The organism is Pseudacidovorax sp. DMC4, from assembly GCF_056314265.1.
The window spans coordinates 1-110,813 of the sequence record NZ_JBQUYR010000007.1 but is presented as its reverse complement, the minus strand read 5'-3'; the positions used below and the strand labels follow the sequence as shown (position 1 = coordinate 110,813).

The 110,813-nt window shown below is 70.1% G+C and carries 103 protein-coding genes (1 of these 103 running past the window's edge); 56 read left to right on the top strand and 47 right to left on the bottom strand.

What is annotated here, in order from left to right; genetic code table 11:
* Positions 1-949: the 3' portion of a tripartite tricarboxylate transporter substrate binding protein gene (locus ACT54X_RS14510; RefSeq protein WP_476347214.1), read on the top strand. 17 nt of this gene lie to the left of the window's left edge; the window shows 949 of its 966 coding nt (coding positions 18-966); its start codon lies off the left edge, out of view; it ends in the stop codon at positions 947-949.
* An 83-nt stretch (positions 950-1,032) separates the two neighbouring features.
* Entirely contained in the window at positions 1,033-1,824 is a 792-nt protein-coding gene (locus ACT54X_RS14505; protein WP_354320858.1) for a sulfite exporter TauE/SafE family protein, read from the top strand.
* 20 nt (positions 1,825-1,844) lie between these two features.
* Here the strand turns inward: ACT54X_RS14505 and ACT54X_RS14500 are convergent, their stop codons facing one another.
* Positions 1,845-2,867 (bottom strand): LacI family DNA-binding transcriptional regulator, encoded by a 1,023-nt coding sequence (locus ACT54X_RS14500; protein ID WP_476347213.1) that lies wholly within the window; start codon positions 2,865-2,867, stop codon positions 1,845-1,847.
* Between the two features lie 186 nt (positions 2,868-3,053).
* Here ACT54X_RS14500 and ACT54X_RS14495 point away from each other — a divergent pair, with 186 nt between their 5' ends.
* The 13 genes from ACT54X_RS14495 to ACT54X_RS14435 all read left to right on the top strand — a co-directional run bounded on the left by ACT54X_RS14495 (position 3,054) and on the right by ACT54X_RS14435 (position 15,047).
* Positions 3,054-4,352, top strand: coding sequence for an ABC transporter substrate-binding protein (locus ACT54X_RS14495; protein ID WP_476347211.1), 1,299 nt, complete (start codon positions 3,054-3,056; stop codon positions 4,350-4,352).
* Entirely contained in the window at positions 4,352-5,131 is a 780-nt protein-coding gene (locus ACT54X_RS14490; RefSeq protein WP_476347209.1) for an SDR family NAD(P)-dependent oxidoreductase, read from the top strand. Before ACT54X_RS14495 ends, ACT54X_RS14490 begins: the two co-directional genes overlap by 1 nt.
* 10 nt (positions 5,132-5,141) lie before the next feature.
* Complete coding sequence (locus tag ACT54X_RS14485) at positions 5,142-6,011, top strand: carbohydrate ABC transporter permease (protein WP_476347207.1); 870 nt, start codon at positions 5,142-5,144, stop codon at positions 6,009-6,011.
* Positions 6,012-6,021: 10 nt separating this feature from the next.
* Entirely contained in the window at positions 6,022-6,837 is an 816-nt protein-coding gene (locus ACT54X_RS14480; protein WP_294374418.1) for a carbohydrate ABC transporter permease, read from the top strand.
* Between the two features lie 11 nt (positions 6,838-6,848).
* On the top strand, positions 6,849-7,823 hold the full coding sequence (locus tag ACT54X_RS14475; RefSeq protein WP_294374417.1) for an alcohol dehydrogenase catalytic domain-containing protein: 975 nt from the start codon (positions 6,849-6,851) through the stop codon (positions 7,821-7,823).
* A gap of 10 nt (positions 7,824-7,833) precedes the next feature.
* A complete protein-coding gene (locus ACT54X_RS14470; protein ID WP_294374414.1) occupies positions 7,834-8,904 on the top strand; it encodes an ABC transporter ATP-binding protein in 1,071 nt (356 codons plus the stop codon).
* 5 nt (positions 8,905-8,909) lie between these two features.
* On the top strand, positions 8,910-9,851 hold the full coding sequence (locus ACT54X_RS14465; RefSeq protein WP_476347204.1) for a PfkB family carbohydrate kinase: 942 nt from the start codon (positions 8,910-8,912) through the stop codon (positions 9,849-9,851).
* 2 nt (positions 9,852-9,853) lie between these two features.
* Positions 9,854-10,903 (top strand): tagatose 1,6-diphosphate aldolase, encoded by a 1,050-nt coding sequence (locus tag ACT54X_RS14460; RefSeq protein ID WP_476347202.1) that lies wholly within the window; start codon positions 9,854-9,856, stop codon positions 10,901-10,903.
* The gene (locus ACT54X_RS14455; protein ID WP_294374406.1) at positions 10,900-12,048 is read left to right on the top strand and encodes a mandelate racemase/muconate lactonizing enzyme family protein; all 1,149 of its coding nucleotides are present in this window, start codon (positions 10,900-10,902) and stop codon (positions 12,046-12,048) included. The genes ACT54X_RS14460 and ACT54X_RS14455 overlap by 4 nt, the downstream gene beginning before the upstream one ends.
* Before the next feature lie 107 nt (positions 12,049-12,155).
* Positions 12,156-12,758, top strand: coding sequence for a DUF4337 domain-containing protein (locus ACT54X_RS14450; protein ID WP_294374403.1), 603 nt, complete (start codon positions 12,156-12,158; stop codon positions 12,756-12,758).
* Positions 12,759-13,024: 266 nt separating this feature from the next.
* Complete coding sequence (locus ACT54X_RS14445) at positions 13,025-13,378, top strand: alpha/beta hydrolase (RefSeq protein WP_114803130.1); 354 nt, start codon at positions 13,025-13,027, stop codon at positions 13,376-13,378.
* A 323-nt stretch (positions 13,379-13,701) separates the two neighbouring features.
* Positions 13,702-14,490 (top strand): SDR family oxidoreductase, encoded by a 789-nt coding sequence (locus ACT54X_RS14440; protein WP_294374397.1) that lies wholly within the window; start codon positions 13,702-13,704, stop codon positions 14,488-14,490.
* A gap of 23 nt (positions 14,491-14,513) precedes the next feature.
* On the top strand, positions 14,514-15,047 hold the full coding sequence (locus ACT54X_RS14435) for a flavin reductase family protein (RefSeq protein WP_476347434.1): 534 nt from the start codon (positions 14,514-14,516) through the stop codon (positions 15,045-15,047).
* A 113-nt stretch (positions 15,048-15,160) separates the two neighbouring features.
* Here the strand turns inward: ACT54X_RS14435 and ACT54X_RS14430 are convergent, their stop codons facing one another.
* From ACT54X_RS14430 to ACT54X_RS14385, 10 genes are all read right to left on the bottom strand, one after another.
* Positions 15,161-15,448: a helix-turn-helix domain-containing protein gene (locus tag ACT54X_RS14430; RefSeq protein WP_294374394.1), complete on the bottom strand. Its 288-nt coding sequence runs from the start codon at positions 15,446-15,448 to the stop codon at positions 15,161-15,163.
* A complete protein-coding gene (locus ACT54X_RS14425) occupies positions 15,445-15,765 on the bottom strand; it encodes a type II toxin-antitoxin system RelE/ParE family toxin (RefSeq protein ID WP_294374390.1) in 321 nt (106 codons plus the stop codon). The genes ACT54X_RS14430 and ACT54X_RS14425 overlap by 4 nt, the downstream gene beginning before the upstream one ends.
* 137 nt (positions 15,766-15,902) lie before the next feature.
* Positions 15,903-16,910 (bottom strand): AraC family transcriptional regulator, encoded by a 1,008-nt coding sequence (locus ACT54X_RS14420; RefSeq protein WP_476347198.1) that lies wholly within the window; start codon positions 16,908-16,910, stop codon positions 15,903-15,905.
* A gap of 372 nt (positions 16,911-17,282) precedes the next feature.
* Positions 17,283-17,675, bottom strand: a complete 393-nt coding sequence (locus ACT54X_RS14415) for a RidA family protein (RefSeq protein WP_294374384.1) — start codon at positions 17,673-17,675, stop codon at positions 17,283-17,285.
* Between the two features lie 28 nt (positions 17,676-17,703).
* A complete protein-coding gene (locus ACT54X_RS14410; protein WP_476347433.1) occupies positions 17,704-18,183 on the bottom strand; it encodes an acyl-CoA thioesterase in 480 nt (159 codons plus the stop codon).
* Positions 18,183-19,817 (bottom strand): AMP-binding protein, encoded by a 1,635-nt coding sequence (locus tag ACT54X_RS14405; protein WP_294374383.1) that lies wholly within the window; start codon positions 19,815-19,817, stop codon positions 18,183-18,185. The genes ACT54X_RS14410 and ACT54X_RS14405 overlap by 1 nt, the downstream gene beginning before the upstream one ends.
* Positions 19,818-19,839: 22 nt before the next feature.
* The gene (locus tag ACT54X_RS14400) at positions 19,840-21,003 is read right to left on the bottom strand and encodes an acyl-CoA dehydrogenase family protein (RefSeq protein WP_476347195.1); all 1,164 of its coding nucleotides are present in this window, start codon (positions 21,001-21,003) and stop codon (positions 19,840-19,842) included.
* A gap of 1 nt (position 21,004) precedes the next feature.
* Positions 21,005-21,865 carry an enoyl-CoA hydratase family protein gene (locus ACT54X_RS14395; protein ID WP_476347193.1) on the bottom strand — a complete coding sequence of 287 codons (861 nt, stop codon included), beginning with the start codon at positions 21,863-21,865 and terminating at the stop codon, positions 21,005-21,007.
* 52 nt (positions 21,866-21,917) lie between these two features.
* Entirely contained in the window at positions 21,918-22,688 is a 771-nt protein-coding gene (locus ACT54X_RS14390; RefSeq protein WP_294374375.1) for an SDR family NAD(P)-dependent oxidoreductase, read from the bottom strand.
* Entirely contained in the window at positions 22,685-25,024 is a 2,340-nt protein-coding gene (locus tag ACT54X_RS14385; RefSeq protein WP_476347191.1) for a bifunctional salicylyl-CoA 5-hydroxylase/oxidoreductase, read from the bottom strand. Before ACT54X_RS14385 ends, ACT54X_RS14390 begins: the two co-directional genes overlap by 4 nt.
* Positions 25,025-25,274: 250 nt before the next feature.
* Here ACT54X_RS14385 and ACT54X_RS14380 point away from each other — a divergent pair, with 250 nt between their 5' ends.
* From ACT54X_RS14380 to ACT54X_RS14350, 7 genes are all read left to right on the top strand, one after another.
* Entirely contained in the window at positions 25,275-26,528 is a 1,254-nt protein-coding gene (locus ACT54X_RS14380) for a styrene monooxygenase/indole monooxygenase family protein (RefSeq protein ID WP_294374369.1), read from the top strand.
* Between the two features lie 1,037 nt (positions 26,529-27,565).
* Positions 27,566-29,164: a phytoene desaturase family protein gene (locus ACT54X_RS14375; protein ID WP_476347189.1), complete on the top strand. Its 1,599-nt coding sequence runs from the start codon at positions 27,566-27,568 to the stop codon at positions 29,162-29,164.
* Positions 29,165-29,235: 71 nt separating this feature from the next.
* Positions 29,236-30,024, top strand: a complete 789-nt coding sequence (locus tag ACT54X_RS14370; protein WP_476347187.1) for a cyclase family protein — start codon at positions 29,236-29,238, stop codon at positions 30,022-30,024.
* A gap of 158 nt (positions 30,025-30,182) precedes the next feature.
* The gene (tcuA, locus tag ACT54X_RS14365; RefSeq protein ID WP_294374360.1) at positions 30,183-31,640 is read left to right on the top strand and encodes an FAD-dependent tricarballylate dehydrogenase TcuA; all 1,458 of its coding nucleotides are present in this window, start codon (positions 30,183-30,185) and stop codon (positions 31,638-31,640) included.
* On the top strand, positions 31,627-32,808 hold the full coding sequence (tcuB, locus tag ACT54X_RS14360) for a tricarballylate utilization 4Fe-4S protein TcuB (RefSeq protein WP_476347185.1): 1,182 nt from the start codon (positions 31,627-31,629) through the stop codon (positions 32,806-32,808). The genes tcuA and tcuB overlap by 14 nt, the downstream gene beginning before the upstream one ends.
* Positions 32,809-32,849: 41 nt before the next feature.
* Positions 32,850-33,848 (top strand): Bug family tripartite tricarboxylate transporter substrate binding protein, encoded by a 999-nt coding sequence (locus ACT54X_RS14355; protein WP_476347183.1) that lies wholly within the window; start codon positions 32,850-32,852, stop codon positions 33,846-33,848.
* 68 nt (positions 33,849-33,916) lie between these two features.
* Positions 33,917-34,873, top strand: coding sequence for a LysR substrate-binding domain-containing protein (locus tag ACT54X_RS14350; protein WP_476347181.1), 957 nt, complete (start codon positions 33,917-33,919; stop codon positions 34,871-34,873).
* A 3-nt stretch (positions 34,874-34,876) separates the two neighbouring features.
* Here the strand turns inward: ACT54X_RS14350 and ACT54X_RS14345 are convergent, their stop codons facing one another.
* Positions 34,877-35,518 (bottom strand): DUF1109 domain-containing protein, encoded by a 642-nt coding sequence (locus ACT54X_RS14345; RefSeq protein WP_294374346.1) that lies wholly within the window; start codon positions 35,516-35,518, stop codon positions 34,877-34,879.
* Positions 35,515-36,072 carry a sigma-70 family RNA polymerase sigma factor gene (locus ACT54X_RS14340; RefSeq protein ID WP_294374343.1) on the bottom strand — a complete coding sequence of 186 codons (558 nt, stop codon included), beginning with the start codon at positions 36,070-36,072 and terminating at the stop codon, positions 35,515-35,517. The genes ACT54X_RS14345 and ACT54X_RS14340 overlap by 4 nt, the downstream gene beginning before the upstream one ends.
* 182 nt (positions 36,073-36,254) lie before the next feature.
* On the opposite strand from ACT54X_RS14340, the gene ACT54X_RS14335 reads away from it, so the two are divergent.
* From ACT54X_RS14335 to ACT54X_RS14320, 4 genes are read left to right on the top strand one after another with little or no spacing between them, the layout of a single operon-like run.
* Positions 36,255-36,545, top strand: coding sequence for a BufA1 family periplasmic bufferin-type metallophore (locus ACT54X_RS14335; RefSeq protein WP_294374340.1), 291 nt, complete (start codon positions 36,255-36,257; stop codon positions 36,543-36,545).
* Positions 36,546-36,563: 18 nt separating this feature from the next.
* Entirely contained in the window at positions 36,564-37,418 is an 855-nt protein-coding gene (gene bufB / locus ACT54X_RS14330; RefSeq protein ID WP_294374339.1) for an MNIO family bufferin maturase, read from the top strand.
* Entirely contained in the window at positions 37,415-38,260 is an 846-nt protein-coding gene (locus ACT54X_RS14325) for an HvfC/BufC N-terminal domain-containing protein (protein WP_294374335.1), read from the top strand. The genes bufB and ACT54X_RS14325 overlap by 4 nt, the downstream gene beginning before the upstream one ends.
* Positions 38,257-38,769 (top strand): DoxX family protein, encoded by a 513-nt coding sequence (locus ACT54X_RS14320; protein WP_294374331.1) that lies wholly within the window; start codon positions 38,257-38,259, stop codon positions 38,767-38,769. Before ACT54X_RS14325 ends, ACT54X_RS14320 begins: the two co-directional genes overlap by 4 nt.
* Here ACT54X_RS14320 and ACT54X_RS14315 read toward each other — a convergent pair.
* Together ACT54X_RS14315 and ACT54X_RS14310 are read right to left on the bottom strand one after the other, a co-directional pair.
* The gene (locus ACT54X_RS14315) at positions 38,731-40,155 is read right to left on the bottom strand and encodes a diguanylate cyclase domain-containing protein (RefSeq protein WP_294374328.1); all 1,425 of its coding nucleotides are present in this window, start codon (positions 40,153-40,155) and stop codon (positions 38,731-38,733) included. The two genes, ACT54X_RS14320 and ACT54X_RS14315, sit on opposite strands and share 39 nt — an antisense overlap.
* Before the next feature lie 52 nt (positions 40,156-40,207).
* Positions 40,208-41,149, bottom strand: a complete 942-nt coding sequence (locus ACT54X_RS14310; RefSeq protein WP_476347176.1) for a LysR substrate-binding domain-containing protein — start codon at positions 41,147-41,149, stop codon at positions 40,208-40,210.
* A 108-nt stretch (positions 41,150-41,257) separates the two neighbouring features.
* On the opposite strand from ACT54X_RS14310, the gene ACT54X_RS14305 reads away from it, so the two are divergent.
* The 4 genes from ACT54X_RS14305 to hpaI all read left to right on the top strand — a co-directional run bounded on the left by ACT54X_RS14305 (position 41,258) and on the right by hpaI (position 46,206).
* Complete coding sequence (locus ACT54X_RS14305) at positions 41,258-42,244, top strand: tripartite tricarboxylate transporter substrate binding protein (RefSeq protein WP_294374323.1); 987 nt, start codon at positions 41,258-41,260, stop codon at positions 42,242-42,244.
* A 55-nt stretch (positions 42,245-42,299) separates the two neighbouring features.
* A complete protein-coding gene (locus tag ACT54X_RS14300) occupies positions 42,300-43,826 on the top strand; it encodes a UxaA family hydrolase (RefSeq protein WP_476347174.1) in 1,527 nt (508 codons plus the stop codon).
* A gap of 84 nt (positions 43,827-43,910) precedes the next feature.
* Positions 43,911-45,380 (top strand): NAD-dependent succinate-semialdehyde dehydrogenase, encoded by a 1,470-nt coding sequence (locus ACT54X_RS14295; RefSeq protein WP_294374316.1) that lies wholly within the window; start codon positions 43,911-43,913, stop codon positions 45,378-45,380.
* Between the two features lie 28 nt (positions 45,381-45,408).
* Positions 45,409-46,206, top strand: coding sequence for a 4-hydroxy-2-oxoheptanedioate aldolase (gene hpaI / locus ACT54X_RS14290; protein ID WP_294374315.1), 798 nt, complete (start codon positions 45,409-45,411; stop codon positions 46,204-46,206).
* Here the strand turns inward: hpaI and ACT54X_RS14285 are convergent.
* On the bottom strand, positions 46,200-47,171 hold the full coding sequence (locus tag ACT54X_RS14285) for a LysR family transcriptional regulator (RefSeq protein ID WP_294374313.1): 972 nt from the start codon (positions 47,169-47,171) through the stop codon (positions 46,200-46,202). The genes hpaI and ACT54X_RS14285 overlap by 7 nt on opposite strands.
* A gap of 116 nt (positions 47,172-47,287) precedes the next feature.
* Here ACT54X_RS14285 and ACT54X_RS14280 point away from each other — a divergent pair, with 116 nt between their 5' ends.
* On the top strand, positions 47,288-48,295 hold the full coding sequence (locus ACT54X_RS14280) for a Bug family tripartite tricarboxylate transporter substrate binding protein (protein ID WP_294374311.1): 1,008 nt from the start codon (positions 47,288-47,290) through the stop codon (positions 48,293-48,295).
* Positions 48,296-48,318: 23 nt separating this feature from the next.
* Positions 48,319-49,650 (top strand): lyase family protein, encoded by a 1,332-nt coding sequence (locus tag ACT54X_RS14275; RefSeq protein WP_294374308.1) that lies wholly within the window; start codon positions 48,319-48,321, stop codon positions 49,648-49,650.
* A 76-nt stretch (positions 49,651-49,726) separates the two neighbouring features.
* Here ACT54X_RS14275 and ACT54X_RS14270 read toward each other — a convergent pair whose 3' ends face one another.
* The 4 genes from ACT54X_RS14270 to ACT54X_RS14255 form a co-directional block, all read right to left on the bottom strand.
* Entirely contained in the window at positions 49,727-51,973 is a 2,247-nt protein-coding gene (locus ACT54X_RS14270) for a gamma-glutamyltransferase family protein (RefSeq protein WP_294374305.1), read from the bottom strand.
* A gap of 480 nt (positions 51,974-52,453) precedes the next feature.
* A complete protein-coding gene (locus ACT54X_RS14265; protein ID WP_294374303.1) occupies positions 52,454-53,242 on the bottom strand; it encodes a class II aldolase/adducin family protein in 789 nt (262 codons plus the stop codon).
* Between the two features lie 103 nt (positions 53,243-53,345).
* Positions 53,346-54,299 carry a LysR family transcriptional regulator gene (locus tag ACT54X_RS14260; RefSeq protein WP_294374301.1) on the bottom strand — a complete coding sequence of 318 codons (954 nt, stop codon included), beginning with the start codon at positions 54,297-54,299 and terminating at the stop codon, positions 53,346-53,348.
* A gap of 12 nt (positions 54,300-54,311) precedes the next feature.
* Positions 54,312-55,208: a LysR family transcriptional regulator gene (locus tag ACT54X_RS14255; RefSeq protein ID WP_294374298.1), complete on the bottom strand. Its 897-nt coding sequence runs from the start codon at positions 55,206-55,208 to the stop codon at positions 54,312-54,314.
* Between the two features lie 107 nt (positions 55,209-55,315).
* On the opposite strand from ACT54X_RS14255, the gene ACT54X_RS14250 reads away from it, so the two are divergent.
* Genes ACT54X_RS14250 through ACT54X_RS14220 form a run of 7 tightly spaced genes read left to right on the top strand, consistent with a single transcriptional unit; the run spans position 55,316 to position 61,825 of the window.
* The gene (locus tag ACT54X_RS14250) at positions 55,316-55,870 is read left to right on the top strand and encodes a VOC family protein (protein WP_294374295.1); all 555 of its coding nucleotides are present in this window, start codon (positions 55,316-55,318) and stop codon (positions 55,868-55,870) included.
* Positions 55,863-56,984, top strand: coding sequence for an alpha/beta hydrolase family protein (locus tag ACT54X_RS14245; protein WP_294374292.1), 1,122 nt, complete (start codon positions 55,863-55,865; stop codon positions 56,982-56,984). Before ACT54X_RS14250 ends, ACT54X_RS14245 begins: the two co-directional genes overlap by 8 nt.
* Positions 56,985-57,003: 19 nt before the next feature.
* A complete protein-coding gene (locus tag ACT54X_RS14240; protein WP_476347168.1) occupies positions 57,004-58,677 on the top strand; it encodes an FAD-dependent oxidoreductase in 1,674 nt (557 codons plus the stop codon).
* A complete protein-coding gene (locus tag ACT54X_RS14235; RefSeq protein ID WP_234195099.1) occupies positions 58,674-58,874 on the top strand; it encodes a DUF2783 domain-containing protein in 201 nt (66 codons plus the stop codon). The genes ACT54X_RS14240 and ACT54X_RS14235 overlap by 4 nt, the downstream gene beginning before the upstream one ends.
* Complete coding sequence (locus ACT54X_RS14230) at positions 58,871-59,848, top strand: MBL fold metallo-hydrolase (RefSeq protein ID WP_476347166.1); 978 nt, start codon at positions 58,871-58,873, stop codon at positions 59,846-59,848. The genes ACT54X_RS14235 and ACT54X_RS14230 overlap by 4 nt, the downstream gene beginning before the upstream one ends.
* A 41-nt stretch (positions 59,849-59,889) precedes the next feature.
* A complete protein-coding gene (locus tag ACT54X_RS14225; protein WP_476347164.1) occupies positions 59,890-60,867 on the top strand; it encodes a Bug family tripartite tricarboxylate transporter substrate binding protein in 978 nt (325 codons plus the stop codon).
* A gap of 13 nt (positions 60,868-60,880) precedes the next feature.
* Positions 60,881-61,825 (top strand): NAD(P)-dependent oxidoreductase, encoded by a 945-nt coding sequence (locus ACT54X_RS14220; protein ID WP_476347162.1) that lies wholly within the window; start codon positions 60,881-60,883, stop codon positions 61,823-61,825.
* 18 nt (positions 61,826-61,843) lie between these two features.
* Here ACT54X_RS14220 and ACT54X_RS14215 read toward each other — a convergent pair whose 3' ends face one another.
* The 5 genes from ACT54X_RS14215 to ACT54X_RS14195 form a co-directional block, all read right to left on the bottom strand.
* Entirely contained in the window at positions 61,844-62,440 is a 597-nt protein-coding gene (locus ACT54X_RS14215) for a nitroreductase family protein (protein WP_476347160.1), read from the bottom strand.
* A 281-nt stretch (positions 62,441-62,721) separates the two neighbouring features.
* Entirely contained in the window at positions 62,722-63,615 is an 894-nt protein-coding gene (locus ACT54X_RS14210) for an alpha/beta fold hydrolase (protein WP_294374279.1), read from the bottom strand.
* Positions 63,616-63,721: 106 nt separating this feature from the next.
* Positions 63,722-65,821 (bottom strand): acetate--CoA ligase family protein, encoded by a 2,100-nt coding sequence (locus ACT54X_RS14205; RefSeq protein ID WP_294374275.1) that lies wholly within the window; start codon positions 65,819-65,821, stop codon positions 63,722-63,724.
* A gap of 4 nt (positions 65,822-65,825) precedes the next feature.
* Positions 65,826-66,617: an enoyl-CoA hydratase/isomerase family protein gene (locus ACT54X_RS14200; protein WP_294374272.1), complete on the bottom strand. Its 792-nt coding sequence runs from the start codon at positions 66,615-66,617 to the stop codon at positions 65,826-65,828.
* 40 nt (positions 66,618-66,657) lie between these two features.
* Positions 66,658-67,641 carry a tripartite tricarboxylate transporter substrate binding protein gene (locus ACT54X_RS14195; protein WP_294374270.1) on the bottom strand — a complete coding sequence of 328 codons (984 nt, stop codon included), beginning with the start codon at positions 67,639-67,641 and terminating at the stop codon, positions 66,658-66,660.
* Between the two features lie 159 nt (positions 67,642-67,800).
* On the opposite strand from ACT54X_RS14195, the gene ACT54X_RS14190 reads away from it, so the two are divergent.
* Positions 67,801-68,601: an IclR family transcriptional regulator gene (locus ACT54X_RS14190; protein WP_294374267.1), complete on the top strand. Its 801-nt coding sequence runs from the start codon at positions 67,801-67,803 to the stop codon at positions 68,599-68,601.
* Positions 68,602-68,901: 300 nt separating this feature from the next.
* Here ACT54X_RS14190 and ACT54X_RS14185 read toward each other — a convergent pair whose 3' ends face one another.
* The 5 genes from ACT54X_RS14185 to ACT54X_RS14165 all read right to left on the bottom strand — a co-directional run bounded on the left by ACT54X_RS14185 (position 68,902) and on the right by ACT54X_RS14165 (position 73,352).
* Positions 68,902-69,798, bottom strand: coding sequence for an SDR family oxidoreductase (locus ACT54X_RS14185; protein WP_294374264.1), 897 nt, complete (start codon positions 69,796-69,798; stop codon positions 68,902-68,904).
* 10 nt (positions 69,799-69,808) lie between these two features.
* Positions 69,809-70,789 (bottom strand): tripartite tricarboxylate transporter substrate-binding protein, encoded by a 981-nt coding sequence (locus ACT54X_RS14180; protein ID WP_354320911.1) that lies wholly within the window; start codon positions 70,787-70,789, stop codon positions 69,809-69,811.
* Between the two features lie 61 nt (positions 70,790-70,850).
* Positions 70,851-71,984, bottom strand: a complete 1,134-nt coding sequence (locus tag ACT54X_RS14175; RefSeq protein WP_476347155.1) for a serine hydrolase domain-containing protein — start codon at positions 71,982-71,984, stop codon at positions 70,851-70,853.
* Between the two features lie 16 nt (positions 71,985-72,000).
* A complete protein-coding gene (locus ACT54X_RS14170) occupies positions 72,001-72,912 on the bottom strand; it encodes an NAD(P)-dependent oxidoreductase (protein ID WP_476347153.1) in 912 nt (303 codons plus the stop codon).
* Positions 72,909-73,352, bottom strand: coding sequence for a carboxymuconolactone decarboxylase family protein (locus ACT54X_RS14165; protein WP_476347152.1), 444 nt, complete (start codon positions 73,350-73,352; stop codon positions 72,909-72,911). Before ACT54X_RS14165 ends, ACT54X_RS14170 begins: the two co-directional genes overlap by 4 nt.
* A gap of 138 nt (positions 73,353-73,490) precedes the next feature.
* Between ACT54X_RS14165 and ACT54X_RS14160 the strand changes: the two genes are divergently transcribed.
* Positions 73,491-74,204 (top strand): GntR family transcriptional regulator, encoded by a 714-nt coding sequence (locus tag ACT54X_RS14160; protein WP_476347150.1) that lies wholly within the window; start codon positions 73,491-73,493, stop codon positions 74,202-74,204.
* A 3-nt stretch (positions 74,205-74,207) separates the two neighbouring features.
* Here the strand turns inward: ACT54X_RS14160 and ACT54X_RS14155 are convergent, their stop codons facing one another.
* Positions 74,208-75,032, bottom strand: coding sequence for an SDR family NAD(P)-dependent oxidoreductase (locus tag ACT54X_RS14155; protein ID WP_476347149.1), 825 nt, complete (start codon positions 75,030-75,032; stop codon positions 74,208-74,210).
* Positions 75,033-75,159: 127 nt separating this feature from the next.
* Between ACT54X_RS14155 and ACT54X_RS14150 the strand changes: the two genes are divergently transcribed.
* The 6 genes from ACT54X_RS14150 to ACT54X_RS14125 all read left to right on the top strand — a co-directional run bounded on the left by ACT54X_RS14150 (position 75,160) and on the right by ACT54X_RS14125 (position 81,377).
* Positions 75,160-75,987, top strand: a complete 828-nt coding sequence (locus ACT54X_RS14150) for an N-acyl homoserine lactonase family protein (protein ID WP_476347147.1) — start codon at positions 75,160-75,162, stop codon at positions 75,985-75,987.
* Positions 75,988-76,190: 203 nt separating this feature from the next.
* Entirely contained in the window at positions 76,191-78,518 is a 2,328-nt protein-coding gene (locus ACT54X_RS14145) for a TonB-dependent receptor (RefSeq protein ID WP_476347145.1), read from the top strand.
* 82 nt (positions 78,519-78,600) lie between these two features.
* Entirely contained in the window at positions 78,601-79,752 is a 1,152-nt protein-coding gene (locus ACT54X_RS14140) for an alpha-hydroxy acid oxidase (protein WP_294374236.1), read from the top strand.
* 13 nt (positions 79,753-79,765) lie between these two features.
* The gene (locus ACT54X_RS14135; protein ID WP_294374232.1) at positions 79,766-80,449 is read left to right on the top strand and encodes a Fe2+-dependent dioxygenase; all 684 of its coding nucleotides are present in this window, start codon (positions 79,766-79,768) and stop codon (positions 80,447-80,449) included.
* 123 nt (positions 80,450-80,572) lie between these two features.
* A complete protein-coding gene (locus ACT54X_RS14130) occupies positions 80,573-80,836 on the top strand; it encodes a PepSY domain-containing protein (RefSeq protein WP_294374229.1) in 264 nt (87 codons plus the stop codon).
* Positions 80,820-81,377, top strand: coding sequence for a cytochrome b/b6 domain-containing protein (locus ACT54X_RS14125; RefSeq protein WP_294374226.1), 558 nt, complete (start codon positions 80,820-80,822; stop codon positions 81,375-81,377). Before ACT54X_RS14130 ends, ACT54X_RS14125 begins: the two co-directional genes overlap by 17 nt.
* 27 nt (positions 81,378-81,404) lie before the next feature.
* Here the strand turns inward: ACT54X_RS14125 and ACT54X_RS14120 are convergent, their stop codons facing one another.
* The 8 genes from ACT54X_RS14120 to ssuE all read right to left on the bottom strand — a co-directional run bounded on the left by ACT54X_RS14120 (position 81,405) and on the right by ssuE (position 88,026).
* Positions 81,405-81,620, bottom strand: a complete 216-nt coding sequence (locus tag ACT54X_RS14120) for a TOBE domain-containing protein (RefSeq protein WP_017757916.1) — start codon at positions 81,618-81,620, stop codon at positions 81,405-81,407.
* Between the two features lie 49 nt (positions 81,621-81,669).
* The gene (locus tag ACT54X_RS14115) at positions 81,670-82,965 is read right to left on the bottom strand and encodes an O-acetylhomoserine aminocarboxypropyltransferase/cysteine synthase family protein (protein ID WP_294374222.1); all 1,296 of its coding nucleotides are present in this window, start codon (positions 82,963-82,965) and stop codon (positions 81,670-81,672) included.
* A gap of 23 nt (positions 82,966-82,988) precedes the next feature.
* Complete coding sequence (locus ACT54X_RS14110) at positions 82,989-83,822, bottom strand: ATP-binding cassette domain-containing protein (RefSeq protein WP_476347142.1); 834 nt, start codon at positions 83,820-83,822, stop codon at positions 82,989-82,991.
* Entirely contained in the window at positions 83,819-84,793 is a 975-nt protein-coding gene (locus ACT54X_RS14105; RefSeq protein ID WP_294374217.1) for an aliphatic sulfonate ABC transporter substrate-binding protein, read from the bottom strand. Before ACT54X_RS14105 ends, ACT54X_RS14110 begins: the two co-directional genes overlap by 4 nt.
* Positions 84,794-84,959: 166 nt before the next feature.
* The gene (gene ssuC / locus ACT54X_RS14100; protein WP_294374214.1) at positions 84,960-85,799 is read right to left on the bottom strand and encodes an aliphatic sulfonate ABC transporter permease SsuC; all 840 of its coding nucleotides are present in this window, start codon (positions 85,797-85,799) and stop codon (positions 84,960-84,962) included.
* Between the two features lie 14 nt (positions 85,800-85,813).
* Positions 85,814-86,992 (bottom strand): FMNH2-dependent alkanesulfonate monooxygenase, encoded by a 1,179-nt coding sequence (gene ssuD / locus ACT54X_RS14095; protein WP_294374211.1) that lies wholly within the window; start codon positions 86,990-86,992, stop codon positions 85,814-85,816.
* 53 nt (positions 86,993-87,045) lie between these two features.
* Positions 87,046-87,324, bottom strand: a complete 279-nt coding sequence (locus tag ACT54X_RS14090) for a hypothetical protein (protein WP_294374209.1) — start codon at positions 87,322-87,324, stop codon at positions 87,046-87,048.
* 114 nt (positions 87,325-87,438) lie between these two features.
* Positions 87,439-88,026 carry an NADPH-dependent FMN reductase gene (ssuE, locus tag ACT54X_RS14085; RefSeq protein ID WP_294374206.1) on the bottom strand — a complete coding sequence of 196 codons (588 nt, stop codon included), beginning with the start codon at positions 88,024-88,026 and terminating at the stop codon, positions 87,439-87,441.
* Between the two features lie 278 nt (positions 88,027-88,304).
* Between ssuE and ACT54X_RS14080 the strand changes: the two genes are divergently transcribed.
* On the top strand, positions 88,305-90,071 hold the full coding sequence (locus ACT54X_RS14080) for a DEAD/DEAH box helicase (protein WP_294374205.1): 1,767 nt from the start codon (positions 88,305-88,307) through the stop codon (positions 90,069-90,071).
* Positions 90,072-90,328: 257 nt separating this feature from the next.
* Here ACT54X_RS14080 and ACT54X_RS14075 read toward each other — a convergent pair whose 3' ends face one another.
* The 3 genes from ACT54X_RS14075 to ACT54X_RS14065 are packed head-to-tail and all read right to left on the bottom strand — an operon-like array spanning position 90,329 to position 93,774.
* A complete protein-coding gene (locus ACT54X_RS14075; RefSeq protein WP_476347137.1) occupies positions 90,329-92,020 on the bottom strand; it encodes a CocE/NonD family hydrolase in 1,692 nt (563 codons plus the stop codon).
* Between the two features lie 15 nt (positions 92,021-92,035).
* On the bottom strand, positions 92,036-92,809 hold the full coding sequence (locus ACT54X_RS14070; protein ID WP_476347135.1) for a cyclase family protein: 774 nt from the start codon (positions 92,807-92,809) through the stop codon (positions 92,036-92,038).
* Positions 92,809-93,774 carry a tripartite tricarboxylate transporter substrate binding protein gene (locus ACT54X_RS14065; RefSeq protein WP_294374197.1) on the bottom strand — a complete coding sequence of 322 codons (966 nt, stop codon included), beginning with the start codon at positions 93,772-93,774 and terminating at the stop codon, positions 92,809-92,811. The genes ACT54X_RS14070 and ACT54X_RS14065 overlap by 1 nt, the downstream gene beginning before the upstream one ends.
* 238 nt (positions 93,775-94,012) lie before the next feature.
* Here ACT54X_RS14065 and ACT54X_RS14060 point away from each other — a divergent pair, with 238 nt between their 5' ends.
* Positions 94,013-94,684 (top strand): TetR/AcrR family transcriptional regulator, encoded by a 672-nt coding sequence (locus ACT54X_RS14060; RefSeq protein ID WP_294374194.1) that lies wholly within the window; start codon positions 94,013-94,015, stop codon positions 94,682-94,684.
* Between the two features lie 89 nt (positions 94,685-94,773).
* Here ACT54X_RS14060 and ACT54X_RS14055 read toward each other — a convergent pair whose 3' ends face one another.
* Positions 94,774-95,772 (bottom strand): LysR family transcriptional regulator, encoded by a 999-nt coding sequence (locus tag ACT54X_RS14055; protein WP_294374191.1) that lies wholly within the window; start codon positions 95,770-95,772, stop codon positions 94,774-94,776.
* 149 nt (positions 95,773-95,921) lie between these two features.
* On the opposite strand from ACT54X_RS14055, the gene ACT54X_RS14050 reads away from it, so the two are divergent.
* The 6 genes from ACT54X_RS14050 (at position 95,922) to ACT54X_RS14025 (ending at position 104,929) form a co-directional block, all read left to right on the top strand.
* Positions 95,922-96,941, top strand: a complete 1,020-nt coding sequence (locus tag ACT54X_RS14050) for a TRAP transporter substrate-binding protein (RefSeq protein ID WP_294374188.1) — start codon at positions 95,922-95,924, stop codon at positions 96,939-96,941.
* Positions 96,942-97,025: 84 nt separating this feature from the next.
* Positions 97,026-98,807 carry an IlvD/Edd family dehydratase gene (locus ACT54X_RS14045; RefSeq protein WP_476347131.1) on the top strand — a complete coding sequence of 594 codons (1,782 nt, stop codon included), beginning with the start codon at positions 97,026-97,028 and terminating at the stop codon, positions 98,805-98,807.
* Positions 98,808-98,827: 20 nt separating this feature from the next.
* Entirely contained in the window at positions 98,828-100,042 is a 1,215-nt protein-coding gene (locus ACT54X_RS14040; RefSeq protein ID WP_294374182.1) for a fumarylacetoacetate hydrolase family protein, read from the top strand.
* 31 nt (positions 100,043-100,073) lie between these two features.
* Positions 100,074-100,688 carry a TRAP transporter small permease gene (locus ACT54X_RS14035; protein ID WP_294374179.1) on the top strand — a complete coding sequence of 205 codons (615 nt, stop codon included), beginning with the start codon at positions 100,074-100,076 and terminating at the stop codon, positions 100,686-100,688.
* The gene (locus ACT54X_RS14030; protein ID WP_476347130.1) at positions 100,685-101,962 is read left to right on the top strand and encodes a TRAP transporter large permease subunit; all 1,278 of its coding nucleotides are present in this window, start codon (positions 100,685-100,687) and stop codon (positions 101,960-101,962) included. The genes ACT54X_RS14035 and ACT54X_RS14030 overlap by 4 nt, the downstream gene beginning before the upstream one ends.
* 60 nt (positions 101,963-102,022) lie before the next feature.
* The gene (locus tag ACT54X_RS14025) at positions 102,023-104,929 is read left to right on the top strand and encodes an endo-1,4-beta-xylanase (RefSeq protein ID WP_476347128.1); all 2,907 of its coding nucleotides are present in this window, start codon (positions 102,023-102,025) and stop codon (positions 104,927-104,929) included.
* Positions 104,930-104,934: 5 nt separating this feature from the next.
* Here ACT54X_RS14025 and rrtA read toward each other — a convergent pair whose 3' ends face one another.
* Positions 104,935-105,471, bottom strand: coding sequence for a rhombosortase (gene rrtA / locus ACT54X_RS14020; protein ID WP_476347126.1), 537 nt, complete (start codon positions 105,469-105,471; stop codon positions 104,935-104,937).
* Positions 105,472-105,662: 191 nt separating this feature from the next.
* Here rrtA and ACT54X_RS14015 point away from each other — a divergent pair, with 191 nt between their 5' ends.
* Entirely contained in the window at positions 105,663-106,976 is a 1,314-nt protein-coding gene (locus ACT54X_RS14015; RefSeq protein ID WP_476347124.1) for a flavin-dependent oxidoreductase, read from the top strand.
* 72 nt (positions 106,977-107,048) lie between these two features.
* Here the strand turns inward: ACT54X_RS14015 and ACT54X_RS14010 are convergent, their stop codons facing one another.
* From ACT54X_RS14010 to ACT54X_RS14000, 3 genes are all read right to left on the bottom strand, one after another.
* Positions 107,049-107,276, bottom strand: coding sequence for a PAAR domain-containing protein (locus tag ACT54X_RS14010; protein WP_476347122.1), 228 nt, complete (start codon positions 107,274-107,276; stop codon positions 107,049-107,051).
* Positions 107,277-107,386: 110 nt separating this feature from the next.
* Complete coding sequence (locus ACT54X_RS14005; protein WP_354320932.1) at positions 107,387-108,310, bottom strand: hypothetical protein; 924 nt, start codon at positions 108,308-108,310, stop codon at positions 107,387-107,389.
* On the bottom strand, positions 108,297-110,813 hold a 2,517-nt coding region (locus ACT54X_RS14000), incomplete at its 5' end, for a DUF2345 domain-containing protein (RefSeq protein WP_476347119.1). The genes ACT54X_RS14005 and ACT54X_RS14000, both read right to left, overlap by 14 nt.

The window sequence follows — 110,813 nt, the reverse complement described above, 5'->3', positions numbered from 1 at the left end:
CGCCGTGCGCGGCCTGCTGTGGGCCGCCCTGGCCTGTGCCGCCGCACTTCCGGCGCAGGCGCAACCCACCTATCCCGACAAGCCCGTGACCATGGTCGTGCCCTTCGGGCCCGGCGGCACCTCGGACATCATGGCCCGCATCCTGGAGCGCCACATGGGCGAGCAGCTGGGCCAGGCCATGGTGGTGGACAACAAGGCCGGCGCGGGCGGCGCCATCGGCATGCTGCAGCTGATGCGCGCCCGGCCCGACGGCTACACCGTGGGCCTGTCGGTGATCGGGCCCGAGGTGCTGCAGCCGGCCATCCGCAAGACGGGCTACAGCCACCAGAACTTCGACCACGTCTGCCGCACCTACGCCGTGCCGCTGATGATGATGGTGCCCAAGGACTCGCCCTTCCAGAGCGTGGCCGACGTGCTGGCCTTTGCGCGCAAGAACCCCGGCACGCTCACCTACGGCTCCTCCGGCCGCGGCACGCTGCTGCACCTGGCCATGGAGATGCTGCTCGACAAGGCGCAGGCGAAGGGCCTGCACGTGCCCTACAAGAGCTCGGGCGAGATGGTCACCGGCCTGCTGGGCAAGCAGGTCATGCTGTTCAGCGAGACGCCGACGGTGTCCAAGCAATACGGCCTGCGGCCGCTGGCCGTGTTCGCCGGGCAGCGCCTGCCCGGCTACGCGGACGTGCCCACCATGGCCGAGGCCGGCTGGCCGATCACGGCCTCGATCTGGGGCGGCGTGATCGCGCCCAAGGGCCTGCCCGCGCCCGTGCTGGCCAAGCTGGAGTCGGCCTGTCAGGCCGCGCTGGCCGGCGAGGCGTACAAGACCGAGGCCCAACGCCTGGAGACGCCGCCCGCCTACATGGATGGCCAGCGCTTCGCGGCCTTCGCCGCGCAACAATCCGAGGCCTACGGAAAACTCATCCGCGACCTGGGCCTCGCCGACAAGGACTGAACAGCTGAACCCCTCGGCGACGACCGAAGCGGGCTCAGGCGTCGAGGCTCCGTGCCGGCCGCCGCGCCGACCTTTTCTTTCGCATGCCGCCCTCCTTCGCTTCGCTCGCTGCCCTGCTCGGCTCGCCCACCACGCTGGCCCTGTACCTGCTGTGCGTCGCCATTGCCACCTTCGCCCAGACGCTCTCGGGCTTCGCCTTCGGGCTGGTCTTCCTGAGCCTGGTGGCCAGCTTCGACCTGGCCTCGGTGGCCGATGCGGCCAACGTGGCGACGGTGCTCACGCTGGCCAATGCCTGGGCCTACTTCCGCGCCCACCGGCAGCCGGTGCCCTGGCCGCTGATGAAGCCGGCCATCCTCACGAGCTGCGTCGGCGTGGGCGGGGGCCTGGTGCTGCTGCACTGGCTGAGCGCGGGCGCCACCACGGCGCTCAAGCTGCTGCTGGGCGTGGTGATCGTGCTGTGCGCGCTGGTGCTGCTGCGCCGGGGCGCGGTGCGCGCCACGCTGGCGCCGCCGCGGCAGTTCGCGGTGGCCGGGCTGGTGTCGGGGTTGATGGGCGGGCTCTTCGGCACCTCCGGGCCGCCCATCGTCTACCACCTCTACCGCCAGCCGTTGGCGCTGGACGTGGTGCGGCGCGGCCTGCTGCTGATGTTCGCGGCCAATGCGCTGACGCGCATCGCGCTGAACGTGCCCACGGGCGGCTTCTCGCTGCGGGCCGTGCTGCTGTCGGCCATCGCGCTGCCGCTGGTGCAGGTGCTCACGCGGCTGGCGCTGCGGCTGCAGCCGCATGTGCCCGCCAACGTGCTGCGCTGGGGCGTGGCGGCGCTGCTGGTGGCCACGGGCGGCTCGCTGGCGCTCGGGGCGCTGCACGCCCGCTGATCGGCCGCGCGTCCGGCGGCTCAGGCGCCCGCGCGCGGCGGCGCGGTAGATTCGCGCACGACCAGCGTCGCGTCCACCTCGTGGTGCATCACACAGGGCTGGCCGCTCAGCTGCTTGACCAGGTGCTCGCCGGCCCGCGTCCACACCTCGTCGGTGGGCAGGTGCATGGTCGTGAGGCTGGGCCGCAGGTGGCGACTCCACTCCAGGTCGTCGAAGCCCATCACCGAGATGTCGCCTGGCACCTGCAGGCCGTGGCGCTCGACCTCCAGCAGCACGCCGTAGGCCAGCACGTCATTGCCGCAGACCACCGCCGTCGGCCGCTCGGGCCGGGCCATGAGCGCCCGCGCGGCCTGGCGGGCATCGTCCAGGCGGTAGTGCACCTCGTAGTACCAGTCGTCGGGCAGCGGCAGGCCCTGCTCCTTCAGCGCGCGCCGCACACCGGCCACGCGGGCCGAGGCACGGTCGTTGTGGGCCGACATGGCCGCCACCATGGCGATGCGCGTGTGGCCGAGCCCGATCAGGTAGCGCGTGGCGCGCCAGGCGGCGTCCTCATTGTTGGCGCCGATGGAGGCATAGGGCTTGTCGGGGTGGTAGACGCCCACGTTCACGAAGGGCATGCGCTGGGTGGCCAGCAGGCGCCGCAGACCTTCGGTGTGCATGTCGCCGCGCAGGATCAGGCCGTCGACGCCGCGGCTGACCATGTTCTGCGCCTGGCGGAACTCGACCTCGGGGTCGTAGCCGCTGGTGGCCAGCAGCAGCAGGTAGCCCTGCAGCGACAGGTAGCGCTGCAGCGCCTCGATGCCGCGGGCGAACATGGCGTTGTCCACCGTCGGGATGATGGCGCCGATGGTGCGCGTGCGCCGCGACGACAGGGCACGCGCCGCCGCGTCGGGGATGTAGCCGAGCGCGGCGATGGCGGCGTCCACCTTCAGGCGCAGGGCCGGGCTCACCGATTCGGGGCTGTTCAGCGCCCGCGAGATCGAGGCGGTGGACACGCCCGCGTGCTGCGCCACTTCGCGGATGCCGACGGATTTGTTCTTCATCGATGAAACAGTTTACATAAAACGGGTACATCGGCCACAGCCCTATTTTCAAGGGCAAACCCCAATCAAAAACCACTGTCGCAAGGCCTCGCAACGGTTGATCCAGGCCCGCCAAGCACCCACAATTCTGTAAACGGTTACATCGCTTCGACCCGTCGGCATGGCCGACAGAACAAGGAGACATCCATGCGTTCCATCCACCGTCCCCTCGCCGTGCTCGGCACGGTCGCCCTGGCCACGCTGTCGCTCACGGCGGGCGCCCAGGAGTTCAACTGGAAGAAGCACCAGGGCACCACCCTCACCTTCCTGGCCAACAACAACCCGGTGGCGGCGGCGCTGCTCAAGCACAAGGCGGACTTCGAGAAGCAGACCGGCATGACGCTCAAGGTGGACAGCTACCAGGAGCAGCAGATGCGCCAGCGCATGGTCACCGTGATGAACTCGCGCAGCGACGAGGTGGACCTGTTCATGTCCCTGCCCTCGCGCGAGGGCCTGCAGTTCGCCAAGGCCGGCTGGTATGCCGACCTGACCGACCTCATCAAGACCTCTGCAGCCCCCGACTACGACTTCGCCGACCTCAGCCCCGGCCTGGTGAAGGACGCGAGCTACAACGGCCGGGTGATGGGCGTGCCGCTCAACATCGAAGGCCCGGTGCTCTACTACCGCAAGGACCTGTTCCAGAAGTGCGGCGTGCAGCTGCCCAAGAGCCTGCCCGAACTCGAAGGCGTGGCCGCCAAGCTCAAGAGCTGCGAGCCGGGCGTGACGCCCTTCGTGTCGCGCGGCCTCAAGCCCGCGCTTCCCTTCAGCTACAGCGTGTTCCTGCACAACTTCGGCGGCGACTACATGAAGGACGGCAAGTCGCAGCTGTGCAGCAAGCCGGGCCAGGAGTCGCTGGGCCTCTATGCCAAGCTGCTCAAGGACTACGGCCCGCCCGGCGTGGTGAACTACAGCTTCTACCAGATCAGCAGCCTGTACCGCGAGGGCAAGGCGGCGATGGCCTTCGAGTCCTCCAACGAGCTGCGCAGCGTGATGGAAGGCGGCGCCCGCCTCAAGGACACGGCCATCGCCGTGCTGCCTGCCGGCCCCGGCGGCTCGCGCCCGACGGTGATCGGCTGGACCATGTCCGTCTCGGCCTACAGCAAGAAGAAGGAGGCCGCCTGGTACTTCGTGCAGTGGGCCAGCAGCCGCGCCGTGCAGGAAAAGCTGGCGCTGGACGGCGTGGCGCCCCCGCGCGCCTCGGTCGCCAACGGCGCCGACTACAAGGCCTGGATGGACGGCGAGCCGGTGCGCCGCGAATGGGCCGCCACCGTGAACGAGCTGGGCAAGACCGGCACCTCCGAGGTGGGCTACCCCATCGTGGCCAACCCCGCCTCGCGCGAATACGTGGGCCAGGCGGTCAACGAACTTCTGCTGGGCCAGAAGACCGTCGCCCAGGCCTGCGCCGACGCGGACAAGCAGCTCGACGCACTGATCGCCAAGGACTGATGGACGTGATCGCCGAAGACAGCCGCCCGCGGGCGGCCGGGAGCCCCTTCGCCTTCGCGCCGGGCCACCGCGTGCTGGTGGTGGGCGGCGCGGGCGGCATCGGCAGTGCCATCGCGCAGGCCTTCGTAGACGCGGGCTGCGAGGTGGTCGCCACCGGCGTGGACGAGGCCGCGCTGGCGGCGTCTACCTTGAAGCCGGCCGCACACCTGCGCCTGACCACGCTGGACGTGACCCGTGACGACGACGTCGCGCGGCTCGTGGGCGAACTGGACGGCCTGCAGACCCTGGTCAACTGCGCCGGCATCCTGGCGCGCTTCAAGGAGTTCGAGGTCGCCACCTTCCAGCGCGTGCTGGACGTCAACCTCACCGGCACCTTCCGCCTGTGCACGGCCTGCAAGCCGCTGCTGGCCGCGCATGGCGAGGCCGGGGGCAGCATCGTCAACATCGCCTCGATGAATGCCTTCGCGGCGCTGCCGTGGATTCCGGCCTACTGCGCCAGCAAGGGTGGCGTGGTGATGCTCACCAAGTCGCTGGCGCTGGCCTGGGCGGCCGAGGGCATCCGCGTCAACGCGGTGGCGCCCGGCTACGTCGAGACGCCGATCAACGCCGAAGGCCGCCAGGACGCGGCCCACTACGAACGCATCCGCGCGCGCATCCCGCAGGGCCGTTGGGCCCAGCCCGGCGACATCGCGGGCAGCGCGCTCTTCCTGGCATCGCCGGCCGCCCACTACATGACCGGCACCGTGCTGGCGGTGGACGGCGGCTTCCTGGCCGGATGAGGAGCCCCGCATGAGCCAATCCATCGGAACCCGCCGGCAGCTGAACATGCTGTCCACGCCGGCCGTGATCTTCACGCTGGCGCTGATCGCCTTTCCCTTCGCCTACACGATCTGGCTGAGCCTGCACGAGTTCAGCTTCGGCGGCAGCGCCACGCTCAACTACGGCCAGAACTACCTGCTCATGCTGCAGGACGGCGAGTTCTGGAACGGCCTGAAGATCACGCTGGTGCTGTACCTGCTGTCGCTGGTGCTGCAGCTGGTGCTGGGCACCTACGTCGCGCTGCTGCTGCATTCGTCCAAGAAGCTCTCGGGCATCGTGCGCACGCTCATGATCTCGCCCTTCGTGCTGCCGCCGGTGGTGGTGGGCATGATGTGGCTGGTGGTGCTGGACCCGTCCATCGGCGCGGCCAACTGGCTTCTGCAGAGCGTGGGCCTGCCGCGCTCGGACTGGCTGGCCTCGCCCCAGTGGGTGATCCCGACCGTCGCCTTCATCGACACCTGGCAGTGGACGCCCTACGTGGCGCTGATCGTGCTGGGCGGCCTGCAATCTTTGCCGCCCAACGTGTACGAGGCGGCGCAGATCGACGGCGCCTCGCGCTGGAAGACCTTCTGGCGCATCACGCTGCCGCTGCTGATGCCGACCATCGTCACGGCCGCCATCCTGCGCAGCGTCGACCTGCTGCGCTTCTTCGACATCATCTACATCACCACCCAGGGCGGGCCGGGCAATGCCTCGAACACGCTCAACATCTACGGCTTCCGCAAGGGTTTCGAGTTCTTCGAGATCGGCTATGCGAGCGCGCTGATGATCACGCTTTCGACGATCGTGCTGGGCGCGGTGGTGCTGCTGACCCAGGCGCGCAAGCGCGTGGCCTGGTGAGGAGAGACGCATGCACGACGACGCCCTCATCCGCCGCCTGAACACGTTGCAGATCGCGCTGGTGGGCCTGATCATCCTGGCGCCCATCGCCTGGATGGTGCTGGCCTCCTTCAAGCCTTCCGCCGAGGTCACGGCCTACCCGCCCAAGCTGCTCTTCACGCCCACGCTGGACAACTACCGCCAGCTCTTCGGCACCACGCCCTTCGCCCACTACACCTGGAACAGCCTGGTCATCACCGTCGGCTCGACCGTGATCGGCATCGTGCTGGGCGTGCCGGCGGCCTTCGCGGTCTCGTGGACGCGCATCACCTGGCCGGCCACCGTGACGCTGCTGGCGCGCATGGCGCCGGGCACGCTCTTCCTTCTGCCGTGGTACGTGATGTTCCGCGAGCTGAACCTGATCGGCACCTACACGGCGCTGGTGGTCACGCATGCCGTCATCACCATGCCCATCGTCATCTGGGTGCTGCTGCCCTTCTTCGACAACATCCCGCGCAGCGTGCTGGAAAGCGCGCAGGTAGACGGCTGCAGCGTGCTGCGCATCCTGTGGCGCATCGCCCTGCCGCTGGTGATGCCGGGGCTGGTGGTGTCGGCCATCCTGGCCTTCGTCTTCTCCTGGAACTACTTTCTCTTCGCGCTGGTGCTGTCCAACGGGGACACCAAGACGCTGATCGCCGCCTCGTTCAACTTCATCGGCGAGGGGGCCTCCAACTGGGGCGCCCTGATGGCCGCGGCCACGCTCATCGCGCTGCCGCCGCTGGTGCTCGCCTTCTTCGTGCAACGCCGTCTGGTGTCGGGCCTCGCGCTCGGTGCCGTCAAGGGCTAGGAGCCAATCTCATGCAAGCCGCTGTCTTCCATGGCGACAAGACCATCACGGTCGCCGACATCGAACGTCCCGTGCCCGCCGCCGGCGAGGTGCTCCTGCGCGTGCGCCGCACGGCGCTGTGCGGCTCGGACACCAAGCTCTGGATCAAGGGCGCGACCTTCACGCCCGGCCACGAGATCTTCGGCGTGGTCGAGCAGCCGGGGCACGCCCTCGACGGCCGCCGCTGCCTGGTCTACATCCCGGTGCATTGCGGCCACTGCGAGAGCTGCCGCCGCGGCGACACGCAGATGTGCCTGAACGAATCGGTGCTGGTGGGCTGGAACCGCCCGGGCGGCTACGCCGAATACCTGGCCGTTCCCGAGCAGTGCCTGCTGCCCGTGCCCGACGACATCGAGGACGAGCTCGCGCCGCTGCTGCTGGACACCATCGGCACCGCTGCACACGGCATCCGCTTCGTGCAGAACCTGGTGCCGCCGCAGGGCGCCGGCCCGGTGCTGGTCACGGGCGCGGGTCCGGTGGGCATGGGCGCCATCGTGGCGCTGCTCAACCTGGGCTACACCGAGGTGTACGTGTCCGACCTGAAGGAAGAGCGGCTGCAGCTGGCCGAATCCTTCGGCGCGCGCCGGCATCCGGTGGGCGACAACAGCAAGCGCTTCAAGCTCATCGTCGAGTGCAGCGGCTCGCACGCGGCGCGCTCGCTGGGCATGAACATCGTGCTGCCGCGCGGCGTGCTGATCCTCATCGGCGAGAGCGACGCCCCCTGGCCCGTGCAGGAGACGCCGGCCATCCGCCGCAAGGACTTCTACATGGTGCGCACCTTCTACTTCCCCAAGTCGGACTTCGCGCTCAACGTCGAGCTGCTGCGCAAGGAAAAGGCGCGCTACCGCCAGCTGGTGGACGCGCAATTCGGCATCGAGCAGTTGCCCGAGATGTTCGGCCGCTTCGTGGCGGGCGAGCTGGTCAAGCCGCTGCTGGCTTTTTCCTGAGGCGGCGCGAATGGCAGCGATCCATCTGCGAGGCCTGACCAAGCGCTACGGCGACATCACCGTGGTGCCCGCCATCGACCTGGAGATCCGGGACCAGGAATTCGTCGTCTTCGTCGGGCCCTCGGGCTGCGGCAAGTCCACCCTGCTGCGCGTGATCGCAGGGCTGGAGCCCATCGACGGCGGCGAGCTCTACATCGGCGACACCTGCGTCAACGACGTGCCGCCCGCGCAGCGCGACATCGCCATGGTGTTCCAGGACTATGCGCTCTACCCGCACATGAGCGTCTACCAGAACATGGCCTTCGGCCTGGAGATGCGCGGCATGGACAAGGCCGAGATCGACCGGCGCGTGCAGCGCGCGGCCGGCCTGCTGCACATCGAGCCCTTCCTGCAGCGCAAGCCCAAGGCGCTGTCGGGCGGCCAGCGCCAGCGTGTGGCCATGGGCCGCGCGATGGTGCGCAACCCCAAGGTCTTCCTCTTCGACGAGCCGCTGTCCAACCTGGACGCCAAGCTGCGCGGCGAGGTGCGCACCGAGATCAAGGCGCTGTCGCAGCAGCTCAAGACCACCATGATCTTCGTCACCCACGACCAGGTGGAGGCCATGACCATGGCCGACCGCATCGTGGTGCTCAAGGCCGGCGTGGTGCAGCAGTTCGGCACGCCCGACGAGGTGTACCGCCAGCCGGCCAACCAGTTCGTGGCCGGCTTCATCGGCTCGCCCACCATGAACTTCTTCGACGTGGGTGTGGAAGCCGGCGGCCTGCGCCTGGCCGATGGCACCCTGCTCGCGATGCCCGCCGAGCGGCTGCAGCCGATGCTCGCGGCCGGCCGCGCCAGCGCCGTGCTGGGCATCCGCCCCGAGCACCTGCTGGCGCAGGCCGACGGCCCGCTGCGCACGACCGTGAGCGTGGTCGAGCCACTGGGCTCGGACACGCTGGTGTACTTCGACTTTGACGGCAAGCGCCATGTGGCGCGTGTCGCGCCCGAGCTGGCGGTGAACGCGGGCGCGCCCATCGCGCTGGGCTTCGACGCGGCCAAGGTGCATCTGTTCGACGCCGCCACCGGGGACGTGCTGCGGTGAACGCCTTGTCCCCTTTGCCCGATTCGCTGCGCGAGGCGCGGCCCGTGGTGATCTGCCTGGGGCTGTCGGCCTTCGACCTGACCTGGGGCGTGGACGCCCTGCCCGCGGGCGGCGGCAAGACCCGGGCCGTTGATTTCCACGAAGGCGGTGGCGGCATGGCCGCCAATGCCGCGGTGGCCGCCGCCCGGCTGGGCGCCGACGCGCGCTTCTGGGGCCGTGCCGGCGACGACAGCGCCGGACGCGCCATGCGCGACGAACTGGCCCAGGCCGGCGTGGACGTGGCGCAGTTCCGGCTCTTCGAGGGGGCCCGCTCTTCGGTCTCGGGCATCGTGGTCGATGGCCGCGGCGAGCGCATGATCGTCAACTTCCGCGGCGACGGCCTGCCGGCCGATCCCGCCTGGCTGCCGCTCGATGCGGTGGCCGGCGCGCAGGCGGTGCTGGCCGACCCGCGCTGGCCCGAGGGCGCGCTCGCGCTCTTCCAGGCCGCGCGCCGTCACGGCGTGCCCTCGGTGCTCGACGGCGACATGGCCGAGCCCTGGGTCTTCGACCAGCTGCTGCCGCACACCGATGTGGCCGCCTTCTCGGAGCCCGCGCTCGCCGCCTACAGCGGCGGCGGCCCACTGCACGCGCAACTGGGCGTGGCCCGCGCCCGCGGTTGCCGGCTGGCCGCCGTGACCCTGGGCGAGCGCGGCGTGGCCTGGCTGGACGAAGCCGGCGCCCTGCAGACGCTGCCCGCCTTCGCCGTCGACGCGGTGGACACCACCGGCGCTGGCGATGTTTTCCACGGAGCCCTCGCCTTCGCCCTCGGTGCCGGACTGGCGCCGGTGCAGGCCTTCCGTCTGTCCGCCGCAGCCGCGGCACTCAAGTGCCGGCAGGCCGGGGGCCGCTCGGGCGCGCCCCGGCTGGGCGATGCACTCACCTTTCTTCAAGAGATCCAGGAGCACTGAACATGGCGAACAACCTCCGTCTGGGCAAGCAATGGGGCCTGCGTCGCATGGCCACGCCCGCCGGGCACTTCACGATGGTGGCGCTCGACCAGCGCCCGCCCATCGCCAGCCTCATCGCCAGGAAGCAGGGCATCGCCCCGGCCGACGTGGCCTTCGCCGACATGGTCGCCGTCAAGCGCGTGCTGGTCGACGTGCTGGGCCCGCATGCCAGCGCCATGCTGTTCGACCCCAACTACGCCTTCCCCGCCGGCCTGAAGAAGTTGCCGGCCCACACCGGCCTGGTGGTGACGCTGGAGGACCACCGCTTCCGCGACCAGCCCGGCGGCCGCCTGTCGCATTCGATCAAGGACTGGAGCGTCGAGAAGATCAAGCGCGCCGGCGGCGACGGCGTCAAGGTGCTGGCCTGGTACCGGCCCGATGCCGATGCCGACATCGTGGCCCACCAGCAGCGCTACGTGGCCGAGATCGGCGAGCAGTGCCGCGTCCACGACATCCCGCTGGTGCTGGAGCTCCTGGTCTATCCCTTCCCCAAGAGCGAGCGCCACACCACCGACTATGTGGAGTCGCCCGAGAAGCTGCCCGAGCTGGTACTCGACAGCGTGCGCGAGTTCGCCAAGCCGCATTACGGCGTCGACCTGTTCAAGCTCGAAAGCCCGCTGCCCGGCGCCAGCCTGCCCGCGCATGGCGACAGCGCCGAGTCGCGCCAGGCCCAGGCCCTGTTCGACCAGATGGGCGGCATCTGCCGCGATGCCGGCATTCCGTGGGTGATGCTGTCGGCCGGCGTCACGCCCCAGCAGTTCCTGCGCGTGATGGCGTACGCCTATGCGGCCGGCGCCCACGGCTTCCTGGCCGGTCGTGCCGTGTGGTGGGAGGCGCTGCAGCAGTTTCCCGACCTGGCCGGCTTCGAGGCCCAGTTGCGCCGCGAAGGCACGGCCACGCTGGCCGATCTGGCCGCCCTCACCGCCCGCGCCGGCAACGCCTGGCAGGCCGACTACAGCGCCTTCGACACGCTCAAGGCCGAGGGCGAGTTCTGCCTGGCCTACGCGGGATGACGGCAGCGGCGACCGACCTGCGCCTCGAACGCATCGAGGCGTTCGTGTTCCGCGCACCGGCGGACCCGCCGGTGCAGACCTCCTTCGGCATCATGCGCGACCGGCCGGCCCTGCTGCTGCGTGCCATCGCGGACGACGGCGCCGAGGGCTGGGGCGAGGTCTGGTGCAACTTTCCGACCGTGGGCGCGGAGCACCGTGCGCGCATGGCGCTGACCTACCTGCCGCCGCTGGCCTGCGGGCCGCAATGGACGAGCCCGCAGCACTGCTTCGAGACGCTCAGCGCCCGGCTGGCCGTGCTGGCCATCCAGTGCGGCGAGCCCGGCCCGCTGGCGCAGATCGTGGCCGGCCTGGACATCGCGCTGTGGGACCTGCTGGGCCGCCGCCACGGCCTGCCGGTGTGGAAGCTGCTCGCGCCTGACCTGGCGGCGCCTGCGCCGGTGCCGCTCTATGCCTCCGGCCTCAATCCGACCGCGCCCGAGAAGCTGGCAGCAGCCAAGCGCGCGGAGGGCTACCGCGCCTTCAAGCTCAAGGTCGGCTTCGGTGCCGACCGTGACGAGGCCAACCTGACTGCCATGCGCGAGGTGATCGGCCCCGCGGCGCCGCTGATGGTCGACGCCAACCAGGCCTGGGACCTGGACGAGGCCATCGCCGCCGGCCGCCGCATGGTCCGGCACGACCTCGGCTGGCTGGAGGAGCCCGTGCGCGCCGACACGCCGCTGGCCGACTGGGCCCGGCTGGCGCGCGAGCAGCCGCTGCCGTTGGCCGGTGGCGAGAACCTGGCCGGCCTGGACGCCTTCGACGCCCACATCGGCGCCGACGGCCTGTCGATCCTCCAGCCGGACCTGGGCAAATGGGGCGGCTTCAGCGGCTGCCTGGCCGTGGGACGGCACACGCTGGCGCAAGGCAAGCGCTTCTGTCCACACTGGCTCGGGGCCGGCATCGGCCTCACGGCCTCCTTCCACCTCAAGGCGGCGGTGGGCGGGCCGGGCTATGTGGAGGTGGACGCCAACCCCAATCCGCTGCGCGACCTGCTGGCCATGCCGGTGTTCTCGCTGGAAGAAGGCGCCGTGCACCTGGGCACGAAGCCGGGCCTGGGCGTGCAGCCCGACCTCGGCGCAGCCCAGGCTTTCCGCATCGCGCTCTAGGCTGCGTCGGCGCCGGCCGTACGGCGTGCGTTCATCGAAGGCTGGGATCATCCCGGCCGCTGCCATCCGGCGGCGTCCAACACCTCCAAGAACGCACGCCTTCCGCCATGTCCTCTTCCGGTTTTCACGTCCACGGTCCGCACGACCACGAACTCCAGCATGCCGCCGAACACGAGGCCGAGCATGCCGCCGCTGCCAAGAAGCAGCGCAGCATCACCAACGAGGTGGCCGTCTTCACCGCCGTGATCGCCACGGTCGGCGCCATCTTTGCCTACATGGGCGGGCTGACGCAGGCCAATGCCGGCCTCTACAAGAACAACGCGGGCATGAAGCGCACCGAAGCCGCCAACCAGTGGAATTACTACCAGGCCAAGAGCACCAAGCAGGCGCTGGCCGAGTTCGCGCGCGACCTGTCGCCCGAGGACCGCAAGCCGGCCATGCAGGAAAAAGCCGCGCGCTACGACAAAGAGAAGGCCGAGATCCAGTTGGCCGCCCAGAAGCTGGACAAGGAGGCCGACGACTGGGACCACCGCTCCGACGCCGCCCTGCACGAGCATCACCGCTGGGCCCAGGCCACCACCGCGCTCCAGGTCTCCATCGCGCTGGCCGCCATCGCGCTGCTCACCCGCAAGCGCTGGCTGGAGTGGGGCATGTTCGGCGTGGCCGGGCTGGGCCTGGTGATCGGCGGCCTCGCGCTCGCCCACGTCTGAGACGACGGTTCGCAGCGCAGCCCCCACGCCGCGGGCCGCCGGTCCGGGGGCCGCGCGCAGAGTTCTATCGATGCAACGACGTAGGTCATCACGCCGCGATTGTTTCGCTGGCGTGAACGTGACGTTCGTCAAAGACAAGGGTTTTCCCTAGATCTTGGGTCCACAATTCATCTCACGGGCCAGCGATTGAACGCAGACCCGAAGCCGGCGAGGCGGGTGCTTTGCCAGCTCTGTTCAACGCAATGCCTGCCTACAGGAGAAAAATCATGACCAAGACCTCGAAGATCATCGCCCTCGCCGCCCTGTCGTTCGCCGCTGTTGCCGGCGCCAGCGCCGAGGAATACCAAGGCGTCGTCGCCCCCGTGTCGGCCTTCAGCCGCGCCGAAGTGAACGCCCAGGGCGTGCAAGCCGCTCGCGCCGAGCAGAACCTGGAATACGTTGGCCAGCAAGTCGCCGTGGCCCCGGCCGCTCCCCGCAGCCGCGCCGCCGTGCAGGCCGAAGCCGTGGCTGCCGCCCACAACCCGACCGCCAACCTGGACTCCAAGGCTTTCGTGAACAGCACGATCCCCACCCAGTACACCCAGGGCAGCCTGTCGGTCTACCGCAAGGCCGGTCTGTAAAAGACCCACGCCGCCCTGCGCCTTGCCCGTTGTCAGCGGGCAAGGCGCAGGGTGGATGCCTTCGGGCACCCCGAAAGCCGGTATGCGAAAGCATGCCGGCTTTCTGCTTTGAGGCGTCGCAGCCGCCTGGGGCCAGGCAGCCCCCGGCCTGCTTCCGTCGCCGGGCTGTCGAGGCCGCGGCCAAGTGTTCGCAGTCTGCGGATAGCCACCGCCGTGCGCGGCTAGGCCCGCGGGGACGGGCGCCGCACCATTCATCCACGCGCCGGGTCGGGCTCGCAGAGCCCGACCTGCGGCGCCGACACCACGGATGAAAGGCAACTCACATGCATCGCTTGGACGGAAAGGTCATCGTGCTGACCGGCGGCGCCACCCTCATCGGCGCGGGCGTGGCCCAGGTGCTCCTGAAGGCTGGCGCGAAGGTGGCGGTGTTCGACATCGACGAGGCCGGCGGCGCGCGCGCCGTGGCCGGCCAGGAGGACCGCGCCCGCTTCTGGCCGGTGGACGTGACCCAGGACGAGGCCCTGAACCAGGCGGTGGCCCAGGTCGCCGCGCATTTCGGCCGCATCGACGGGCTGGTCAACCTGGCCTGCACCTACCTGGACGGCGGTGCCGCATCGGGCCGGCAGGACTGGCTCACGGCGCTGGATGTCAACGTGGTCAGCGCCGTCATGGCCGCCCGCGCGGTGCGCCCGCACCTGGCCCAGGCGGGCGGCGGTGCCATCGTCAACTTCACCAGCATCTCGGCCAAGGTGGCGCAGACCGGGCGCTGGCTGTATCCGGTGTCGAAGGCGGCGCTGGTGCAGGTCACGCGCAACATGGCGATGGATTTCGCGGCCGACCGCATCCGCGTCAATTCCGTGTCGCCGGGCTGGACCTGGTCGCGCGTGATGGACGAGCTGACCCAAGGCGACCGCGCCAAGACCGACCGTGTGGCGGCGGCCTACCACCTGCTCGGCCGCGTCGGCGACCCGGCGGAAGTCGGCAACGTGGTGGCCTTTCTGCTGTCGGAAGGTGCCAGCTTCGTCACCGGCGCCGACTACGCGGTGGACGGCGGCTATTCGGCCATGGGCCCCGAGCAGGCCGTGCCGGCCATTCCGAGGCTGGCCGAATGAGTGCGGTCGCCCATGTCTCCACCATGGCAGCCAACGATGCGGAGCCCGGCGCCGCCACCCTGGCGCCCTGGATCGACGAGGTCCTGCACCCGCGCCTGCTGCGCACCGTGCTCGGCTGCTACCCCACCGGCGTGGCCATCGTGGCCACTCGCATGGCCGACGGCCGGCCGGTGGGCCTGACCATCAACTCCTTCGCCTCGCTGTCGCTGGAGCCGCCGCTGGTGCTGTGGAGCCTGGTGAACCGTTCGCCCAGCCTGCAGGCCTTCCGGGACTGCACGCACTTCACGATCAGCGTGCTGGGCTGCGAGCAGGAAACCCTGGCGCGGCACTTCGCCAATCCGGCGGTCCCCGACAAGTTCGAGGGCATCGCCATCACGGAAGCCCCCGAGGGCGTGCCCGCCATCGCCGGCGCGGCCGCCACGCTGGTGTGCGCCAGCGATCATCACCGCGAGACAGGCGACCATCATCTGCTCGTGGGCCGCGTGCTTCGCGTGGCGCGCAGCGAGACGGCGCCGCTGGTGTTCCATGGGGGGCGATTCACGGGGTTGGCGGCCTGAGACCCGCAGCCGCGCCGAGGTCGCGCTCAGATCGAGCGCAGTGCGTTCGCCACGCTGTTCCGCCGCCAGCTATCCATTGACGCCATGTTTCCCATGGCGAGCGCTCCTCGGCGTCATCGGGACCGAACCGGATCAAAGCTGATCTTGAGGCGGGCCCCGATTGCGTGGGCGAACTTCTCCAGCGTTCGCGTGGATGGCGAACTCCGGCCGGCTTCCAAGCGCGCAATATTGCTCTGCGTCGTTTGCATGCGTTCGGCCACTTCGGCCTGCGTAAGCCCTGCCGCCACCCTCGCCTCCGCGATGGCCTCGGCGAGGGCGAATTCTTCCTCCAGTGCGTCGTAGGCTTCCCGATATGCCGGGTCCTTGGACCACTTCACGTGCAGGTCCTTCAGCTTGGTCATTCGACTTCCTTCGCCCGTTGCCGAGCCAATTCCAGTTCGTGCTTCGGTGTCTTCTGGGTCTTCTTGACGAAGACCCGGACGATCACGACCCGCCGCCTGACCGCGGTCAGGTAGATCGCCCTTGCAATGCCGTCCTTGCCTCGGATGCGCAGCTCCCACAGCTTGTTCTCCAGGTGCTTCACCGTGTCGGAGGGCAATCCGTCGAACCCCACCGCCTCGATGATCGAACCGAGCCTCACCAGCCGGGCCCGCATGTCGATCGGGAGTTGGTCGACTTCGCCATCGACGGCTGCATTGAGGGTCTCGACGGTCCACATGCGCCGATCATATCAAAATTGATATTTTTTCAGGCGTCAGGAACCCGGTTCATTGCTGCGTTGCAGCCCACGCGGCGAGCGCGGCTCGGCACAGTGGCCAACGGCCATCCTGAGCCACGCGGCGGGCCTGCCTGCCTTCAATGCCGCCGCACCGTCTCGCTGGGGTACTCGCCGAAGCGCGCGCGGTAGTCGGCGCTGAAGCGACCCAGGTGGCCGAAGCCCCAGCGCAGCGCGACGCCGGCCACATGGGTGCTGCCACCCAGCAGTTCGGCGCGGGCCCGCTCCAGCCGCAGGTCCTTGAGGTACTGCATGGGGCTCACGCCAAGGAATTCCTTGAAGCCCGCATACAGGCTGCGCACGCTCACGCCGGCCACCTCGGCCAGCTGGTCGGCGCACAGCGGCTCGTGCGCATGCGCCTGGATGTGGTCCTGCACGCGGCGCACATGACGCGGCAGCACCGTGTTGCAGCGCGCGGGCGACGCATGGCTGTGGCTGTGGGGCTGCACCGACAGCAGCGTGGCCGCCACCAGTTGTCCGACCTGCTGGCTCACCAGTCGGTGCTGAGACACGTCGATGTCCTGCGCCATCATTTCCTGCAGGTAGCCCAGCAGGTGCATCCACATGGCGTTGTCGCGCCAGCCGAAGCCCAGCTGGAAGCGCACCGGCGCATCCAGCGCGCGGCCCAGTTGCAGCGCCAGCGTACGCTCCACCAGCGCGCGCGAGACACGCACCATCAGCTGCTGGTTGTCGGCCGACCAGCGCATCACCGTGGCCTCGCTCGGGCTGAGCACCATGGCCTCGTGCGGGCCCGAGTCGCTGTGCTGGCCGCCGCTGTCGACCTGCGCGCGCCCCGCCAGCGGCATCTGGACCAGGAAGAAATCCTCCAGCGGACCGGGCTGGATCTCGACCTCCGCCCCATAGGCCAGCAGGCTCAGCGACACGTCGCCGAAGCTGGCGTGGTGCATGCGCGCATCCAGGCGCTGGGCGCGGCCGGCCACGTCCAGCCGGTGCGGCTTCATCACGCTGCCCACGCGCAGCCGCGTCTCTTCGAGATCGGCCGAGGTGAAGAAGGGCCGCAGCGGCCGCTTCTCCGGCAGAGGTGCCGAGGGTTGGCGGGAGAAGAAGGCACTGGCAGTGGGGTTCATGACGGGCCTTGTGTCGCGCGTAGCCGGTGGCCGGCGGGTTTAGCCGCGCTGCGATCGATGCAGCGACGGCTTGATCGAAAGCAAGATCGGCGCCACCACTTGCGCGCCGCCGTGGCGCAGTTAATTTAGTCCTCAAGCAATACGGACGCACTCAGGACAAGCACGGACATGCACTGGCGGGGTGCACCTCCTCTCGTCGCCGGGCCTTCCGCGGGAGGGGAAGCCCACTCGACAGGGGGCCGCGCGGCGGCGGCGTGTCGCCCCGCGCTCGCACGCGGCCGCACCGCCACGCGGCACGCCTTCGCTGCCCGCAAAAAGACGAGGCGGCCCGCTGGGGGCCGCCTCGGCAGTGATGAACGAGCAGCCTGCCGCTCAGTCCGGCACCACCGCCGTGACCTCGATCTCCACCTTCGCCCGGTCCTCGACCAGCGCCGAGACTTCCACCGCCGTCATGGCGGCGTTGTAGCAGTTGATCAGCTCGCGGAAGTGCTTGCCGATGGCGGGATAGGCCGCCACGTACTCGCGTTTGTCGGTCACGTACCAGGTCATGCGCACGATGTGCTCGGGGCTGGCGCCGGCCTCGCGCAGCACCTCCACGACGTTCTGCAGCGCCTGGCGTACCTGCTCGCCCAGGTCGTCGGTGTGGAACACGCCCTGCGCATCCCAACCGATCATGCCGGCCACGAAGACCATGCGGCCTTTGGCGGTGACGCCGTTGGCATAGCCCTTGGGGCGCGGCCAGCCGGGAGGAAGAAGAACTTGCATGCGGGACTCCTGCGGGAAAAACGTGGATTCAGTGGGGGGCCGGATCGGGCGCGAAGCGGGTCAGCGCCTCGCGCACGTCCGGCGGGATGTCGATGGCGCGGTGGGTCTGCAGGCTGGTGAAGACCAGCACCTGCCGCGAAGCCACGCGCAGTTCGCCGTCGGCGCCGGTGCACTGGAGCGCCAGCGTGAGCGAGCGGCCACCCGCGCGCTCCACCGCCAGGCCCAGTTGCACCGTGTCGCCCAGCCGGCTGATGGCGCGAAAGTCGCATTCCAGCCGCACGATGGGCAGGCCGATGTGGCGGCCGGCGATCATGCCGGCGTAGTTGACGGCCAGGCCCTCGTTGAACCAGTCCTCCACCAGCTGGTTGAACATCACCAGGTACTGGGGAAAGAAGACGATGCCGGCGGGGTCGCAGTGCGAGAAGCGGATGAGCTGCGTGCGCGCGAAGCGGCCCGGCGGTGCGTCGATGGCGGCCTCGCCCTGGTCGGCGGGGGTGGCGACGCGGATCACGGGGTGGCTCCCGTCTGCGCCGCCTGCTTGAGCACGAAGCGCTGCAGCTTGCCCGTCTGCGTGCGCGGCAACTGCGCCACGAAGACCACCGAGCGCGGGTACTTGTAGGGCGCCACGGTGGCCTTCACGAAGTCCTGCAGCGTGCGGACCATGGCCTCGCCCGGCTCGCCCTGCCCGGCGCGCAGCACCACGAAGGCCTGCACGATCTGGCCGCGCTCGGCGTCCGGCGCCCCGATCACGGCGCATTCGGCCACGGCCGGGTGCTGCATCAGCGCCTCTTCCACCTCGGGCGCAGCGATGTTGTAGCCGGCCGAGATGATCATGTCGTCGGTGCGCGCCTGGTAGAAGAAGTAGCCGTCGGCGTCCATCACGTAGGCATCGCCCGTGAGGTTCCAGCCGCCCTGGACGTACTGCGCCTGGCGCGGGTCGGACAGGTAGCGGCAGCCGGTCGGGCCCTGCACGGCCAGGCGGCCGATGGTGCCCGGTGGCAACTCGTTGCCTTCCTCGTCCACGATGCGGGCGCGATAGCCGGGCACCGGTTTGCCGGTGGCGCCGGGCCGTGCACCGGCCTCGTCGTGCGAGATGAAGATGTGCAGCATCTCGGTGGCGCCGATGCCGTCGATCAGCTCGATGCCGGTCGCCTTCTTCCACAGCGCGCGGGTGGTGGCGGGCAGCGCCTCGCCGGCCGACACGCACTTGCGCAGCGGCGTGGCGCGCAGCACGGCGCCCTGCTCGGCCAGCAGCCGATACGACGTGGGCGCGGTGAACAGCACCGTGGCGCCGAAATCCTGGATGCCCTGCAGCAGTTGCGCCGGGCCGGCCCTCTCCAGCAGCACGGTCGATGCGCCCACATGCATGGGAAAGAGCACCAGCCCGCCCAGCCCGAAGGTGAAGGCCAGCGGCGGGCTTCCGATGAACACATCGTCGGCCGTGGCGCGCAGCAGGTGCGGCGGCCAGCAATGGCACACCGCCATCACGTCGCGATGGAAATGCATGGTGGCCTTGGGCACGCCGGTGGTGCCCGAGGTGAAGCCGAAGAGGCAGGTGTCGTCGGCGGCCGTGTCCACGTTGTCGAAGACCGGCGAGGCCGCGGCCATCAGTGACTCCAGGCCCTCCGGCCCTTCGGCGTGGAAGTGGCGGACGTGCTTCAGCACATCCGTCTTCTGCGCCGCCAGCGCCAGCTCCTCGGCCAGCGCGGCGTCGCACAGGGCATGCGTCACCTGGCCGATCTCAAGGATCGGCACCAGCTCCTTGGCACGCAGCAGCGGCATGGTGGCGACGGCGATGCCGCCGGCCTTCATCACCGCGAACCAACAGGCCGCAAGCATCGGGTTGTTGGGCGCGCGCAGCAGCACGCGGTTGCCCGGCACCAGGCCCATCTGCTTCACCAGCACGTTGGCGATACGGTTGGCCTTGTCCTGCAGCTCGGCATAGGTCCAGCGCAGTCCGGGTGCCAGGATGCAGGGCCGGTCGCCCCGGCCTTCGGCCACGTGGCGGTCCAGCAGTTCGGTGGCGCAGTTCAGCCGCGCGGGCATCTGCAACTCGGGCAGTTCGAAGATGAACTGCGGCTGCTGCTCCGGCGGCGGCAGGTGGTCGCGCGCGAAGGTGTCGACGTGGGCGCTGGCGGTCATGGCGGTCTCCGGCCGTGTCCGCTCAGGCCGCCTTGGGCGCGCCGGCTTCGCGCAGCAACTCGCGGGCGATGATCAGCTGCTGCACTTCGGTGGCGCCCTCGTAGATGCGCAGGGCGCGGATCTCGCGGTAGAGCCGCTCCACCGGCTGCTCGCTGACCACGCCCAGCCCGCCGAACATCTGCACCGCGGCGTCGATGACCTGCTGCGCGCTCTCGGTGGCCGTGAGCTTGGCCATGGCCGCGTCCTTGGTCACCGGCTCGCCGCGGTCGCGGCGCCAGGCGGCGCGGTAGGTCAGCAGCGCGGCGCTGTCGATGGCGGTGGCCATCTGCGCCAGCTTGGCCTGCGTGAGCTGGAAGTCGGCCAGCGCGCCGTTGAACATGCGGCGCGTGGTGGCGCGGGCCAGGGCCTCGTCGAAGGCGCGGCGCGCGAAGCCCAGCGCGGCAGCGGCCACCGAGGTGCGGAACACGTCGAGCGTGCGCATCGCGACCTTGAAGCCCTCGCCCGCCGCGCCCACGCGCTGGCCGGCGGCCACGCGGCAGCCCGTGAAGCGCAGGCGCGCCAGCGGATGCGGCGCGATCACCTCGATGCGCTCGGCGATCTCGAAGCCGGGCGTGCCGGCCTCGACGATGAAGGCACTGATGCCGCGCGCACCGGGCGCCTCGCCGGTGCGCGCGAAGACCACATAGAAGTCGGCGATGCCGCCGTTGGAGATCCAGGTCTTCTCGCCGTCGAGCACGTAGTGGTCGCCCTCCTGCCGCGCGCTGCACTGCATGGCGGCGACGTCGGAGCCGGCATTGGGCTCGGAGAGGGCGAAGGCCGAGATGGCCTCGCCGCGCGCCACACGCGTCAGGTAGCGCTCGCGCTGCGCGGGCGTGCCGTGCAGGCTGATGGCGCCGCTGCCCAGGCCCTGCATGGCGAAGGCGAAGTCGGCCAGACCGCTGTGGCGGGCCAGCGTCTCGCGGATCAGGCAGATGGCGCGGGCGTCCATGGTCTGCGCCGATTCGCCGACGGCGTGTTTGAGCCAGCCGCCGGCGCCCAGCGCCTTGACCAGCGCGCGGCATTCGGCGTCCACGTCGTGGCCATGGTCCTGCGAGATGTTCTGCGTGGCCCAGGCGTCGACCGCCTGCGCCAGTTCGCGGTGGCGGGGCTCGAAGAAGGGCCAGTCGAGGTAACTCTGGTCCGCCATCTCAGTCCCCTTTGAAGACGGGCTTCTGCTTCGCCACGAAGGCCTCATAGGCCCGCGTGAAGTCCTGCGTCAGCATGCACAGCGCCTGGGCCTGGGCCTCGGCCTCGATGGCCTGCTCGAGGGTCATGGCCCATTCCTGGTGCAGCATGGTCTTGGTGATGCCATTGGCGAAGCTGGGGCCTTCGGTCAGTTGCGCCGCCAGCTTCTGCGCCTCGGCCAGCACCTCTTCGGGCGCGCACAGGCGGTTGAAGAAGCCCCAGCGTTCGCCCTCCTCGCCGCCCAGGGCGCGGCCGGTGTAGAGCAGCTCGCTGGCGCGGCCCTGGCCCACGATGCGCGGCAGCATGGCGCAGGCGCCCATGTCGCAGCCAGCCAGACCCACGCGGTTGAACAGGAAGGCGGTCTTGCTGCGCGCCGTGCCCAGGCGCAGGTCCGAGGCCATGGCCAGGATGGCGCCGGCGCCGGCGCACACGCCGTCGATGGCGGCCACGATGGGCTGCGGGCAGGCGCGCATGGTCTTGACCAGCTCGCCCGTCATGCGGGTGAACATCAGCAGCTCGGGCGCCTTCAGCCGCACCAGCGGGCCGATGATCTCGTGCACGTCGCCGCCGGAGCAGAAGTTGCCGCCGGAGCCGGTGAGCACCACCGCCTTCACGTCGTCGGCCCACTTGAGCTGGTGGAACAGGTCGCGCAGCTCGGCATAGCTGTCGAAGGTGAGCGGGTTCTTGCGCTCGGGCCGGTTCAGCACGATGGTGGCCACGCCGTCGGCGACGGACCACTGGAAGTGCTTGGCCTCGTAGCCGGCCAGGGGGCGCTGGTTGCCGGCCACCAGGGCCGGGTCCACGCGGGGAATGCTGTCGCTCATGCGGTCTCCGTTCTTTGCTGCTGCGTTGGGGGGGTGGAAGGCGACGGCGCGGTCACATGACCTCGCCGCCCGCCACGGAAATGGATTGGCCGGTCACGGCGCCCGCGCCCTGGCCGCACAGCCAGGCCACGGCATCGGCCACCTCGTCGGGCTGCACCAGGCGGCCCTGCGGGTTGCTCTTGACGAATTCGGCCCGTGCGGCCTCGGGGCTGCGGCCCGTCTTGGCGACCACGCGCGCGATGCTCTGGCGCACGATGTCGGTCTCGGTGTAGCCGGGGCACACGGCATTCACGGTGATGCCCTTGGTGGCCAGCTCCAGCGCCAGCGAGCGGGTGAGCCCCACCACGCCGTGCTTGGCCGCGCAGTAGGCCGACACGTAGGCATAGCCCACCTGCCCCGCCGTGCTCGCCACGTTGACGATGCGGCCCCACCCCGCCGCCAGCATGCCGGGGAGCACGGCCTGGCTGCAGACCATGGTGCCGGTCAGGTTGACGGCCAGCATGCGCTGCCAGAGCGCCATGTCCATCTTGTGGAAGGGCGCGCTCTCGGCTTGACCGGCGTTGTTGACCAGGGCGGCGACGGGGCCGAAGCGGCTTTGCGCCTTGGCCAGCGCGGCCGCCACCGCCTCGGCATCAGCCACGTCGGCGCTGACGGCGAACAGGTGCTCGGCATCTTCGGCCGCCACGGCCTGCACGGCCTCGGCGCTGCGGCCCAGCACGGTCACGTGCCAGCCCTCGGCCACCAGCCGCCGCGCGATGGCGGCGCCGATGCCGCGTCCGCCGCCGGTCACCAGCGCGTGGCGCGGGCCCGTGGTGCCGCTCACTTGCCGGCCCCCGCCGCCTCGGCCAGGGCCTTCTCGCGCGCGAAGTTGGCTTCCATCTGTGGCTTGGCCGAGCGGTACTGCTTGGGCCACGCGATGGCCGTGTAGCCGATCTTGGCGGCCTCGGTCAGCGTCCAGGCGGGGTTGGCCAGATGCGGACGGGCCACCGCGCACAGGTCGGCGCGGCCCGCGGCCAGGATGCTGTTGGCATGGTCGGCCTCGCTGATGGCGCCGACGGCGATGGTGGGAATGCCCGCCTCCTGCCGGATGCGGTCGGCGAAGGGCGTCTGGAACATGCGGCCGTAGACCGGCTTTTCCTTCTTGCTCACCTGGCCGGAGGAGCAGTCGATCATGTCCGCGCCCGCGGCCTTGAAGGCACGGGCGATTGCCACGGCGTCCTCGGGCGTGATGCCGCCCTCGACCCAGTCGTGGGCCGAGATGCGCACCGAGATCGGCTTGTCCGCCGGCCAGGCGGCGCGCACGGCGGCGAACACCTCCAGCGGATAGCGCAGCCGGTTCTCCAGGGAGCCGCCGTATTCGTCGGTGCGCTGGTTGGTCAGTGGCGAGATGAAGCTCGACAGCAGGTAGCCGTGGGCGCAGTGCAGCTCCAGCCAGTCCGCACCGGCTTCCGCGGCGGCGCGGGTGGAGGCGACGAACTGCGCCTTCACCTCGGCCATGTCCTCGTGCGTCATGCCGCGCGAGAGCTGGCTCACGCCCTCCAGGTACTGCTGCGGCGATGCCGACAGCAGCGGCCAGTTGCCCGATTCCAGCGGCTGGTCGATGCCGTCCCAGGCCAGGCGGGTGGAGGCCTTGGCGCCGGCATGACCGATCTGGATGGCGAACTTCGCATCGCTGTTGGCGTGGATCCAGTCCGCGATGCGCTTGAAGGCCACCGTATGCTCGGGCTTGTAGAGGCCCGGGCAGCCGGGGGTGATGCGGCCCTCGGGGCTCACGCAGGTCATCTCGGCGAACACCAGGCCCGCGCCGCCCATGGCGCGGGCGCCCAGGTGCACCAGGTGGTAGTCGCCGGCCACGCCGTCCACCGCCGAGTACTGCGCCATGGGCGAGACCACGATGCGGTTCTTGAGGGTGACGCCGCGCACCGAGTAGGGCGTGAACATGGGCGGCGGCGGGGTCTTGCCTTCTGGGACCGGCACGTCGGCACGTTGCGCGAACCAGCGCTCGTAGCCTTCGAGCCAGCCGCGGTCGCGCAGGCGCAGGTTCTCGTGGCTGATGCGCTGGCTGCGCGTGAGCATCGAGTACATGAACTGCTCGGGCTCCAGCTGGTCACAGTAGCGCTTGCCGCAGACCTCGAACCATTCCATGGCGTTCCAGGCGGCGTTCTGGATGCGCAGCGTCTCCACGCGGCGGGCTTCCTGGTAGGCCTTGAGCACCTCGGGGATGTGCGCGCGGGTGTCGCCCTGGGCACCAAACAGGCGGGCCAGCTCGATGGCGTCCTCGATGGCCAGCTTGGTGCCGGAGCCGATGGCGAAGTGCGCCGTGTGCACCGCGTCGCCCATCAGCACCACATGGCTGCCGTGTTCGTTCTGCAGCGACCACTGCTCGCAGACCACGCGCTGGAAGTTGATCCAGGCCGAGCCGCGCAGGTGCCGCGCGTTGGTCATCAGTTTGGCGCCCTGAAGGTCGCCGGCAAAGATCTTTTCGCAGAACTCGATGGACTGCTGCTGGTCCGCCTGGTCCAGGCCGTGGGCCTTCCAGGTGTCCTCGGTGGTCTCGACGATGAAGGTCGAGGTGGTGTCGTCGAACTTGTAGATGTGGGCCTGGAACCAGCCGTGCTCGGTGCGCTGGAAGTCGAAGGTGAAGGCCTCGTAGACCTTGTTGGTGCCCAGCCAGATGAAGCGGTTGGGCCGCGCCACGATGTCGGGCTTGAAGACGTCGGCGTACTTGGCGCGGATGCGCGAGTTGACGCCATCGCTGGCGATGATGAGGTCGGCGTCGGGATAGTCGGCGTCGCTGTCGGCCTCGGTCTCGAACACCAGGTTGACGCCCAGCACCTCGCAGCGCGCCTGCAGGATGTTCAGCAGCTTCTTGCGGCCGATGCCCACGAAGCCGTGGCCGCCCGAGCGGATGCGCCGGCCCTTGAACAGCAGCTCGATGTCGTCCCAGTGGTTGAAGGCCTGCTCGATCTCGTCGGCCGTCTCACGGTCGCAGGCGCGCATGTTCTCCATGGTGGCGTCCGAGAAGACCACGCCCCAGCCGAAGGTGTCGTAGGGCTTGTTGCGCTCGACCACGGTCACCTGGTGACCGGGGTTGTGCTTCTTCATCAGCAGTGCGAAGTACAGGCCGGCCGGCCCGCCGCCGATGCAGACGATGTTCATGGAGAGGCTCCTTTGCGATGGCTTGGGATGGAGTCTCCTCCTCAATTAGTTTAGTTGTCAAGCAATTTGGACGACACCCGGGTCGCGTCCGCAACTCCTGCAGCGGGCGGACAGGCGCTGCGGCCAGCGGATAGCGGCGGCGCCGGGCGCTTCCTAGCATGGCCCTGCCACGGTCGGGGAAGCCCCGGCTGGCGCATCGCGAGTCCCTCCGTTCCTTCCTCTTCGTCTGCATCCGCCAGGAGAACCATCCATGAGCCGCAAGATCGCCATCGTCGGAGCGGGCCAGTCCGGCCTGCCCCTGGCCCTCGCCCTGCAGGGCCGGGGCGACCACGTCACCCTGCTCACCAATCGCAGCCCGGACGACCTGCGCCGGGGCAAGGTGATGTCCAGCCAGTGCATGTTCGACAACGCGCTGCAGATCGAGCGCGACTTCGGCCTGGACCTGTGGGCAGACGACTGCCCGCCGGTCGAGGGGATCGGCCTCACGGTGCCGCACCCCGAGCAGCCCGGCGAGCGCCTGATCGACTGGTCCGCCCGGCTGGACCGCCCGGCCCAGGCGGTGGACCAGCGGCTGAAGATGCCGGCGTGGATGGAGCTGTTCCGCGAGCGCGGCGGGCACCTGGTGCTGCAGGACGCCGGCATCGCCGAGCTGGAAGAGCTGGCCGCGACGCACGACCTGGTGGTGGTGTCGGCCGGCAAGGGCGAGATCACGCGCCTGTTCGAACGCGACCCGGTGCGCAGCGTGTTCACGCAGCCGATGCGTGCGCTGGCCCTGACCTATGTGCATGGCATGGCGCCGCGCACGCCCTACTCGCGCGTGTGCTTCAACCTGATCCCGGGGGTGGGCGAGTACTTCGTCTTCCCGGCGCTCACGCTCAGCGGCCCGTGCGAGATCATGGTGTTCGAGGGCGTGCCGGGCGGCCCGATGGACTGCTGGGGCGAAGTCCGCACGCCCGAGGAGCACCTGCGGCAGAGCCTGAAGATCCTCGACACCTACCTGCCCTGGGAGGCCGAGCGTTGCCGCGACGTGCGCCTGACCGACGCCGGCGGCGTGCTGGCCGGCCGCTTCGTGCCGACGGTGCGCCGGCCGGTGGGCACGCTGCCCTCGGGCCGCCAGGTCTTCGGCATGGGCGACGCGGTGTGCGTCAACGACCCGATCACGGGCCAGGGCTCCAACAATGCGACCAAGGCCTTCAAGGTGGTGCACGACGCCATCGTGGCGCGGGGCGACGCGCCCTTCGACGCGGCCTGGATGAACGCGACCTTCGAGCGGTTCTGGGACTATGCCCAGCATGTGGTGCGCTGGACCAACACGCTGCTGGAGCCACCGCCGCCCCATGTGCTGAACCTGCTGGGCGCGGCAGGCCAGATCCCGGGCGTGGCGCATGCCATCGCCAACAACTTCAACCATCCGCCGGGGTTCTTCCCGTGGTGGACCGATGCGCAGGCCTGCGAGCAGTTCATCGCGGAGCACGCGGGGGGTGGGGTGGCGGTGGCTGCCTGAGTGGGCGAGGTTGGTCGGTTCGTCGTTCCACGGTTGGCGGTCAGCGGCTGTGGTTGGCTGTGCCCGGTGATCGGTGGACCGGGGCGGTGGTCCGGCCCTGGCGCCGGTGAGGGCGTGTCGGCGCTTCAAGTGGGGCGGTCGGCGCTGCGCGCCGACTCCCCTCCGGTGCTCGGACAGACGGGCCGCGGCAGAACTCGCTACGCGCTTCGCGCTGCGCTCAAACAACTGCCGCGAGTCAGATCACGAAGCGGGCCTGTCCTTCGGCAGGCCCGCAGCCCGTCCGCCCTGCGCTCCTCGGCACCCCACAGGCGCGCCGCCACGCCCTCACCGGCACCAGGGCCTACGTTGGGGTGATCGGCCGGCACTACGTCCTGCACCCCAGACCCCACACTCCGCACTCCGCACTCCGCACCCCGCACTCCGCACTCCGCAACCTGTGCCTGTGCCTGTGCCTGTGCCTGTGCCTGTGCCTGTGCCTGTACTCTGCGCCGAAGCAGGTTCACTTGCGTCAGCGCTGAACTCCTTCCCCCGCTGGGGGAAGGCAGGGATGGGGGCCAGTGCGCCGTTACGGTTGTCGTGCAGACAACCCCTGCCCCTTTGATGCCCAACGTGCGTCTCCACGCGCCGGCGCCGGGCCCAGGGCGCGCGGGCCATTTCGGGGTCGGCGAGGAGCGCAGGATGGACGGGCTGCAGGCCTGCCGAAGGACAGGCCTGCTTCGTGATCTGACTCGCGGCGTTTGTCTGAGCGCAGCGCGAAGCGCGTAGCGAGTTATGCCGCGTGCCCGTCCATCCGAGCACCGCAGCGGAGTCGGCCCGCAGGGCCGACCGACCCCGCATGAGCCCGCGCGCCCTGGGCCCGGCGCCGGCGCGCACCCCGGACCTGCCACCGAGCACATGGAGCCCGCCACCCTCTGAACACCTCGTTCATGGCAACTGCGAGAGACCCGACAACCGAGCCACAAACTTCCGTCGCGATTCGGATAGCCGCCCGCCCGAATCGGATAGCCCCGAACGCTAGCCAAGGCAAAGATGCTCCCATGGCAAGCCCCGCAAACCCAGCCCCCGACGACGTGCTGCTCATCGGCAGCGGCATCAACGGCCTCGTGTGTGCCGCCCTGCTCGCCCGCAAGGGCCGCAAGGTGCGCGTGCTGGAGCGCGAGGCCACGCTTGGCGGCTGCATCCGCACCGACGAGCTGACGCTGCCCGGCTTCAAGCACGACACGCTCTCCACCGCGCATCCGCTCTTCCTCGTCGGTCCCGCCTACGCTGCCCTGGGCAAGGCGCTGCATGAGGCGGGCCTTGCCTACTGCAACACCGACAGCCCCACCGGCGTGCTGATGCCCCACGGCCGGCACCTGGTGCTGTCCACCTCGCGCCAGCTCAACCGCCAGCGCATGGAAGCGCTGAATGCCGGCGACGGCGCGGCCTTCGTGCAGACGCTGGAGGGCATGGCCGAGCGCGCCCCGCTCGTCTTCTCGCTGCTGGGCAACGAGCTGTGGAAGCTGAACACCGCCCGCACCCTCGCCGGCGCCGCGTGGAAGGACGGCCCGCATGCCCTGGCCGGCTTCTTCGGCGAGGCCCTGACGCCCGCCCGGCCCTGGCTGCAGCAGCGCTTCGGGTCGGACCTGGTCGGTGCGCTGCTCGCGCCCTGGGTGCTGCACTGCGGCCTGGGGCCGGACTCGCCGCTCTCCGCGCTCATGGCCCAGGTTGTCGCCTTCACGCTGGAGGCCGTGGGCATGCCACTGGTGCAAGGCGGCAATGCCAACACCGTGCGCGCCTTCGAGCGGCTGATCCGCGACGCCGGCGGCACGCTGGAGACCGGCTGCGACGTCGAACGCATCCTGGTCGAACGCGGACGCGCCGTCGGCGTGCGGCTGGTCGGTGGCCGCGAACTGCGGGCCGGCGAGGTGGTGGTCAGCGCCACGCCCACGCAGCTCTATGGCCGCCTGCTGGCGCCCGAGCACACCCCGCCCGAGATCGCCGGCCAGGCCCGCCAGTGGCGCTACGGCAAGGGCAACATGCAGATCCACCTCGCGCTCTCCGAGCCGCCGCAGTGGCCGGATCGCGCGCTCGACAAGGTCGGCTATCTGCACCTGAGCGGCGGGCCGGACGCCATCTCGCGCGCCGTCAACGAGGCCGAGCGCGGCCTGCTGCCTGCCGCGCCCACCATCTGCGTCGCGCAGCCCACCGCGCTGGACCCCAGCCGCGCGCCCGAAGGCCGCCACATCCTGTGGATCCAGCTGCCCGAATGCCCACGCGAGCCCATCGGCGATGCGGCCGGCGAACTGGACGTGCCGGCCGGCGGCCAATGGACGACCGCCCTGCGCGAGGCCTATGCCGACCGCGTGATCGCGCAGATCGCCCGCCATGCGCCCAACCTTCCCGGCAGCATCCTCGGCCGCGCCGTGCTCTCGCCCGCCGACCTGCCGCGCCTCAACATGAACCTGGTCGGCGGCGATCCCTATGGCGGCGACTGCGCCCTCGACCAGTACTTCCTCTGGCGACCCCTGCGCGGGCTGCGCAACCACGAGACCCCGGTCGCCCATCTCTGGCACATCGGCGCCTCCACCCACCCCGGGCCGGGACTCGGCGGCGCGTCGGGCGTGCATGTGGCCCGGGCCCTCGGGGCACTGTGACGACTGCATCCGCGCCCCCTTCCCTCTTCATCGCTTCCCTGCTCGCACTCTTCCCCACGGAGCCCACGACCATGACCGCCTCCCTCGCCCAGTTCGCCCAGGACATCGCCACCGGCGCCTTGCGCGTCGTCGACCTGACGCAGACCCTGTCGCCCAGCTTCCCGGCCCTGCAGCTGCCGCCGCAGTTCGGCCAGGTGTGGGCCTTCAAGATGGAGCGCATCTCGCAGTACGACGAGGCCGGCCCCGGCTGGTACTGGAACAACTTCTCCTGCGGCGAGCACACCGGCACGCACTTCGACGCGCCCGCGCACTGGATCACCGGCAAGGACCATCCGGCCAACACGGTGGACACCATCGACCCGAGCGTGTTCATCGGCCCGGCCTGCGTGATCGACGCCAGCGCCCCGGTGGCCGACAACCCCGACTGGCTGCTCACCGTGGACTTCCTGCGCGCCTGGGAAGAGACCCACGGCCGCATCCCGGCCGGCGCCTGGGTGCTGCTGCGCACCGACTGGTCCCGACGCATCGACGACCCCGCCGCCTTCGTCAACATGCGCGAGGACGGCGCCCACACGCCCGGCCCCACGCAGGAGGCCGTGGAATGGCTGATCCGCGAGCGCAACGTGCGCGGCTTCGGCGTCGAGACCATCAACACCGACGCCGGTCAGTCCTATGCCTGGCAGGTGGCCTACCCCTGCCACACGCTGATGCATGGCGCCAACAAGTACGGCCTGCAGTGCCTGAAGAACCTCGACCAGTTGCCGCCCCAGGGCGCCATCGTGCTGGCCGCGCCGCTGAAGATCGAGGGCGGCTCGGGCAGCCCGCTGCGGGTGCTGGCGCTGGTGGGCGCACAGCGCTGAGCACACCGTCACGCGGCGGAAATGCGCGACCATCTCGCCGCGTGATACCCCCATGACTGCGCCCCCCTGCACCGCAGACTTCCTGCTTCCTAAAGTGCGCCTCGTCCGGCCCGCCCTCGCGGCCGGCGAGACCCCACCAAGGAAGAGACAGTCCCACGATGCAACCCGACGTGCTCGTCATCGGCGGCGGCAATGCCGCGCTGTGCGCCGCGCTGATGGCACGCGAGGCCGGCGCCAGCGTGCTGCTGCTGGAGGCCGCGCCCCGTGCCTGGCGCGGCGGCAATTCCGCCCACACCCGCAACCTGCGCTGCATGCACGATGCGCCGCAGGACGTGCTGGTCGATGCCTACCCGGAAGAGGAGTTCTGGCAAGACCTGCTCAAGGTCACCGGCGGCCAGACGCAGGAGCCGCTGGCGCGGCTGGCCATTCGCCATTCGGGCCACTGCCGGCCCTGGATGCGGCGCCACGGCGTGCACTTCCAGCCGCCGCTGTCGGGCGCGCTGCATGTGGCGCGCACCAACGCCTTCTTCATGGGCGGCGGCAAGGCGCTGGTCAATGCCTACTACCGCAGCGCCGAGGCGCTGGGCGTGCAGGTGCGCTACGAGGCACCGGTCGCGCAGCTGGAGATCGAGGACGGCCGCTTCGTGGCCGCCCACACGGCAGCGGGCGAACGCATCGCGGCCCGCAGCTGCGTGCTCGCGGCGGGCGGCTTCGAGTCCAACCGCGACTGGCTGCGCGAGGCCTGGGGCCGCAATGCGCGCGGTGAGTTCCCCTCCGACAACTTCCTGATCCGCGGCACGGCCTACAACCAGGGCGTGCTGCTGCGCCACCTGCTGGACGCGCAGGGCGCCGACCGCATCGGCGACCCCACCCAGGCCCACATGGTGGCCATCGATGCCCGCGCGCCGCTGTACGACGGTGGCATCTGCACCCGCATCGACTGCGTGTCGCTGGGCGTGGTGGTCAACCGCGAGGGCGAGCGCTTCTACGACGAGGGCGAGGACTTCTGGCCCAAGCGCTATGCCATCTGGGGCCGGCTGGTGGCCATGCAGCCGGGGCAGATCGGCTACTCGATCATCGACAGCCAGGCCATCGGCCGCTTCATGCCGCCGGTGTTCCCGGGCGTGAAGGCCGACAGCCTGCCCGAGCTGGCCACCCAGCTGGGCCTGCCGGTCGAGGCCTTTATGCGCACGCTGGAGGCCTACAACGCCGCCTGCCGCGTGGGCCGCTTCGACCACACCGTGCTGGACGACTGCCACACCGAAGGCCTGGCGCCCGCTAAGACGCACTGGGCACGGCCCATCGTGCAGGCGCCGTTCTACGGCTATGCGGTGCGGCCCGGTGTGACCTTCACCTACCTGGGACTGCGCACCGACGACACCGCGGCCGTGCGCTTCGGCGGCGTGCCGAGCGCCAACCTCTTCGTGGCCGGCGAAATGATGGCCGGCAACGTGCTGGGCAAGGGCTACACCGCGGGCGTGGGCATGAGCATCGGCACGGCCTTCGGCCGCATCGCCGGCCAGAACGCCGCCCGCGCCGCCCGGCAGCAGCCGCCACGCACCCTGGCGAACGTGATCGCCGACGACAAGGAAAGAGACACCCATGCAAGCGCTTGATGCCATGGTCAAGGAGGCCCGGCAGCTGGCGCTGGGCGAGGTGGTGCCGGCCTCCACCGCCGCCGAGGACGAGGTGGCCCGCCAGCTGCAGATCTGCAATGCCTGCCGCTACTGCGAAGGCTTCTGCGCCGTCTTCCCGGCCATGACGCGGCGGCTGGCCTTTCCGGTGGCCGACGTGCACTACCTGGCCAACCTCTGCCATAACTGCGGCGCCTGCCTGCATGCCTGCCAGTACGCACCGCCGCATGCCTTCGCGGTCAACGTGCCGCAGGCCATGGCCCGGGTGCGGGCCCGCACCTACCAGGACTACGCCTGGCCGCCGGCCCTGGGCCGGCTGTACGAGCGCAACGGCCTCACTCTGTCGGTGGCCCTGGCGCTGGGCCTGGGGTTGTTCCTGGCGCTGGCCGTGGCCCTGAGGGGCGGGCTGTGGCGGGCCATGCCTGCGGGCGGAAATTTCTACGACCTGTTCCCGCACAACCTGATGGTGGGCCTGTTCGCGCCCGTGTTCCTGTTCGCGGTGCTGGCGCTGGCGCTGGGCGTGCGGCGCTTCTGGCGGGCCGTGACGCCAGTGACCGGCGCAGTGGCCGTGAGCGGCCCGGCCGGTGCCGAGGCCGCGGCGGCCATCGCGCAATTGCGCTACCTGGACGGCGGCCATGGCGAAGGCTGCCACGAGGCCGACGATGGTCCCACGCTGGCGCGGCGGCGCTTCCACCACCTCACCTTCTACGGCTTCCTGCTGTGCTTCGCGGCCACGGCCGTGGCCACGCTGTACCACTATGCGCTGGGCCTGCCCGCGCCCTACGACCTGCCCAGCCTGCCGAAGCTGCTGGGTGCCGTCGGCGGCGTGATGCTGATGGCCGGAAGCGCCGGACTGGGCTGGCTGCACCTGCGGCGCCACCCCCTCCACGGCGATGCGGCCCAGCGGCCGATGGACCGCGGTTTCATCGCGCTGCTGTTCCTCACCAGCGCCAGCGGCCTCGCGCTGTGGCTGGCCCGCGGCAGCGCTGCCATGCCGCTGACCTTGTGCCTGCACCTGGGTGCGGTGATGGCGCTGTTCGCCACCCTGCCCTACGGCAAGTTCGCCCACGGCATCTTCCGCAGCGCCGCGCTGCTGCGCTTCGCCGTCGAAAAGCGGCTGCCCAACCCGGCAGCGGCCGGCGGCGAATGACGCCCGCGCCTTCCCCTTTCCAGACCTTGCTCGGAGACACCATGAGGACTTCCACCCACCGCCGCGCCCTGCTGGCGCGCCTGGCCTGCACCGCCCTGGGCGGCGCAGCGCTGCTGCCCGCCCTTCACGCCACCGCCCAGGCGCAGGACTTTCCGCCCCGCAAGCCGGTCACGCTGGTGGTGGGCTTCGCCCCCGGCGGCGCGGCCGATGCCGCCGCGCGGCTGATCGCCAAGAAGCTGTCCGAGAACATCGGACAGCCCGTCATCGTGGACAACAAGGCCGGAGCCGGCGGCAACATCGCGCACCAGTACGTGGCCGGCCAGCGCACCGACGGCACGGTGCTGCTCTTCGGCTCGGTCGGGCCCCTGACCATCGCGCCGCACCTCATGAAGCTGAGCTACGACCCGTTCAAGGACCTGGCGCCCGTCTCGGGCGGCGTGTACTTTCCCAACGTGCTGGTGGTGCACAAGGGCCTGGGCGTGCACAACCTGCAGGAGTTCGTCGCGCTCGCCAAGCGCAAGAGCATCGACTTCGCCTCCACCGGCGCGGGCTCGGCCTCGCACCTGGCGGGCGAGCTGTTCAACCAGCGGGCCGGCGTGAACATGGTGCACGTGCCCTACAAGGGCGGCGCGCCCGCGCTGCAGGACCTGCTGGGCGAGCGCATCGCCTCGTACTTCGCCGCACCGCCCACGGCCATGCCGCATGTGGAGGCGGGCACGCTGATCCCGCTGGCCACCACCAGCCTCAAGCGGCCGGCCTACCTGCCCAACATCCCGACCATGGCGGAATCGGGCTACCCGGGCTTCGAGGCGCTCAACTGGTATGCCTTCGTCGCGCCCGGCAAGACGCCCGCGCCCATCCTCGACGGCTGGAACCGCGAGATCGTCAAGGTGCTGAACGACCCGGCAGTGAGCGAGGCGCTCACCAAGCACGGGCTGACGCCCCAACCGACCACGCGCGCCGAGTTTGCGGGCTTCATGCGCAAGGAATACGACCAGTGGGGCGCCATCGCCCGCGCACGCAAGCTGACGGCGGAATGAGGGCGGGCGGGCAGCCCCTTGTCACGGCGCAGCGACGGCGCGCCGGCCGGTGAGGACAATCGCGGGCCATGGAACTGCGCCAGCTGCGTTACTTCGTCCGCATCGTTGAAGCCGGCTCGATGAGCCGCGCCGCCCTGGAGCTGGACGTGGTGCAGTCGGCACTCAGCCAGCAGGTCTCGCGCCTCGAAGGCGAGCTGGCCACGCGGCTGCTGCAGCGCACGCCGCAGGGCGTCACGCCCACCGAGGCGGGGCTCGCCTTCTTCCATGAGGCCAAGCTGACCCTGCGACATGCGGAGCAGGCCGTGCGCTCGGCACAGCAGGCGCGGCTGTCGGGCAGCGTGAGCATCGGTCTGGCCCCCACCACGTCGGCGCTGCTGGGCCTGCCGCTGATGCAGGCCATGCGCGAGCGCTATCCCGAAGTACGGCTGCACATGGTCGAGGGCATGTCGGGCCACCTGGCGGCCATGCTGCGCGCCCGCGAGCTGGACCTCGCGATCCTCTTCGGCCACCGGCCCGATGCGCTGGCGCTGCACGAGCCGGCGGGCGGCGCGGGCCGCGGCTGGCAGGTGCTGCCGCTGATGGAGGAAGCGCTGTTCCTGATCCGGTCGATCAGCCAGCCCGCCCTGCCGCCGGAGGTCGACATCGAGGCGCTGCGCACCGAGCCGCTGATCCTGCCCACCGGCCCGCACGGGCTGCGCAGTGCCATCGACGCCGCCTTCGACCGCGCAGGCATCGCGCCGCAGGTGGCGCTGGAGGTGGATTCGCTGGCGATGGTGATGGCCGCCGTGGACGCGGGCCTGGGCGCCACGCTGCAGCCCTGGGCCGCGCTGGGTCGCTATCCGGATGCCGACCGGCGCTTCCACCACGCGCGGCTGGATGCACCGGTGGCCCGCCGCGTCAACCTGCTGTGCAGCCGAGCCGACGAAGAGCTGGCACCCGCCGTGCTGGCGGCGCGCGGCGTGATGCGCGACAGCGTGCGCGCGCTGGTCGAGGACGGCCGCTGGGCGGGCGTCACGCTCGTCTGACGCTCACCAGCGCAGCAGCCGCGGCCCCAGCACGGCGCCGGCAGCCACCGGCAGCAGCATCCCGAGCACGTACCAGGTGGCCAGGAAGGGCGCCGTCAGCTCGGGGCAGTGCAGCGCATACACCGTGGCGCCCGCGCCGCCGGCCAGCAGGCCGGCCGCGGCCCCCGCGCGGCGCGGCCGCGTGGCGGCCATGCCGCGCAGCATCCAGAAGGCGGCCACGAACACGGGCAGCCCGATCAGGCCGATATTGACCACGCAGGTGCGCCAGGTCTGGCCCATCAGGGCCGGCATGCGCACGGTCTGCGGCATGTCGATCCAGCGCCACACGGCCAGCGCCCACAGCAGGCCGACCGCCACCACGGCCAGCCAGCCGGCGCGGCCCGGCCCCACGCCCGGGCTGGCCAGGCGCCGCACCATCAGCAGCCCGGCCGCCGCCACGCACAGCGACACGGCCAGCTTGACCCACAGCATGGGCAGCACCATCACGCGCCACAGGTCGCCGCGCATGCCGTAGCCTGCCTGCATGATCAGCAGCGACAGCGGCAGGCTGCAGGCGAGTGCCAGCCACAGGCGGCGCGCGTTGGCGCCCGCAGGCACCGGCGCCGCGTCCTGCGCCAGCAGGGTCACCAGGTCATCGGTCTTCATGCGGCCGCCTCCTTGTCGATGCCGAGCCGGGCGGCCAGGGCCTTGAGGCCGCGGTGCACGCCCACCTTCACGGCCGATTCGGACATGCCGGTCAGCTGCGCCGTCTCGGCCACCGACAGGCCCTGCAGCTTGGTGTGCACGATGGGCAGGCGGTGGCGGTCGGGCAGCGTCTCCAGCAGCACCAGCAGGTCGCGGCGCGCCTCCTGCGCGTCGGTGTCCGAGTCGGCCACCAGTTCGAGCGCGTCGTCCAGCGGCTCGTGCAAGGCCTCGCGCGAGGACTTCTGGCGCAGGTGATCGATCAGCTTGTGGCGGGCGATGGCATGCGCCCAGGCCGTCACCGGATGGTCGCGCAGGTAGGTGTGTCGCTGGTTGTGCATGGCAAGAAGGCACTCCTGGACCAGGTCCTCGACGTCGTCGGGCCAGCCGAACAGGCGCCGCCGCAGAAAGGCGCGCAGGTGCGCCGCCAGCTCGGACAGGAACTGGCGGTAGGCGGCTGCATCGCCATCGAGTCCCCGAAGGAACAGCATGCGCAGATGGGCTTCGGCGGTACTCATTCGGACAGGCCTCTTTCCATTCGCCTCGGCGGGCCTGCGGGTTACAGGCGCGGCGCTTTTATTTTTTCGTCGGCGATTGTGCCGCCGCGTAACGGCCGCCGCGCCGGGACGGAACTAGCAGACGGTCGCCGCGATGGCGGTGCCGATTCCGACCTTCAACCTTTTCATCAGGAGCCTTCACCATGACCTCGACCCGCCCCCTCGCCTCCACCGCCTTCCTGCTCGCCGCCCTGGCCGGTGGCATCGCCCATGCGCAGGACAGCAAGCCCGCCGACAGCATGGCCAAGATGGAGAAGTGCTACGGCGTCGCCCTGGCCGGCAAGAACGACTGCGCCGCCGGCCCCGGCACCACCTGCGCCGGCACCTCCAAGGTCGACTACCAGGCCAACGCCTGGAAGAACGTGCCGGCCGGCACCTGCACCAGCATGAAGACGCCCAAGGGCATGGGCTCGCTGACGCCGATGAAGTCCTGATCGCCAGGCCGCATCGCCATGCCGCAACCGCCATCGCAACCCGGCGCGGGCCTGGGCCTCAAGCCGCAGCATTTCGACGAGGCGCTCCCCGCCGATGCCGAAGGCCTGTGGTTCGAGGTGCATCCCGAGAACTACATGGTCGACGGCGGCCCGCGCCTGGCCTGGCTGGAGCGCATCGGCGCGCGGCATCCGCTGTCGCTGCACGGCGTGGCGATGTCGCTGGGCGGCACCGAGCCGCTCGACGAAGCCCACCTGCGGCGCCTGCGCGCGCTGGTGGACCGGCTGCAGCCGGTTTTGGTCTCCGAGCACCTGGCCTGGTCGCGCGCGGGCGGCCGCTACCTGCCCGACCTGCTGCCCGTGCTGCGTACCGACGCCGCCCTGGCCCGCCTGGCCGAGCGTGTGGACCAGGCGCAGCAGACGTTGGGCCGCCGCCTGGCCATCGAGAACCCGTCGCACTACCTTCGCCTGCAAGGCCATGCCTGGACCGAGATCGACTTCCTGGCCGAGTTGGTCGCCCGCACCGGCTGCGGCCTGCTGCTGGACGTGAACAACGTGCACGTGTCCTGCCGCAACCTGGGCCAGGACGCGCAGGCCTACATCGACGGCTTTCCGGCCGAGGCGGTGATGGAGCTGCACATCGCCGGCCATTCGCCCGACCCGGTGCATGGCGATGCCCTGCTCGTGGACACCCACGACCGCGCCGTGGCGCCCGAAGTGTGGGCCCTGCTCCGGCACTTTCTGCGCCGGCACGGACCACGGCCCGTACTGCTGGAGCGCGACGGCGACGTGCCCGCCTTCGCCGACCTGATGGCCGAGCGCACCCAGGCGCAGCAGTGCCTGGATGAAGCGTCCAGGCAGGAGGCCCTGGCGTGAGCGCCCGGCCTGCCGTCGTTGCGCGGGTCCGCAAGGCTGGCGACGACGAAGCGTCTCGTGCCAGGACGGGCTGCGCCGGCGACGCCGCCGAGGACTTCGAGCACCTGTTGCACGCCGCCCTGCTCGCGCCCCACGCCGAAGGCCCGCTGGCAGCCCAACCCGGCCTGGCCGTCTACCGCAATGGCTTCCGCCGTGCCTGCATCGACGCGCTCATCGCCAACCATCCAGCCACGGCACGGCTGGTGGGCGAGGACTGGCTGCGCAGCGCCGCCGCCGAATACCTGCAGCACGAATTGCCCACCGAGGCCAGCCTGATGCGCTACGGCGACGGCCTGCCCGACTTCCTGGCCGGGCTGCCGTCCACCGCCGGCCTGCCCTGGCTGGGCGCGGTGTGCCGGCTCGACCGGCTGTGGCTGGACGCCCACCAGGCATCCGACGCGCAGGCGGTGGATGCCGCCGTCCTCGCGCGACTGGCGCCCTCGGCCCTGGGCGCCCTGCGCTTGCAGCCGCTGCCTTCGGCTCGCTGGACCTGGCATGCCGACACGCCGGCCTTCGCGATCTGGCAGGCCGCACGGGCCGGGACGGACGAAGCGGCCCTGGCGCAGCTGCCCTGGCAGCCCGACGGCGCACTGCTCGTGCGGCCGGGTGACACGGTCGAGTGGCATGCGCTGGGCCGCGGCGGCTGTGCCTTCCTCGACGCCTGTGCCCGGCGACAGCCGCTGGTCGAAGCCACCGCCCTCGCCCTGGATGCGGAACCCGGCTGCGCCATCGCCCCGCTCATCGGCCAGTTGCTGGGCTGGCAGGCGCTGTGTCTCGACCTCACCTGGACGACCGAACCATGAACCCGATCGCTGTGCCCCTTCCTCCCACCACCCTGGGCGAGCGCCTCGCCGCCTTCGGCCGACGCGCCGCCTGGCACGACGCCCTCGCGCTGATCGACCGCGTGGCCGTCGCGGCGATCTTCTGGCAGTCCGGCCGCACCAAGGTCGACGGCTGGTTCCACATCAACGACAGCGCCTACGAGCTGTTCCGCACGGAATACCGGCTGCCGCTGCTGCCGCCCGAGCTGGCCGCGCAGATGGCCGCCACAGCCGAGCATGTGCTGCCCCTGCTGCTGGTGATGGGCCTGTTCACCCGCCTGCCGACGCTGGGGCTGCTGGGCATGACGCTGGTGATCCAGCTCTTCGTCTACCCGTCCGCCTGGCCGACGCACCTGTCGTGGGCGGGGCTGCTGCTGTACCTGCTGGTGCATGGCGGCGGCCGCTGGTCGGTCGACGGCTGGCTGCAGCACCGGCGTGGTCGCCCGGCCGGCTCAGGGCTGCGCGGCGTCGACCACCACGAAAGGCACTGACTTGTCGCGCTTGGCCCGATACATGGCGGCGTCGGCCTGGTGCAGCAGGTGTTCCGCACTCGCCTGGTCGGCAGTGGCGGTGGCGAAGCCGATGCTGCAGCCGACGGCCAGCACCCGCCCGGCAATATGCAAGGGCGCACCCAGGGCTGCCTGGATGCGCTGCGCCATCGCGGCCAGGTCCACCGCTGCCGGATTGGCGTGGTCCAGGAAGAGCACGAACTCATCGCCCGCCAGCCGCGCGATGTAGTCGCCCTGGCGGCATGCGCTCTGCAGGCGGTGCGCACATTCGCGCAGCACCGCGTCACCCACCGCGTGGCCATGGGCATCGTTGATGTCCTTGAAGCCGTTCAGGTCGATGAAGGCCACCACCGCCGCGACGCCCGCACGCCGGGCGCGCGCCAGGGCCCGTTCCAGCTCGGCGAACCAAGCCATGCGGTTGGGCAGGCCGGTGAGCGCATCGGTCATGGCCAACACCTCCATCTGGCGGGATTCATGCGCCTGGGTGGTGATGTCGTGCATGGTGCACACCGCCCCCAGGCTGTGGCCGTCGGGCGCGCGCAGCGGGCTCGCATTGCAGCTCACGGTGCGCGGCTCCATGCCCGGTGTGCGGATCACGATGGCCTGGCCCCGCACCTTCTCGCCCGCATAGGCCCGGGCGAGCGGCACCCGCTCGGGCGCCAGCAGGGTGCGGCCGTCGGCCTCGCACAGGCCGAAGTAGGCCGGCCACTGCGCTGGCGGCAACGCACGGGGATCGACGCCGTGCCAATCGCGCGCCGTCTTGTTGAACTCCTGCAGCGTGCCGCTGCCATCGCAGGTCACCACGCCGTCGGGCAGCGCCTCCAGCAGTTCGGCGATGGCGGCGGCGCGGCTCTCACCCAGGATGCGCAGGCGGCGGCTTTCGAGCAGGTCGGCCGCCCGTGCCGCCAGGCGCCGCAGCGCTTCCTGCTGCCGCTCGTCGAGCCTGCGCGGCTGACGGTCCATGACACACAGCGTCCCGTAGCGCCAGCCGGCCGGGCCGATCATGGGCATGCCGGCGTAGAAGCGCAGGTGCGGCGGACCCACCACCAGGCCGTAGTGCGCGAACCGGCGGTCGGCCCGCATGTCGGGGATCTCCAGCAGCTCGGAGCGTTCGATGGCATGGCTGCATACGGCCTGGCTGCGCGGGGTGCCCTCGATCTCCAGACCGCACCGGGCCTTGAACCATTGGCGCTGTGCGTCGACCAGCGTGACAAGCGCGACAGGCACCTCGCAGATCGAGGCGGCTAGCCAGGCCAGGTCGTCGAAGGCCGCTTCGGGCGGCGTGTCCATGATCTGGAGTTCGGCCAGGGCGCGCAGGCGTCCTGCTTCGGTCATGCCGAGGTCGGTGTCGTGGTGGGTGCTGGTCAAGGGCGCCTCCTCAGGTCTTCGTCCGGCTGATGCTAGCCAGGACACGGCGCGCTCAGGGTAGGCCGTGGCGCACTGTCGCCGCGCGCAGGCACTCGAGCAGCTGCACCGCGGCCGGTGGCCTGCGCCGTCCGCGCAGGGTGATGACGCCGACCGGCGGCAGTTCGATGGGCACCGGCAGCGCGATGGCATGGAAGCCTTCGGCCTCGAAGCGCCGGGCCACCGTCTCGGCCACGAACCCGACCGCCTGCAGGTCGCGGACGAAGGCGAAGGTGGCGAGGAAGGAGGCCGTCTCGACCACGTCCGCCGGCGGCACCAGCTGGTGGCGGTAGAACTGCTGGTTGAGCTTGATGCGCGACGAGGCCCAGGGCGGCGGCATGACCCAGGGCTGGCCCGCCAGCTCGGCCCAGCTTGGCTTGCGTCGACGCGCGGCGAAGGCGTGGTCGCGGTGCACCACGATGCACATGCGCTCGGTGTACAGGGCCTCGGTCTCCAGGTCGGGCGAGGCATAGCCGGGCTCCAGCCGGCCGACGATCAGGTCCAGTTCGCCCACGCGCAGGCGCGGCAGCAGGCGGGTGAGGTCGCCCTCCTCCACCAGCACGGCGGTGAGCGCGCTGCGCTGCTTGAGCAGCCGCACGGCATCGACCAGCAGGCCGGGCATGGCCACCACCATGGCGCCCACGCTCACGCGGCCGGCGCCGCCGCTGGCGACCGCGGCGATCTCCTCGCGGGTGCGCTGGTAGTCGGCCAGCACCGAGCGGGCAAAGCGCACCACGGTGGCACCGTAGGCCGTAGGCTCGGTGCCACGCGTGGACCGGGTGAACAGCTGCAGCTCGAACATGCGCTCGATCTCGGCGAGCACCTTGGAGACCGCCGGCTGCGTGACCGACAGGAACTCGGCAGCCCGGCCCAGGTGCCGGAATTCATCGAGCGCCACCAGCAGCTGAAGATGCCGGAGCTTGAGGTTGGAGCGCAGCACGCGGTCGATGTCGGCCATGCCGATGAGCATAACCAGAACGGCATGAAGCCAGTCCGCTTCTTCATTGGCTTCTCATGGCCCGGCCGCCCAGAATCCGGCGCACCCCAAAAGAACGGAGACACCGCGATGAACACCACCCGCCGCCATTTCGTGCTGGGCAGCCTGGGCACGGCCGCCGCCACCGCCCTGCCCGCGCTGCAGAGCGCCCATGCCGCCGACTACCCCGAGCGCGCCATCATGTTCCTGTGCCCCTGGCCGGCCGGCGGCACCGCCGACGTGACCATGCGCGCGCTGTGCACCGCCGCCTCGCGCGAGCTGGGCCAGGCCATCGCCGTGGAGAACAAGACCGGCGCCTCCGGCATGATCGGCCTCAAGGCCCTGGCCTCGGCCAGACCCGACGGCTACACCATCGGCCAGATCCCGATCTCGGTCACGCGCTTCTCGCAGCTCGGCATGGTGCAGGTGGACCCGCTGAAGGACCTGAGCTACATCGCCCGCGTGTCGGGCCAGACCTTCGGCATCGCGGTGCGCAGCAACGCACCCTGGAAGACGCTCAAGGACCTGGTGGCCGACGCCAAGGCCCGGCCGGGCCTGGTCACCTACGGCACGGCCGGCTTCGGCGGTGCCACCCATGTGGGCATGGAGGAATTCGCAATGGCGGCCGGCGCGAAGTTCAACGCCATTCCCTTCAAGGGCGGTGCCGATGCGCTGGCCGCGCTGATGGGCGGTCATGTGGACATGCTGGCCGATTCCAGCTCCTGGGCGCCGCAGGTGCGCGCCGGGCAACTGCGGCTGCTGTCCACCTGGGGCGAGCAGCGCTCGGCCGAGTTCAAGGACACGCCCACGCTGCGCGATGCCGGCTACGACGTGGTGGTCGACGCGCCCAACGGCATCGGCGCCCCCGCCGGCGTGCCGGCGCCCGTGCTGGCGCGGCTGCGCAGCGCCTTCAAGGCCGCCGCCGCCAGCCCCGAGTTCACCGCAGCCTGCGCCCGCATCGATGCGCCGCTCATGTACCTGGATGCGCCCGACTACCAGAAGTACGTCGCCGCCACCGTGGACAAGGAGAAGGTGCTCATCGAGCGCCTGAACCTCAAGGCGCTCCTCAAGAGCTGAACCCCTGCAGGTCGCCCCGCCAGGGTGACCGACACAACCGCCCCGCCCCACGACGATGCCCGACGCCGCCACCCTGATCCGCCTGCACGCCAACGACAACGTGCTCATCGCCCGCGCGCCCCTGGCGCTGGGCCAGCCGCTGCCGGAGCTGGGGCTGTGCCTTCGTGCCCAGGTGCCGGCGGGCCACAAGATCGCGGCACGCCGCATCGCTGCCGGCGAGCCGGTGCGCAAGTACGACACCGTCATCGGCGCCGCCGCGCGCGACATCGAGGCCGGCGAGCATGTGCATTCGCACAACATCGTGCTCATCGACTTCGACCGCGACCCGGGCTTCGGCCAGGATGTGCGGCCGGTGGACTATCTGCCCGAGGCCGAGCGCGCCCGCTTCATGGGCATCGTGCGGCCCGACGGGCGGGTGGCCACCCGCAACTTCGTGGGGCTGATCTCCTCGGTCAACTGCTCGGCCACGGTGATCCAGCGTGTGGCGGCGCATTTCACGCCCGAGCGCCTGGCGGCCTATCCGAACGTCGACGGGGTGGTGGCCTTCGCGCAGACCAGCGGCTGCGGCATGTCCTCGCCCAGTGAGCATTTCGATGTGCTGCGTCGCACGATTGCCGGCTATGCCAATCATCCCAACCTGGCCGCGGTGCTGATCGTCGGGCTGGGCTGCGAACGCAATCAGGTGGACGATCTGGTCGCCTCGCAGGGCCTGGCCGCCGGCGAGCGCCTGAAGACCTTCGTGATGCAGGAGGTGGGCGGCACCCGCGCCACCATCGAGGCCGGCATCCGCGCGGTGGAAGCGATGCTGCCCGCGGCCAACGACGTGCACCGCGTGCCGGTGCCGGCCAGCCACCTCAAGATCGGGCTGGAGTGCGGGGGGTCGGACGGCTTCTCGGGCATCACGGCCAACCCGGCCCTCGGCGCGGCGATGGACATCCTGGTGCGCCACGGCGGCACGGCCATCCTGTCGGAGACGCCGGAGATCCACGGCGTCGAATACATGCTCACCCGCCGTGCCATCAGCCCGGCCGTGGGCCAGAAGCTGCTGGACCGCCTCGCCTGGTGGGAGCGCTACACCCGCGGCCACAACGGCCAGTTCAACGGCGTGGTGGGCCCGGGCAACCAGGCCGGCGGCCTGGCCAACATCTTCGAGAAGTCGCTCGGCTCGGCCATGAAGGGCGGCACCACGCCGCTGCGGGCGGTGTACGAGTACGCCGAGCCGATCACCGAACACGGCTTCGTCTTCATGGACTCGCCCGGCTACGACCCGGTGGCCACCACGGGGCAGATCGCCAGCGGCGCCAACCTGATCTGCTTCACCACCGGCCGCGGCTCCATGTTCGGCAGCAAGCCCGCGCCCACCATCAAGCTGGCCAGCAATACGGCCATGTACAGCCGGCTGGAAGAGGACATGGACATCAACTGCGGCCTGGTGCTCGACGGCGAGCTGGACGTGGCGCAGATGGGCGAGCGCATCTTCGGGCAGATCCTGCGGCATGCCAGCGGCGAGAAGACCAAGAGCGAGGCGCTGGGCCTGGGCGACCACGAATTCGTCCCCTGGCACCTCGGGATCGTGAGTTGACATCCCCCCATGCCGCTCCGCGGCCTTCGGGCGCCCCATGCAACCCTGACGCCTTCCACTCGCCACATTTTTGAGCCTCGCCCCATGTCCCTGACCCTTTCGCGCGCCGAGCTGGTGCGCACCGCCAATTTCATCGATGGCCACTGGCGCGACGACGTCGAGGACTGGCTGCCCGTGACCGACCCCGCGACCGGCGAGCGCATCGCGCAGGTGCCGGATTCCGGGCCGGCCCAGGCCCGTGCCGCGGTCGATGCGGCCCAGGCGGCCTTCGGCGCCTGGCGCAAGGTGCCGGCGCGTCAGCGCGCAGCCATCCTCAAGCGCTGGAACGACCTGGTGATGGCGCATCAGGAAGACCTGGGCCGCCTCATCAGCCGCGAGCAGGGCAAGCCGCTGGCCGAAGGCAAGGGCGAGGTGGCCTACGCGGCCAGCTACATCGAATGGTTCGCCGAGCAGGCCACACGCATGAACGGCGAGGTGATCCCCGCGCCCATGCCGGGCCGGCGCATGTTCGCGCTGCGCGAACCGGTGGGCGTGGTGGCCGCCATCACGCCCTGGAACTTCCCGGCCGCCATGATCGCCCGCAAGATCGCGCCCGCCCTGGCCGCCGGCTGCACTGTGGTGTGCAAGCCCGCCGAGGACACGCCGCTCACCTCGCTGGCCCTGGTGCTGCTGGCCCACGAGGCCGGCGTGCCGCCCGGCGTGCTCAACATCGTCACCGCCTCGCGCGAGCGCACGCCTGCGGTGGTGGATGCCTGGCTGGACGATCCGCGGGTGCGCAAGATCACCTTCACCGGCTCCACACCGGTGGGCAAGCACTTGGCGCGGCGCAGCGCCGACACGCTCAAGAAGCTGTCGCTGGAGCTGGGCGGCAATGCGCCCTTCATCGTCTTCGAGGACGCCGACCTGGACGCGGCCGTCGAGGGCCTGATGGCGGCCAAGTTCCGCAACGGCGGCCAGACCTGCGTCTGCCCCAACCGCGTGTTCGTGCACGGCGCGGTGCACGATGCCTTCGCGCGCAAGCTGGCCCAGCGGGTCGGCGCGCTCAAGGTCGGCCCGGCCAGCGATCCCGCCTCGCAGATCGGTCCCATGATCAATGCCCGCGCGGTCGAGAAGATCGAGCGCCATGTGCAGGACGCCGTCGCCCAGGGCGCGACCGTGCTCGTCGGAGGCCGGCGGCTGGACGCGCTGGGCCCGCACTACTTCGCGCCCACCGTGCTCACCGGCGCCACCGCGCAGATGGCCTGCAGTTGCGAGGAGACCTTCGGCCCGGTGGTACCGCTGACCCGTTTCGACGACGAGGCCGAGGTCATCGCCGCCGCCAACGACACGCCCTTCGGCCTGGCCGCCTACTTCTACAGCCAGGACGTGCGGCGCATCTGGCGCGTGGCCGACGCGCTGGAGACGGGTATCGTCGGCATCAACGAAGGCGCCCTGGCGGCCGAGGCCGCGCCTTTCGGGGGTGTCAAGGAATCGGGCTACGGCCGCGAGGGCTCGGTGCACGGGCTCGACGACTACCTGCACATCAAGTACGTCTGCCAGGGACAGCTGGACTGAACGAGACGAGAGAACGAAAGACTTCGCCATGAGCAATCCCTTCAAGAACGCCCTGGCCGCGCGCCAGGCCCAGGTCGGCCTCTGGCTGTCGATGGCCGATGCCTACGCGGCCGAGGCCTGCGCCACGGCCGGTTTCGACTGGCTGCTGATCGACGGCGAGCATGCGCCCAACAACGTGCTCAGCATCCTGCCGCAGCTGCAATCGGTGGCGGCCTACCCCAGCCATCCGGTGGTGCGGGCCGTCAACGGCGACACCGCCCTCATCAAGCAACTGCTGGACATCGGCGCGCAGACGCTGCTGGTGCCCATGGTGGACACGGCCGAGCAGGCCGCGGCGCTGGTGTCGGCCACGCGCTATCCACCCGAAGGCATCCGCGGCGTCGGGGCCGCCGTGGCCCGGGCCTCGCGCTGGGGCGGGCGGCGCGACTACCTGGACGAGGCCAACGACGAGGTCTGCCTGCTGGTGCAGGCCGAGACCCGCACGGCGCTGCAGAACCTGGAGGCGATCTGCGCCGTCGATGGCGTGGACGGCGTCTTCATCGGCCCGGCCGACCTGGCGGCGTCGATGGGCCACCGCGGCAAGGCCGGCCATCCCGAGGTGCTGGCGGCCATCGACGATGCCATCCGCACCATCGTGGCGAGCGGCAAGGCCGCCGGCACGCTGACCAGCGATGCCACGCTGGCACGCCGTTACCTGGACCTGGGCGCCACCTTCGTGGCCGTGGGCCTGGACATCACGCTGCTGGTGCAGGCCACGCGCAAGCTGGCGGCCGACTTCGGCCGCGGCGCGGGCGTGGGCGCCGCCCCGCAGGCCGGTCCCTACTGAGCATCAGGCCTGGCGCTGTGTTCACCGCCTGAGGCCCACCGCACCAGGTGCGTCAGCACGGTGGCCGCCGCCTCCGACGCCGGCTGCTGCGGATGCAGGCAACCGATGGGCACCGGCGCCCCCGGTACGTCGATGGGCAGCCGGTGCAGCCGACCCGATGCGACGAAGCGGTCCATGTGGCTGTCCAGCCCCACGTACAGCAGCCGCAGTTCGCACACCAGCGCGACGCCGAGCGCCAGCGTGCGCGTGCTCACCCGCGCCACCGGCGGCGGGGCACCGAGCGTGTCGCACAGCGCCGCGAAGGCCGCGTGCGGCGGCGAGCCCTCGGGCGGCAGCAACCAGGTCTCCTTGGCGCAGCGTTGCAGGTCCACGCTGCTGCGCCGCGCCAGCGGATGGTCGCTCGCGCAGTAGACGCCGATGCGGTCCGCGCGCAGCGGCGTGAAGTCATGGCCCGCCGGCACCTGCACCGAGGCCCGGCACAGCACCAAGTCGGCCGTGCGGTCCTGGCACACGGCGGCAATGTCGGCGGCCTCGATCTCACGGTAGTCGAGCCACAGCGCCGGCTGGGCCGCGCACAGGGCCGGCAGCGCCGGCGCGGCGATGGCCGTGCTGGCCGCCGCAATGCCGGCAAGTCGCACCAGGCCGCCGGCGCCGTGCGCGATGCGGGCCGCATCGCCGGCCAGCAGGTCGAACGCGTCCAGAGCGCGCCGCAACGCCGGCAGCAGCAGCGCGCCCTCGCGCGTGAGGCGCACGCCGCGCGCGTGGCGGTCGAAGAGCGTGAGGTCCAGCAGCGCCTCGACCCGGTTGAGCGCCTCGGTGGCCGAGGGCTGGCTCATGCCCAGATCGGCAGCGGCCTTCTGCATCGCCCCCAGCTCGGCCATGCGTACGACCAGTTGCAGTTGCCGCGGACGGGCGTAGTGCAGCAGACGGCGGGCGAGGGAGGCGGCGGCATCGGCGGCGGGCATGGGTCGGGATGGGTTTGGCTATAGGTTGGCCCTATAGCTTAGGCCCAGTCGTGCGTTGCTGCCTGGACAGGCGGCGCCAAGAATCTGCCGCACCCCACATCGCCGGAGACGACCTCATGCAGACCTTCCGCCGCCATGCCCACGCCGGCCTCGACCGCCGCACGCTCCTCGCCCGCGCCGCCTTCGGCGCCGCGCTGGCGCTGTCCGGCGGCCTGGTCGCTGCCCAGAACTACCCGGCCAAACCGATCAGCCTGGTCGTGCCCTTCCCGGCCGGCGGGGCCACCGACACCGTCACGCGGCTGGTCGCCCAGCACCTGGGCCAGGTGCTGGGCCAGACCGTGGTGGTGGACAACGTGGCCGGCGCGTCGGGCGCCATCGCAGCGCAGAAGGTGGTGCGCGCCGCGCCCGATGGCTATACGCTGCTGGCCGGGACCGTCAACGAGGTGGTGCTCGCGCCCATCGTCACGGCCGGCACGCCCTACAAGCATCAGGACCTCGCGCCCATCGGCGAGATCGGCGTCACGCCCTTCGTGCTGGTGGCCAACCCCAAGCTGCCCGCCAACACCATCGATGAGTTGCTCGCGCTGGCGCGCCGGAAGCCCGGCACCCTGAACGTCGGCGTGCCCGGCCTGGGCACACTGCAGCATGTGGCCACCGCCATGCTGGCCAGCCAGGCCAAGGTCGACTGGCTCACCGTGCCCTACAAGGGCGCCGCGCCACTCAATGCCGACCTGCTGGGCGGCCAGGTCGACCTGGCCGTCATCACCCTGCCCTCGGCCATCGGCTACATCCAGGACGGCAAGATCAAGTCGCTGGGCCTGATGAGCCTGCACCGCGACGAACGCGCCAAGGACATCGCCACCATCAACGAAGGCCGCGAGATCAAAGGCTTCACCACCGACGCGTGGATGGGCCTGCTCGCGCCGGCGAAGACGCCGGCCGCCGTGATCGCGGCCATGAACGCAGCCCTGACGCAGACCCTGGCCAAGCCAGAGGTGCGCGAAGGCCTCGCCAAGCTCGGCTACCGCGTCGAACCGGGCACGCCGGCGCAGTTCGGGGAACTGATGGCGCGCGAAGACGCCCGCTACCGCAAGCTCGCCGCCACGGTGAAGCTCGACCGCTGAAGACGACGCCGAGGACGACCGCCTTGCTCTGCCTGTCCGACGACCCCAGTGCCACGCCCGAAGGCGCCGCGGTGCGCCAGATCTTCTCGGCCCGCGCCAGCGTGGCCGGCATCCTGGCCTTCGAGGCCGCACTGGCCCGCGTGCAGGCGCGGCGCGGGCTGATCCCGCAGGCCGCGGCCGAGGACATGGCCGCCAAGGCGCAGCTGTCCTTCTTTCCCGAGGACGAATGGGCCCGGCATCGCGCGGAGGTGGGCCATCCGCTGGTGGCGATCCTCGACACCTGGCGCGCGCAGCTGGCGCCCGAGAGCCGCGAATGGCTGCACTACGGCGCCACCACCGCCGACCTGTTCAATACGGTGCTGGTGCAGCAGTTGCAGGCAGCCGGCACGCGGCTGGTGTCGCAGATGCGCGGCATCGAGCAGCGCCTGGCCGACATTGCCGCCGAACACCGCGCCACGCCCATGGTGGCCCGCACGCTGGGGCGCCATGCGCTTCCCTTCACCTTCGGCATGAAGGTGGCGACCTGGCTGGCCGAGCATGGCCGCAGCATCGAGCGGCTGCAGGGCTGGCTGGCGCGCTACCGCACCGGCATCCTGAGCGGGGCCGTGGGCACCTATGCCTCCTTCGGCGATGCCGGCCCCGCCATCGAGCGCGAGGTGATGGCCGAGCTGGGCCTGGACACGCCCGAGGCCGTGGACTGGAAGGGCAGCCGCGATCGCTTCGCCGAGTTCGGCTGCGCCGTCGCCCTGGCGGCCGGGACGGCGGGCCACATCGGGCAGGAGATCTTCCTGCTGTGCGGCGACGACCTGGACGAGCTGCGCGAGGCCACCGGGGCGGTCGGCTCCTCGACCATGCCGCACAAGAGCAACCCCTCGCTGAGCATCGAGGTGGTGTCGCGCGCGCGCGAAGTGAGCGGTCGTCTGCAGCCGCTGCTGGCCTGGATCGGCATCGTGTACGAGCGCGACTCGGCCCAGCATGGCGAGGTGCTGCGCGACCTGTGCGTCGGCATGGGCGACCTGCTGGCGATGCTGCAGCGGCTGCTCGACGTGCTGGTGGTGATGCCACAGAACATGGCGGCCAACCTGGCGCGCAGCCAGGGGCTGGTGCTGTCCGAAGCCATCACCTTCGCCCTGGCCGGCCGCCTGGGCAAGCACAGCGCGCACGAGAAGATGAAGCAGCTCGCCCGCACCGCCCAGGCGCGGGGCTGCTCGCTGCAGCAGGCGGCCCTGGCAGACCCCACGCTCGCGCCGCTGCTGGCCGAGACGCCAGGGTTGTTCGACGCCACCAGTCACCTTGGCCAGGCGGTGGCGATCACCGATGCGGCCGTGGCTCGGGTGCGCCAGCGCCAGCGCTAGGGCGGACGGTCACACCACAGGCACCGCACGGGGCCCGGCGTCTGGCATCACGGGCCGCCGCAGGCGCGGTCGGTCCTCAGTACCCGCTCGCCCCGCCGTTGCGCCGGTTGTCCGCCGCGCCGCGATAGATGGGGAAGCCGTTGGCGTCGTAGCCCACGGCGATGCCCGACAGGCCGCTGGTCAACCCCGTCACCTGCGCGTTGCTGCTGGTGTTGCCATAGCCGCTGATCAGGCGCGCCACTTCGTCCGCGATGGGCTTGCCGGCTTCGAGCTGGGCGATGCCGTTCTGACCGGTGAAGTTGTCGGCGTTGATCGCGGCCTGCAGGTCCATGCCGTAGACCACATGGCCCAGGAAGGTCTTGACGATGTAGTCGGGGATCGGGCCGCCGCCGGCCGAACCCCACACCAGCCGCATGCGCCCCTCCGCATCGAAGGCGATGGCCGGCGCGATGGAGCTGCGCGGGCGCTTGAATGCGGCGTAGCCGTTGACGTCCAGGCCCGGCGTGCTGGCAGAGAAGTTCGACATGACGTTGTTGATCATCATGCCCGCCGCCTCGATGTGCGCCCCCCAGTGCGTGTTGATGGTGGTGGTCATCGACAGCGCATTGCCCCAGCCGTCGATGATGGCGACGTTGCTGGTGGTGTTCCAGTCCTCCTGGCCGGCCTCGGCCGCGGCTTTTGCCAGGCGCGTCGACCGGGGCGCAGTGTGGCGCGCCAGCACGACGGGCGAGGTCCGGGCACTGGCCATTGGGTCGTAGACCGTCGGATCGGTGCTGCTGAAGGCGGGAATGCCGTCGCCCGTGCCGCCGGCCGAAACCGTCCCCAGCGCCGTGTCGCCGATGAGCGCAGCCCGGCTGGCCAAGTAGGCCGGCGACAGCAGGGCCGCCACGCGCTCGTTGATGTTGGAGTACGCCGGATCGCCCACCACGTTGCGGCGGTCGGCATTGGCCAGCCGGCTTCCTTCGGTCACCAGGTGCAGCCACGCGGTGCTGTTGAAGGCCGTGTCGGCAATCGCCTTGCGCTCCAGCAGCGCCAGGTTGTAGAGCGTGACCACGCCGCCGAAGGACGGCGCCGGCTGCGTGTAGATGGTCATGCCGAAGCGCGTGCCCACCAGCGGCTTGCGCTCCACCGCCTTGTAGCTGGCGAAGTCCGCCGCGGTCATCAGGCTGGGGATGCGGGCGATGGTGCTGGCAGTGCTGGGGTTGCTGCTGGTGCCGGCCGAGGGCAGGACCGACGCACAGGGCAACTGGCCGGTGGTGAGCTTGGCCACGATGGCCGGCGCGATGGTGCCGGCCGGATCGTAGAAGGCGGCGGCGCCGCCGTCGCGCACCTTGGTCAGCGTATCGGCCAGCTCGGCATTGCGGATCAGCGTGCCCACGGGCAGCGGCTGCTGCTTGGTGGTGTCGCTCGGCAGGCAGTAGCGGGCGTTGATGTCGGGGTATTTGCAACGGGCCGCACCGCGCACCGTGCCGGCCGAATTGACCCAGGCCGGCACGCCGCTGCCGGCGGACACCGGGTTGCCGTCGTCGTCGTACTCGCCCGAGTCGGCGTACAGCGTCTGGTACATGTACTTCGTCATCGGAAAGCCGTTGGCGGCGGTGGCGATGCTCTCGTCCCACAGCTTGTTCCATGCCAGGCGGCCATAGGACTTGTGCACCAGGTCCAGCACCGCCAGCGTGCCCGGCACGCCGGCCGCGCGGGCGGAGATGTTGGTATTGCCCTGCTGCGAGGAGATGCTGGAGCCCGCCGCGAGGCCGGTCTTGCAGACATTGAAGCCGTTGGTGGTGCTCACGTCCTGCGCCACGGCCCGGTAGATGTCCGCCACGCCGCCGGTGGTGGCCGGGGCGGCCGAGAAGCCGTCGAAGGCGCGCACCTTCTTGGTCGCGGCATCGTAGTAGGTGATGACCGTGCCGCCGCCCAGGCCCGAAGCGAAGGGCTCCGTCACGTTGAGCATGGCCTGCACCGTGATGGCCGCATCGATGGCGGAGCCCCCCGAAGCCAGGATGCGGCAACCCGCCATCGAGGCCTGCACGTCGGCCGAGGTGACCATCATGTGGGTGCCCGTGATGCCCACGGTCTGGCCATAGGGTGCGCCCGCCTGGAGCGTGCACAGCGCCGGGTCGAAGCTGACGGTGCGCGTGGGCGCCGTGGGCTCGGGGGTTGCGGGTGCCGGCGCCGGTGCGGGCGTGCCTGCGGAAGGCGGCTGTGGGAGGGCTGCGGCCAGGGAAACGTTGGCGCCCGAGCCGCCACCGCAGCCGGTGAGCCAGCCGGCCGCAACGGCGAGGAGCGTCGCCGTCACGGTACGGGAGAGAGGGAAGTGCATGGGATGAAGGGGGTTCAGCGGAAAGGTCCGGAGGACCGATTGAACGTGAAAAAGCACGGAATGTGCCCGCCCCGCTGCGATGCAGATGTCACGCCCTTCACAGTCGAAGGGCGGGTGCAGGGGATAGAGCCGAGGAGCAGGTGCGTTCGGCGACGCGCGGTCCGTCGCGCCTGCAGGCCCTGCCACCCTTTGTTAACGTCAATTCGCTTTTCGTTGCTCCATCAACCGAAAGGGGAATGGACAAACAGTGAAGAATTTCCTATCCCGATACGACACCTCCGCCCTTAAACTTCGCCTGCCTCGGCAACGGGGTGTTTGGCGCCTCCCTGCCAATCCGCAGAAATGCGTTGAAGCCCGACCTGGTCGGGCTTTTTTTCTGGGCTGTCCCCCGATACCACCGGAGCGGCCAGCATGCCGCCATCGCCCCAGCGCCACGCCGCAGGCCACGTCCGGCACGCGTGGCCCGGCCGCTGAGCCCTTTCACTGCCGATAACCCGGATCCGTCTGGTCCAGCATGCGCCTCAGCGCCTGCCAGTCGCGGTTGCGGATGTAGCTGTTCGAGCCGGCGAACTGCTCGGCGGCATGCGCGCACACCGCGGGTGGGGGCAGCACCACGGGCCGGCCGCTGGCGGTGGCATCGAGCTGGATCTGGCAGGCCAACTCCAGGTAGTACATCTCCTCGAAGGCATCGCGCACCGTGGCGCCGGCCGTGAGCAGGCCATGGTTGCGCAGGATCAGCGCCTTGTGCGGCCCCAGGTCGCGCACCAGGCGCTGCTGCTCGTCCAGGTCGAGGGCGATACCCTCGTAGTCGTGGTAGCCGATGCGCTGGTAGAAGCGCATCGCATGCTGCGAAAGCGGCAGCAGCCCTTCCTGCTGCGCAGAGATGGCCACACCCGCACGCGTGTGGGTGTGGAAGACGCAGTCCACGTCGGGCCGGGCCTTGTGCACCGCCGCGTGGATGACGAAGCCGGCCGGGTTGGCCTCCAGCTCGGTCTCGTCCACCGGCTGGCCGTCCAGGTCCACCTTGATGAGGTTGGAGGCGCTGACCTCGCTGTAGAGCAGGCCGAAGGCATTGATGAGGAACTGATCGTGACGGCCCGGCACCCGCAGCGAGATGTGGTTGTAGATCATGTCCGTCATGCGGTAGTGCACGCACAGCCGGTAGCAGGCGGCGAGGTCCTCGCGCGCCGCCCACTCCTGCGCGCTGACCTGGCCGCGCACCTGTTCGCGCCGCGCCTGCAGCACCCGTTGCCAATCCTGGTCGTCCATCTTGCCGGTCTCCTTGAGTGGGAATGCACGGCAGTCTAGGAAGCGACGTGCCGAGGCCCCCATGACATCGGCGCGCGATGCCATAGCGGATCGGTATGCGGTGTTAACCCCGAGCCGCCCGCCGGGGGCGCCGCGGCGCCGCCGAGGATGGCAGGGCCGCCACCTGCTTCAGCAGTTCGTCGCGCAGGGCAGCGGCCGCCGGCGGCAGCAGTCCACGGCGACGCTGGTACAGCGCAAAGCTGCGCACCGCCTGCACCTCGCGAACGGGCAGCACCTCGATGGGCCGGGGCATCGGCTGCGCGCCGCCGAGCAGCAACCGGGGCATCCAGCTGAGGAAGCCGCGGGTCGCCACCAGCGCGCGGATGGCGTTGATCGAGCGCGCCTCCACCGCCACCGCCGGCGCGGGCAGGCCGTGGTCCCAGAAGAGCTGTTGCCATTCCTCGCGCGGACCCATGCGCCGGGGCGGCAGTACCCAGCGCTCGCCCCCCAGGTCGGCCAGGCCCACCGGCGAGCGCGCCAGCAGCCGATGGCCCGCTCCGCAGACCACATGGCAGCCCTCCTGCCAGCCGCTTTCCGAGACCAGCGCCACGTCCTCGTCCTCGGCCGCCGAAAAGCCCAGGGCCAGGTCCACCTCGCCCCGGGCCAGCGCCAGCAGCAGCTCGTCGGACAGCCCCTCCACGATCTGCACCTGCAGTGGCGGATGGGCCGCGAGCAGCCGCTCGATGGCCGGCGGCAGCAGGTGCTCCACGGCGCTGGAGACCGCGCCGATGCGCACCGTGCCGCGCGACAGGCCCAGCAACTCGTTGACCGCGCGCAGCGCCTCGTCCGAGCCGCTGAGCAGCAGCCCCGCATGCGGCACGAGCGCCTGCCCATAGCTCGTCAGCGCCATGCCGTGCGGATGGCGCTCGAAGAGCGGCACGCCCAGCTGCCCTTCCAGCCGCTTGAGCGTGCGGGTGAGGGCCGGCTGCGTCAGCGACAGCGCCTCGGCAGCCCGGCCCAATGAGCCGAGTTCGGCGATGGCCTTGAAGGCCTGGAGTTCGCGCAGGTTCAGCAGCATGGACGGCCCTCCTCAGGCAAGCGTGGGGTTGGCCAGCAGCATGTCCACGAAGCTGGCCGCGGCTGGCGACAGCGAGCGCCGGGCCGGCGTGTAGACGCACACCTCGCGGTGGAAGTCCGGCTCGGCCAGCCGCACCATCGCCAGGCCCCAGGCCCGCACCAGCGGCGCCGAATAGGTCGGACAGACCGTGAGGCCCAGGCCGCTCGCCACCATGCCGAGCGCGGTGGTCATGTACGACACCTCCTGTGTCTGCGGTCCGTTGAGCAGGGCGCGCACCTCGGCGTCCACCTCCGGCGCGATGCGCTGGCGGAAGTCGCGCGTCGGCGCGATGAAGGTCCAGGGGCCCAGCTCGCGCCAGCGCACGCTGCGGCGCCGGGCCAGCGGATGGTCCGCCGGGCAGATCAGCCAGTGGCGGTCGCGCAGCAGCGGGCGTCGCAGCACGGCCTCGTCCACCGGCATGTCCTGGCCCACGGCCACCTCCACGTCGCCCGCGCGCATGCCGGCCAGCAGCTGCTCGGGCAGCGTGTCGGAGACGCGCACCTCCACCTCCGGGTGGCGCTGCCGGTAGGCCGCCACTGCGCGCGGGATGAAGGTACAGGCCATCAGCTGGGGCGCGGCCAGACGAAGCAGGCCCTTCTTCTTGTCGCGCAGGTCGGTGACGCTCGCCACCGCGGTGCTCAGCTCGGCGAGCAGGCGGTGCACCGAGGGCAGGAACTCGCGGCCCGCCTCGGAGAGTTCGACCGCACGCGTGTGGCGATCCAGCAGCTGCACGCCCATCTCGCGCTCGAGCTCACGCACCAGCACGCTCAGGGCCGACTGGGTCAGGTGCAGCTGCCGCGCCGCCGCCGTGAAGCTGCCGGCCTCGGCCACGGCGGCGAAGGCGCGCAGCTGGCGCAGGGTGAGATTCATGGACTTCCTTCATCAATCGATGAATTTATTTCGATTGCATCATAGAAACGCCTCGTGCCCAATCGCGGCAACGCGGGCCCATGGCGGCCTCGCGAGACGGAGACACCATGCCAGAGCCCACCCCATCGCCGCACGACCCCGTGCCCATCCGCGGCCTGCACCACTTCGCCTGGCGCTGCCGCGATGGCGAGGAAACCCGCCGCTTCTGGGAGGACCTGCTTGGCCTGCCGCTCGTGCACGTGATCAAGAACGAGCACGTTCCCAGCACCGGCGAACACTGCCCCTACGTGCACATCTTCTTCCAGATGCGCGACGGCTCTTACATCGCCTTCTTCGACCTGGGCGACGACACGGTGGCGGCCCCCTCGCCCAACACGCCCGCCTGGGTCAACCACATCGCGCTGCGGGTGGACACGGTGGAGGAGCTGCGCGCGGCCAAGGCCCGCATCGAGGCTGCGGGCGTGCCGGTGCTGGGCATCACCGACCACCACATCATCGGCTCGATCTACTTCTTCGATCCGAACGGCATCCGCGTGGAGCTGACCACGCCCACCGTGCCGCAGGCCGAGATGGACGCGCATGCCCGCCGGGCCCGCGCCGCGCTCGACGACTGGACCCAGCGCAAGGCCCGCCTGCGCGAGGTGCGCCCGCACCATGGCTGAGCCGCAACTCGCCGTCATCGACGTACGGCCCGGCGCCGCGCTGGAAAGCCAGTCGGGCCTGCAGATGCTGCGGCCGCGCATCTACGGCGCCTGGATGGCACCGCCCGGTGGCGCACGGGTGGCCGCCATCGTCATGCATCCGACCAGCAACTTTATGGGCCACTACCTGATCGGCCCGCTGGCCGAGCGCGGCGTGTGCTGCCTGGGCCTCAACTCGCGCTACATGGGCAACGACACCGTGCTGCTGATGGAGCGGGCCATCCAGGACCTGGGCGCGGGCGTCCAGTTCCTGCAGTCGCAGGGGTACGACCGGGTGGTGCTGATCGGCAACTCGGGCGGGGCGGCGCTGGCCAGCTTCTACCAGGCGCAGGCCGAGCAGTTGACGGCCACCCACCTGCCCGACGGCGACCCGAGCGGCCTGCATCCGGCCGACCTGCCGCCGGTGGCCGGCATCGCCCTGTGCGCGGCGCACCTGGGCCGCAGCCGGCTGCTGGCCGACTGGATCGACCCCTCGGTCACGGACGAGCACGACCCGCTCTCCGTGGACCCGGCGCTCGACATGTACGACCCCCGCCATGCGCGGCCCTACAGCCCGGCCTTCCTGGCGCGCTTCAAGGGCGCCCAGCAGGCCCGGCTGCAGCGCATCGAGCAGTGGGTGCTGGCCCGCCTCGAACAACTGCGCGCCACGCCCGGCGCGCCGCGCGACCAGGCCTTCATCGTCTACCGCACCCATGCCGATCCGCGCTGCGTGGACCTGTCGCTGGACGCCAACGACCGTGCGCCCGGCAGCGTGTGGGGCGACGCGCGGCAGGTCAACTATTCGGCCAACGCCATGGGCCGCACCACCTCGCTCACGGCCTTCCTGTCGCAGTGGTCCTCGCGCTCGCAGGCGGACGGGCCCACCAACCTGGCCCGCACCACCTGCCCAAAGCTGCTGCTGACCTACACCGCCGACCAGTCCACCTTTCCCAGCACGCGCGACGCCTGGCTGGCGGCGGGTGGCGGCACCATCCGCAACGTCGACATCGTGGGCGGCAACCACTACCTGGCTGGCCAGCCGCACCTGGTGCGCGAAGCGGCGGATGCCATCGCCGCCTTCTGCCACGCCCTCTGAACAGGGAGCGCCTTCCACCATGGACGCCTTCACCTTCGCCCCACCCTACGAACTGCCGCAGTGGCCCTTCGTGCCACCGCCCGAACTTTCGGCAGGCGAGGCCGGACGCCATCCGGTCGTGATCGTCGGTGGCGGCCTGTCGGGCCTCACGCTGGCCTGCGACCTGGCCAGCCGCGGCATCCGCAGCGTGCTGCTGGACGAGGACGACACCGTCGGCGTGCGCGGCGCCTCGTCGCGCGGCATCTGCTACGCGCAGAAGAGCCTGGAGATCTTCGCGCGGCTGGGCATCTACGAGCGCATCGCGGCCAAGGGCGCCACCTGGTCCTTCGGCCGGACCTTCTCGGGCGACACCGAGGTCTACAGCTTCAACCTGCGCACCGACAGCGTCTCGGCGCAGCCGCCCTTCATCAACCTGCAGCAGTTCTACGTGGAGTGGTTCCTGGTGGACCGCATCCTCGAACTGGGCCTGACCGACCTGCGCTGGAAGAACCGCGTGCTGGAGGTGGAACCGCAAGACGACGGCGTGCGCCTGCAGGTCGAGACACCCGCGGGCCGCTACGCCCTCGACGCCGATCACCTGATCGACGCCACCGGCGCGAACAGCCCGATCCGCACCCAGCTGGCCCTGCCGGCCCATGCCTCGCGCAGCACCGACCGCTGGTGCATCAGCGACGTGCGCTTCAAAAAGCCGCTGCCCGTCGAGCGCTGGACCTGGGTGGACGCGCCCTTCAACGAAGGCCGCGGCGTGTGGCAGCACCTGATGGCCGACGGCGTCTGGCGCATGGACTACCAGATGCCCGAGGACGCCGACCCCGCCGAGGTCAGCCTGCCCGAGGTGGCCGCCGCCCGCCTGCGCGAGCAGCTGGGGCCCGACGTGGACTTCGAGTTCGTCTGGATCGGCCCCTACGGCTACCGCGACCATCTGCTGGAACGCTTCCGCCACGGCCGCATCTTCTTCATCGGCGACGCGGCCCATGTGGTCAGCCCCTTCGGCGCGCGTGGCGGCAACACCGGCATCCAGGACGCCGCCAACCTGGCCTGGAAGCTGGCCCTGGTGCTGAGCGACCAGGCGCCCGCCACCCTGCTGGACAGCTACGACGCCGAGCGCCGGCCCGCGGCCGTGCAGAACCTGGCGGTGACCAGCCGCTCGGCGCGCTTCCTGGCGCCGCGGTCGCCCGCCGAGCATGTGCTGCGCCGGGCCGTGGTCGCACTCGCCGCGCGCCATCCCTTCGCGCGCAGTCTGGTCAACACGGGCCGCATGTCGGTCGCCAACGACTACCCGCCCTCGCCCTGGCAGCCCAGCGGCAGTCGGACGGTGCAGAACGTGCCCCTGGCCGATGCGCAAGGCCAGTCCACCTCGCTCGCGGCGCTGCTGCGGCCCGGCACGCACTGGCTGGGCCTGTGGCATGCGCCCGGGCCGGCGCAGGTGGATGCGGCCCTGGGCGCCGTCGCCGGGCGGCCGATCCGGCTGGTGGCGGTGGGCCCGCGTGCCGATACCGCCTGCGGCCTCCCCGGCCATGCGGCGGGTGCGGCCGAACTCGCACACCTGGGCCTGCAACAGCCCGGCAGCCTGCTGCTGGTGCGCCCCGACGCCTACCGCGCCGCCTTGCTGCCCGCCGCCACGGCCGACGGCCTGCGCCAGGCGCTCGACACCGCCCTGACGCCCGCTGTCCCTTCCACGCCCGCCCCATGATCACCGAGCCCCACATCCCCGACCCCGACGGCTTCTATGCCGCCCTGCTGCAGGCCCATGAGGGCCTGAGCGAGGCGCAGAGCGCCGACCTCAATGCCCGCCTCGTGCTGCTGCTGGCCAACCAGTGCGGCGACCAGCAGGTGCTGCTGGACTGCATCCGCGCCGCCGCCCTCGACACCGACACCCCTGCCCCATGACCGCCACCACCGCGCCCGCCACCGTCTCCTTCGCCTCGGCCTCCGACACCCGCGAGCAGAAGCCGCGCCTGACCCTGCTGGCGCCCGACGTCTATGGCTACATCAGCGACTTCGATCCCAACTGCGGCTTCGTCGTCGCCGAGGACCAGGTCGTGCTGATCGACACCCGGCCCACGCCGCGCATGGCGCGCGACTTCCTGGCGGCCATCCGCAGCGTCACCGACAAGCCGGTGCGCACCATCGTGCTCACGCACTACCACGCCGTGCGCGTGATGGGTGCCAGCGCCTTCGACGAGGTGCAGGCCATCATCGCCAGCCAGGGCACGCTGGACTGGATCCGCACCCGCGGCCAGGCCGACTTCGACTCCGAGGTGGGCCGCTTTCCGCGCCTGTTCGAAGGCGTGGAAGAGATCCCGGGCCTGACCCTGCCCACGATCAGCTTCGACAGCCGCATGAGCCTGTGGCTGGGTGGCGGCCGCGAGCTGCAGCTGCTGGCGCTGGGCCGCGGCCATTCCAGCGGCGACACCGTGGCCTGGCTGCCGGAGGCCGGCGTGTGCTTCTCGGGCGATGTCGTGGAGAACCGCTGCGGCGTCTATGCCGGCGATGCCTACATCCGCGACTGGGCGGCCACGCTCGACGCCGTGGCCGCCCTGCACCCACGCACCCTGGTGCCCGGCCGCGGCGCCGTGCTGCAGGGCGAGGCCGCCTGCACCGAGGCCATCCGCCTGACGCAGGACTTCCTGGCCACGCTGCTGGGCGCCGTGCAGGCCGGCATCGACGCCGGCGAATCGCTCAAGGGCTGCTTTGCGCGGGCCGAGGCGGCCATGGTGCCGCGCTTCGGCGACTGGCCGGTGTTCCGCCATGTGCTGCCCTTCGACGTCTCGCGCGCCTACGACGAGCTCACCGGCACCGAGCATCCGGTCGTGTGGACCGCCGAGCGCGACCGCGCGCTCTGGCAGGTGCTGCACGGCTGAGCGCCTTCCTTCGCATCGATCACAACACAGGAGACAACCCCATGACCCGCTTCTTCCATCGCCTGGGCGCCGCCCTGGCCCTGGCCGCCGCCACTGCCGGTGCCGCGCTGGCCCAGGGCGCCTATCCCAGCCAGCCCATCAAGTGGCTGGTGCCCTACGCCGCCGGCGGCGGCACCGACAGCATCGCGCGCCAGCTGGCCGATGCGATGCAGCCCTCCATCGGCCAGCCGGTGCTGATCGACAACCGGCCCGGCGCCTCGACCAACATCGCGGTCGGCCTGCTGATGCAGGCCAAGCCCGACGGCTACACCGTCATGCAGGCGGAGAACGCGGCCCTGCTCTTCAACGAGCACATGTTCGCCAAGCTGCCCTACAAGCCGGCCTCCGACTTCACCTACATCGGCGCCATCGGCCGCATCCCGATCGCGCTGGTGGTGCGCAGCGACTTCCAGGCGCAGAACCTGCAGCAGTTCGTCGCCTATGTGAAGGCCAGCGGCGACAAGGCGAGCTACGGCTCGCCCGGCATCGGCACGCCGCACCACATGGCCATGGAGCTGCTCAAGCAGAAGGCGGGCCTCACCATCACGCACGTGGCCTACAAGGGCGCCGCCCCCGCGCTGCAGGACATGATGGGCGGCCAGGTGCCGATGATGATGCTGGACCTGGGCACCGCCCTGCCCTACCTCAAGAGCGGCAAGCTTCGCGCCCTGGCCATCGCGCTGCCCCAGCGCGCCAAGGCCCTGCCCGACGTGCCCACCTTCAACGAGCTGGGCTACCCGGAGGTCAACGCCTTTGCCTTCCACGGCCTCATCGGGCCGGCGGGCATGCCGGCGCCCGTCGTCGAGAAACTCAACGCCGAGCTGCGCAAGGCGCTGCAGGCGCCGCGCGTGCAGCAGGTGTTCGGCGAATTCGGCTTCGAGGCCCTGCCGGGCACGCCCAAGGAGTTCTACGACATGGCGCGCGCCCAGAGCGCGTACTGGGGCCAGGTCATCCGCACGTCAGGCGTGCAGCTGGACTGAGCGGGCGGCTGGCATGCACGACGCTGCATCCACGTCTGCCGCCCTGCGCGTCGGCTTCATTGGTCTGGGTGTGATGGGCGGCCCCATGGCCGGCCACCTGGCCCGTGCCGGCCACGCCGTGGCGGTGCACGATGCGCAGGCCGGCGTCGCGACCGCCCTGGCCGAGGCTCAGCCGGGCCTCCGCCCCTGCGCCACGGCCTGCGAGGTGGCCCGCCACAGCGACATCGTCGTCACCATGCTGCCCAACGGCCGCGTCGTGCGCGACGTGGTCTTCGCGCCGGAGACGGGCCTGCTGGCCGGCTGGCAGGCGGGTGGCCTGCTGCTGGACACCTCCTCGGCCGAGCCCTGGCTCACGCGCGAGACGGCCGAAGGCCTGGCGGCCCGCGGCATCGCCATGGTGGACGCGCCCGTCTCGGGCGCGGCCTGGGGCGCCCAGGCGGCCGAGCTGGTCTTCATGGTGGGCGGCACCGCCGCGGACGTGGCGCGCGTGCGGCCCCTGCTGGACGCGATGGGCCGCGCGGTGTTCCACCTCGGAGGGCTGGGCGCCGGCCACACGATGAAGTGCCTGAACAACCTGGTGACGGCGCTGACGCTGACCGCCACCGCCGAGGGTCTGGCGCTCGGCACACGGGCCGGGCTGGACCCGGCCGTGATGACGCAGGTGCTCAACGAATCGACCGGCGGCTCGTGGATCACCCGCACCCACATCGACCAGCGGGTGCTCAGCCGGCGCTTCGACGACCCGTTCAAGCTCGAACTGATGCTCAAGGACATGGGCATCGCGCTGGACCTCGCCAAGTCGCAGGACATGCCCGCGCCGCTCAGTGCCGCCGGCCTGGCGCTGTGGCAGGCCGCGGACGAGGCGCGAGGCCCTGGCGCGAGCGTCTCCGAACTGGTGCGCTGGGTGGAGACGCAGATGGGCGTGGAGATCCGCAGCCCGTCCGCTGGCGCGGCCTGAGCCGCGCCGCGGTGCGGATCAGCCCTGCGCGCCGAACGTGCCCTCGAAGGCCGACTCCGCCAGCGGCCGGCGGTCGCTCGGCACTTCACGCGCGCGGATGCCTTCGGGCAGCACGGCCGGATCGCCCTTCCGGCCCACGGCCACGACGGTGTCGATGGCGTACATCTCGGGCAGGCCGATGGCCGTGCGCAGCTTGCCGGCGTCGAAGCCGGCCATGGCATGGGCCGACCAGCCCGACAACTGCGCCTGGAAGGCCAGGCTGGCCCAGGCGGCGCCAGCATCGAAGGCATGCGAGGCGTTGGCCACCGGCTCGGTCTTGCCCGGGAACACGGCTTCGCGGGCCGAGGCGATCACCACCAGCGCGGCGGCGCGCTTCGTCCACATCTGGTTGAACTCGACGAGGCTGTCGAAGATGGGCTGCCAGGCGGCCGTATCGCGGCGCGCGTAGATGAAGCGCCAGGGCTGCACGTTGTAGGCGGAGGGCGCCCAGCGCGCGGCTTCGAGCAGGCTCATGAGAGCGGGCTCGGCGATGGCCTCCTCGGTGAAGGCGCGCGGCGACCAGCGCTCGGTGAACAGGGGATCGATGGGATGGGCGGGTTGACGGGGGTTGCTCATTCGAAAAACTCCAGGGGAAGGGACACACGTGCAAGCGGCATGCCCGGCAGGCAGGCGCGCACCGGCCCGGACGCCGCGGTCGGGTCCGGGCTGCACGCCCAGTGGGCGGATGCGCCGCGTCAAATCATGCCATCCCCGGGTATCGGGCCGCTGACGCTGTCGTGCTCGCGGCCAGGACGTGGGCGGGCCAATCTTGCTGTGATCGGCCAGCACGACACAGCGGCGCGAGGCCGCCACCATGGCGAGCGCCGCCTCGGCCTTGCACGGCGCGGGCGGCGCCTTCAGTCCACGCCGAGCGCATCGCGCAGCCAGGCATCGACCTGCGCTGCGGCCTCGTACTGGACCCAGTGCCCGGCGCCGGGAATGACATGCGTCGGACAGCCGACGAGCGCCGCGGCTTCGGCCGGATCGGCCGTCACGTCGTGGGCGCCCCACACGGCCGCGACCGGACCGGCATGGGCCGCCAGCACCGACTGCAGGCCGCCAGCCCGCGACAGCCGTTTGCTGCGAAAGCGGGTGGCCTGGCAGGCCCGGGTGTGCACGGCCAGCGCCTCGTCGTCAATGGCGGCCTCGTCGTGCAGCATGTGCATGAGCAGGTTGTGGCGCATGATGGCCGCAAGCGCCGCATGGTCCTGCGCCTGGGCGGCGGCATGCCAGTCATGCAAGGGGCCGCGCGGACGGCGGGCGCCGCCATGGCCGGCGGGGCCGAGCAGGAGCAGGTGATGGATGCGCGCGACCGTCTCGTCCGAGGCCGCGGCCGCCCGGGCGGCCAGATGCGCCGCGACCAGTCCGCCGAAGGAGAAGCCGGCCAGGTCGACGCCTTGCTTGCCAGCGCCCGGCAACTGCGCGATGCCGGCCATCAGCCGCTCGACCAAGGTGTCGAAGCTGCCCTCGTCGAGCGCGTCGGAATCGCCGTAACCCGGCATGTCGGGCACCCACACGGCGCGGTCTGCGGCCAGCGCCTCGATGTTGCGGACCCAGTGCATCCAGTTGCCATGGCCGCCATGCAGCAGCACCAGCGGGGCCCGCCCCGTGTGGTGGGTTCCCCAACCGCGCCAGCGCACGCGGCTGCCGCTGGGGCCGGTGTCCAGCTGCCGCGCCAGGGCGTCGAGCCGGCTGGCGCGCGGTGCGCGTGGGGCGAAGTCGGTGGGGGGCGGCGAAGGATCTGGCGTCATGGGCTGAGTGTGCTGCGAACGGCTTGACCTGCCGGCCGGCCTTGCGCCCTCTCCCCTCGTGGGAGAGGGGCGCACGGCGGCGCGTCTGACGAGGCGTTTCAGCCATTCAGGCCAGCACCAGCACGCCGTCGGCCGCGCGCACACCCTGGCCCTCGGGCAGCACGAAGACCGGGTTGATCTCGGCCTCCACGATGCGCTCGCCCAGCTGTGCGGCCATGGCGGAGAAGGCCACGATGGCGTCGACCAGCGCCGCGACGTCGGCCTTGGGCCGGCCGCGGAAGCCGTCCAGCAGCGGCCAGGTCTTGAGTGACTGCGCCATGGCCAGCGCATCGGCGCGGCCGAGCGGCAGGAGCCGTCCGTCCTGCTGGGACAACAGACGCAGGGTCGTGTCCTGGAACAGCTCGGCCGTGACGCCGCCCATGCCCAGCAGCACGGCCGTGCCCAGCGCATCGCGGTGCAGGCCCAGGATCAGCTCGGTTCCGCCCGAGACCATCTGCTGCACCAGGAAGCGCTGCGGCAGCACGCCCGCGCGGGCCTCGACCTCTGCGGCCATCTGCGCCAGGCGCGGCCCGACGGTTTGCGCGTCCAGGCCGACCGCCACGCCGCCGACGTCGCTCTTGTGCGTGATCTGCGAAGACAGGATCTTGAGCACCACGCGCCCGCCCAGCGCGCGCGCCGCCGCCTCGGCCTCGCGCGCATCGTGCACCACCCGTTCGGCCGCGCAGGGCACGCCGAAGCGGGCGAACACGGCCTTGGCCGCGGCCTCGTCCAGCGAGCCGCTGGGCAGATCGCCGGCATCGACGGGCACCCCCGCGGCTACCCCGTCGGCGGGCACTTCGAAGCCGGCGACATGCAGCATGCCGGCCAGCGCTGCCGTGCAGCTTTCGGCCGCCGCGAAGGCCGGCACGCCACGGCGCGTCAGCAGCGCGCCGATCTCCGGCGCATGCGGGCTCACGTAGGCCATCACCGGCTTGTCGGAATCGGGCAGGCAGTCCTGGATGGCCCCGGCCAGCAGCTCGGGCATGGCCAGACTGGAGCTGCCCACGATGATCACCAGCGCGTCGTAGCTGGGGCTCGCCAGCAGCGTGCGGATGGCGCCTCGCAGCAGGTCGGGCCGCAGGCCGGCCAGCGTCACGTCGATGGGGTTGCGGTCCAGCACGGCCTCGCTGCCGGTCTGCAGGGCGCGCAGCGCCTGGGCCGTGGCCGCATCGGGCGCGGGCGTCTCGAAGCCGGCCACGCCCAGGTCGTCCGACACCAGCGTGCCCGCGCCCCCGGTGGAGGTGAGGACGGCCACGCGCCGTCCCTGAAGCTGCCGGCCTGTGGCCAGCGCTGCGGGAATGTCCAGCAGATCCGAGAAGCTCTGCGCGCGGATCACGCCCACCTGGCGGAACAGCGCGCCGTACATGCGGTCGGCCCCGGCCATGGCGCCGGTGTGCGAGACGGCCGCCTGCGCGCCGGCCTCGGAGCGGCCGATCTTGAAGGCCACCACCGGCTTGCCGGCGCGCGCCGCCTTCAGGCAGGCCGCCCGGAAGCGCGCCGGATTGCGCACCGCCTCCACATAGAGCGCGATGACCCGCGTGGCCGGGTCGTCGGCCAGGTGCTCGATGAAGTCGGCCAGCTCCAGGTCGACCTCGTTGCTGGTGGCGATGAGCTTCGACAGGCCGATGCCCCGCGCCGCCGCGCGCGACAGCAGCGAGCCCAGGATGCCGCCGCTTTGCGACACGACGCCGATGCCGCCCACCGGGAAGTGGTCCATCTCCAGCGCGCCGGACGGCGAGAGCACGATGCCGTCGGTGAGGTTGACCAGGCCGATGGTGTTGGGCCCCAGGATGCGCATGGACCCCGCGGCCTCCATGAGCTGCTGCTGGCGCCGCGCGCCCTCCTCGCCCGTCTCCGTGTAGCCGCTGGCCAGCACGATGGCGGCCGCACAGCCGCGCTCGGCCAGTTCCTTCACGGCCAGGTGGGCGCGCTCGGCGCCCAGCAGCACCACGGCCACTTCGGGCACCTCGGGCAATGAGGCGATGTCGGGATAGCAGACCAGGTCGTCGATCTGTGCCACCTTGGGATTGACCGGCAGGATGCGCCCGGCATAGCCGTGCTTGCGCAGGTAGGCCACGGGCCGGCCCGAGGTCTTCTTCGGATCGGCCGAGGTGCCGATCACGGCCACGCTGCGTGGCGACAGGAGTCTGGCGATGGCGTCGCTCACGGCCTCACTCCTTGGCGGCCGTCTTGGCCAGGAAGGCCTCGACCGAGGCGCGGTGCTCGCTGCTGGTGTAGCAGATGCCCTGCGCCTGGCTGCCCTGGGCGAAGACGTCGTGCGCCGACAGCTCGAAGCTCTGGTCGAGGATGGACTTGGTCAGCGCCAGCGCGGTGGACGACGCGGAGGACAGCTCGGCGGCCCAGGCCTGGGCGTCGGCCAGCAGCGTCTCGGCCGAGGTCTTGCGGTCCACGATGCCCAGTGCGAGTGCTTCGTCCACCTTCACCTGGCGGCCGGTGAAGATCAGCTCCTTGGCCTTGGGCAGGCCCACGCGGCGCGGCAGGAAGTACATGCCACCGCCGTCGGGGATGATCCCGCGGTGGATGTACGACCAGGTGAAGCTGGCCCATTCGCTGGCGATGATGAAGTCGCAGGCCAGCGCCGTGTCCGCGCCCAGGCCCGAAGCGGCGCCATTGACGGCGGCGATCACCGGCTTGGGGCAGGTGTGCAGCAGGGCCTGCACCTGGTGCACGCGCTGCTGGCGGTGCCAGCCGTTGAAGCCCACCTCACCGGTGGGCGCATTCATGCGCCGCTGCATGCCGGCGATGTCGCCGCCAGCGCAGAAGCCCTTGCCGGCGCCGGTCAGCACCAGGGCGCGGATGGCCTTGTCGGCGCCCACATGCTCCAGCGCATGGGCGAACTCGCGGCGCATGTCGTCGCTCATGGCATTGCGCTTGTCGGGCCGGTTGAGCGTCAGGGTGGCGATGGCGTTGTCGACCGAGAGGGTGATGAAGTCGTAGGTCATGGCGGGGTTCCAAGGCGGGGTGGCGGGGGCCGGTTTCTGTTCAATCCGGCTTGATGCCGTTCTCTTTGACGATGCGGGTCCAGCGGGCCTCTTCGGCCTGCACGTAGGTGGCCAGTTCGGCGGGCGGGCCGCCGCTGACCACCAGGCCTTCGTGTTCGATCTTGCGGGCGAAGTCGGGCGTGCGCACCGCCTTGCGGGCGGCGGCGCCGAGGCGCTCGATGACGGCGGGCGGCGTGCCGGCGGGCACATAGAGCCCATACCAGCTTTCCATCTGGTAGCCCGGCACGGTGGCGGCGATGGCGGGCACTCCCTTGAAGGCCGGCGAGGGCTCGGGCGTGGTCACGCCCAGCGCGCGCAACCTGCCGCCATCGACGAAGGTGGAGGCGGCGGCCGCGGTGGCGAACATCATGTCCACCTGCCCGCCCAGCAGGTCGGTCAGGGCCGGGCCGGCGCCCTTGTAGGGCACGTGCACCAGCTTCACCTTGGCCAGGTTGGCCAGCATCTCGCCCGCCAGGTGGGCCGAGGTGCCCGTGCCCTGGGACGCATAGGTGAGCTTGTCGGGCCGGGCCTTCGCCGCCGTGACCACGTCGGCCACCGACTTGAAGGGGCTGTCGGGCCGCACCAGCAGCACATTGGGGCCGCGACCGATCAGCATCACGGGTGCGAACACGGCATTGCTGCCATAGGGCAGTTTGGGCTGCAACGATGGATTGACCGCATGCGCGAAGGAAGCGACCACCACCGAGTAGCCGTCGGGCGCGCTCTTGGCCACGTTGTCGGTGCCGATCATCGTGCCGGCGCCGGGCTTGTTGTCGACGATGACCGGCTGGCCGAGGTCCTTGCCCATCTCCTGCCCCAGCGTGCGGGCGATCAGGTCGGTGCCGCCGCCGGGCGAGAAGGGCACGACCAGGCGGATCGGATGGTCGGGGTAGGCGGCCGATGCGGCACCCGCCAGGCCGAGGGCGCCGACGGTGCCGAGGGCGAAAAGACAGGCGCGCCCTGCGTGCAAAAGTCGTCGAATCATGGTGTGTCTCCTTGTCGGGATCGATGCCCGAATGCACTGTCAAGCAGCACCCGGCCATGCGGCAACTCTAGGAGCATTCAAGCTTCGGAAAGCGCAAGCTGTTCCACTCAGTGGAATCACCGTAAGCTTGCCATCCCCTGCATTTGCGCCCTCCCTCCCATGCCTGGAGCCATCGATAGCCTTACGGAAAAGCCCGGCCTCTCTCCTGCCAATCGCTCGCTGGAGCGGGGTATCGCCCTGCTGCGCGCCTTCAGGCCGGGCTCGGAACTTCTGGGCAACAGCGACCTGGCTGAACGTACCGGCCTGCCCAAGGCAACGGTCAGCCGGCTGACGCAGACGCTGGTGGGCTGCGGCCTGCTGCAATGGGAGGCTGCATCGCGCGCCTACCGGCTGGCGCCGCCCGTGCTGAGCCTCGCGCACGCCATGCGGTCGGGTTCGCGCGTGCTCGCCGTGGCCGCGCCCCACATGCACGCGCTGGCCGAATCCCGGCGCATCAACGTGGGCCTGGCCGCGCCGGATGGCGACGAGATGGTCTACCTCGAATCCATCCGCTACGCCCGCCGAGTCGCGCTGCGGCATGTGGTGTCGGGCCAGCGCGTGCCGATGGAGCTGACCTCGCTCGGCCGCGCCTACCTGGCCGTGGCGCCCGCGGCCCGGCGGCGGGACATCCTGCGCGCGGTCGCGTCACGGCGCGGCCCGCAATGGCCCGCCCTCTCGCACGAGATCGAGGAAGCCACCCAGCAGATCCGCAGCCGCGGCTTCTGCGCGGCCTCGTGGCAGCCCGAAGTGGTGGCGCTGGCGGCTCCGCTGCCTTCGGCCGACGGCGCGGCCTATGTGCTGAACGTGAGCCTGTCCACGCCCTTGCCGATGGAGACGGTGGCGCAGGAACTGGGAGATGCACTGCTGGGACTGTCGGAGAAGGTCGCCCAGGCGTGGGCGGCCGACCTGCGGCCGCGCTGAGCCCGGCGCCATCATCCATTTGGCCGAGTAGCCACGATGCACCGACGGCTAGATTGCCCGGACCGCCGCCGAGACGCGCGAGGGAGGAAAGCGCAGGAGGGACCGACCACCCACAGAAGGGCCGCACGGGCACCGCGGCGAGGCAGAGAAAGCAGCCTTCCTCGCCCACCCGTTGCAGCCATCCTGTTCCCTGCCACGGGAGCAGGTGCGCTTTTTTGCAGGGGTCGTCGGGTGTGAAAGCACCCGGCGACCCATTTTTTTCTGGGCGTGTGCACGCCGGACCACGCCCGGCAAGTCCATTCACGCGCCGGGATCGCGCGGCTGCTGCGCCAATGCCTCGGCCGTCGCCTGGTCGAACCAGCGGATGTAGCTGAGCCGACCCTCGTCTGTCACGGTCTCGTCCGGAAAGGACGCCAGCATTTCCTCGGCAAAGGCCTGCACATGGGCCTTGTTCTCGGCATGGGCGATCACGTACGGATCGTTGCGACGGATGGCGCGCACCACCTGCCGGCCGATCTCCAGCGGATCGATGCCGATCTCCTGCAGCGAGGGCATGGAGCCCTTGCGATGGTCGGCCGTTTCGAAGTGCGCAGGGCGCAGGCGATGCGAGTCGCGCACGTTGGTGCGCGTGGCGCCGGGGCAGACCTCCGTCACGCCGATGCCGTACTGGCCCACCGACAGCCGAAGCGACCCCGACAGACCATGGATGGCGAACTTGGTGGTGCTGTAGATACCGCCCCAGGCCGGCGCCGGCACCAGGCCCGCGATGGAGCCGGTGTTGACGATGTGGCCGCCCTCGCCGTGCGCGCGCAGCTTGGGCAGGAAGCTCACGATGCCGTGGATCACGCCGTAGAGGTTGACGCTCAGCAGCCAGTCCCAGTCGCCGTAGGTGGCCTGGTCCATGGGCAGGTAGCCCGTGACCCCGGCGTTGTTGCACAGCACGTGGATCTTGCCGAAGGCAGCCTCGGCCTCGTCGGCCGCACTGCGCATGGCTTCCCGGTCGGCCACGTCCAGCTTCATGAAGCGCACCTTTTGCGACTGTGGCGCCAGCACTTCGCGGGCGTGGGCCAGGTGCGCGTCGCTGAGGTCGGCCACGATCACGTTCATGCCTTCGGCGAGGAAGGCGCAGGCCATGCCCAGGCCGATGCCGCTGGCGCCGCCGGTCACGAAGGCGGTCTTCCCGTGGAGGTCCTTCATCTTGCCGGTTTCATTCCAGCGCCAGGTTCATCGACCTGGCGGCGGCTGCCCACCGATCGCTGTCGACCTTCAGCACGGCAGCGAAGTCCTCGGTGGGCGCGGCGCGCTGCAGCGACAGGCGCTGCAGCAGATCGCCCACGTCCTTCGACTGCATGGCGCCCGCGATGGCTTGCCTGAGCGTGGACGCCAGCGGCGCCGGCAAGGCCTTGGGCGCGATCACGCTGTGGCGGTCTTCCACCACGATGTCGTAGCCGGACTCCTTCAGCGTTGGAATGTCCGGCATCACGGCCGAGCGGTCGCTGCCGGTCAGGGCCAGCATGCGCAGCTTGCCCGCCCGAAGGTGCTCGATGCCGCCGGCCAGCGAGCTCACGCCCACCGGGATTTCGCCCGACAGCAGCGCCAGGAAGCTCGGCGCATCGCCCTGGTAGGGCACCAGCTGCCAGTTCAGCCCGGTCTGGCGGCCGATGAGTTCGGCCGCCATGTGCGGCGTGGAGCCGATGCCCGGCACGCCGCAGCTCTTCGCCTTGGGGTTGTCCTGCATCCACTTGACCAGGTCGGGCAGCGTCTTGACGCTGGCGGGCGTGCCGGGGCCGGCGTAGAGGCCCAGGTCCAGGCGCGCCAGCGGCAGCAGTGGCTGGAAGTCGCGCACCAGCTCGTAACGCACGCTCTTGTACAGGTGCGGCGCCATGGTGATCACCGAGGCCGGCGTGACCAGCAGCACCGTGCCGTCGGCCGGCGCGCTGCGCACATAGTCGGCCGCCAGCCGGCCGCCAGCACCGGGCTTGTTGTCCACGATCACGGTGGTGCCCAGCGAGGCCTTCAGCGGCTCGGCCAGGGCGCGCGCGATCATGTCGGCCGCGCCCCCGGGAGGGAAGCCCACCACCAGGCGCACGGGCCCCTTCACGGTCTGAGCGGCAGCCGGCCAGGCGCAGGCCGCGGCCAGCGCGCCTGTGCCGGCCAGGAAATGACGTCGGTCGATGTGCGTGTTCATGTCTTTGTCTCCTGTGGTTCTTTGAATCGGCGGGCCACGGCATGGCCGCGATGGCGCGCCCTCATGCCAGCGCCCCCACCGCCATGTCCGACAGCCGCTGGAAGCGCTCGATGTTGGCCGCCTGCGGCAGCAGGCCGGTCGTCAGGCAGACGAAGCTCAGGTCCAGCTCGGGGTCGACCCAGAACATGGTCGAGCCGGCGCCATAGTTGCCGAAGGTCTGCGGCGTGGTGAGCGTGCCGAACTGGTGGTGCACGATGCCCTCGCCCCGCAGGCTGAAGCCCAGGCCGATGAAGGCCGGCGGCGGCGTCCAGCCGGCGCGCAGGGCCACGCCACGGTAGAGCTCGTTGTGCATGTCGCCGGTGTGGTTCTGCCGCGCCAGCTGCAGCATGCGCGGGGACACGATGCGCGCGCCGTCGAGCGTGCCGCCCCGGCGCAGCATTTCGGCGAAGCGCCAGACGTCGCCGGCCGTCGAGCAGGCGCCCACATGGGCGGCATCGTTGACCTCTTCCTCGAACAGGCTGTGGCGACCCGGCTGCGTGCGGCCGCGCACGGCGATCGGCACCACGCCGCGGATGTCCGGCACGACCTTGCGGGCCCGCAGGTCGGGCCGCACGCCCAGCGAGGTGTCGCGCATGCCCAGGGGCTCGAACAGGTCCTCGCGGGCGATGTCGCGGAAGGCGCGGCCCTGCGGGTCGGTGCGGCGCAGCAGCTCGCCCATGAGCACATGGTTGACCACCGGCGCGTAGTCGCAGCGCGCGCCGGGCTCGACGATGCCGTGCACGTTCTCGCAGACGGCCTGCAACAGCTCGCCCAGGTCGTCCTCGAACATGTCGGGCTTGGGCGTCCACACGCCGGGCATGCCGGCGGTGTGGGTCAGCAGGTGGTAGAGGGTGGCGCGGTCACGCGGGGCGCCACCGAACTCCGGAATCAGCTCGGCCACGCGCGTGGTCAGCGAAAGCCGGCCCAGCTCCACTGCGCGCAGCACCAGCAGGTTGGTGAAGGCCTTGGTCAGCGAGAACAGGCTGAAGACCGAGTCGATGGCCAGGGGCCTGTCATGAGCCGCATCCTGGAAACCGATGGCGGCTTCCAGATCCAGCCGCCCGCCGCGGCCGATGCGGATGACGGCGCCGTGGTAGTGGCCGCGCTGCACGTCGGCCGCGATGGCGGCCTGCAGGTTGTCCAGTCGTTCGTTCATGGGATCGGGCATCCAGTCAATGCAGCTGCGTGTGGCTGCGCTCGGCCACCAGGCGGGCCACCTCGGTGTGGTCGGCCGTGGGGCCCAGAGCCTGCAGCGCCTGCTGCCAGAGCGCCAGCACCTGCGCGGCCATGGGTGCGTCGGCCTCGGTCTCGCGCGCCAGGCCGGCGGCGATTCCCAGGTCCTTCACCATCAGCGGCAGCAGGAAGTTGCCCTGGTAGCTGCCCGACAGCACGAAGGGCTTGAACTTGTTCTGGGTGCTGTTGTTGGCGCCGGTGGAGGCGTTGAGCACGTCCAGCATCACGGCCGGATCGAGCCCGGCCTTGCGGCCGATGGCCAGCACCTCGCTGGCGATCCAGAAGCCGGCCGCCGATGCGAGGTTGTTGAGTGCCTTCATGGCCTGGCCGCTGCCCAGCGCACCGGTGCGGAAGATGGCCCGCGCCATCGGCTGCAGCACGGCGCCGGCGCGCTCGCAGTCGGCATCGCTGCCACCCAGCATGATGGCCAGGTCGCCCTTGCGGGCGCGCACCACGTTGCCGGAGACCGGCGCATCGACCATGCCCACGCCCTGCGCGGCCAGTCGCTCGCCGATGCGGCGCGTGGCCGAAGGCTCGCCCGAACTCATGTCGATGAGAAGCTGGCCTGCCCGGGCCGACGCGGCGGCGCCGTTCGTGCCGTCCGCACTGCCGTCGCCGAACAGCAACTGCGCCAGATGCGCGCTGGTGGGCACCATGGTGATGACCACATCGCAGCGGGCGAAGACCTCGCCCGCACTGACGGCAGCCACCATGCCAGTCTCCGTGGCCAGGCGCCGGGCCGCCTCGGGCCGGATATCGAAGCCCACCACCGCCACGTCGGCGCGTCGCAGCGTGGCCACCATGGGCTCACCCATGGTGCCCAGTCCGATGAAGCCGACCGGCTGCGTCATTCGATGGCCCCGATCTCTTTGAGCACCTCGCGGGCGGCCCTGGTGCTGTCCAGTGCCGCGGGCACGCCGCAGTAGATGCATGCCTGCAGCAGTACGGCCTGGATCTCCTCCACGCTCACGCCGTTGTTGATGGCGCCGCGCACATGCAGCTTGAGCTCTTCCTTGCGGTTGAGCGCGGTGAGCATGGCGATGTTGAGCATGCTGCGCGTCTTGTGAGGCAGCGCCGGGCTGCCCCAGGCCTCGCCCCAACACCACTCGGTGATCATCTTCTGCAGCGGGCGGGTGAAGTCGTCCGCCGCCTGGATCGACTTGTCCACATACGCATCGCCCAGGACGGCCTTGCGCAGGGCCAGGCCCTGGTCGAACAGCGGGCTCTGCCCAGGCGGGGGAAAGCCGTTGCGGTCGGCGCCCTGCGGGCTGCCGGATGGCGTGTCGCTCATGCGGGTTCCTTCGTTTCAATTTTGTACGACAGTATGTCAATCGCCTGTTTTTCGTCGTACAGCGTTTTCCCGCAGTCCGGCTTGCGCGCGGCCATGCGGCGCTATCCTTGGCCGATCCGCTCCCTTTGCAGACCGCCCATGACGATCGCGCCATCCGCTGCCCATCCCTCGCCCATCGTCCGCATCGCGGCCTCGGCCGCGCCCCTGCGCCAGCAGGTGGTGAGCGCTGTGCGCGATGCGGTGGCACAGGGCCGCTACCTGCCCGGCGAGCGGCTGGTGGAGCGGGAGCTGTGCGAGCTGATGGGCGTCTCGCGCACCTGCCTGCGCGAGGCACTGCGCGAGCTGGAGAACGACGGCATCGTCACCAGCGTGCCCAACCGCGGCGTGATCGTGAGCACCATCGGCCTGCGTGATGCCCGCGAGATCTACGAGATGCGCGCCGTGCTCGAAGGCCTGCTGGCCGAGCGCTTCGCCAGGCTGGCCAGCTCGGCGCACATGGCGGCACTGGAGCAGGCGGTGGAGGCTCTGGCCCAGGCCTACGACAGCGGCGCCGGCCTTCTGGAGGCCAAGCGCGCCTTCTACGAGGCACTGATCGGCGGCGCCGACCACGACCTCGCGGCCTCGATGCTGCGCAGCATCCAGTTGCGGGCCAGCCAGTTGCGCAACATGACCCTGTCCGACCCTGACCGGGCACGGCACAGCATCAGCGAGATCCGGCAGTTGCTCAAGGCACTCAAGAAGCGCGACCCAGTGGCGGCGCAGGCCGCTGCCCACAAGCATGTGCAGAACGCCGGCGCGCTCGCGCTTCGGCTGCTGGAGCGCTCGGCGCCTCAGGCCGCAAGCGGCGGTTGACGCTCAGTCCACCGCGCCCAGCGAGGCGCCGCCGTCGATCACGATCTGCTCGCCGGTCACGAAGCTGGAGGCCTCGGACGCCAGGAACAGCGCCAGCCCCTTGATCTCCTCGGTGCTCGCCATGCGGCCCAGCGGCACCAGCTTCGCGTGCGCCGCCTGCACGGCGGGATCCTGCATGCGTCCATTGGCGATGTGGGTCACGAAGGGGCCGGGCGCGATGGCGTTGACGCGGATCCGGTAGCGCGCCAGCTCGAGCGCCGCGGTGCGCACCAGATGCGCAGCGCCCGACTTGGCCGCCATGTAGGCCATGCCCACGCCCGGCGCCGGACGCACGGCGGAGATGGAGGTGGTGACGACGATGCGCCCGCCCCGCCCCTGCGGCTTCATCACGCGCGCCGCCGCGCGGATGGCATAGAACACCGCATCCAGGCTGACGCCGATCACACGGTGCCAGCGCTCGTCGCTGTAGTGCTCGATCGCATGCTCGGGCAGCCGCTGGCCGCGGTCGGAAAAGGCCATGAAGCCCGGCCCCGGGTCGATGCCGGCGTTGGCGAAGACGATGTCCAGGCCGTGCGCCGCGGCGGCCTCGTCGAAGGCAGCGTCCACGGCGGGGCGGTCGGTCACGTCCAGCACGCGGCCGCGCACGGACAGGCCCTGGGCCCTCAGACGAGCCACCTGGCGCTCGATGCCCGCGGCGTCCATGTCGAGGAGGGTGACCGTCGCGCCCTGACTGGCCAGCGCCTCGACCATGGCCAGGCCGATGCCGCTGGCGCCGCCGGTGACGATGGCACCCTGGCCGCGCACGTTGAAGACTTGTTGAAGATCCATGGTCGGGAGGGCGCGGGCATGCCCGGCTCGCGTTGGAGGTTTGTCTGATGATCCCTTAGTTTCGTACGATTGTCATACAGGAATATCCCGGTGGCTGCGAATGCAGCATGGCTGCAAACTCGCGGCCATGACCGACGCCTCCCGCCCTGCCTGTGCCGTCCAGCACGAGGTCTATGCCATCCGGTACGGCCACCATCGGCGCGTCGCGGCGCAGAACTTCATCGAGGCGCCGGCCGATCCGCAGGCACCCATGCCCATGGACTACTTCGTGTGGCTGATCAAGTGCCCGGACGGTCGTCACGTCGTGGTGGACACGGGCTTCGACGCGCAGGCCGCGGCCCGCCGCGGGCGCGAGATGCTGCGCCCACCCGAACAGGGCCTGGCTCGCCTGGGCGTCGATGCCGCTGAGGTGGGCGATGTGGTTGTCACGCACCTGCATTACGACCATGCCGGCAGCACCGCCACCTATCCCCGCGCCACCTTCTGGGTGCAGGAGAAGGAACTCGGCTTCACCACCGGCAAGTACATGTGCCACAGCTTCTTCCGCCTGGCGTACGAGCAGCGCGACGTGCATGCCATGGTCGGCCACCTGTTCGAGGAGCGCGTGCGTGTGGTCGATGGCGACGTCGAACTGCGCCCGGGCATCCGCCTGCGCTGGGTGGGCGGGCACACGGCGGGCCTGCAGGTGGTGCAGGTGCACACCGCGGCGGGCTGGGTGGTGCTGGCGTCGGACCTCTTTCACTACTACGCCAACCGCGACAAGGGCTCGCCCTTCCCCATCGTCTATCGGCCGGACCAGAGCCTGGACGCCTTCGGCCGCGTCGGCGACTGGGCCTCGCACGAGTCCCTGATCGTGCCTGGGCACGATCCGCTGGTCATGCAGCGCTTTGCCCCCGATCCGCGCGACGCCGACTTCACGGTGCGGCTTTGGGAGCCGCGCTGCAAGCAGCACTGAGGCCCTCAGGGGCCTGACTCCGTCGTGCAACGCGGGCACCGGGCGTGCCCAGCTGTTGTCTGGCCACAACGAAAGGAGGGATCTTCTGTAAAGCGTCTGTAAAGCACGAGTTCTCCAGGACCAAAACGCCCCTCCGCAGAACGGAATGCGAACGATTGCCAATGAGAATCGCGTCCGCTTACAAACCCACGGAGCGGAGAACCATGAAAAACAACGCGACGCGCCGGCCCCGGAGCCTGCGTATGGCCGACGGCCTGGCCGCCAGCCTGTCCACCGCAGCCCTGCTGCCCTTGGGCGCTATGGCCCAGACCGCCGCCCAGCCGCCCGCCGCCGCCCTGCCGGCGGTGACGGTGCAGGAACAGGCCATCGACCCCAACCCCAATGCCGAAGGCGGCGCGCCCTACAAGGCCCGCACCTCGGGCGACACACGCCACACGCGGCCGCTGGCCGAGACGCCGCAGACCATCTCGGTGGTGACCAAGACGGCCATCGACGATTCCGGCGCCACCGACCTCAAGCAGATCCTGGCGGCCCAGCCCGGCATCACGCTGGGCACCGGCGAGAACGGCAATGCCTTCGGCGACCGCTACATCATCCGCGGCCAGGAAGCCCGCAGCGACGTCTTCGTCGACGGCCTGCGCGACCCCGGCATGACCACGCGCGAGAGCTTCGCCATCGAGCAGGTCGAGATCACCAAGGGCCCCAACTCCAGCTTCGCCGGCCGCGGCTCGGCCGGTGGCGCGATCAACGCCATCACCAAGCAGGCCACGCTGGACTACGACTTCTACCGGATCTCGGCCGGTGCCGGCACCGACAAGTACCGCCGCGTCACGGCGGATCTCAACAAGGGCTTCACCGACCAGTTCGCCCTGCGCGCCAACGTGCTGACCAGCAACGAGGGCGTGCCCGATCGCGACTACTCCACCCGTCGCCGCGACGGCCTGGCCCTGTCGGGCCTGTGGGAGGTCAACAAGGACCTGTCGGTCACGCTGGACTACTACGGCCTGCGTGCCAAGGACAAGCGTCCCGACCTGGGCAGCTACCTGGTGGGCACCGCGCCCTTCCGTTACCCGGCGAAGAACGTGCCGCTCTATGCCCAGGCCAACGACTTCCTGCAGTCGGACGTGGACACCGTCACCGCCCGCGTGCAGTACCGCTTTGCCAACAATCTCAAGCTCAACAGCCTGACGCGCTACGGCCGCAGCGAGAACGCCTACGCCACCACCGGCGCCTCCAGCCGCACGGTCTATCCGCTGGGCAGCAACCAGGGCTACGTCGCGGGCACGCTGGACAACGGCCACACCGGCTGGCAGGACGTCACCTACTTCGCCCATCAGAGCAACCTGCGCTGGGACACCGAAATCGCCGGCCGCAAGAACGAGCTCATCTTCAGCTTCGAGTACACCGACCATGAGGTGATCTCGGGCGGCTACAACATCACCAACGCCGGCGCCTACAACTGCCGCAACGCCACCACCAGCCGCGTGAACAACGCCTGGTGCATCACCGATGCGCTCGGCAACGCGGTGGCTGGCGTCAACTACCTGGCCAACCGCAGCTACACCCGCACGCCGCGCACCCGTGACTGGCACGTCAAGTCCACGGGCCTGAGCGTGATGGACACGGTGGACCTGACCGACCGCCTCACCGCCTTCGGCGGCCTGCGCGCCGACTACACCGACTTCCGCCTGATCACCAGCAGCGCCTCCACCGGCCTGGCCACCGGCAACTACGGCTACACCGACACGCTGTGGAACGGCCACCTGGGCCTGTCGTACAAGCTGAGCGAGGCCGGCATGGTCTACGCCAGCTACGGCACGGCGCAGGACATCAACGGCGGCGAGTCCGACACCGGCACCAGTGCCGGCTACGGCGGCCTGGTGATCTACCAGGGCAGTGCCGCGGGTGCCAAGCCCGAGACCTCCGAGAACCTGGAGATCGGCACCAAGTGGAACCTGCTGAACAACAAGCTGCTGTTCACGGCCGCCGCCTTCCGCACCACCAAGAAGGACGTGATGGAAGGCGCCAACTACGACGCCGTCGGCACCTTCAACACCGGCAAGAACCGGGTGCAGGGCGTGGAGTTCGGCCTGGTGGGCAACGTGACCGACAAGCTCACGGTGCAGGCCGGTGCCACCTTCATGAAGTCGAAGGTGCTGGCCTCGGCCACGGCCACCAACGTGGGCCTGCCGCTGTCCAACTTTGCCGACCGCGCCGCCACGCTGCAGGCCAAGTACCAGCTGACGCCGGACCTGTCCATCGGCGGCGTGGCCCGCCACGAGAGCAAGCGCTGCGGCGGCCAGCCCGACACCGGTGCCGGCTACACCAACGGCGTGTGCGCACAGCCCGTGCCCGGCTTCACGGTGTATGACCTGTTCGCCTCGTACCGGCTCAACAAGCACGCCGACATCCGCCTGAACGTGCTGAACGCGACCGACAAGGACTACTACACGGCGGTCTACCGCTCGGGCGCCTTCCTCTACAAGGGTGACGGCCGCGCCGTGCGGGTGACCTTCGACTACGAGTTCTGACGGTCGGGCGGCGGGCGGGCGCAGGCCTGCCCGGCCGCCGCGTCTGCTCCAATGCCGGGCTCAGCCTGACGTTCTCAATCCGATGTCCTCGCCCCCGCCGTCCGCCACCACGGCACCGTCCGACCGGATCCCGCCCGGCATCCTTGCCGCGCGCGACTATGAGCGGCTGGCCGGGCAGTTCATTCCCGCGGACCGGCTGGCCTACATCGCCGGCGGCAGCGGCGAGGACTGGACGGCGCAGGCCAACGTCGCCGCCTTCGGTCGCTGGTCCGTCGTGCCGCGCGTGCTGCGCGACCTGCGCGCCGGCCACACCCGGATGCGCGTCGGGGCCGAGGAATGGGCCCAGCCCATCGGCCTCGCGCCCGTCGCCTTCCAGAAACTGGTGCATCCCCGTGGTGAGCTGGAGACGGCCCGCGCCGCCGCCGCCACCCACACGGCCCTGCTGCTGAGCACGCTGGCCACCACGCCGCTGGAGGACGTGGCCCGGCTGCTGCCGGCCCAGGACGCCCTTCCCCGACCCTGGTTCCAGCTCTATCTGCAGCCGCGGCGCGAGGACACGCTGGCCCTGGTGCGCCGCGCCGAAGCGGCCGGCTACGGGGCCATCGTCCTCACGCTCGATGCCAGCATCCAGCTGGCCAGCCATCGGGCCTTGCGCGCGGGCTTCCGCATGCCGGCGGACTGCGTGCCGGCCCACGGCGCTTCAGCCGCAATGGCACCGGCGGTGCCCGAAGGGGCCAGCCGCATCTTCCAGGGCGCCATGGCGCTGGGGCCGCGCGCCGAGGACCTCGCCTGGCTGCGCACTGCCACGCCGCTGCCGGTGTGGGTCAAGGGCGTGCTCGATCCCGCGGACGCGCGTGCACTGGCCGACGCCGGGTGCGCCGGCCTCGTCGTCTCCAATCATGGCGGCCGCACCATGGATGGCGTCGCGCCCAGCCTGTCTCTGCTGCCCGCCGTGCGTGAGGCCGTCGGCCCCCACGTCCAGCTGCTCTTCGACGGCGGCATCCGCAGCGGCGCCGATGTGTTCAAGGCGCTGGCCCTGGGCGCCAACGCGGTGCTGGTCGGGCGCCTGCAGCTCTATGCATTGGCCGCGGCCGGTGCGCTGGGCGTGGCCCACCTGCTGCGCCTACTCGGCGAAGAGCTCCAGGCCTGCATGGCCGTGGCCGGCTGCGCCCGCATCGCGGACATCGGCCCGGACCGGCTGCTTGCCGTGCCGGACTTCAACGCGACCCCCTGAGGCCCCGCTGCCCATGCTGCTCACCATCGACCAGATCCTTCCCCGCGACAAGGCCCGCGACATGGCGCGGCAGCTGCAGGCGCAGCCCTGGCGCGCCGGGGCCGACACGGCCGGCAGCCTGGCGCGCGAGGTCAAGCACAACGAGCAGCTCGACGAGCGATCGCCGCTGGCCCAGACACTGGGACTGGAGGTGCTGCAGGCCGTCGCTGGGCATCCGCTGTTCGTTTCGGCGGCCCTGCCCCGGCGCATCTTTCCGCCGCGCTTCAACCGCTATGCCGACGGCGGCACCTACGGCGCCCATGTGGACAGCGCGGTGATGCAGCTGCCCGGCACGAGCGACGCCCTGCGCACCGACCTGTCGGCCACCCTCTTCCTGGCCGACGCGCAGGACTACGACGGCGGCGAACTGGAGATCGAGGGCCCCTCGGGCGTGCAGGCCGTCAAGCTCGATGCCGGCGACCTGGTGCTCTACCCCTCCACCAGCCTGCACCGGGTCACACCCGTGACCCGCGGTGCGCGGCTGGCCGCCTTCTTCTGGATCGAGAGCCTGGTGCCCGACCCCACCGACCGCGCGCTGCTGTTCGACCTGGACCAGGCCATCCAGCGGCTCGGCGCCGACCTGCCGGCCGCGGACCGGCGCCTCGTGCAGCTGAGCGGCGTCTACCACAACCTGCTGCGCCGCTGGGCGCTGACATGAGCAGAGGTGCACCCCCGCCATGCCCGCCCGGCCGTGTCGCCGTCATTCACAGCGTCCGGGCCGTCGCGCAAGCGATTGCGCGCCGCGATCTCCTTCAAACCCCACAAGCAAGGCCTTCCCACCATGATCCGCCACCTTCTCGCTCCCGTCCTGCTCTGCGCCGCCGGTGCCGTTTTTGCCCACGGCAATGTGCAGTGCCCCGCCTCGCCCAAGGCCGAATGGAAGCCTCACACCGACCTGCAGGCCAAGCTCGTCAAGGAGGGCTGGACCGTGCGCCGCATGGAGATGACGCCCACCTGCTACGAGGTCTACGGCAAGGACCCGCAGGGCAAGCGCGTCGAAGCCTTCTTCGACCCGAAGACGCTGGAACGTGTCGAAGAGAAGTGAGGCCGCGCCGCAGACCCGCGTGTGGAGCCGCAGCGTGCGGCTGCTCCACCTGGGCCTGATCGCATCGGTCACCGTGGCCTGGGTCTTCCGCGAAGACCTCGGCCCGGCGCACGAGGTGGCGGGCTATGTGGCACTGGCGGCCGCGGCGCTGCGCAGCGGCATTGGCCTGGCCGGACGCGGATATGCGCGCTTCGGGCAGTTCGTGCGATCGCGCGCGGCCACGCTCGGCTATGCACGGCAGGTGCTGCGCGGCACCGCACCCCGCTACATCGGCCACAACCCGCTGGGTGGCTGGATGGTGCTCGCCCTGCTGGGCTGCATCGGCCTGCTGGGTGCGAGCGGCTGGCTCTACACCACCGACCTGTTCTGGGGCTACGGCTGGCTGGCGTGGCTGCATGCCGCGCTGGGCTGGACGCTGCTGGCGCTCGTCGCGCTGCATGTGGGCGGCGTGGTCTTCACCAGCATCGCGCATCGCGAGAACCTGGTGAAGGCCATGCTCACCGGCCGCAAGGCGCCGCCGGGCCCCGGCGACGTGGACTGAACACCGGCGCGACGAGGCACCGCGCCGTCACAGCTTGGCGATCGACACCTCGGTCGACTTCACCAGCGCCACCACGTCCGAGCCGACGCGCAACTGCAGCTCGTCCACCGAGCGGGTGGTGATGACGGAGGTGACGATGCCCCAGGGCGTCTCGACATCGACCTCGGAGACGACGTCGCCGCGGATGATCTCGCGGACCTTGCCCTTGAACTGGTTGCGCACATTGATGGCCTGGATGGACATGGATAGCTCCTTGTGGATGGGTGACAGAAGACGATGAAGAAGGAAGGGCTCAGCGGCTCGCTGCCGCCAGGGCCTGGTCGAGATCGGCGCGCAGGTCGTCGATGTGCTCGATGCCGATGGACAGGCGCACCGTGTCCTCGGTGACGCCGGCACGGGCCAGTTCGTCGGGCGAGAGCTGGCGGTGCGTGGTGGAAGCCGGATGCGTGGCCAGCGAGCGCACGTCGCCGATGTTCACGAGCCGGGTGAAGAGCTGCAGCGCGTCGAGGAAGCGCTCGCCGCCCGCACGGCCGCCCTGGATGCCGAAGGTGAGCACGCCGCTGGCACGGCCGCCCAGGTACTTCTGCGCCAGCGCATGGTCGGGGTGGTCCTCCAGCGCGGCGTAGTTGACCCACTTGACCGCCGGATGGGCCTTCAGGTGCCGGGCCACGGCCAGTGAATTGCTGCTGATGCGGTCCAGCCGCAGCGCCAGCGTCTCGATGCCCTGCAGGATCTGGAAGGCGTTGAAGGGCGAGATGGCCGCGCCCGTGTTGCGCAGCGGCACCACGCGCGCCCGGCCGATGTAGGCCGCGGGGCCCAGGGCCTCGGTGTAGACCACGCCGTGATAGCTCGGGTCGGGCTCGTTCAGCCGGCGGAAGCGCTGCTTGTGCTCGGCCCACGGGAACTTGCCCGAGTCGACGATGGCCCCGCCGATGCTGGTGCCGTGGCCGCCCAGGTACTTGGTGAGTGAATGCACCACGATGTCGGCGCCATGCTCGATGGGCCGGCTGAGATAGGGCGAAGGCACCGTGTTGTCCACGATCAGCGGCACGCCATGACGGTGGGCGATGGCGGCCACGGCGGCGATGTCCGTCACGTTGCCGGCCGGGTTGCCCAGCGACTCCACGAAGACGGCCTTGGTGCGCTCGTCGATCAGCGCCTCGAAGCTGCCCGGATCGCGGTGGTCCGCGAAGCGCGTGGTGATGCCGAACTGCGGCAGCGTGTGCGCGAACAGGTTGTAGGTGCCGCCGTAGAGGGCCGTGCTGCTGACGATGTTGTCGCCCGCCTCGGCGATGGTCTGGATGGCATAGGTGACGGCGGCCTGGCCCGAGGCCAGCGCCAGCGCCGCAATGCCGCCCTCGAGCGCCGCCACGCGCTGCTCCAGCACATCCTGCGTCGGGTTGTTGATGCGGGTGTAGATGTGGCCCGGCACCTTCAGGTCGAACAGGTCGGCGCCATGCTGGGCCGAGTCGAAGGCATAGGCCACCGTCTGGTAGATGGGCGGCGCCACGGCATGCGTCGTGGGGTCGGGCCGGTAGCCGGCGTGGACCGACAGGGTTTCGAACTTCCAGTCCTTGGCTTGGGTCATGGCGGGTCTCCGTGGAAAAAGGATCAGATGGCCCAGCGCAACGCATGGGCGGGCGTCTGCGCCAGCGGGTCGTTGGCGGCGGGCGGCCGCGACTCGTCCGCGGGCTTCTGCAGCACGCGGTCGAGGATGCGTTTCTCCAGCGCGGCGAAGGCGGCCTCGCCCTGGGCGCGCGGGCGCGGCAGGTCGACGCGCACGTCCAGCGCAATGCGGCCGTCCTCGATCAGGATCACGCGGTCGGCCAGGGCCACGGCCTCCTGCACGTCGTGCGTGACCAGCAGCGCGGTGAAGCGGTGGCGCTGCCACAGGCGCTCGATCAGGCGGTGCATCTCGATGCGCGTGAGCGCGTCGAGCGCACCCAGTGGCTCGTCGAGCAGCAACAGCCGCGGGTGATGCACCAGCGCACGCGCGAGGGCGACGCGCTGGCGCTGGCCGCCCGACAGGCGCGCGGGCCATTCGTCGGCCCGCTCGGCCAGCCCCACCTGGGCCAGCACTTCGCGGCCCCGCTCGTGCGCGCCGGCGGGCAGGCCCAGCGTCACGTTGTCGAGCACGCGCTTCCAGGGCAGCAGCCGCGCCTCCTGGAACATGATGCGGGTGTCGTCATGCAGTCCGCGGATCGGCCGGCCGTCGATGCCGAGCTGGCCCGAACTGAGCGACTCCAGCCCTGCCACCAGGCGCAGCAGCGTGCTCTTGCCGCAGCCGCTGCGGCCGACGATGGCCACGAACTCGCCCGGCGCCACATGCAGCTGCAACTGGTGCAGCACCTCACGCTCGCCGTAGCGCTTGCCCAGGCCCTGCGCGTCCAATGCCACGCCAGCCGGGGCGGTGACGGCCTCTTCCCGATTCGGTACAGCGCTCACGACGCGGCTCCCGGTTTGAACAGGTCGACGTCCAGCGCATCGACGCGCCGCGGCAGCAGCTTCTCCGCCAGGAAGGCATCGGCGATGCGCTGTTGCTCGCCCAGGCGCTCGCGGGTGACGACGCGCACCGCATAGCTGCGGCGGCCGTTGGCCTGCTCGACCACCGCGGCATCCAGGCCCCAGAAGGGCGCGAGCAGGGCCGCCGCCTCCTTGGGCTGGGCCTTGACCCAGCGGCCGGTCTTTTCGAGTTCGGCGTACAGCACCGACAGCGCCTCGGGCCGCGCCCGTGCGAATCGTGTGCTGGCCAGGTAGTAGCGCTGGTACGAGGCCAGCCCCGTGCCATCGGCCAGCACGCGCGCCCCCGACTGGATCTGCGCGGCAGAGAGGAACGGGTCCCACACCACCCAGGCATCGATGGCGCCGCGCTCGAAGGCCGCTCGGCCATCGGCCGGCGTAAGGTAGGCCGGCTCGATGTCCTTGAAGCCCAGGCCGGCCTTGGCCAGCGCCGCCAGCAGCAGGTAGTGCACGCCGGCCGCCTTGGCAAAGCCGACCCGCTTGCCACGCAGGTCGGCCACCGTGCGCAACGGCGAATCGCTGCGCACCACGATGGCCTGTGCGGCGGGCGACGGCGCCTCCTGCGCCAGAAAAGTGAGCTGAGCCCCGGCGGCCTGCGCGAAGACAGGCACCGTGTCGGCCACATCGGCGCTTACGTCCACGTTGTCGAGGTTCAGCGCCTCCAGCAGCGGCAGTCCGCTGGTGAACTCATGCCAGGTCGGCTTGAGCCCCAGCGGCGCGAAGGCCCGCTCCAGCGTGCCCTGAAGCCGAAGCACGGCAATGAGGGTGGAGGACTTCTGGTAGCCGATGCGCACGGCCTGCGGCGCGGCGCCGCCCTGCGCGAGCGCGGGACCGGCGGCTAGAGCGCCGAGGAGGCTCAAGGCGGTGCGGCGTTGAATGAAGAGATCAGAGTTCATGAAGAGGGTGCAACAGCAAGAGATCTATCGCCGGCCCGGCGTCCCATCAAAGGACGCCGAAGGCCGCGGAGCCGGCCAGGCGGGAGCGCCCGCGGAACTGGCTCTGCCAGGCCGCCAGGCGCGCCCCCCGCAGGGGGGTTGGCGAAGCGCGCAGCCTGGGGGGAATTCATTGATACCCCGGGTGCCAGCGCAGCCACCATCTTTCGAGGCCGCGCGCAAGCAGGTCCGCCAGCTTGCCCAGCAGCGCATAGAGCAGGATGCCCACCAGCACGACGTCCGTCTGCAGAAACTCCCGCGCGTTCATCGTGAGGTAGCCGATGCCGGCCTGGGCCGAGATGGTCTCGGCCACGATCAGGATCACCCACATCAGCCCCAGCGAGAAGCGCAGCCCGACCAGGATGGAGGACAGGGCGCCCGGCAGGATCACCTGCCGGTACAGCTGCCAGCGCGACAGGCCATAGGTGCGCCCCATCTCGATCAACTGCGGATCGACGTTGCGGATGCCGTGGAAGGTGTTGAGGTAGATCGGAAAGAACACCGCCACGCTGATGAGGAACAGCTTGGCCGATTCGTCGATGCCGAACCACAGGATCACCAGCGGAATGAGCGCCAGCGCCGGAATGTTGCGCACCATCTGGATGGTGGAATCGAGCAGCGTCTCGAAGAAGCGCACCGAGCCCGTGAGCAGGCCCAGCGCCAGCCCCAGCCCGCCACCGACGGCCAGTCCCGCCAGCGCGCGGCCGGCGCTCACCTTCACATGGGTCCACAGCTCGCCCGAGACGGTGAGCTGCCAGGCAGCGCGCAGGACGTCCACGGGCGCTGGAAGTACGCGCGAGGAGAGCCACCCCAGCGACGAGGCCGCCTGCCACAGCACCACCAGCAGCACGGGCACGACCCAGGGCAGCAGGCGCTGGCCGAGGCCGGCGAGAAAGATGCGAAGACCGCCGGGCCCGGCGGACGGCGACAGCACGGGAGGTGCCGGCAATGCTTGTGCTTGTTGGGTCATGGGCGTCTTTCTGCTCAGCCCTGCGCACGCAGCCGCGAGGGCGCATCGACATTGGCGACCACCTCGCCCAATGGCCCGCCGGCCCGTGCGCCCTCCCCCACGCGGGCCTGCACATCGCGCGGCAGCAGCGGGAACACCAGCTCGGCGAAGCGATAGGCCTCCTCAAGGTGCGGATAGCCCGAGAAGATGAAGGCATCGATGCCCAGGTCGGCGTACTCGCGGATGCGCGCGGCCACCTGCTGCGGATTGCCCACCAGCGCGGTGCCTGCGCCACTGCGCACCAAGCCCACGCCCGCCCACAGGTTGGGGCTGATCTCCAGGGCCTCGCGGCTGCGGTTGGCGCCGCGGCCATGCAGCGCGGCCATGCGGCGCTGGCCTTCGGAATCCATGCGGCCCAGTGCCTCCTGGGCCTTGGCGATGGTGGCGTCGTCCACCCGGCTGATGAGCGCATCGGCGGCCTGCCAGGCCTCGTCCTCGGTCTCGCGCACGATCACGTGCAGGCGGATGCCGAACTCGACCTGGCGGCCGTGACGTTCGGCCCGCGCCCGCACATCGGCCAGCTTGCGCGCCACCTCCGCGGGCGGTTCGCCCCAGCTGAGGTAGCGCTCGACCTGCTCGGCGGCGAGTTCATGCGCCGCCTCGGACGAGCCGCCGAACCATACCGGCGGATGCGGCCGCTGCACGGGCGGAAACACCAGTCGAGCCCCCTTGACCTGCACATAGCGACCATCGAAGTCGAAGGCCTCGCCGCCATGGCTGCGTGCCACGATCTCGCGCCACACGCGGATGAATTCGGCCGACTGCCCATAGCGCTCGGCATGGTCCAGGAAGACGCCGTCGGCCTCCAGCTCGGCCCGGTCGCCGCCGGTGACCAGATTGATCAGAAGGCGCCCGCCGCTAAGGCGGTCGAAGGTCGCGGCCATGCGCGCCGCCAGCGAGGGCTGGTGCAACCCGGGACGCACCGCCACCAGGAACTTGAGCCGGCGCGTGGCGCCGATCAGGCTCGACGCGACCACCCACGGGTCTTCGCAGGAGCGGCCAGTGGGAATCAGCACGCCTTCATAACCGAGCGAATCGGCCGCGCCCGCAATCTGCTGCAGGTAGGCGAGATCGACCCGCCGCGCGCCCTCGGTGCTGCCGAGATAGCGGCTGTCGCCATGGGTGGGAAGGAACCAGAACAGCTGGAGGCTCATGGGAGGAAGTCGGTGATGGGTCGTGGGCACACAGGCGGACGAGGCGGCGCCCGTCACCAGGAATGCGCGAGCAAGGCCGCGGGCACGAGCCGCACGCGCCGGGGCTTGCCGGCGCCCGCAGCGCTGCGCAGACGCTGGAGTGCATTCAGCGCGCCGGGCCTGGCACCCGCGACAGGCCCCCGGGCCGTCTGTGCGTCGGCCAGGCGTACGCCCCAGGCCAGGGCGGTGACGCCGATGATGCGAAGGGCGGTCTGCGAGAGCGCGCGATGGCGGTCTTGCAACAGGGGATGGATCGGCTCGGCGTCGGCGCGCCGCAGGGCAGGAAGGCTCATGGCGATCTCGTCGTTGGATGGCGTGCGACAGCCCAGGCCGCCAGCGGCAGCCATCGCACGAGAGCAATGGGAGGGGAAGAAAGGCAGGACGGCGACGGCGCCGCCCGAGTGGCGTCACACGCTACATCGCACGCTGCTGAAGGCCACCGGCGCGAAGCCGCGCTGCGGCGGCAGGTTCAGCCCTTCGGCGGCCAGCGTCTGCACGGCCTCGGCCAGGCGTGCATCCAGCTCTTCCTGCAGGTGGTAGGCGCCCTCGGGCACCAGCGTCACCTGCGCATCGCTGGCATACACGCCGGGCAGGATGTGCCGGGCGCCCAGCGACTGCAGCACGGGCCGCAGCGCGTAGTCGAGCGCCAGCATGTGGTGCGGACTGCCGCCCGTGGCCAGCGGCAGCACCGTCTTGCCCTTGAGCGCCGTCTGCGGCAGCAGGTCCAGAAAGGTCTTGAGCAGGCCGCTGTAGGCGGCCTTGTAGACCGGCGTGGCCACCACGATGGCCGGCGCCTCGGCCAGCGCGGCCACGGCCTGCGCGATCGCCGGTGCCGACACATCGGCCGCCAGCAGCGATACGGCGGGCAGGTCGCGCACCTGCAGCAGCCGCGCCTCCACATCGCGCTGCGCGAGCCGGTCGGCCACGGCAAGCAGCAAGGCGGTGGAACGGGAAGGTGCCGAAGGGCTGCCGGCGATGAGGAGGACGGGAGGCATGGGCATCGGGACCAGGGCATCGCGGCTGGCGCGGCGCCATCGGTCAGTGGCGGGGGTTAGCTGTCGATGGCATCGATTCTGGTGAGAGGTCCTGCTGCTGCGAACGACCGTCTTCGCAGGTGGTCATGCGGAAAACGAGTAAGGCATGCTCTTCCAGCACGACTTCGACCCACCGAATGCCCGGCCCGAGGGCGACCGGCCTGCCGTATCCTCGACGGCATGGAGCATAGACAGATGTGGCCGTACTGATCCCTGCCATAGGCGCCTGCGCCGGGCGCATGACCGCTGGCGAGCGCCGCTTGGCCGAGCGCCTGGAGCAGAAGCTCGACGACGACTACCTACTTTGGTACGACGTGCCCGTCGGCCCCAAGCAGACGCATCCGGATTTCGTGGTGATCCATCCGCGCCGGGGCATCCTGATCCTCGAAACCAAGGACTGGCGCATCGATACCGTGCAGGAGGCGAACCGCCAGGCTTGGACGCTGCTCGTGGATGGCCGGCCCAAGGTCGTTGCCAACCCTGCACTGCAGGCGCGCCACTGCGCCATCCAGGTCGTCCATGCGCTGGAGCGCGATCCTCAGCTCGTGCATGCCGATGGACCGCACGCCGGCAAGTTGGCCTTTCCGTGGGGCAGCGGCGTGGTCTTCACCAACATCACGCGCAAGCAGTTCGAGCAGTCGGGCTTGGACCAGACCATCGATGCGCATCTGGTGATATGCAAGGACGAGATGCTCGAATCCGCTGAGCCGGAGGCTCTACAGAAGCGCTTGTGGGACATGTTTCCGCACAGCTTCGGCCATGCAATGTCGATGCCGCAGCTCGACCGCGTCCGCTGGATCATGTTCCCGGAAGTGCGGGTGCCCGTGCAGGGCAGTCTGCTGCCGGCCGACTCGGAAGAACTGCCAGACATCATGCGGGTCATGGATCTGCAGCAGGAGCAGTTGGCCCGCAGCCTGGGCGAGGGCCACCGGGTGATCCATGGCGTGGCCGGCTCTGGCAAGACCATGATCCTGGGCTACCGCGCCGAGCATTTAGCCCAGGCGCCCTCGGCCAAGCCCATCCTCGTTCTTTGCTACAACGAGCCGCTGGCCGTCAAGCTGGCGGCCCTATTCGCACTCAAGGGCCTGGAGCACCGGGTGCACGTGCGCAACTTCCACCGATGGTGCCGCCAGCAGCTCGTCGCCTATGGGCAGCCCGTGCCCGCGCAGGGACACGACATGTTCGACCGCATGGTGGATTTCGTGATCCGCGGTGTGGAGCGCCACCAGATTCCGCCGGCCCAGTACCAGGCCGTCATGATCGACGAAGGCCACGACTTCCGGCCCGAGTGGTTCAAGCTTGTCGCGCAGATGGTGGACCCCGATACCAACAGCCTGCTGGTGCTATACGACAGCGCGCAGAACATCTACGGCAAGAGCAAGGCACGCGGCTTCAGCTTCAAGAGCGTGGGCATTCAAGCGGCGGGGCGCACGACCATCCTCAAGATCAACTACCGCAACACCCGGCAGATCCTGCAGACCGCCAACCGCGTCGCGGCAGATTTTCTTCAGCCCGATGCGCAGGACGACGACGGCGTGCCCCTGGTGCAACCCATCAGCTGCGGGCGCGACGGACAACCGTCCTTGATCGTGCGGCTGCCGTCACCGCGCGACGAGCCAGGCAAGATCGCCGAACTGCTGGCCGCCGCACATGAAGAAGGGCACGCTTGGGGCGACATGGCCATCCTGTGCCGTGATCACGAGGCCATGGACCAGTGCGACCGAGCACTATGGCAGCGCAAACTCCCGCACCGGGTGCGCCGCCGCTCCGGCGACTTCGACCCACTGGCCGACAGCATCAAGGTAATGACCATGCATGCCAGCAAGGGGCTGGAGTTTCCGGTGGTCGCCGTTGCGGGCGTCGGCCGCATGCCACGGGAGGGGGAGGACGTGGCTGCGGAGGCCCGCCTGTTCTATGTGGCAGCGACGCGGGCGACGCAGAAGCTGGTGGTGACGGTGGCGGGGGATGGAGAGTTTGGACGGTCGTTGGCGGGAGAAGGAGGCTAGGAAGACGACCAGCCTTGGCATTGGCTCGCGCACCAGCAATCATCTGCAGACTAGAACGGGCGCCGAGTGCAGAAGTCGCGGATTACCCAGCTGACCGTATGTTGGCCGCGAACACAGATCTCACACACACGCTGCACTGGCTGGAAGAGGAGATCCGGCGACACGGGTGTGTTGCGTTGTACTGAGGGCGAGCATTCACTGAAATCCGCGTACGCGGCCTCGTGCATGCCAGACTATTCAGGTCTTTTCGTTATTCTTCAGCACACCGCCGGAACAAGCGGCAGCATCAGATGCGAGTCATACCGCCCACCGGTCAACAGCGTGTTCTCCCCGTGGAAGATCGCGGCCGGCCGGTCGCTGCGGTCCGTGTGCAGGAAGGGCCCCGATCCCTTGCGCGGCCCTGTGGCGCCCTCCCGCTCGAAGTCCTGCGCATCCACGCGCACTGCCAGTCGGTAGCCCGCGGGCAGCACGATGGAGGTGGGCCAGATCTCCACCTCCACGCGGTAGTCGGTGCCGGGCACCATGGGCTCGGCCTCGGTGTGCGTGTGGAAGGGCCGGCCCGGTCGTGACCGGGCCGGGTCCGTCCGGCGGTGCGACACCCGCAGCCAGCCTTGCGCCACCGGCACCTGCGGATCGGTCGCGCCGCGGAACAGCACCTCCTGGCCGTCCGGCGCATAGGCGCGCAGGGTCACGAACAGGTCCATGTCGGTGCAGGTGGCGCGCACCCACAGCACCAGCGACACCGGCCCGGTGAACTCGCTGGCCACGGCCATCGGCGCGCTGGTGAACTGCACACCGCTCCCCGGCGCCCGGTAGCTTGTCTCCGCCGCAGTCGCGACGGGGGCCGCAGACAACGTAAGCGTCTGTGCGTCCAGGTAAAGCGGCGTCCACTGCGTACGTGCCAGCGGCCATTCGTTCTCGGCCCGCTGCTCGAAGTGGTCAGGATGCCGCACCTCCAGCAGCAGGGGCGGCTGCGCGTCCCAGCCGTTGGCCTCGCCCTTGAGGAAGTGGTCGAAGAAGCGCTTCTGCATCTGCACGTACTGCGGCAGGTAGAAGGACTCCCAGTGCGTCCCGCCGTGCATCTGCAGCCACTTCTGCCGAGAGCCGGCGCCCAGGAAGCCCTCGACGTTGCCGCGCAGGTGCAGGCCCATGCCGCCCCAGTTGCCGGCCGACAGCAGCGGCACCTCGATGTCTGCCAGCCGCGCCGTGCGGGCGCGGTACCAGTCGTCCTCGAAGGGATGCGAGCGGAACTCCTCGATCACGTCGACGCGGTTGGCCTCGACCTGCTCGCGGCTGAGCAACGCGCCGGTCATCTGCATCTCGGTCTCGCGGTCGACGAAGGGGCTGGCCGCATGGCCGTTCTGAACCGACAGGATCTGCTTGGGGAACCAGAACTCGAAGAAGAAGTTGCCGAAGATACCGCCATGGTGGCTGGCGTCGCGGTATAGGTCGCTGGCGCCTTCCCACGGGCACATGGCGGCCAGGTGTGACGGCCGCAGCGCGGCCACCTGCCATTGGTTCATGGCGTAGTACGAGATGCCCAGCAGGCCGACCTTGCCGCTGCACCAGGGCTGGGTGCCCACCCATTCGATGCACTCGGCATAGTCGCGTGTTTCCTGTGGCGACCAGACCCAGAGCTTGCCGGGCGACTCGCCCGCGCCCCGGCTGTCCACCACCACCAGGGCATAGCCCCAGGGCACCCAGCGCTCCGGGTCGGCCACCTCCCAGCGCAGATAGCGGCCGGTGCTGCCTTCGGTGTCCAGGCCCGGATAGAGCCGCTTGAGCTCGTCCCACTGCGGCTTGAAGCCATCCTCGAAATGCAGGTCCTTGCCATAGGGACCGTGCGTCATGAGCACGGGCACCGGCGCCCCGCCCTCCGGACGGAACACGTTGGCCTTGAGTTCAGTGCCGTCCTGCAGACGGATGCTGACGTTCTTCTCGACGATCATCGCGGGCCGGTCTCCTCACTGAAACAGCGCCACGGCGCGGGTCCAGCCGGCCGAGCCGCCACGGACCTTGGCCGGAAAGCAGGACACGAAGAAGCCATCGGGCGGCAAGGCCTCGAGGTTGTGCAGCTTCTCGAGGTGGCAATAGCCGATGTCGCGGCCGGCTTTGTGGCCTTCCCAGATGATGGCCGCATCGCCGTCCCGCCGGTAGCGCTCGGCGGTGTACTCGAAGGGCGCGTCCCAGCTCCAGGCATCGGTGCCGGTCACGCGGATGCCGCGCTCCAGCAGATACATGGTGGCCGCATAGCCCATGCCGCAGCCCGCCTGCACGAAGTCGGGCTGGCCGTAGCGGCTGCCCGCGCGGGTGTTGATCATCACGATCTCCAGCGGCTGCAGCGTGTGGCCGATCCGGTCCAGCTCGGCCTGCACGTCGCCGGGCTGGACGATGTAGCCGTCCTCGAAATGCCTGAAGTCCAGCTTCACGCCGGGCTGCATGCACCATTCCAGCGGCACTTGGTCGATGGTGATCGCGGGCTCGCCCTGGTTCATGGTCGATGCGAAGTGCCAGGGCGCATCCAGGTGCGTGCCGTTGTGGGTGCTGAGTTCGACCTTCTCCACCGCCCAGGCCTCGCCATCGGGCAGGTCCCCGGGCCTGAGGCCGGGAAAGAACTGCGACAGCCTGCTGAAGCTCTGCTGGTGGTCCATGTAATGGATCCGCGGCGCGAAGGCCGGCGGGTCGGAGATGACGTCGTTCTCCAGGTAGATGGAGAGGTCCACGATGCGCTTGAACATCAGGCGTCCATTTCGATGCCGAGGGGCGGAAGGATGCGCTGGTAGCGCGCGTATTCCTGCTGCAGGTAGGCCTTGAAGCGCTCCGGCGGCATGCCCGACACCTGGTTGCCGAAGGCCACCATCTTCGACTTGAACTCGGCATCGGCCAGGGTCTTGGCGACGCCGTCGTACAGCGCGGCGAGCACGTCGGGCGGCATCCGCGGTGGGGCGAGCATGCCGATCCACGCGGGCACATCGATCTCGGGCATGCCCAGCTCCGCGAAGGTGGGCACGTTGGGCAGCGTGTCGGCACGCTGCGCACCGGTGATGGCCAGCGCCTTGATCTTGCGCGCCTCGATGTACTGCATCACCGACGACGGCGCGATGAAGGACACGTCGACCACGCCGCTGATCAGGTCCGTGAGCGGCGTGCCCTTGTAGGGCACATGGATGAGCTCGATGCCGGCCTGTTTGGCGAAGAGTGCGCCCACCACGTGGGTGGTGTTGCCGTTGCCCGCCGAGGCGTAGCTGAACCTGCCCGGCTGCTTCTTGGCGGCCGCGACGAAGTCGGCCACGCTGTTGAAGGGGCCGTCGGCCCGGTGCAGCAGGGCGAAGCCGTAGGTGGAATACACCATCGTCAGCGGCGTGAAGCCATCGATGGGGTGGTAGGGCAGCTTCCTCATCAGCACGCCATTGGTCAGGTGCCCGCCGGTGGTCCACAGCACGACGGAGCCGTCGGGCCGGGCCCGCGACACCTCGGCCGCCCCGATGGTGGTGGCCGCGCCGGGCTTGTTGTCGACAAGGCAGGTCCGGCCCGTGACCTTCTGGTAGCTGTCGGCAAAGATGCGGGTCATGCCGTCGAGGGCGCCGCCTGCCGGGAAGGGCATCACGATCCTCAGCATGTCCGGCAGGTTTGACCCAGCCTGCGTCATCGGCACCGCCAGGCCGGCGGCCAGGCCGGCAAGGGCCTCTCTTCGGTTCAGCATCGCTTGTCTCCTTCTGGGCGCCTACGGCGCGTGGGTCCGGTCCCGCAGCCATCGGCCGGCCGCGCCAGTCTAGGCGATTCAAACGCCTGTTTCAATCAAATGTTTTCAGTGGCGTGAATCACGTCCGACGATGACTTCTCTTCCGCCGGCCGCACGCGGTGCTGAGGCAGAATCGCCGCGGCCTGCACGCCGCATCCGCTGGCTTGACGGGGCACCCCAGACCACCACGACCACGCCCATGGCAGCACCCCGCAGCCTTCCGCCCGACAGGATCACCCGGCAGAAGATCATCGATTCGGCGCTCAAGCTGTACGCACAGAACGGCATCGATGGCGTGCCGGTGCGCGCATTGACCACCGATGCGGGCGTGAATGTCGCCGCGGTGCACTACCACTTCGGCAGCACCGAGGCCCTGGCGGAGGCGGTGTTCGGCGAACTCTCCGAGCGCCTCAATGCGCAGCGGGTGATGGCGCTCGAAGCCATCACGGCGGGTGCGGCCCAGGCCGCGCGCAAGCCCGCGGTGAGCGCGATCGTGCGAGCCTTCGTCGCCCCCTATGTTGGACCGGAGGCATCGACCGAGGGCCGGCTGCTTGCCCAGCTGATCCTCAAGCATCGGCTGTCGCCCTCGCCCATGACCGAGCGCGTGGTGGGCAAGCATTTCGATCCCATGGCCAAGAAGTTCGTGGCGGCGCTGTTGCAGGCCCTGCCCGAGGTTCCACCCGGCGTCATGGCGATGCGCTACATGCTGATGGTCAGCACCGTCGTCCTGTCGCTCAGCGACCGTGGCCGCGCGCAGCGCCTGCAACGCCTTGCAGGCAAGAAGGCCGCGAGCGAAGACCTGCAGACCATGGAAGCCGCGCTGGTGGACTTCATCGTGGGCGGCCTGCGGGCGCCGGTGTCAGGACCTTAAGGCTCCGGGCAGTCCGCGGCAATGACCACTTCGGCGCGCGCAGGTGCCGGGGCTGGCGAGCTCCCGTCCAACTGCTAGGGAGGCGTGCCTCAGCCAGTCGCCGTGCGGTCCGGGTCCGAGGCCGGCGTCGTCTCGGCCTGTCGGTTGGCCATGTGTCGGATCACGTCCATGAAGGCCAGCACCGCCGTGCTGGGCGGCTCGCCCTGCAGCGTGATCAGGCCGAAGTCGGGCATGCGGTTGGGGAGATCCGCGGCGATGCGCGTGAGCAGCCCACGCCGCACGTACTTGTCCACCAGGGCGGCGGGCTGCAGCGACAGCATCGTGGTGCTCTGCATCAACTCCAGGGCGAAGAGGAAGGACGGCGTCTCCACGATGCCCGAGGTGAGCGAGAGGCCCGTGCTGCTGAAGATGTCGTCCGACACCCGGCGCAGCGCCGTGGAGGGCGGATAGAGGATCCACGGCCAGTTCGACAGCTCCCTCAGCGAGGGCGCGTTCGGTCCGCGCAACGGATGGTGTACCCCTGCGGTGATCTGCAGCGTCTCGCCGCTCAGGTTCTCGTAGCGGAACTGGTCGCGATGGGCCTCGTCGGTGAAGCGGCCGATCATCACGTCGATCTTGCGTTCGGCCAGCCACACGATCAGCTGGTCGCTGCTCTGTTCCAGCACCTTCACCACCAGCAGTGGCCGCAGGCGCTGCAGTTCGGCCACCGCCGCGATCAGCAGGTGTGCCGCGGAGCCCGAGATGGCGCCGATCGTCAGATGGCCATGGCCGCCCTGCTTCAGGGTGCTGAACTCGTCCACGAACCTGCGGTGGCCGTCCAGCGCGGAATGCGCATAACGCAGGGTGAACAGGCCCAGTTCATTCGGCTGCATGCCGCGTGGCAGGCGATCGAACAGTCGCGCCTCCAGCATCTCTTCGATGTCCACCAGCACCTTGGTGGCGGCCGGTTGTGTGATGTACATCTGCTCGGCCGTCAGCCGCAGATTGCGCGTCTTGCCAAGAATGTCGAGGAACTGCAAATGCCGGAAACGAAGACGAGAGACTTGCGCCAGCAGCGTGGATTTACCGGGCGTCGGGTCTGGACTCATCAGCATTTGGAATGGATGCTAGCGAAAAAGTCAGTGGACCGGCAGGTGGCCGTCACCTAGCCTTCGGGTGCGTCGAGTACGGCTCCACAGAGGGCCGGCGCATCGCGGCAAGGTCGCCGCGCCCCTGCATATTCCATTCTGGAGACATCATGAAGATCAGATCACTGGGCCTGGCGACTGTGCTGCTGGCCGCACTGGCCGGCTCTGCCTTTGCGCAGATCAAGGAGCACGTATTCAAGATCGGCACCGGCCTCAGCGAAGACCATCCGCAGGCCCTGGCCCTCAAGCATTTCGCCGACCGGCTGGCGGCCAAGAGCGGCGGCAAGCTGACGGCGCGGGTCTACGCCAGCGGATCGCTGGGCAACGACCTCAGCATGACCTCAGCCCTGCGCGGCGGCACGCTGGAGATGACGATCCCCGACAGCTCCACGCTGGTGTCGCTGGTCAAGCCCTTCGGCGTGCTGAACCTGCCCATGACCTTCAACAACGAGAAGGAAGCCGACGCGGTGCTGGACGGCCCCTTCGGCCAGAAACTGCTGGCCAAGCTGCCAGAGAAGGGCCTGATTGGCCTGGGCTTCTGGGAGAACGGCTTCCGCCATGTCACCAACTCGCGCCGGCCGGTCCAGCGTGCCGAGGACCTGAGCGGCCTGAAGCTGCGCGTCATCCAGAGCCCCCTGTTCCTCGAAACCTTCAATGCACTGGGCGCCAATGCCACGCCCATGCCCTTCACCGAGCTGTACACGGCGATGGAGCAGGCGGCCGTCGATGGCCAGGAGAACCCGCCGGCCACCATCCTGGCCAGCAAGTTCTACGAAGTGCAGAAGCACCTGGTGCTGTCGCGGCACATGTACAGCGCCTGGGTGCTGCTGATGTCCAAGAAGACCTGGGACGGCCTGTCGCCCGAGGAGCAGAAGATCGTGCAGGACGCGGCGCAGGAAGCCACGCTGTATGAGCGCAAGACCATCCGCGCCTTCTCCGACACGGCCCTGGCCGACCTGAAGAAGGCCGGCATGCAGATCACCGAATTGCCGCCGGCCGAGCAGGCCAAGATGCGCAGCAAGCTGCAGCCGGTGCTGGCCAAGTTCAGCAAGGAATACGGCGAGGACACCACCGCCGAGATGAACGGCGAACTTGCCAAGGTGCGCGGCAGCACCACGGACAGCAAGTAAGTTCCTCGGGCAAGTCTGCCCCGCGGGAAGGAGGCGGCCATGCGGCCGCTTCCTTCGATCCTCCCCTTTCCGACGTCGACCGCCATGGACAACAGAGCTGGTCGCAGCTTTCGCTCGCGCGAATGGTTTGCAGACCCCCATCGCTCCGACATGACGGCGCTCTATCTGGAGCGCTTCATGAACTACGGACTGACACCCGCCGAACTGCGTTCGGGCCGGCCCATCATCGGCATTGCGCAGACGGGCAGCGACCTGTCGCCGTGCAACCGCATCCACCTGGACCTGGCGCGCCGCGTGCGCGACGGCATCCGCGATGCGGGGGGCATTCCGATGGAGTTCCCCGTGCACCCCATCTTCGAGAACTGCCGCCGGCCCACCGCCGCACTCGACCGCAACCTGGCCTACCTGGGCCTGGTCGAGATCCTGTACGGCTATCCCATCGACGCCGTGGTGCTGACCACCGGCTGCGACAAGACCACGCCGGCGGGCATCATGGCCGCGAGCACCGTGGACATTCCGGCCATCGTGCTGTCGGGCGGCCCCATGCTCGACGGCTGGCATGGCGGCGAACTGGTGGGCTCGGGCACGGTGATCTGGCGCAGCCGCCGGCAACTCGCGGCGGGCGAGATCGATGAGGAGGAGTTCCTCCAGCGCGCCTGCAGCAGTGCGCCCTCGGCGGGGCACTGCAACACCATGGGGACGGCGTCGACGATGAATGCCGTCGCCGAGGCGCTCGGTCTCGCGCTGCCGGGCTGTGCCGCCATCCCGGCGCCCTACCGCGAACGCGGCCAGATGGCCTACGAGACCGGCCGCCGCATCGTGGGCATGGCCTTCGAGGACCTGCGGCCCTCACGCATCCTCAGCCGCGAGAGCTTCCTCAACGCCCTGTCGGTGGTCAGCTGCGCGGGCGGCTCCAGCAACGCACAGGTGCACATCATGGCCATGGCCCGCCACGCCGGCGTGGAGCTGCGGCCGCAGGACTGGACGGACCATGCCTACGACCTCCCGCTGCTGCTGGACATGCAGCCCGCCGGCAGGTTCCTGGGCGAGCGCTTCTTCCGCGCCGGCGGCGTGCCGGCGCTGATGTGGGAACTGCAGCAGGCCGGCCGCCTGCATGGCGACTGCGCCAGCGTGACGGGCAAGACCGTGGGCGAGAACGTCCAGGGCCGCGAAAGCACCGATCGCGAAGTCATCCGCCCCTTCGACGCACCGCTGATGACCAAGGCGGGCTTTCTGGTGCTGAGCGGCAATCTCTTCGACTTCGGCATCATGAAGACCTCGGTCATCTCGCGCAGCTTCCGCGAGCGTTACCTGAGCCGGCCGGGCCACGAGGACGTGTTCGAGGCGCGTGCGGTGGTCTTCGATGGCGCCGATGACTACCACGCCCGCATCAACGATCCGGCGCTCGAGATCGACGAAGGCTGCATCCTGGTGATGCGGGGCGCCGGCCCCATCGGCTGGCCGGGCTCGGCGGAGGTGGTCAACATGCAGCCGCCCGATGCCCTGATCCAGCGCGGCATCCAGGCGCTGCCGACGCTCGGTGACGGACGCCAGTCCGGCACGGCCGACAGCCCCTCCATCCTGAACGTGTCGCCCGAAAGCGCCGTGGGCGGCGGCCTGCGCTGGCTCAGGACCGGCGATGTGATCCGTGTCGATCTCAATGCCCGCCGCTGCGACGCCATGGTGTCCGACGAGGAGATCGCCCGGCGCCAGCACGAGCTGCCCGCGCCGCAGTTGCCGCCGAGCCAGTCCCCCTGGGAAGAGATGTACCGCCGCAACACCGGACAGCTGGTGGACGGCGCCACGCTGGACATGGCCCTGAAGTACCGGCGCATCGCCGAACGCACGCCGCGCCACAACCATTGATCACGCCCAAGGAAATCTGAATGACTGTGACAACGACGGCCCTGCCGGAGCGCAGCCCTGCCCTGCACCCCGTGCTGCCGATGGATGGCCTGGCCGGCACGCTCGTGGCCCGTGCCTGGTGCGCCGGCACGCCGGCCGGCCCGGCCGTGGTGGCCCTGCGCCCCGACGGCGTGTTCGACCTGAGCCGCCACTTCGCCACCATGAGCACGCTGCTCGAAAGCGACCGGCCGGCACAGGCGGTGCGCTCGGCGGACGGCGAATACCTGTGCAGCGTCGACGCGCTGCTCGACAACAGCCAAGCCGAAGGCCGGGACCCGGCCCTGCCCTGGCTGCTGGCGCCGTGCGACCTGCAGGTGGTCAAGGCCGCCGGCGTGACCTTCGCCGCCAGCATGATCGAGCGCGTGATCGAGGAGCAGGCCGGCGGCGACGCCAGCCGCGCGCTGGCACTGCGCGGCCAGGTCACGGCCTTGATCGGCACCGACCTGTCCGACATCCGCCCAGGCTCGGCCCAGGCGCAGGCATTGAAGCGCCTGCTGCAGCAGAAGAACCTGTGGTCGCAGTACCTGGAGGTGGGCATCGGGCCCGACGCGGAGGTCTTCACCAAGGCTCCGGTGCTGGCGTCGGTGGGCCATGGCCAGGCCATCGGCATCCGCCCCGAGTCGACCTGGAACAACCCCGAGCCCGAGGTGGTGCTGGCCGTCAACAGCCGCGGCGCCATCGTCGGGGCCGCGCTGGGCAACGACGTCAACCTGCGCGACATCGAAGGCCGCAGCGCGCTGTTGCTGGGCAAGGCCAAGGACAACAACGCGTCCTGCGCCATCGGCCCGTTCATCCGCCTCTTCGACGAGGGCTTCGGCCTGGACCAGCTGCGCAGCGAAACGGTGCACCTGGAGGTGAGCGGCGAGGACGGCTACCTGCTGCGCGGCATCAACACCATGGCCAGCATCAGCCGCGACCCGGAAGAGCTGGTGCACCAGACGACCGCCTGCCACCAGTACCCGGACGGCTTCATGCTGTTCCTGGGCACGCTGTTCGCGCCGGTCGAAGACCGTGACGAGCCCGGCGGCGGCTTCACCCACAAGCTCGGTGACGTGGTGACCATCCACAGCCACTGGCTGGGCCGCCTGCAGAACCGGGTGACGCACTGCGAGGCGGCACCGCCCTGGCAGTTCGGTCTGCGCGCGCTGATCCGCAACCTGGCCGACCGCGGCCTGCTGCAAGGGGCGCGGCTGTGATGGCCGCGTCGCGTCCCGCCCGGAGTTGCGCATGATCGACACCACCATCGCGCGCTTCTGCCGCGCCATCGACATCCTGATCGCCGCCGCGCTCGCCCTCATGGTGGTGCTGGTGTTCGGCAACGTGGTCCTGCGCTACGTCCTCAACTCCGGCATCGCGGTCAGCGAGGAACTGTCGCGCTGGCTGTTCGTCTGGCTGTGCTTCCTGGGTGCCGTGGTCGCGCTGCGCGACGGGGCGCACCTGGGCACCGACATGCTGGTCTCGCGCCTCAGCGCCACGGGCAAGAAGGTCTGCCTGGTGCTGGGCCACCTGCTGATGCTCTACGTGACCTGGCTGTTCCTCACCGGCAGCTGGGTGCAGGCACGGCTGAACCTGGACATGGAGGCGCCGGTGACCGGCGCCCCGGTGGCCATCTTCTATGCCTCGGGCGTGGTCTTCTCCGTACTGGCCGGCCTGCTGCTCCTGCTGCAGCTGGCGCGGGTGCTGACGGGGCGCATCCGCGAGAGCGAGCTCGTGATGGTCAAGGAATCGGAAGAGCAGGCCGAGCTCGAGGCCCTGCAGGCCCAGCTTGCGCGCGACGACGCCGCCCACGACCTCTTCCAATCCCCTCACTCCGGCAGCAAGGCCGGCGGACAGCGCCCATGACCGTCTTCATCTTTCTCGCCAGCCTCGTCGGCGCGATGGCGCTGGGCATTCCCATCGCCTACGCGCTGCTCGCCAGCGGCGTCGCGCTGATGTGGCACCTGGACCTGTTCGATGCCCAGATCCTGGCGCAGAACTTCATCAACGGTGCCGACAGCTTCCCGCTGCTGGCCGTGCCCTTCTTCATGCTGGCCGGCGAGATCATGAACGTGGGCGGGCTGTCGCAGCGCATCGTCAACTTCGCGCTCGCGCTGGTCGGCCATGTCAAGGGCGGGCTCGGCTATGTCGTCGTGCTCGCCGGCTGCCTGCTGTCGGCGCTGTCCGGCTCGGCGGTGGCCGATGCCGCGGCGCTCACGGCCCTGCTGCTGCCGATGATGATCAAGGCCGGGCACAAGAAGGAGGTGTCGGGTGGCCTGATCGCCGCGGCCGGTGTCATCGGCCCCATCATCCCTCCGAGCATCGGCTTCGTCATCTTCGGCGTCACGGCCAACGTGTCGATCAGCAAGCTGTTCATTGCCGGCATCGTCCCCGGCATCCTGATCGGCGCCGGCCTGGCACTGACCTGGTGGTGGCTGGGCCGCAAGGAGACGCTGGTCCTGCCGCCGCGCAAATCGCGCGCCGAAATCTGGGCCGCCGCGCGCGAGTCGGTCTGGGCGCTGATGCTGCCGGTGTTCATCCTCGTGGGCCTGCGCATGGGTGTGTTCACACCCACCGAGGCGGCGGTGGTCGCCGCGGTCTATGCGCTCTTCGTGGGCAACGTGATCTACCGCGAACTGCCGCTGCGCGCGCTCTTCCACATCTTCGTCACGGCGGCACGCACCACGGCGGTGGTGATGTTCCTGGTGGCCGCTGCCATGGTGTCGGCCTGGCTCATCACGGTGGCCGACCTGCCGCAACAGGTGGTGGAGCTGCTGCGTCCGCTGCTGGGCAACCAGACGCTGCTGATGATCGCCATCATGGTGCTGGTCATGGTGGTGGGCACGGCGATGGACATGACGCCGACCATCCTCATCATGACGCCGGTCCTGATGCCGCTGATCAAGGCCGCCGGCATCGACCCCATCTACTTCGGGGTGCTCTTCATCATCAACAACGCCATCGGCCTGGTCACGCCCCCGGTCGGCACGATCCTCAACGTCGTCGCCGGCGTCGGCCGCATGAAGATGGACGAGGTGACCCGCGGCGTGATGCCCTTCATGGCCACGCAGTTCGCGGTGATGTTCCTGTTGGTCCTCTTTCCGCAGTTGGTGCTGGCACCGCTGCGCTGGTTCTATTGACGCGCTGAGTGCATCGACAACACGGGGAGAGATTCCTCTCCCAAATCAAAGGAGACAAGCATGCATCTGACCATCGGATCCCGTCCGGCCGCATCGCGGCCGGGCGCAAAGGCGCCTGACGCCGGGCCGCCCAGCAGGCGGCCTCGAACCGGCGGGCTCGCCGGAAGGACGAAGAGCCGCTCCGGAAGACTCGACGCCAGGCGCCTCCTGGTCGCTCTCGCGGCCGGCGTCGTGGTGACCCAGGGCGCCCTGGCGGCCGAGCGACCCACCGACCCCGCCAGCTGGCCGGCGCTCAAGGACGTCTACAAGAACTACTTCCTGATCGGCAGCACCAATCTCAGCGCCAGCTATTTCGGAACCAATGTGGTGCCGGGCGAGAACTCCACCGCTGCCATGACGCTGAAGCACTTCAACGCGGCGACGCCCAGCAACGCGATGAAGCCGGAGTTCTGGAATGGCGGGAGCAGCAATCCCACCCCGACGTTCCTCACCAATCTGACGTCCGGCATCAACGCCGACATCAGCGCGGCCAACGCGCGCGGCTTCAAGGTCACGGGGCATACCCTGCTCTGGCACAACCAGTCGGCCCAGTGGCCCGCGCCCAACGTCCTGACCTCGACGGGCGGATGGGAAACCCCGTGGGACTACACCACGGCGAAGACCAACCTGGAGTACTACATCCGGACCGTGGCCGGCCATTTCGATCAGGAGCCGTACAAGACCTACGCATGGGACGTAGTCAACGAAGCGTTCAAGGACAACCCCGACAACCCCGCCGACTGGCGCAATGCCCTGAGAACGGGGTACAGCCCCGAGGAGCGCCCGTCGCGCTGGGCCCAGGCCTACGCCAAGGGCGGCAAGAGCTGGGAGTACATGTATGACGCGTTCTTCCATGCGCGCCAGAACACGACGTCGATCCTGAACTACAACGACTTCAACGACAACGAGCGCGCCTCCAAGGCCACGGCCATCGCATCGATGGTCAAGGAGTTCAACCAGCGCTACGCGGCCGAATCGGCCGCGGGCAAGGGGCGCATCCTTCTGGATGCCAAGGGCAATCCCCGGCCGCTGGTCGACGTGATCGGCACGCAGGGTCACTGGGACATGCGGCTCAACATGGACGCCTTCGAGCGGACCATCAAGACCTATCTCGAAGCGGGGGTGAATGTCGACCTGACCGAGCTGGATCTCGCGCCCACGCTGGGCCTGGACAAGGGCCAGCGGATCCAGAACGGCCCCGAGATGGAGGCCTTGTTCAAGGAACAGGGCATCCAGTACGCGAAGCTGTTCAGCCTGCTCAAGGAATATGCCGCCGGCCCGAGCGGCCGCCACCCCGAGTACAAGGGCGGCGTGCACCGTGTGACCTGGTGGGGCATGACGGATCCGGGCTATCACACCAATGGCTATCCGTGGTCCGCCGTGGGCCAGCCGAAGGAGGCGTACTGGGCCACGACCGACCCCGAGCAATACCTCATCGATGCCGGCCTGCCGCCCAACGGGGTCACCGCGACCTTCAGCTACGGCGGGGAAAGCTTCAAAGCCCGGACCTGGGGCGGCAAGAACGCGCAGGCGATGCTCGACATCAACGTGCCGGCCAGCACGAAGAACGTCGTGTTCACACCGGCCAACGTCGCGCTTCCGGCAGGGTTCGCCGTCGAGAGCATGAAGTTCAACCCGCCCGATTGCGCGGTGAGCCCCGGCAAGCCGTGCCATGTGACGGTGACGGCGCGGGGCCCCACGCCGGCCACCACGGCCGTGGAGAACACGGCGACCTTCGTCGTGTCCTTCGGCAAGATGACCGTCGGATGGATGGACGCGTACAACGCCCTGGAAGCCCCCCTGTCCTATGCCGACGTCCGCTTCAGCGACGGCGTGACGACCTTCAGGCAGTACAAGACCTCCTATGGCAGCGACGGCATGGCGAGAGCATCCGGCGTCGTGGAAACGAAGCCGGTGCCCAAGCATGGGCGCACCACGCTCGTCCTGTCGCCGCAGGACGTCATCGCCGGACCGACGGGCCTGAAGCTGCAGAAGGACGCGTCCACGGAGAAGGCCTGGCGGCTCGTCACGCGATTCGAGCCCGGCCGGACCTACATGGTGGTGTCTGGCGAGTCCGACTTCAACGGGAAGATGCAGCCTGCGGCATTGACCAACAGGACCAAGCCCGCCACCGCGGCTTCGCCGGAGTCGCTGTCGCGCACGCCGGTCACCCTGCGGGGCGACATCCTCGTGCCGTCGCGCAGCGCGAATGCGCCCGACACCGAGCCGGCCCTGTCGCAGGACAACCTCAAGTTCGTCTTCGAGGAGGCGAAGAGCCCTGCCGCAGGCCCCTACGCGAGCCAGGAGGGGCACACCATGCAGAGCTTCATCCATGGCACCAACGTCTATCCGCAGATCGTCTTCCGGGGCAACGGAGCGACCGGCACCGTCGTGGCGGGCCGGAACTCGCTGATCACGCGCCAGACGAACGGGCAGGAGGGTTCGCAGATCGCCGAAAGGAACCTGGACCAGGCGGTGTGGTTCAACACGCCCATCGATCCGGAAAGCGGCGAGATGAAGATGTTCCTCTACACCGAGAAGGACGGCGTCAAGCAGCATTACGTCCTGAAGGACGTGGTCGATGGCGAGACGCCCAACCGCGACGCCGGCAACGCCATCAGCCAGCGGCAGGGCTCCGTCGGCGGGTTCGTCGCCGTGCAGGCGGAGAGCCCCAAGGAAGGCACGAGCGTCAAGCTCTATGCCTACGACGTCGCCGCCTATGCAGTCGAGGATGAGCCGACCACCCCGACCACCCCGACCACCCCGACGACGCCGACGACACCGCCGAGCACGGAGCCCACGCAGCCGGTGATGCCGATCGCCTCGCCTTTCAGCAGGAAGGGGGGTGCGCTGGACCTGGGTGACCTCGCCCTGGTGCTGGCCGGCCTCGTCGCACTGGGGGTGGCTCGCCGCCGGCGCCGGACCTGACGCCGTCAGGCCCGGGCCTGCCGCAGGCGGCTCCACGCCGCCTGCAGCAGGCAGAGCAGCAGTGCGCAGAGCGCGCCGTACAGGTGCGCCTCGACCATCACCTCGCCGCCGATCCACGAGGGCTGCGCGTCGGAGTGCGGTGGGATGAGTTGCCAGCCCAGGCGCGCGACGACCACCGCCAGGCCGATCCAGGCCCAGCGATCGCCCTGCCAGGCACGCGGCGCCAGCACCCAGATGAACAAGCCATAGAGCACACCCGAGAGGCCCGCGTAGTTCGTGGCCCCGGGCGATGCGACCACCAGCAGGGCCCCCACGCCCAAGGCCAGCGCCACGATCACGGCAGTCCACGCGCGCCAGCTGCGGGTGCCCGCCGCGAGCGCGGCGCACAGCGCCAGGCCGCCGGCATTCATCAGGCAGTGCGCCCAGCCCAGGTGCACCGCATGCGCAGACAGCAATCGCCAGGACTGTCCGTCGAGCACGCGCGCGCGCTCGTAGCGCAACGCTTCGTACACCGGCTCGCCGCCGGCCTGCAAGGCCAGCATCAGGCCTGCAAGAGCGGCGGGAACGAGCCAGTGGGCAGGGGACCGCAGGGGGGATATCGCCGGGTGCGCGGCCCCTTCAGGGGTTCGAGGCATGGGCCATGGAGCGACACCAGGGGTGCGCAAGGAATGAGGGAAACCGGGTCACTGTAGCCTGCCAGCGGGCCCGCGCAAGCCATGGACAATCGCCCGCCATGCCCGGAGACAACCCCACCCCTCACCACGCGCCCCGCCCCATCCTCATCGCTGGCGGCGGCATCGGTGGCATGGCCACCGCGCTCACCCTCCATCAGATCGGCGTGCCGTGCATCGTCTTCGAGACCGTGCCCGAGCTTCAGCCCCTGGGCGTCGGCATCAACCTGCAGCCCAACGCCGTACGCGAGCTGCACGACCTGGGCTTCGGCAACGACGTGCTCGACACCATCGGCCTGCAGGCGCGCGAATGGGCGCTGGTGGGCCGCAACGGCAACGAGGTCTATGCCGAGCCGCGCGGTCTGGCCGCCGGCTACCGCTGGCCGCAGTACTCGGTGCATCGCGGACAGCTGCAGATGTTGCTGTTCGATGCCGTGCGCGCGCGACTGGGCGACGATGCCGTGCGCCTGGGCCAGCGCGTGACCGGCTATCGGCAGGATGCCGATGGCGTCACGGCCCTGATCGAGACACGCGACGGCAGGCGGGAGGAAGTGGCAGGCTCGCTGCTGATCGCGGCCGACGGCCTGCATTCGGCGGTGCGGGCGCAGATGCATCCCACGCAGCCGCCCATCCAGTGGGGCGGCGCCATCATGTGGCGCGGCACCACGCCGGGCGTGCCGGTGCGCACCGGCGCGTCATTCGTGGGCGTGGGCTCGCTCAAGCACCGGGTGGTGCTCTATCCCATCTCTCCGCCCGATTCGGCCATGGGGCTGGCCACCATCAACTGGATCGCCGAGATCACGGTCGACAACCAGGGCGGCTGGCCGCAGGGCGACTGGAACCGGCGCGTGCAGCTCGATGACTTCATCCACCACTTCGAAGGCTGGAAGTACAGCTGGATCGACGTGCCCACCATGCTGCGTGGGGCCAAGGACGTCTTCGAGTACCCCATGATCGACCGCGACCCGGTGCCCACCTGGGTCGACGGCCGCGTCGCGCTGCTGGGCGATGCGGCGCATGTGATGTACCCCGTGGGCTCCAACGGCGCCAGCCAGGCCATCGTGGATGCGCGGGTGCTGGGCGCGCAGCTCATCGCCCATGGCGTGGGGCCGCAGGCGCTGCGGGCCTACGACGACAGGCTGTGCCAGGACATCTCGGCGCTGGTGCTGCGCAACCGCGGCGCCGGGCCGTTCGGCCTGCTGGGATTGGTGGACGAGCGCTGCGGCGGCGTGTTCGACCACATCGACGAGGTGCTGCCGCGCGAGGAACGCGAGGCCTTCATGGCGCGCTACAAGGCAGCCGCAGGTTTTGCCATAGAGACGCTCAACGCCGCGCCGCCGACCATCGCACCAGGGCAGCGCGTGGCGGCAAACTAGAGCGGACGTCAGTTGCCAACGCGCGGTTCGATCGATCCCTCGACGGCCGGGCGTTGAAGGCGATCGTGCCCCTCATTTCGTCAGGTCGCCTTCGTAGGCGGTGATGCGCCCCCTGTGCTCCTGCCTGCCCGCACCAGCCAGGATTCGACACTCGTCGCCGCAACGCGGGCAACGTACCAAGCAGTCCTGGGCAGTAACGGAAATGCCATGCGCCTTCATGTCCAGTGCCGTGATCACTTCGCCACCATGATCGATGGGGTCGCCCAGCCGGACCACTGCCCGGCCGCTTACGTCACGCATCACTGTCCTCTCGAAGGGGTGGCAGCTCGGTCAAGTTGTCGAATGCCAGCGAGGCCGCTGCAATCGGCGTCCGGCCATTTGGCTGCTTTGGTGTAGCGCTGGCGGCGAAGTCAGCTCTTCTTCTTGGAGCCGAACATCCGCTCGATTTCCTCGGCCATGGGATCGGGGCCGACCCATTGCCACCAGGCGGGCTGTGTCACAACGCGGCCGGTATCAGGATCCTGCCCGTTCAGGACAGGGAACCATCCGTCATCGCCGAGGCTTTGGATGCGCCGCTGCACGGGAATAACAGTATTCAGTGCGTCGTCGGCGAAGAAGCCAAGCCAGCGGCCGTCCTTGGGAACCCGCTGGCCCGTCCTGGGCATGTCGCCGAACTTCTTCTGATCGCGCTCGCGCAGTTGCTCGGAAGTGAGGTAGTCGCGGCGGATTTCTAGGCGCACCATCTCCCGCGCTGTGTACGGGTCCTGGTCTCGCGGTTTGGTGTAGTCCAGCACCGCCTTCACTATGTAAGGTGCATAGGGCGGATTCAGGATGTCGTATTCGAAGAACGCAGGCTGGTGCACGATACCTAGCTGCATGATCACTTCGGGGGGATAGAGGTTGCCTCCATCCTGAAGCCATCCTGGCGCGACCTTGAGTCTCAGTAGTTGCTCCAGACGCTCGCGGTCAAGGTCCATCGGCGGACTGAACTCGATCTGGAAGTGATAGGGCTCCACCTTGCCCTGCTCGTCGGTCGTGCCGAGCATGTAGATGCTGGTCCATTGATTGAGAAAGCATGCATTGAAGGCGAAGTTGGTCCCGCCCCGGTATGCTTGGCCACTCACGATGGCTGGCTTTTTGCGCTTGATCGGGACCAGCCGCGACAACATCTCGAACGGTGCGTCCCCTCGAATCACCTTCATCGCCGCCGCAACGAATTCGACCAGCCGTTCCCGCTGCATGTCGTCATAGCGGAAGTTGTCGTAGACGGCTTGGGCGGCGCGCAGTTCTGCCTCGGTGGCTGCACGCCGTTGGGCCTTCTCATCGGGTGTCATGACTTTCCTTTTCTCCTGAGGGTCGACCAGCCGCAGTGGTTGCGATGTCGAACAGTCTTGTGCAAAAGCCGGGCTGAGGCAGAGCAGCGCCAGGAGCGCCGTTCCACAGATGCTTGACCACCTCCTCGCAAGCGAAGCTGTCCTCCTCCCAGGGTCGCATGCGATAGCCGAGGCTGCCCGGCTCTGCCGTAGCCATCTGGTCCACATCGATGGGCTTGCCGCCCAACCCCACGTCTTGAAGCAATTCATAGGCGGCCTTTCTTGCCAAGGGAATCTCGGTTCGCAGGACGTCGGGCAGGTAGCCCGGTCGGTCCGGCTTCTTCTTGTTCGCGCTGTCGAAGTAGCAGAGCAACTGGTAGTACATGGCAATGACCATGCGATGCAGGCCCACCAGCGCGCTGGGTTCGTTGGGGAGTGGGGTCTTCGCTGCCAGGGCGTGATACTTCGGCGGCATCAAGGTGGCCCAGATGAGCTGGATGTTGGGCAGATGCACGTAGTCGAACGGATGCTGCTGCACCAGGGCCGACATCCAGAAGTACTGCTGCGCGTGTCGGGCCTCGTGGTAGATCGTGCTGGCGAATTCGCGCACGGCATCGCCGACGTCATCGCCGTCCTTCGCGGCTTTGAGGATCGAAAGAATCCCACCCTTGTAGCCTACGAGCAGCCACTTCTGCGGGAGCATGACGCCCTTGAGATCCAGGTTGTCGAAGTCTGTGAGGCCCAGTGCCTGAGCCTCCTTGTCGGTCGGTATCGCGATGCGTGGCATCGCATCCGCAGGCAGTCCGAATGCTCCCTTGGCGAGGGCCTTCGGCAGTTCAGCCTGGAATAGCGTCTGAACGAACTCCATGTTCCCTTCGTCCAGTGGCCATTTCCCGCCCCGCCAGGAAATCCTCATCAACACCGGCTTCACCGCCTCCACATACGCCCGGGCCACCGGATAGTCCCCCTGCCCCGAGGCCCCCTTGGGCTCATGCTGGCGCATCCCCCAGTTGTTCGGATCGCAGCTCGCATACACCGGCGCCTTGCTCTGGCCGGTGGCCTCGTCCGCATTGGGCTTGAGCCCCTTGCCACCGACCGCCTGGACCTTGCGCTCGCGCTTCTCGGACACGGGCGCATAGTCCTGGTCGGCTGGCGTGTACACCGTGGGCGCATAGCGGGCCAGCACGCCGTCCTCGCTGTGTCGCAGCAGCTCGACGCTGGCGACCTGGGGCACCATGCTGCGCGCCACGTCGGTCTCGCCCGCGTCGTTGGTCACGCCTTCCACCGTGCGGCCGCCGCCGAAGACGATGCGGTATTTCTGTTGCGCCAGCCGCAGGCCGCTGGCATGTTCGAGCAGCACGAACTGCTCCTCGAAGTGGCGCTGCGTCGCGGCTTTCCCCGGCATGGAGTCGGCCACGTCCCGTCGGGGCGGGGGTGCGCCGTGGTGCTGGTCGACGCTCAACGGCCCCATCTGCACATGCGAGGCCGCATGCTCCACCCAGGTGCCGGACGTGCCGTGGGTGATGCCGGCATTGCTCCATTCGGTGAAGCTGCCGCCGCCGTTGACCGTCACGCTCACCGGGGCCGAGATGACGATGCTGCCGGTGGTGCTGCGGATGGTCACGCCCTGGCGGGCCAGGGCCTGCACGGCATCGCGCTGCGCCTGGATGCGCACCGGCCCCTCGCCCACGATCCACTTCATGCCGGCCCTGCGCGCGAACACGCGAAGGCCCTGCTTGGCGGCGACCAGCCAGCGCCGGCCCACGCTCAGGCTGGTGTGGCCCTCGCTGGTCAGGGCCACATGCTCGCCCCCCTGCAGGTGCAGGCTCTGCGCGGTGGTGGCGGCCAGGCCTGCCGCGCTGGCCAGCACCAAGTGCGGCTGCTGCAGTTCCGGAAAGCGCCGCTGCGCCGCATCGGCCTGGCCTTCGCCCTGGATGTCGGACGCCTGCCGGGCCAGCCGCTGTGCCACGGCGTCCTGGTCGGCGCCCCTTTCCTGCGCCTTGGCGATGCTGGCGGCATCGGCCAGGCCCTCGTGCTGGCGCGTGGCCGCCTTCAGGCGCGCGGCGGTCTCGCCCAGGCTCTTGGCATGTTCGGCGGCGTTGGCCCGCCCTTCGGTGGTGATCAGCATCCCGTCCTTGGCGCGCAGCACGCCGTGCCCATCGGTGCGCAGCTCGAAGCCTTCGCCACGCGCGTCCTTGCGGCCCTGGTTGTCCTCGATGCGCGTGATCGCCCCCAGGCTCAGGCTGGAGTGCTGGTGGTCGCTCTTCAGCTGGGCCTGGATCTGCCCGGCCGTGTCGTCCATCACCAGGTGGTTGCTGCGTCCGGCCGCGCTATTGCCGCCGCCGTCGGTCAGCTCGCGGCTGCGAAAGCCGCTGAGTGCGGCTTGCTGCGGCAGTTGCCAGGGCGGCAGGTTCAGCTGGTTGTGCACCCGGCCTGTGCAGATGGGCAGGTCCGGATCGCCGCCGAGGAAGTCGACGACCACCTCCTGCCCGATGCGCGGGAGGTGCACGCCGCCCAGCTGGTT

What these genes read in the sequence shown, in the direction of transcription:
- ACT54X_RS14460 (WP_476347202.1), top strand. Translation starts at nt 9,854, where the DNA reads ATGGCGAACAACCTCCGTCTGGGCAAGCAATGGGGCCTGCGTCGCATG.
- ACT54X_RS14375 (WP_476347189.1), top strand. Translation starts at nt 27,566, where the DNA reads ATGGCAAGCCCCGCAAACCCAGCCCCCGACGACGTGCTGCTCATCGGC.
- ACT54X_RS14295 (WP_294374316.1), top strand. Translation starts at nt 43,911, where the DNA reads ATGTCCCTGACCCTTTCGCGCGCCGAGCTGGTGCGCACCGCCAATTTC.
- ACT54X_RS14355 (WP_476347183.1), top strand. Translation starts at nt 32,850, where the DNA reads ATGAGGACTTCCACCCACCGCCGCGCCCTGCTGGCGCGCCTGGCCTGC.
- ACT54X_RS14210 (WP_294374279.1), bottom strand. Translation starts at nt 63,615, where the DNA reads ATGACGCCAGATCCTTCGCCGCCCCCCACCGACTTCGCCCCACGCGCA.
- ACT54X_RS14180 (WP_354320911.1), bottom strand. Translation starts at nt 70,789, where the DNA reads ATGAACACGCACATCGACCGACGTCATTTCCTGGCCGGCACAGGCGCG.
- ACT54X_RS14215 (WP_476347160.1), bottom strand. Translation starts at nt 62,440, where the DNA reads ATGAGCAACCCCCGTCAACCCGCCCATCCCATCGATCCCCTGTTCACC.
- ACT54X_RS14320 (WP_294374331.1), top strand. Translation starts at nt 38,257, where the DNA reads ATGAACCCGATCGCTGTGCCCCTTCCTCCCACCACCCTGGGCGAGCGC.
- ACT54X_RS14480 (WP_294374418.1), top strand. Translation starts at nt 6,022, where the DNA reads ATGCACGACGACGCCCTCATCCGCCGCCTGAACACGTTGCAGATCGCG.
- ACT54X_RS14495 (WP_476347211.1), top strand. Translation starts at nt 3,054, where the DNA reads ATGCGTTCCATCCACCGTCCCCTCGCCGTGCTCGGCACGGTCGCCCTG.
- ACT54X_RS14040 (WP_294374182.1), top strand. Translation starts at nt 98,828, where the DNA reads ATGACTGTGACAACGACGGCCCTGCCGGAGCGCAGCCCTGCCCTGCAC.
- ACT54X_RS14385 (WP_476347191.1), bottom strand. Translation starts at nt 25,024, where the DNA reads ATGAACATCGTCTGCATCGGCGGCGGGCCGGCCGGCCTGTACTTCGCA.
- ACT54X_RS14475 (WP_294374417.1), top strand. Translation starts at nt 6,849, where the DNA reads ATGCAAGCCGCTGTCTTCCATGGCGACAAGACCATCACGGTCGCCGAC.
- ACT54X_RS14075 (WP_476347137.1), bottom strand. Translation starts at nt 92,020, where the DNA reads ATGATCGTCGAGAAGAACGTCAGCATCCGTCTGCAGGACGGCACTGAA.
- ACT54X_RS14105 (WP_294374217.1), bottom strand. Translation starts at nt 84,793, where the DNA reads ATGAACTCTGATCTCTTCATTCAACGCCGCACCGCCTTGAGCCTCCTC.
- ACT54X_RS14235 (WP_234195099.1), top strand. Translation starts at nt 58,674, where the DNA reads ATGATCACCGAGCCCCACATCCCCGACCCCGACGGCTTCTATGCCGCC.
- ACT54X_RS14300 (WP_476347174.1), top strand. Translation starts at nt 42,300, where the DNA reads ATGCCCGACGCCGCCACCCTGATCCGCCTGCACGCCAACGACAACGTG.
- ACT54X_RS14090 (WP_294374209.1), bottom strand. Translation starts at nt 87,324, where the DNA reads ATGAGCCTTCCTGCCCTGCGGCGCGCCGACGCCGAGCCGATCCATCCC.
- ACT54X_RS14335 (WP_294374340.1), top strand. Translation starts at nt 36,255, where the DNA reads ATGACCTCGACCCGCCCCCTCGCCTCCACCGCCTTCCTGCTCGCCGCC.
- ACT54X_RS14045 (WP_476347131.1), top strand. Translation starts at nt 97,026, where the DNA reads ATGGACAACAGAGCTGGTCGCAGCTTTCGCTCGCGCGAATGGTTTGCA.
- ACT54X_RS14260 (WP_294374301.1), bottom strand. Translation starts at nt 54,299, where the DNA reads ATGCTGCTGAACCTGCGCGAACTCCAGGCCTTCAAGGCCATCGCCGAA.
- ACT54X_RS14280 (WP_294374311.1), top strand. Translation starts at nt 47,288, where the DNA reads ATGCAGACCTTCCGCCGCCATGCCCACGCCGGCCTCGACCGCCGCACG.
- ssuE (WP_294374206.1), bottom strand. Translation starts at nt 88,026, where the DNA reads ATGCCTCCCGTCCTCCTCATCGCCGGCAGCCCTTCGGCACCTTCCCGT.
- ACT54X_RS14070 (WP_476347135.1), bottom strand. Translation starts at nt 92,809, where the DNA reads ATGTTCAAGCGCATCGTGGACCTCTCCATCTACCTGGAGAACGACGTC.
- ACT54X_RS14440 (WP_294374397.1), top strand. Translation starts at nt 13,702, where the DNA reads ATGCATCGCTTGGACGGAAAGGTCATCGTGCTGACCGGCGGCGCCACC.
- ACT54X_RS14120 (WP_017757916.1), bottom strand. Translation starts at nt 81,620, where the DNA reads ATGTCCATCCAGGCCATCAATGTGCGCAACCAGTTCAAGGGCAAGGTC.
- ACT54X_RS14270 (WP_294374305.1), bottom strand. Translation starts at nt 51,973, where the DNA reads ATGCACTTCCCTCTCTCCCGTACCGTGACGGCGACGCTCCTCGCCGTT.
- ACT54X_RS14340 (WP_294374343.1), bottom strand. Translation starts at nt 36,072, where the DNA reads ATGAGTACCGCCGAAGCCCATCTGCGCATGCTGTTCCTTCGGGGACTC.
- ssuC (WP_294374214.1), bottom strand. Translation starts at nt 85,799, where the DNA reads ATGACCCAACAAGCACAAGCATTGCCGGCACCTCCCGTGCTGTCGCCG.
- ACT54X_RS14400 (WP_476347195.1), bottom strand. Translation starts at nt 21,003, where the DNA reads ATGGCGGACCAGAGTTACCTCGACTGGCCCTTCTTCGAGCCCCGCCAC.
- ACT54X_RS14175 (WP_476347155.1), bottom strand. Translation starts at nt 71,984, where the DNA reads ATGAACGAACGACTGGACAACCTGCAGGCCGCCATCGCGGCCGACGTG.
- hpaI (WP_294374315.1), top strand. Translation starts at nt 45,409, where the DNA reads ATGAGCAATCCCTTCAAGAACGCCCTGGCCGCGCGCCAGGCCCAGGTC.
- ACT54X_RS14265 (WP_294374303.1), bottom strand. Translation starts at nt 53,242, where the DNA reads ATGGACGACCAGGATTGGCAACGGGTGCTGCAGGCGCGGCGCGAACAG.
- ACT54X_RS14455 (WP_294374406.1), top strand. Translation starts at nt 10,900, where the DNA reads ATGACGGCAGCGGCGACCGACCTGCGCCTCGAACGCATCGAGGCGTTC.
- ACT54X_RS14185 (WP_294374264.1), bottom strand. Translation starts at nt 69,798, where the DNA reads ATGAAGGACCTCCACGGGAAGACCGCCTTCGTGACCGGCGGCGCCAGC.
- ACT54X_RS14015 (WP_476347124.1), top strand. Translation starts at nt 105,663, where the DNA reads ATGCCCGGAGACAACCCCACCCCTCACCACGCGCCCCGCCCCATCCTC.
- ACT54X_RS14145 (WP_476347145.1), top strand. Translation starts at nt 76,191, where the DNA reads ATGAAAAACAACGCGACGCGCCGGCCCCGGAGCCTGCGTATGGCCGAC.
- ACT54X_RS14450 (WP_294374403.1), top strand. Translation starts at nt 12,156, where the DNA reads ATGTCCTCTTCCGGTTTTCACGTCCACGGTCCGCACGACCACGAACTC.
- tcuA (WP_294374360.1), top strand. Translation starts at nt 30,183, where the DNA reads ATGCAACCCGACGTGCTCGTCATCGGCGGCGGCAATGCCGCGCTGTGC.
- ACT54X_RS14285 (WP_294374313.1), bottom strand. Translation starts at nt 47,171, where the DNA reads ATGCCCGCCGCCGATGCCGCCGCCTCCCTCGCCCGCCGTCTGCTGCAC.
- ACT54X_RS14035 (WP_294374179.1), top strand. Translation starts at nt 100,074, where the DNA reads ATGATCGACACCACCATCGCGCGCTTCTGCCGCGCCATCGACATCCTG.
- ACT54X_RS14165 (WP_476347152.1), bottom strand. Translation starts at nt 73,352, where the DNA reads ATGAGCGACACGCCATCCGGCAGCCCGCAGGGCGCCGACCGCAACGGC.
- ACT54X_RS14190 (WP_294374267.1), top strand. Translation starts at nt 67,801, where the DNA reads ATGCCTGGAGCCATCGATAGCCTTACGGAAAAGCCCGGCCTCTCTCCT.
- ACT54X_RS14115 (WP_294374222.1), bottom strand. Translation starts at nt 82,965, where the DNA reads ATGACCCAAGCCAAGGACTGGAAGTTCGAAACCCTGTCGGTCCACGCC.
- ACT54X_RS14345 (WP_294374346.1), bottom strand. Translation starts at nt 35,518, where the DNA reads ATGAAGACCGATGACCTGGTGACCCTGCTGGCGCAGGACGCGGCGCCG.
- ACT54X_RS14255 (WP_294374298.1), bottom strand. Translation starts at nt 55,208, where the DNA reads ATGAATCTCACCCTGCGCCAGCTGCGCGCCTTCGCCGCCGTGGCCGAG.
- ACT54X_RS14505 (WP_354320858.1), top strand. Translation starts at nt 1,033, where the DNA reads ATGCCGCCCTCCTTCGCTTCGCTCGCTGCCCTGCTCGGCTCGCCCACC.
- ACT54X_RS14445 (WP_114803130.1), top strand. Translation starts at nt 13,025, where the DNA reads ATGACCAAGACCTCGAAGATCATCGCCCTCGCCGCCCTGTCGTTCGCC.
- ACT54X_RS14415 (WP_294374384.1), bottom strand. Translation starts at nt 17,675, where the DNA reads ATGCAAGTTCTTCTTCCTCCCGGCTGGCCGCGCCCCAAGGGCTATGCC.
- ACT54X_RS14065 (WP_294374197.1), bottom strand. Translation starts at nt 93,774, where the DNA reads ATGCTGAACCGAAGAGAGGCCCTTGCCGGCCTGGCCGCCGGCCTGGCG.
- ACT54X_RS14500 (WP_476347213.1), bottom strand. Translation starts at nt 2,867, where the DNA reads ATGAAGAACAAATCCGTCGGCATCCGCGAAGTGGCGCAGCACGCGGGC.
- ACT54X_RS14420 (WP_476347198.1), bottom strand. Translation starts at nt 16,910, where the DNA reads ATGAACCCCACTGCCAGTGCCTTCTTCTCCCGCCAACCCTCGGCACCT.
- tcuB (WP_476347185.1), top strand. Translation starts at nt 31,627, where the DNA reads ATGCAAGCGCTTGATGCCATGGTCAAGGAGGCCCGGCAGCTGGCGCTG.
- bufB (WP_294374339.1), top strand. Translation starts at nt 36,564, where the DNA reads ATGCCGCAACCGCCATCGCAACCCGGCGCGGGCCTGGGCCTCAAGCCG.
- ACT54X_RS14150 (WP_476347147.1), top strand. Translation starts at nt 75,160, where the DNA reads ATGACCGACGCCTCCCGCCCTGCCTGTGCCGTCCAGCACGAGGTCTAT.
- ACT54X_RS14030 (WP_476347130.1), top strand. Translation starts at nt 100,685, where the DNA reads ATGACCGTCTTCATCTTTCTCGCCAGCCTCGTCGGCGCGATGGCGCTG.
- ACT54X_RS14425 (WP_294374390.1), bottom strand. Translation starts at nt 15,765, where the DNA reads ATGTGGACCGTCGAGACCCTCAATGCAGCCGTCGATGGCGAAGTCGAC.
- ACT54X_RS14170 (WP_476347153.1), bottom strand. Translation starts at nt 72,912, where the DNA reads ATGACGCAGCCGGTCGGCTTCATCGGACTGGGCACCATGGGTGAGCCC.
- ACT54X_RS14380 (WP_294374369.1), top strand. Translation starts at nt 25,275, where the DNA reads ATGAGCCGCAAGATCGCCATCGTCGGAGCGGGCCAGTCCGGCCTGCCC.
- ACT54X_RS14025 (WP_476347128.1), top strand. Translation starts at nt 102,023, where the DNA reads ATGCATCTGACCATCGGATCCCGTCCGGCCGCATCGCGGCCGGGCGCA.
- ACT54X_RS14055 (WP_294374191.1), bottom strand. Translation starts at nt 95,772, where the DNA reads ATGAGTCCAGACCCGACGCCCGGTAAATCCACGCTGCTGGCGCAAGTC.
- ACT54X_RS14060 (WP_294374194.1), top strand. Translation starts at nt 94,013, where the DNA reads ATGGCAGCACCCCGCAGCCTTCCGCCCGACAGGATCACCCGGCAGAAG.
- rrtA (WP_476347126.1), bottom strand. Translation starts at nt 105,471, where the DNA reads ATGCTGGCCTTGCAGGCCGGCGGCGAGCCGGTGTACGAAGCGTTGCGC.
- ACT54X_RS14350 (WP_476347181.1), top strand. Translation starts at nt 33,917, where the DNA reads ATGGAACTGCGCCAGCTGCGTTACTTCGTCCGCATCGTTGAAGCCGGC.
- ACT54X_RS14220 (WP_476347162.1), top strand. Translation starts at nt 60,881, where the DNA reads ATGCACGACGCTGCATCCACGTCTGCCGCCCTGCGCGTCGGCTTCATT.
- ACT54X_RS14470 (WP_294374414.1), top strand. Translation starts at nt 7,834, where the DNA reads ATGGCAGCGATCCATCTGCGAGGCCTGACCAAGCGCTACGGCGACATC.
- ACT54X_RS14305 (WP_294374323.1), top strand. Translation starts at nt 41,258, where the DNA reads ATGAACACCACCCGCCGCCATTTCGTGCTGGGCAGCCTGGGCACGGCC.
- ACT54X_RS14050 (WP_294374188.1), top strand. Translation starts at nt 95,922, where the DNA reads ATGAAGATCAGATCACTGGGCCTGGCGACTGTGCTGCTGGCCGCACTG.
- ACT54X_RS14240 (WP_476347168.1), top strand. Translation starts at nt 57,004, where the DNA reads ATGGACGCCTTCACCTTCGCCCCACCCTACGAACTGCCGCAGTGGCCC.
- ACT54X_RS14405 (WP_294374383.1), bottom strand. Translation starts at nt 19,817, where the DNA reads ATGACCGCCAGCGCCCACGTCGACACCTTCGCGCGCGACCACCTGCCG.
- ssuD (WP_294374211.1), bottom strand. Translation starts at nt 86,992, where the DNA reads ATGAGCCTCCAGCTGTTCTGGTTCCTTCCCACCCATGGCGACAGCCGC.
- ACT54X_RS14010 (WP_476347122.1), bottom strand. Translation starts at nt 107,276, where the DNA reads ATGCGTGACGTAAGCGGCCGGGCAGTGGTCCGGCTGGGCGACCCCATC.
- ACT54X_RS14310 (WP_476347176.1), bottom strand. Translation starts at nt 41,149, where the DNA reads ATGGCCGACATCGACCGCGTGCTGCGCTCCAACCTCAAGCTCCGGCAT.
- ACT54X_RS14140 (WP_294374236.1), top strand. Translation starts at nt 78,601, where the DNA reads ATGTCCTCGCCCCCGCCGTCCGCCACCACGGCACCGTCCGACCGGATC.
- ACT54X_RS14200 (WP_294374272.1), bottom strand. Translation starts at nt 66,617, where the DNA reads ATGACCTACGACTTCATCACCCTCTCGGTCGACAACGCCATCGCCACC.
- ACT54X_RS14395 (WP_476347193.1), bottom strand. Translation starts at nt 21,865, where the DNA reads ATGAGCGACAGCATTCCCCGCGTGGACCCGGCCCTGGTGGCCGGCAAC.
- ACT54X_RS14490 (WP_476347209.1), top strand. Translation starts at nt 4,352, where the DNA reads ATGGACGTGATCGCCGAAGACAGCCGCCCGCGGGCGGCCGGGAGCCCC.
- ACT54X_RS14005 (WP_354320932.1), bottom strand. Translation starts at nt 108,310, where the DNA reads ATGACACCCGATGAGAAGGCCCAACGGCGTGCAGCCACCGAGGCAGAA.
- ACT54X_RS14135 (WP_294374232.1), top strand. Translation starts at nt 79,766, where the DNA reads ATGCTGCTCACCATCGACCAGATCCTTCCCCGCGACAAGGCCCGCGAC.
- ACT54X_RS14430 (WP_294374394.1), bottom strand. Translation starts at nt 15,448, where the DNA reads ATGACCAAGCTGAAGGACCTGCACGTGAAGTGGTCCAAGGACCCGGCA.
- ACT54X_RS14250 (WP_294374295.1), top strand. Translation starts at nt 55,316, where the DNA reads ATGCCAGAGCCCACCCCATCGCCGCACGACCCCGTGCCCATCCGCGGC.
- ACT54X_RS14130 (WP_294374229.1), top strand. Translation starts at nt 80,573, where the DNA reads ATGATCCGCCACCTTCTCGCTCCCGTCCTGCTCTGCGCCGCCGGTGCC.
- ACT54X_RS14370 (WP_476347187.1), top strand. Translation starts at nt 29,236, where the DNA reads ATGACCGCCTCCCTCGCCCAGTTCGCCCAGGACATCGCCACCGGCGCC.
- ACT54X_RS14080 (WP_294374205.1), top strand. Translation starts at nt 88,305, where the DNA reads ATGACCGCTGGCGAGCGCCGCTTGGCCGAGCGCCTGGAGCAGAAGCTC.
- ACT54X_RS14230 (WP_476347166.1), top strand. Translation starts at nt 58,871, where the DNA reads ATGACCGCCACCACCGCGCCCGCCACCGTCTCCTTCGCCTCGGCCTCC.
- ACT54X_RS14435 (WP_476347434.1), top strand. Translation starts at nt 14,514, where the DNA reads ATGGCAGCCAACGATGCGGAGCCCGGCGCCGCCACCCTGGCGCCCTGG.
- ACT54X_RS14245 (WP_294374292.1), top strand. Translation starts at nt 55,863, where the DNA reads ATGGCTGAGCCGCAACTCGCCGTCATCGACGTACGGCCCGGCGCCGCG.
- ACT54X_RS14155 (WP_476347149.1), bottom strand. Translation starts at nt 75,032, where the DNA reads ATGGATCTTCAACAAGTCTTCAACGTGCGCGGCCAGGGTGCCATCGTC.
- ACT54X_RS14225 (WP_476347164.1), top strand. Translation starts at nt 59,890, where the DNA reads ATGACCCGCTTCTTCCATCGCCTGGGCGCCGCCCTGGCCCTGGCCGCC.
- ACT54X_RS14195 (WP_294374270.1), bottom strand. Translation starts at nt 67,641, where the DNA reads ATGATTCGACGACTTTTGCACGCAGGGCGCGCCTGTCTTTTCGCCCTC.
- ACT54X_RS14485 (WP_476347207.1), top strand. Translation starts at nt 5,142, where the DNA reads ATGAGCCAATCCATCGGAACCCGCCGGCAGCTGAACATGCTGTCCACG.
- ACT54X_RS14160 (WP_476347150.1), top strand. Translation starts at nt 73,491, where the DNA reads ATGACGATCGCGCCATCCGCTGCCCATCCCTCGCCCATCGTCCGCATC.